Raw genomic sequence first — 112708 nt, forward strand, 5'->3', positions numbered from 1 at the left:
GCATTTCCCTGTGGGAGCGGCCTTGTGTCGCGAAAGGGCCGCGAAGCGGCCCCGATAATCAATCAGACTTCCAAGTAGTCCAGGATACCCTCAGCAGCAGTACGTCCTTCGAAGATAGCCGTCACCACCAGGTCCGACCCGCGCACCATGTCGCCACCGGCAAACACTTTCGGGTTGCTGGTCTGGTGCTTGAACTTGCCCTTCTCAGGGGCCACAACGCGGCCCTGGCTGTCCAGCTGGATGCCATGCTGCTCGAACCACGGCGCCGGGCTTGGGCGGAAGCCGAAGGCGATGACCACGGCATCGGCCGGCAGGATCTCTTCGGACCCCGGGATCGGTTCGGGGCTGCGACGGCCACGGGCATCCGGTTCGCCAAGACGGGTCTCGACCACTTTCACGCCTTCGACCTTGTCCTCGCCGACAATGGCGATAGGCTGGCGGTTGTAGAGGAACTTCACGCCCTCTTCCTTGGCGTTCTTCACCTCGCGACGCGAACCCGGCATGTTGGCCTCGTCACGGCGATAGGCGCAGGTCACCGACTTGGCGCCCTGGCGGATCGAGGTGCGGTTGCAGTCCATTGCAGTGTCACCACCGCCCAGCACCACCACCTTCTTGCCCTGCATGTCGACGAAGTCTTCCGGCGACTTCTCGAAGCCCAGGTTGCGGTTGACGTTGGCGATCAGGAAGTCCAGCGCGTCATGCACGCCCGGCAGGTCCTCGCCCGGGAAGCCGCCCTTCATGTAAGTGTAGGTACCCATGCCCATGAACACTGCGTCGTACTCGGCGAGCAGTTGCTCCATGGTCACGTCCTTGCCCACCTCGGTGTTCAGGCGGAACTCGATGCCCATGCCGGTGAACACTTCTCGGCGGTTGCTGAGCACGGTCTTTTCCAGCTTGAACTCGGGAATACCGAAGGTCAGCAGGCCGCCGATTTCCGGGTTGCGGTCGAACACCACCGGGGTCACGCCGGCACGTACCAGCACGTCGGCACAGCCCAGGCCGGCTGGGCCGGCGCCGATGATGGCGACGCGCTTGCCGGTTGGCTTGACCTTGGACATGTCCGGGCGCCAGCCCATGGCGAAGGCGGTGTCGGTGATGTACTTCTCCACCGAGCCGATGGTAACCGCGCCGAAGCCGTCGTTCAGGGTGCAGGCACCCTCGCACAGGCGGTCCTGCGGGCATACGCGGCCGCACACTTCCGGCAGGGTGTTGGTCTGGTGCGACAGCTCCGCCGCGGCCAGGATGTTGCCTTCGGAGACCAGCTTCAACCAATTGGGGATGAAGTTGTGTACCGGGCACTTCCACTCGCAATACGGGTTACCGCAGCCCAGGCAGCGGTGCGCCTGCTCCACGGACTGCTGCGGCTTGAACGGCTCGTAGATTTCCACGAACTCCTTCTTGCGCTGGCGCAGCAGCTTTTTCTTCGGGTCCTTGCGGCCCACTTCGATGAACTGGAAGTCGTTGTTCAGACGTTCAGCCATTTTTCAAAACCTCTTTACCGCAGTTGCCAGCCTCAGGCTGCAAGCTGCAAGACGATCACTTGAGCACGACAGGCCCCGCGTACGGGGCCGTCACTTGCAGCTGTTGTTACTGCGGGTTGGCACGGGTGCTGGACAGCAGTTGCTTGAGGTTGGCTGCCTTCGGCTTGACCAGCCAGAAGCGCCGCACATAGTCGTCCAGGTTCTCCGAGAGCTCACGCCCCCACTCGCTGCCGGTCTCTTCCACGTACTCGGCAAGGACCCGCGCCAGGTGGCTGCGGTAGGCCTCCATCGCTTCACCACTGATACGCTGGATTTCCACCAGCTCATGGTTGAGCTTGTCGACGAAGGTATTGTCCATGTCGAGCACGTAGGCGAAGCCGCCAGTCATGCCAGAACCGAAGTTGTAACCGGTCTTGCCCAGCACGCAGACAAAGCCGCCGGTCATGTATTCACAGCAGTGATCGCCAGTGCCCTCGACAACAGCGTGGGCGCCGGAGTTGCGTACAGCGAAGCGCTCGCCAGCAGTACCGGCAGCGAACAGCTTGCCGCCGGTGGCGCCGTACAGGCAGGTGTTGCCGACGATGGCGCTGTGCTGCGTTTCGAACGGGCTGCCGGCCGGCGGCACGATGGTGACCTTGCCACCGGTCATGCCCTTGCCGACGTAGTCGTTTGCGTCGCCTTCCAGGTGCAGGTTCAGGCCACCGGCGTTCCACACACCGAAGCTCTGGCCCGCAGTACCTTTGAAGCGGAAGGTGATCGGAGCCTCGGCCATGCCTTGGTTGCCGTGCAGGCGGGCGATCTCGCCCGACACGCGCGCACCGATGGAACGGTCGCAGTTGCAGATATCGAGGCTGAACTCGCCACCGGCCAGGTCGCGGATGGCCGGCATGGCCATTTCCACCATCTTCTCGGCCAGCTCGCCCTGGTCGAACGGCGGGTTCCTGTCGACTTCGCAGAACTGCGGCTTGTCAGCCGGGATGTGCGAGCTGCCCAGCAGCGGCGACAGGTCCAGGTACTGCTGGCGCTCGGTGTCGCCTGGCAGTACGTCGAGCAGGTCGGTACGGCCGATCAGCTCACCGAGGCTGCGCACACCCAGTTTGGCCAGCCACTCACGGGTCTCTTCGGCGACGAAGGTGAAGAAGTTGATCACCATGTCGACGGTGCCGATGTAGTGGTCTTTGCGCAGCTTGTCGTTCTGGGTGGCCACGCCTGTGGCGCAGTTGTTCAGATGGCAGATGCGCAGGTACTTGCAGCCCAGGGCGATCATCGGCGCGGTACCGAAGCCGAAGCTTTCGGCGCCGAGGATGGCCGCCTTGATCACGTCCAGACCAGTCTTCAGGCCGCCGTCGGTCTGCACCCGTACCTTGCCGCGCAGGTCGTTGCCGCGCAGGGTCTGGTGGGTCTCGGCCAGGCCCAACTCCCACGGGGCGCCGGCGTACTTGATCGAGGTCAGTGGCGAAGCACCGGTACCACCGTCGTAGCCCGAGATGGTGATCAGGTCGGCATAGGCCTTGGCCACACCGGCGGCGATGGTGCCGACGCCGGCTTCAGCGACCAGCTTGACCGAAACCAGGGCCTGCGGGTTGACCTGCTTGAGGTCGTAGATCAGCTGGGCCAGGTCTTCGATCGAGTAGATGTCGTGGTGCGGCGGTGGCGAGATCAGTGTCACGCCCGGTACCGCGTAGCGCAGCTTGGCGATCAGGCCGTTGACCTTGCCGCCTGGCAGCTGGCCGCCCTCACCGGGCTTGGCGCCCTGGGCAACCTTGATCTGCAGCACTTCGGCGTTGACCAGGTACTCCGGGGTCACGCCAAAGCGGCCGGTGGCCACCTGCTTGATCTTCGAGCTTTTGATGGTGCCGTAGCGCGACGGGTCTTCACCGCCCTCACCGGAGTTGGAGCGCGCGCCCAGGCGGTTCATCGCCTCGGCCAGCGCTTCGTGGGCCTCTGGCGACAGCGCACCCAGCGAGATACCGGCAGAGTCGAAACGCTTGAGGATTGCCTCCAGAGGCTCGACCTGCTCCAGCGGCAGCGGCTGATCGGCCACTTTCACCTTCAGCAGGTCGCGGATCATCGACACCGGACGCTGGTCGACCAGCGTGGTGTATTCCTTGAACTTGGCGTAGTCACCCTGCTGCACGGCAGCCTGCAAGGTGTTGACCACGTCCGGGTTGTAGGCGTGGTATTCGCCACCGTGGACGAACTTCAGCAGGCCACCTTGCTGGATCGGCTTGCGCGCGCTCCAGGCTTCGGCTGCCAGCAGCTTCTGGTCGCTTTCCAGGTCTGCGAAACGCGCACCCTTGATACGGCTGGAAACGCCCTTGAAACTCAGGCCGACCACTTCCTCGGACAGCCCGATGGCTTCGAACAGCTGCGCGCCACGGTACGAGGCGATGGTTGAGATACCCATCTTCGACAGGATCTTCAGCAGGCCTTTGGAGATGCCTTTGCGGTAGTACTTGAAGACTTCGTCCAGGTCACCCAGCACTTCGCCGGTACGGATCAGGTCGGCCAGCACTTCATAGGCCAGGTACGGGTAAACGGCCGAGGCACCGAAGCCCAGCAGCACGGCGAAGTGGTGCGGGTCGCGGGCGGTGGCGGTTTCCACCAGGATGTTGCTGTCGCAACGCAGGCCCTGTTCGGTCAGGCGGTGGTGCACCGCACCCACGGCCAGCGAGGCGTGCACCGGCAGCTTGCCCGGGGCGATGTAGCGGTCGCTCAGCACCAGCTGGGTCTTGCCGGCGCGTACGGCTTCTTCAGCCTGGTCGGCGATGTTGCGGATGGCCGCTTCCAGGCCGACGCTCTCTTCATAGTTGAGGTCGATCAACTGGCGGTCGAAGCCTTCGCGCTCCAGGTTCATCAGCGAACGCCATTTGGCGGGCGAGATGACCGGCGAGCTGAGGATGACCCGCGAAGCGTGCTCTGGGGACTCCTGGAAGATGTTGCGCTCGGCGCCCAGGCAGATTTCCAGGGACATCACGATCGCTTCGCGCAGCGGGTCGATCGGCGGGTTGGTCACCTGGGCGAACTGCTGGCGGAAGAAGTCGTACGGCGAACGCACGCGCTGCGACAGCACGGCCATCGGCGTGTCGTCACCCATCGAACCGACCGCTTCCTGGCCCTGCTCACCCAGCGGGCGCAGCACCTGGTCACGCTCTTCGAAGGTAACCTGGAACATCTTCATGTATTGCTTGAGCTGGTCAGCGTCGTAGCTGGCCACGCCCTGATCGTCGGTCAGCGTCGCCTGGATGCGCGTGGCGTGCTGACGCAGCCAGCGCTTGTAGGGGTGGCGCGACTTCAGGCGGTTGTCGATGGCGTCGGTGTCGAGAATCTGGCCGGTTTCAGTGTCCACAGCGAAGATCTGGCCCGGGCCAACGCGGCCCTTGGCGATGACGTCCTCGGGCTTGTAGTCCCAAACGCCGATTTCCGACGCCAGGGTGATGTAGCCGTTCTTGGTGGTCACCCAGCGCGCCGGGCGCAGGCCGTTACGGTCGAGCAGGCACACCGCGTGACGGCCTTCGGTCATGACGATACCGGCCGGGCCATCCCACGGCTCCATGTGCATGGAGTTGTATTCGTAGAAGGCGCGCAGGTCGGCGTCCATGGTCTCGACGTTCTGCCAGGCTGGCGGTACCAGCATGCGCACGCCACGGAACAGGTCGATGCCACCCGTGACCATCAGCTCGAGCATGTTGTCCATACTCGAGGAGTCGGAGCCGACCCGGTTGACCAGCGGGCCGAGCTCTTCGAGGTCGGGGATCAGGTCGTTGGCGAACTTGGTGCGACGGGCCATGGCCCAGTTGCGGTTGCCGGTGATGGTGTTGATCTCGCCGTTGTGGGCAAGGAAGCGGAACGGCTGCGCCAGCGGCCATTTCGGCAAGGTGTTGGTGGAGAAACGCTGGTGGAACACGCAGATAGCGGTTTGCAGGCGCTCGTCACCCAGGTCCGGGTAGAAGGCCGCGAGATCGCGCGGCATCATCAGGCCTTTGTAGATGATGGTCTTGTGCGAGAAGCTGCAGATGTAGTGGTCGGCGTCGTGGGCGTTGGCCACGGATGAACGACGACGGGCACTGAACAGCTTGATGGCGAATTCCTGATCGCTCAGGCCTTCACCACCGATGAATACCTGCTCGATCTGCGGCAGGCGCTCCAGGGCCAGGCGGCCGAGCACGCTGGTGTCGATCGGCACCTTGCGCCAGCCGACCAGATTCAGGCCGGCAGCGAGGATTTCGCGGTCCATGTTGGCGCGAGCGGCTTCGGCTTTGACCGGGTCCTGGTTGAAGAAAACCATGCCGACGGCGTACTGCTTGGGCAGCTCGACAGCGAAGTGCTCCTGGGCCACGGCACGCAGGAATTGATCGGGCTTCTGCATGAGCAGACCGCAACCGTCACCGGTCTTGCCGTCGGCGTTGATGCCGCCGCGGTGGGTCATGCAAGTCAGGGCTTGCATGGCGGTTTGCAGAAGGTGGTGGCTCGGTTCGCCCGTCATATGGGCGATCAGGCCAAAACCACAGTTGTCCTTGAATTCTTCGGGATGGTACAGACCTGTTTTCATAGACACATTCTCACCAGGTTCACCTCTCAACGGAGGTAAATCTCTTTTTTAACAACCACTTACCATCCACGCCGATCAAACGCCAGCTTTTTGCGGTGGCCATGGAAAACCATTGTTGCACAGCGACAGCGATGCTCACAAATTTTCATGTCTCACCATTGAAAATTTATGTCGCAATTTTGAATGTTTTACGCCATGCGCCGTGATAGCGGCTTGGCTCGAGTCTGAAGCGTTTCAGCCATGACTGCAAGTGAGGCTTGTGGCCGGCAGTCTGGGACAGAAAAGCCTGCCGCGTTCAAACGCAGCAGGCTAGACGAAAAGTCAGGATTCGCTCAGCAACTGGGCGGCGGGGTGATGCCGCCCGGAAGGTATCAGCGGGCCGTGGCCAGCTCTTGTTGGACGCTGCCGACGGTACGTGGCCAAGGTTTACCAGCCTGGACCTTCGCTGGCAAGTTCTTGATTGCCGCAACCGCTGCGTCGCGGTTGGCGAAGTTGCCGTAAGTAACTACGTACAGCGGCTTGCCCTGCAGGTTTTTCTTGAAGTAGCGATAGTCGCCACCCTGGGCCTTGACGAAGGCCTGGGCCGAAGCCTCGGAGCTGGTGCCCAGGATCTGCACCACATAATTGCCCGGTTTCTGCCCGGCATACCAGCCACTGTTGCCGCTACCACCGGCTGCCGGCTTCTCGGCAGGCTTGGCGGCCGGCTTGGCCACGGCGACCTGGGTCGGTGCTGGTGCAGGCTTGGCAGGCGCAACCGGCTTGGCAGGCTGGGTTGCAACAGGTTTTGGCGCAGGCGCAACCGGCTGTGGTTGTGGTTGCGGCTGCACCGGCTGGGCCGGCGCCGTGGCTACAGGCTGGGCAGGTACCGGTGCCGGGCCTGCCGGCACACCTTGCGGCGGCGCGATGGTGGTCACGGTTGGCGGCGGGTTGCCTGGCTGCAGGGCGGTATCACCGGCCGGGCTCCCCTCTTCACCCTCACCCATGCCCGCGGCCTGGGCCAGCGGTTCGCGCATCACCGGTTGCGACTGGCCAACCAGCGGCAACGGCATCGGCTGGGACGAACCCGAAAACTCGATGGCCGGGTTGCCACCATTGGCCTGACCCTCGCCAAGCGGCAACTGGGCCTGGGCGGCCGGCGCTTCGACGGGCGCCTTGTCACCTTTCTTCGGCATCAACACCGCGGCCGCAACGGCGACCACAACCACAGCGGACAGCGCGAGCACATGTTTTTTAGGCATCTTGAACCCCATGGATGGTCGCTTGGCCGTCGAGCGGCTGGCGATCATGGCTTCGATCAAAGTGTCACGGGCGACCTGGTTGATGTTGCCAGGCCAGCCGTCGGAGTTTTCATGGATATCGGCGATCTGTTCACGGCTGAACACCTCGATGCCCCGGCCAGCACCTTCCAGGCGCTGCTCCAGGTACTCGCGGGTTTCTTCTTCACTGTAGGGGGCGAGCTCGATGATGTGGAAGCGTTCTTCCTCGACATTGATCTCCTCCAGCCCGGCAATCAGCGACGGCTCACCGAACAGGAACACATGCGGGCGCCCTTCCGGTACACCCGCCGCCAATTCCAGCAACGCTTGGAGTGCCGACTCGTCGAGTTGTTCCGCATCGTCCACCAGCAAATACACTTCCTGGCCGGTCAGTGCCAGTTGCACTACCTTGGCCAGGATCGCCTGCATTTCGGCCTGGGCCACATCCAGGTTCTGCGCAACCTGGCCGAGTACGCTGGCGGCATCGCTGGCGCCACGGGCGGACACCACCACACTCTGCACCGCCTGCTTGTTGGTGCTGGCCACCAGGGCCTGGCGCAGCAGCGTCTTGCCGCTGCCCAACGGGCCGCTGACAACCAGCATCAGCTGGCTGTAGCGCGCCAGGTGGTGCAGTTGGCCGAGCACAGGCTTGCGCTGGGCCGGGAAAAACTTGAAGCCGGGCACGCGGGGTGCGAACGGATCGTGGCTCAACTGGTAATGGTCGAGAAAGGCCTCATCGGCATGCAAACTGGTCATTGCGCTGTCACAACCTCAAAGCTGGGCCACGATCGCGCGGTAATCCGCCGACAACGTGGCCTGTAAAATCTCTTTCGGATAGTCGTCGGTCACGACGGCCTCGCCCATCTGGCGCAACAGCACCAGACGCAGACGGCCGTCGAGCACCTTCTTGTCGACCGCCATGTGCTCCATGAAATGCGCCGGGGTCATTTCCTGTGGTGGCACCACCGGCAAACCTGCGTCCTGCAACAGGCGGATTCCGCGATCGCGCTCGGCCTGGTCGATCCAGCCAAGGCGCATGGACATCTCCAGGGCCATCACCGTGCCTGCCGCCACGGCTTCGCCATGCAGCCACACGCCGTAACCCATGTGAGTCTCGATGGCATGCCCGAAGGTATGCCCCAGGTTCAGCGTGGCGCGTACGCCAGACTCGCGCTCGTCGGCACCTACCACTGCGGCCTTGGCCGCGCAGGAGCGGCGGATGGCTTCGGTCAGCGCTGCCGGCTCCAGGGCACGCAATGCCTGCATATTGTCCTCGAGCCAGGCGAGGAACGGCTTGTCGCAGATCAGGCCGTACTTGATCACTTCGGCCAGACCTGCGGACAGCTCGCGCGCCGGCAGGGTCTTGAGAGTGGTAGTGTCGATCAGCACTGCATTGGGCTGGTAGAAGGCACCGACCATGTTCTTGCCCAGCGGGTGGTTGATACCGGTCTTGCCGCCGACCGAGGAATCGACCTGGGACAGCAGGGTAGTCGGCACCTGGATGAAATCGACGCCGCGCTGATAGCAGGCGGCGGCGAAGCCGGCCATGTCCCCGATCACGCCGCCGCCCAGGGCGACCACGGTGGTGCGGCGGTCGTGCCGTGCAGTCAGCAGGCCATCGAAGATCAGCTGTAGGGTTTCCCAGTTCTTGTGGGCTTCGCCATCGGGCAATACCACCGGCAGCACCGAATAGGCACCCAGGGTCTTGCTCAAACGCTCGAGATACAGGGGGGCGACGGTCTCGTTGGAAACGATGGCAACCTGCCGCCCGGCGATGTGCGGCGCCAGCAGCTCGGGCTGGTCCAGCAGGCCTTCGCCAATGTAGATCGGGTAGCTACGCTCGCCCAGGTCGACCTTTAATGTCTGCATGTATCCCCACAATGTACTTGGGCGCGGCGCCGTTCGGGCGCCCACGCGGTAACGTTGAACCTCGCCTCGGCGCTGGTGGCCGAGAATAGTCCCAGGCTAACGGGGCGGCAACTGCTGCAAGCGCTCGAGAATATCGATCACCACCATGCGTGGCGGCCGCTCGTCGGTTTCTACCACCAGGTCGGCGATCTCACGATAGAGCGGATCGCGGGCTTCCAGCAGGGCGCGCAAGGTCGCCTCGGGATTGGCGGTGCGCAGCAGGGGGCGATTGCGATCACGCGCGGTGCGGCCAACCTGCTGTTCAACCGAAGCATGCAGGTAGATCACCCGACCACCCTTGTGCAGCGCCTGGCGGTTGGCTTCGCGCATAACCGCACCACCACCGGTCGCCAGGACAACGCCGTCGAGTGCGCACAGCTCGGCGATCATCGCCTGCTCGCGGTCACGAAAACCCGGCTCGCCTTCCTTGTCGAAAATCCACGGGATGTTGGCGCCGCATCGCAGTTCGATTTCCTTGTCGGAATCCTTGAACAGCAGGCGCAGCTCTTTGGCCAATAGGCGTCCGATGGTGCTTTTACCAGCGCCCATGGGCCCCACAAGTATCAAATTTCGCACAGAATCAACGACTCACAGCAATCGCCTGGTCACTCATGATACGCGGAGTCAGGAAGACCAGCAGCTCGGATTTTTTCTCTTGTAATGCATCGCGTCGAAACAGCCGCCCAACATACGGCAGATCACCGAAAAATGGCACCTTGTCGACAATATTGTTTTGCGAAGTCGAGTACACGCCACCGATCACGATCGTTTCGCCATCAGCCACGCGAACCTTGGCATTTACCTCGTTCTTGCGGATCGGCGGTACATTGTTCAAGGCATTGACGTAGTCCGGCTCGTCCTTGGTCACCCTGACGGTCATGATCACCTTGTTGTCCGGGGTGATCTGCGGGGTCACCTCCAGGGACAGCGAGGCTTCGCGGAACGCTACCGAGGTGGCGCCACTCTTGCTGGTTTCCTGGTATGGCACCTCGGTGCCCTTGAGGATCCTGGCCGTTTCCTTGTCGGCCGTGACTACCTTGGGCTGCGAGATGATCTCGCCGTTACCGCTCTTTTCCATGGCACTGAGCTCCAGGTCGAGCAGCACGCCGCCGCGCAGCAGCCCCAGGCCGACGCTGCTGCCCACGCGCTCCACCCCAAGGTCGACGAACAGGTCCTTGCCCGGCTGCGGGTTTTCAACGTATAGCGGCGCTCCCCAGCGTACCCCCAGGCTTTTCTCGTAATCGACGTTGGCCTCGACGATACGCGCCTCGATCGCCACCTGGCGCACCGGCACGTCCAGCTGCGCCACCAGTTGCCGCAACTCGGCAAGGCGCTCGGCAGGCTGGTGCACCACCAGCGTATTGGTGCGTTCATCGACACTCAGGCTACCCCGCCCGGTGAGGATGCCGTCATCCGCCAGGCTCGCCAGCAGCAGCTCCGCCAGCTCGGCGGCCTTGGCGTGATGGATGGGCAACAGCTCCCGGCGCAACGGCTGCAACTGCGCATCCAGCGTCTGGCCCACGCGGGCATCGACAGACTGCGCGGCAAACTCGGCCGCAGGGGCCACCAGCAGCACATTACCCTCCTGGCGCCGGACCAGGCCCTTGCTGCGCAGCACCAGCTCCAGCGCCTGGTCCCACGGCACATCCTGCAAACGCAAGGTGACGCTACCCTGCACGGCATCACTGGCGACCAGGTTGACCCCGGCATAGTCAGCCAGTACCTGCAGCACCGAGCGCACTTCCACATCCTGGAAGTTCAGCGTCAGTGGTTCACCCTGATACGGCACCGCCGACGCCAGCGGGATCGGCAGCAGGGCCGCCAGCCCCCATTTCATCAACTTTTTCATCTTGGTCCGGGGCCTCCTTGCCCAGGCGCTTTGCAAGGGTTATGAATGCCGTGCGTTCCTGCCACACTCCTGCCATGAACAGCCGTTCGCGTACTTCGACATGGCTTTGCTCGACCTTAGCCACCACACCCTGGTCACGCCCGACCCGGTCCCCCGGACGCACGCGATAAAGCCTGCCAGCCGCCATTAGCAGAGCTTCGTGCGCCGCCCCACGCGACAGGCTGCCGACCATCTCCAGCTGCGCCAAAGGCACGCCGGCTAACCCGGAGCCCGTCAATCGCGTCGACCCGGGCGCAAACAGGTCGACTGCGGGCGCTGCCGTCACACCCCTGGCTGGCATGCGCGCAAGCACAGCAGGTGCCGGCATGGGTGCCAGCGCCTGATAGGCATCAACCCGCACCTGCAGGCGCAGCAGGCCAGGCTGGCCATCGGCCGCAGCCAGCTTCAGGTCACCACTGCGTAGCACACGCGCCTGGCCCAACCAGTCGTCCAGCCACTGGCGCAAGGCCGCGTAACGCCCCACCACCTGTAGCTCCAGCGGTACCTTGCGGAAACCGGCCTGTTGTTCGCCTTCATGTACATCGAACCGCTCGATGAGCAAGCCATGCGCATGCCCCGAAGCCGCCAGGCGGTCGAGCAGGTCGCTCATGCCCTCCCCGGCCGCCAGGTACCAGTGCGCCTCCTGCAAGCGTTGCTCGGCAATGGCCACCGACGCCTGGAGCTGCTCCAGCGCCGCCAGCTGCACCAGGCTGGCTGACTGTCGTTCGTTCAGCTCGGCGCGCCGAGCCTCCTCCTGTGCCTGCTGCTGCAACACTGTCGGCAGACGTATCACGCAGCCAAGGCCGAACAACACCACGGCCACCAACAATGGCGCCAGTTGCCTGAAGCAGCTGGAGCGCTCGGCCACGGCCAGCCAGCCGAGCAACTGTGCCGCATTCACGACCAGAACGCCGAAACGCGGGCGCCAAGCAGGAATTCATCGCCGTCCGGCAGGCTCCTGATGCGCTTGAGCTCCAGACCGAGCAACGCACTCGAGCGGCTCAGATCACGCATGAACTGCGCGACCACGGCAGCGGACGTGGCCAGCCCGGTCATCTGCAGGCGACCGTCTTCCAGGCTGAGGTCGAGCAGTTGCACACCCACTGGCAACGCCCTCTCGAGGTCAGCGAACACGCCAACCAGGACATCCTGATGAGCGCGCAGGCCTTCCAGCGCCGCAGCACGTGCCAGTAGCGCCTCATGCTGCGCACGCACGCCGGCCAGCGGCTGCAATTGCTCGCCCAACACTTCAAGGGCTGCCTGGCGCCGGCTATTGGCCAGCGCCTGCTGCTGCCCGCGCTGGCGGGCCAACTGGTCAACCAGCGTCACGGCACACAGGGCCAGCAGCGCGCCGGCGACCAGTCGCCTGCGAAAACAGCGCAACGCCGCCTGGCGCTGCCGTTCGCGCCAGGGCAAAAGGTTCAGGCGCATCATCGGCGCAACCCTCCAAGGGCCAGGGCGCACGCCAGGATCATCGCGCCATCGACCCGTTCCAGGCCCGCTAGATCAGGCACCCGGCGACACGGCAGGTTCAACCGGGAGCCGAGGCTCTGCAGCCGGCCCGGCTCGATCGGCGAATGGCTGGCGACCAGCAGGCAATCGGGCAATGGCTCACCAACGAACAGGGCCTGCAGGCGCTCCGGCAGCGCTCCCGTTATCGTCGACATCCCCAGGCTCAGCTCAAGCCGTTGCTGCGGCCGACCCGACTGCCAGCCATAAAGGGTGGTGCCATGCGCCTCGATACGCAGCAGCACCAACCCCTGCTGACTGCCCTGCGGCAGCATGCGCCCCAAGGCAATGCTGTCGACCTCCACGGCCTCCAGTTGCAACCCGGCCTCCTGGACAAGACTTTCAAGTGGCGCCAGCGCACTCTGCCGACACGCAGCCACCATTACCTCGGCGCAACCTGGCTGGACACCGGAGGCCCCCATGACCTGAAAATCCAGGGCCAGGTCCTCCAGCGGAAACGGGAACAGCCGTTCGGCGTCAGCCAGCAGCTGCGCCTCCATTTCCGCCCCATCCTGTTCCACTGGCAGGTGGCACAGCTTGCAGATTACCTGGTTGGCCGGCAGTGCCAGCGCTACCCGGCGCTGCCTGAGACCACTGCGTCGGTAGGCACGCCTCAAGGCAGCCACCACGGAGGCTGGCTCTGTTGCCCAATCACTGCCAGCCGCCGATTCAAACGGTTCCTCTACCGAGGCAAGCACCCTGCAGCGCCGGTTACGTCGCTGCAGTTGCACAATACGAACGGTATCAGGGGCAATTTCCACCCCTACGAGTGAACCGGCATCCTTGCCGAAGCGTCCTAACATCGTGGCATCCTTGTTGTCTGTCGCCGCTGTCTGTCTCAACCCCGCGTCAACACTGGGCCGCGCCGGCCCATCAAGGCGACGGGCAGCCTGGCCGGTAACCCGGATAGACGAAAAAATGCTTATAATGCCCAGCGTTTTCTGGTCCGCTGGACCTGCGTGCAATCCACTCCCAACCTGGACACCGAAAAGCCTTGATACGCCTGCTGAAGTTCTTCTGGTGGTCTTCCGTCGCAGTCATCTGCGCGCTCGTACTCGGTGTGAGCGGTGCATTTCTGTATCTTAGTCCCAACCTGCCCTCGGTCGAGTCGCTCAGAAGCATCCAGTTGCAGATCCCTCTCAGGGTGTACAGCAGCGACGGCAAGCTGATTGCCGAGTTCGGCGAAATGCGTCGCTCGCCGATTCGCTTCGCGGAAATTCCCCCACAGTTCATCCAGGCGCTTCTGTCGGCCGAGGACGACAACTTCCTCAACCACTATGGTGTCGACCCCAGCAGCCTGATGCGCGCCGCGACCCAGCTGGTGAAAACCGGGCATATCCAGACCGGCGGCAGTACCATCACCATGCAGGTGGCGAAGAACTTCTTCCTTACCAGCGAGCGCAGCTTCTCGCGCAAGACCAACGAGATCCTGCTGGCCCTGCAGATCGAGCGTGAGCTGACCAAGGACGAGATCCTCGAGCTGTACGTGAACAAGATCTACCTGGGCAACCGCGCCTACGGCATCGACGCCGCCGCGCAGGTGTACTACGGCAAGTCGATCCGCGACGTGAGCCTGGCGCAGATGGCGATGATCGCCGGTCTGCCCAAGGCACCCTCGCGCTTCAACCCGCTGGCCAACCCGGTACGCGCCAAGGAGCGCCGCGACTGGATCCTCGGCCGCATGTACAAGCTGGGCAAGATCGACGAAGCCAGCTACCAGGCAGCCCTCGCCGAGCCGCTCAACGCCAGTTACCACGTGCCCACGCCTGAAGTGAATGCGCCCTACATCGCCGAAATGGCCCGCGCCGAAATGGTCGGCCGCTATGGCAGCGACGCCTACACCGAAGGCTTCCGCGTCACCACCACGGTGCCCAGCGACATGCAGGAAATGGCCAACAAGGCCATCCTCAACGGCCTCTCCGACTATGACGAGCGCCACGGCTACCGCGGCCCCGAGGCTCGCTTCCCGGGCCGCACCCAGGCCGACTGGCTGCAGGAACTGGGCAAGCAGCGCAGCCTTGGCGGCCTGGAGCCGGCCATCGTCACCCAGGTCGAAAAAAACGGCCTCAAGGTGCTGACCCGTAGCGGCCAGGAAGAACTGGTCGCCTGGGACACCATGAAATGGGCGCGCCCGTTCATCAACAGCAACTCCCAGGGCCGTGCACCGCAGTCACCGGCGGACGTGGCCCAGGTCGGCGACCTGGTGCGCCTGCAGCGCCTGGAAGATGGCAAGCTCAAGTTCAGCCAGGTACCTGGCGCGCAGAGTGCGCTGGTCACCCTCGACCCTTACAACGGCGCCATCCGCGCTCTGGTCGGCGGCTTCTCGTTCGAGCAGAGCAACTACAACCGCGCCATGCAGGCCAAGCGTCAACCGGGCTCGAGCTTCAAGCCGTTCGTCTACAGTGCCGCGCTGGATAGTGGCTATACCGCATCCAGCCTGGTCAACGACGCTCCGATCGTGTTCGTCGACGAGTACCTGGACAAGGTCTGGCGGCCAAAGAACGATACCAACACCTTCCTGGGCCCGATCCGCATGCGCGAGGCGCTGTACAAGTCGCGCAACCTGGTATCGATCCGCCTGTTGCAGGCCATGGGCGTGGACCGCACCATCGACTACATCGCCAAGTTCGGTTTCAACAAGCAGGACCTGCCACGCAACCTGTCGCTGGCACTGGGCACCGCCACCCTGACCCCGATGGAAATCGCCACCGGGTGGAGCACCTTTGCCAACGGCGGCTACAAGATCACCCCGTACCTGATCGAGCGCATCGAAAGCCGCAACGGCGAGACGCTGTTCACGGCAAACCCTGCCCGGGTACCGCAAGGCGCCGAGGACCAGGCAGGCCTGGCCGCACCCGAACAGCCGATCAGCACTGTAGCCATGCCGGGTGAGGCACCCGCTGCCTTCAACCAGGTGACGCCTGCAGCGCAGGCGCCGGCCGCGGCCGAGCGGATCATCGACGCTCGCACCACCTACATCCTCACCAGCATGCTGCAGGACGTGATCAAGCGCGGTACCGGCCGCCGGGCGCTGGCCTTGGGCCGCACCGACCTGGCAGGCAAGACCGGCACCACCAACGAGTCCAAGGACGCCTGGTTCTCCGGCTACAACGCCGACTACGTGACCACCGTGTGGGTCGGTTTCGACCAGCCCGAAACCCTTGGTCGCCGCGAATACGGCGGCACGGTGGCACTACCGATCTGGATGAGTTTCATGGGTGCGGCGCTCAAGGACAAGCCCGAACACGCGCCTGCAGAGCCGGAGGGCATCCTCAGCCTGCGCGTGGATCCGGTCAGTGGCCGCGCGGCCTCGCCGAGCACACCGAATGCCTACTTCGAGCTGTTCAAGGCCGAAGACTCGCCGCCGTCGGTGGACGAACTGGGCACTGGCGCGACACCGGGCAGCCCGCTGCCGGCGGATGAAGCGGCGCCGATGGATCTGTTCTGACCTTGCTTTAAAGCCTGGGGGCTGGCAGCTGCTCGCCTCAGGATTTAGGTGATGCACAAATCTAGCGCCGCCCGCGCGGCGCTTCGCGGCACAAGGCCGCTCCCACATTTGTTGCAACGTGCCGAACCTGTCAGGCCATGGTTGCCCGCCTTGGTGCATGACTTGAGGCAGACAAGGCGGCATCAGTGCCCAGCTCAGAATCCAGTCATGCCAACAAGGCTGACAACCATGGCCTAACAGACATGGCCACGTTGCAACAAATGTGGGAGCGGGCTTGCCCCGCGAAGCGCCGCGCGGGCGGCGCTCGATCTCCCAGGCGCAAAAACTGCTGCGGCGAACCCCTACCGCCCTGACACATTCCCACAAAAAAGCCCCGACTCTTGCGAGCCGGGGCTTCTTCATGTCGCTACAGCGGCAATCAGCCGTTGAACACGTCATCCACACTGGTCAGCGGGTAGTGCTTCGGATACGGCAGGGTAGCCACGCCGGATTCGATGGCGGCCTTGGCCACAGCGTCGGAAACGACGGTAATCAGGCGTGCGTCCAGCGGCTTCGGAATGATGTACTCACGGCCGAACTCCAGGCCTTCGACGCCGTAGGCATCGCAGACTTCCTTCGGCACTGGCAGCTTGGCCAGGTCTTTGAGGGCGATGGCGGCGGCGATCTTCATTTCTTCATTGATGCGCTTGGCGCGAACGTCCAGGGCACCCCGGAAGATGAACGGGAAGCCCAGTACGTTGTTGACCTGGTTCGGGTAGTCGGAACGACCGGTAGCCATGATCACGTCGCTGCGAGTGGCGTGAGCCAGCTCTGGCGAGATTTCCGGGTCCGGGTTCGAGCAGGCGAACACGATCGGGTTGGCAGCCATCGACTTCAGGCCTTCGGCGCTCAGCAGGTTCGGGCCGGAGAGGCCTACGAACACATCGGCACCGTCGAGGGCGTCAGCCAGGGTGCGCTTGTCGGTAGCGTGGGCGAACTGCGCCTTGTACTGGTTCAGGTCGTCACGGCCAGCGTGGATCACGCCGCTGCGGTCGATCATGTAGATGTTTTCGACCTTGGCACCCATGCTCACCAGCAACTTCATGCAGGAGATGGCGGCAGCGCCGGCGCCCAGGCAGACGATTCTGGCGTCTTCCAGCTTCTTGCCGGCGATTTCCAGGGCGTTGATCATGCCGGCCGCGGTCACGATGGCGGTACCGTGCTGGTCATCGTGGAATACCGGGATGTCGCACTGTTCGATCAGGGTGCGCTCGATTTCAAAGCACTCAGGCGCCTTGATGTCTTCGAGGTTGATGCCACCGAAGGTGATCGAAATGCGGCGAACGGTGTCGATGAACGCTTGTGGGCTTTCCGATTCGACTTCGATGTCGAACACGTCGATACCGGCGAAACGCTTGAACAGAACACCCTTGCCTTCCATGACCGGCTTGGAGGCCAGTGGGCCGAGGTCGCCCAGACCGAGGATGGCGGTGCCATCGGAAATCACCGCAACCAGGTTGCCTTTGCCGGTGTATTTGTAAGCCAGCTCTGGATCACGGCCGATTTCACGCACGGGCTCAGCAACACCTGGGCTGTAGGCCAGGGCGAGATCACGGGCGGTAGCAGTGGGCTTGGAAAGTTCGACGCTCAGTTTCCCCGGACGAGGTTGGGCGTGATATTCGAGAGCGGCGGTTTTCAGGTCTGACATGGTGGGCATTCCGCTATTTACTGTTCTGACGGACCGCCGAGGATACGCAAAGAGCCGGGGAGCCACAAGACTGGTCGGTCACTTGTGTCAAGGCCTTTAGCCTACGACTTTACGCTATAACCCACGGGGCATACGACCAACAGTGTGTACAATCCGATAGCGAAATGTCTACATCTTTTAGCCTTAAATGCGCTCCAACATACTCGGATCGGTCAATGGCAACACCCAGCGTCGCTGCCCGGGCTTGAGACCACCCTTGCGGGAACGATCCAGCACCCAGCCACGCGCCTCGACCTGGCGTCCCTTGAGGTTATCGAAGAAGCTGGCGGGGAAGTTACGTTGCAGACGAGCGGGAACCTGCAGCACCACAGCGCTGTCCAGGTTCAGCCAGACCCCGCCACGGTTACGCTCCACGCCTTCGATACGGCCCGCAATGACCGCGAAACCCGAGTGCCGGACGTCCCCCGCACGCACCACCGGCGAACGACGCCAAAGACCGGCGCCAGCCTTGCGCGCCACCTGCTCGGCAACCAGCTGGCAACCGCTGAGGCGTACATTGGGAGCAACCGCCACGCGGTAGCCCAAGCCCTCGCTGAGCAATTGTGCTTCCAGATTGTCGCCATTGCGGCCGTAGATATGCGCCAGCGTACGGCCGTATTTGTCCTTGCCCTCGATGCCCGGCACCAGCCCGACACGCCCGTCACTGGCCTTGACCAATGCCTGCAGGCGCTGCCTGGCGGCCTCGGCATAGGGCTCGCTGGTGCGCCCATTGCGGCCGATTTCCGGGGCATTGATGCCGATAAGCCGCACGCTGCGACCATCGACCAGGCGCAAGGTATCGCCATCCACCACCTGTCGTACCGCCACCTGCTGAGGGCTGTCCGGTAGCGGGCAGAACGCCAGGGCCGGGAAATGCCAGATGACGCCCATAAAAAAGGCGCCCACAAGGGGCGCCTTTTTTTGCAGCAATGCGAAACCCGAGGGGTTCGCCATGCGCATGATTACTTCTTGGTACCGAACATACCGAAGCGATCGGCGAACTTCTGTACGCGACCACCGGTGTCCAGGACTTTCTGCTTACCGGTGTAGAACGGGTGGCACAGGTTGCAAACGTCGATCGCCAGGGTGCTGCCCAGGGTCGAACGAGTTTCAAACTTGTTGCCGCAGCTGCAGGTGACTGCAACTACTTCGTAGTTCGGATGAATATCTGCTTTCATGGTCACTTCCTCGAGCTGCGTGCCGCCACCCAACACCAATTGTTGAATACCGCACGTAATTAGGCGGCGAATAATACCAGAGCATCACGCCAACGCAAGTTGTCGCTTGCACCGACCGTCGTCTGCTAGGCTCGCCAGTCTTTGAAACGCCCTCCGAGACTTTCCGCGTGTCCGACGTCATCCTGCGCCTTGCCCTGCCCTCCCCGCTGCGTCGCCTGTTCGACTACAAGGCGCCGGCAGGCATGGCGCGCCAGGCCTTGACCCCGGGCATGCGTATTCGCGTGCCATTCGGCCGCCGCGAAATGATCGGCGTGCTGGTGGAAGTGTGCGAGCAGAGCGACGTACCTGCCGACAAGCTCAAGCCGGCCAGCGCCCTGCTCGACCCGGTGTCGCCGATTCCACCATCGCTGTTCAAGCTATGCCTGTGGACCGCCCAGTACTACCAGCACAGCCTGGGCGACACCCTGAGCTGGGCCTTGCCGACCCTGCTGCGCCAGGGTGAACCCGCCGAGATGCGCCAGGAGCGCTTCTGGCACGTAGCCCCAGGCGCCCGCCTGGATGACCCGCGCATCGCCCGCGCACCGCGCCAGCGCGACGCCCTGAAGACCCTGGCCCAGCACCCGCACGGCGTGGCCCACAGCCTGCTGGCCAAACTCAACCTGAACAAGGACAGCCTCGACCTGCTGCTGGCCAAGGGCCTGGTGCAGATCGAGGTCCGCCGCCACCTCCCTGCGCTGCGCCACGAACACTGGCTGGCACAGCCAGAACTGCCGCTCAACGAAGAGCAATGCGACGCCTTCGACGCCGTACGCGAAGGCTTTGGCGGCTTTGCCGCCTTCCTGCTGGCCGGTGTTACCGGCAGCGGCAAGACCGAGGTGTACCTGCAACTGATCCGCGAAACCCTGGAAGCCGGCAAGCAGGCCCTGGTACTGATCCCGGAGATCAACCTCGGTCCGCAGACCCTTGCCCGCTTCGAGCAACGCTTCAATGCCCGCATCGCCCTGCTGCATTCGGCGGTCAACGACCGCGAACGCCTGGATGCCTGGCTGGCCGCCCGGGACGGCGAGGCCGACATCATCATCGGCACCCGCTCGGCGTTGTTCACACCGATGAAGAATCCCGGCCTGATCATCATCGACGAGGAGCACGACGGCTCCTATAAACAGCAGGAAGGCCTGCGCTACCACGCCCGCGACCTGGCGCTGGTGCGTGCCCACCAGGAAAACATCCCGATCCTGCTCGGCTCCGCCACGCCATCGCTGGAAACCCTGCACAACGCCCTGACCGGTCGCTACCGCCTGCTGCGCATGAACCAGCGCGCCGGCGGTGCCCGCCCGCCGCGCATGCTCCGCCTGGATGTGAAGAGCCTGCCGCTGGACAGCGGCATCAGCGGCCCATTGCAGCAGGCCATCCGCCAGACCCTGGAGGCCGGCCAGCAGGTGCTGGTGTTCCTCAACCGCCGCGGCTTCGCCCCGACCTTGCTGTGTCACGATTGCGGCTGGCTGTCCGAATGCCCACGCTGCGATGCACGCATGACCGTGCACCAGCGCTCCGGCGTGCTGCGCTGCCATCATTGCGGCTATGACGAGCGCCTGCCGCAGCAGTGCCCGCAGTGCAACCACGTTGACCTGCGCCCGGTCGGCGCCGGCACCGAGCGCGCCGAAGAGCGCCTGAAAGTGCTGTTCCCGGATTATCCGATCCTGCGTGTGGACCGTGACAGCACGGCGCGCAAGGACGCCATGCACAACCTGTTCAGCACCATCCAGCGCGGCCAGCCGAGCATCCTCGTCGGCACCCAGATGCTCGCCAAGGGGCACCACTTCCCGCGGGTGACCCTGGTAGCCATCCTCGATGCCGATGGCGGGCTGTTCTCCGGCGATTTCCGTGCCAGCGAACGCATGGCGCAGCTGATCGTGCAGGTTGCCGGACGGGCCGGGCGCGCCGAGGAACCCGGCAAGGTCATCATCCAGACCCATCTGGCCGACCATCCGCTGCTGGTGCAGCTTACCGAGCAGGGCTACTTCGCCTTCGCCGAGCAGGCCCTGGACGAACGCCGCGCCGCCGGGCTGCCACCTTACTCGCACCTGGCACTGCTGCGCGCCGAAGCGCACAAGCCCGGGCAGGCCGAAGGTTTCCTCGACGAGGCCTGTGCCGCCGCCGAGCGCCTGGTGGCCGAACAGCAGCTGCCTGGCATCGAGCTGCTGGGGCCGGTGCCGGCACCGATGGAGCGACGCGCCGGGCGCTTCCGTGCGCAACTGTTGATACAGGCCAATACGCGGGCGCCTTTGCATCGACTGATCAGCGCCTGGTTGCTAGTGTTGGAGCAGATGCCAAGCGGGCGCCAGGTGCGCTGGTCGCTGGATGTCGACCCGGTAGACCTTTATTGACTTCGGGGGCTGATTTGCAGCCCATCGCGACACAAGGCCGCTCCCACAGGCTACCGCCCCAGTGGAGGCAATCGCGCCCTGTGGGAGCGGCCTTGTGTCGCGAAAGGGCCGCAAAGCGGCCCCAGCATTCTTGAGCCCGGCAAGACCCAAAGGTTGGCAACCCGCTCCCAGCCACGGATAATGCCCAGTTTTTCCACCTGCGCATCCAAGCGCTCCACCGCGCTTGCGGTCGAAAAGAGATCCCCATGAAAGACACCATTCGCCAGCTGATCCAGCAAGCCCTCACCCAACTCGTCACCGACGGTGTGCTGCCTGAAGGGCTGTCGCCGGCGATCCAGGTGGAAAACGCCCGGGACAAGACCCACGGCGACTTCGCCAGCAACATTGCCATGATGCTGGCCAAGCCGGCCGGCATGAAGCCGCGCGATCTGGCCGAAAAACTGATCAATGCCCTGCCGGCCAGCGCCGACATCAGCAAGGTAGAGATCGCCGGCCCCGGCTTCCTCAACTTCTTCCAGAACACCGACGCCCTGGCCAACCGCCTGGATGCCGCACTGGCCGATGCCCACCTGGGCGCGCGCAAGGCCGGCCCTGCGCAAAAGGTGGTGATCGACATGTCGGCACCCAACCTGGCCAAGGAGATGCACGTCGGCCACCTCCGTTCGACCATCATCGGTGACAGTGTGGCGCGCGTGCTGGAGTTTCTCGGTGATGACGTGATCCGCCAGAACCACGTGGGCGACTGGGGCACCCAGTTCGGCATGCTGCTGGCCTACCTGGAAGAAAACCCGATCACCAGCGACGAGCTGTCGGACCTGGAAAACTTCTACCGCGCCGCCAAGAAGCGCTTCGACGAATCCGAAGAGTTCGCCACCCGCGCACGCGGCCTGGTGGTCAAGCTGCAGGCCGGCGACGCGGACTGCATGGCCCTGTGGACACGCTTCAAGGACATTTCGCTGTCGCATTGCCAGAAGACCTACGAACTGCTGAACGTCAAGCTGACGATGGCCGACGTGATGGGTGAAAGCGCCTACAACGATGACCTGGCCAACGTGGTCGCCGACCTCAAGGCCAAAGGCCTGCTGGTCGAAGACCAGGGCGCCCAGTGCGTGTTCCTCGACGAGTTCAAGAACAGCGAAGGCGAGCCACTGCCGGTGATCGTGCAGAAGGCCGACGGCGGCTACCTGTACGCCACCACCGACCTGGCCGCCGTGCGCTACCGCAGCAACGTGCTCAAGGCAGACCGCGCCCTTTACTTCGTCGACCAGCGCCAGGCCCTGCACTTCAACCAGGTGTTCGAAGTTGCACGCCGCGCAGGCTTCGTCGGCCACCCGATGCAGATGGAGCACATGGGCTTCGGCACCATGAACGGCGCCGACGGCCGCCCGTTCAAGACCCGCGACGGCGGCACCGTGAAGCTGATCGACCTGCTCACCGAGGCCAAGGAGCGCGCTTACGCGCTGGTCAAGGAAAAGAACCCGAGCCTGGCCGACGAAGAACTGCGCCACATCGGCGAAGTGGTGGGCATTGGCGCGGTAAAGTACGCCGACCTGTCCAAGCACCGTACCAGCGACTACAGCTTCAACTTCGAGCTGATGCTCAACTTCGAAGGCAACACCGCGCCTTACCTGCTGTACGCCTACACCCGCGTGGCCGGCGTATTCCGCAAACTGGGCAAGGGCTTCGATGAAGTCGACGGCAAAATCGTGCTGCAGGCTGCCCACGAGCAGGACCTGGCCGCGCGCCTGGCGCAGTTTGGCGAAATCCTCAACAACGTCGCCGACAAGGGCACGCCACACGTACTGTGCAGCTACCTGTACGACCTGGCCGGCCTGTTCTCCAGTTTCTATGAGAACTGCCCGATTCTTGCCGCCGAAACCCCGGAGCAGCAGCAGAGCCGCCTGCGCCTGGCTGCCCTGACCGGCCGCACCCTCAAGCAAGGTCTGGAACTGCTCGGCCTGGAAACTTTGGAGCGCATGTAAGTTGGCTGCCAAGAAAAAACCCGCCCCAAAACGCGGCGCCAGCCGCCAGACGGCGCCGGCCAAGCAGCCGATTCCCGGCTGGGTATGGCTGGCAGTTGGCCTGACCGTAGGCGCGTTCATCGTGTTCCTGATGAAACTCGAACCCGGTGGCGAAGACATCAAGCGCACCAAGCCCGAGCAGCAAAAGCCGGAGAAAGTGGCCGAAGCTGGCAAGCCGGCGCAGGCCACCCCGCAGCAGCCGGTGAAGCCGAAGTATGACTTCTACACGCTGCTGCCGGAGTCCGAGGTGATCGTGCCGCCGGAGGCCGTGCCAGAGAAGACGCCACCCGTCCCAGCCCAGCCGGTGACCCCGGTGACGCCGGCCGAAGCGGCGAAGATCGACACCGCGCGGGCCCAGGCAGCATTGATGGGGCAGACCCCGCCACCGGCACCGCCGGTGATCAAGCCGGCGGCGACCACCCAGTTCTTCCTGCAGGCAGGCTCGTTCCGCAAGCAGGCCGATGCCGACAAGGTGCGCGCGCAGATCATTCTGCTGGGCCAGGCGGTGAAGGTAGAGTCGGGCACGGTCAAGGACGAAACCTGGTACCGCGTACTGGTGGGCCCGTTCAGCAACCGTGAGCAGCTTACCGGGGCGCAGAAACAACTGGCCGGGGCAGGTTTCAGCAACCTGTTGCTGCAACAGCGCCAGACCCGTCAGTAACTTGCATTTGCGGCCCTGTGGGAGCGGCCTTGTGTCGCGAAAGGGCTGCAAAGCAGCCCCAGCATGCTCAGCAGCACCGCTGAAGCCCTAGGGCCGCTTTGCGGCCCTTTCGCGACACAAGGCCGCTCCCACAAGGGCTGTGCGTCAACGGCGGCCTGCGTTCACCTCGGAAACCTGGCTGTTCAGCGTCCAGAAGTCATACAGCACCCCCACCAGGAACAGCCCGCCGGTAAAGAAGTAGATGATCGCGGTCACCCACTTGCCCTGATACAGCCGGTGCAGGCCAAACACCCCGAGGAAGGTCAGCAGGATCCAGGCGATGTTGTAGTCAACGCGCCCGGACTGGAACCTCAGGTCGGCTTCACGGTCCATGGACGGGATCAGGAACAGGTCGATCAACCAGCCGATGCCCAGCAGGCCCAGGGTGAAGAACCAGATGGTGCCGGTGACGGGCTTGCCGTAATAGAAACGATGCGACCCGGTAAAGCCGAAAATCCATAGCAGATAGCCAATGGTCTTGCTGTGGGTGTCGTGAAACGGCGCCCCCTGTTGATAACTGTTCATTCATAGCCCCCGTGGGTTATCCGAAAATTTTCTAAAAAAAAATGTGACTTTCTTGTCGCAGGCCGACGTACGGCACCTGAACAATCGACCAACGGATCAAAGATTGATCAAAAAGCTGTTATAAAGTTGCGCGCCCAACACATAACTATTCATAAGAGCTTCATCTATGCCGCCTTTACTCAAGACATGGCTGACCCTCTGCCTATTATTGCCCCTGGCCGCCCACGCCACCAATCGTGAGCAACGTCTTCCCAATGGTTTCACCGGCTACACCACCAACGCCTCGATAAGACACGCACCGGTCAAGCAGACCGTGCTGCGCACCCGCCCCAGCAATGCGGCCAGCAGCCGCGGCGTATCCGGTATACCGGTCGCTGCCATGTCGCCGAAGCAGAGCAGCGATGTGCTCAGCCGTGCGGTAAATGTACTCGGTACCCCTTATGTTTGGGGCGGCAGCAGCCCGAAGAAAGGTTTCGACTGCAGCGGGCTGGTCAAATATGCCTTCAACGACGTCGCCGACGTCGACCTGCCACGCACCTCCAATGCCATGGCCCAAGGCCACGGCGTCAAGGTGGCCAAGGGTGACCTGAAGCCAGGTGACCTGATCTTCTTCAACATCAAGAGCCGCCGGGTGAACCATGTTGCCATCTACCTGGGCAACGACCGCTTCATCCATGCACCACGCCGTGGCAAGCGGGTAAGCATCGACACTCTGAGCAAGCCTTACTGGCAGAAGCATTACGTGGTGGCCAAGCGAGTGCTGCCGAAAGAACAGCAGCAATTGAGCCTGGCCAAGCGCTGAGCGGACCGGCGCTTTCCTGTCCCGGCCTCTTCGCGGGTAAACCCGCTCCCACAGGTACACCACAGCATTCGAAGGCCGTGTTATCCATGTGGGAGCGGGTTTACCCGCGAAAGGGCCAGCACCGGCACTATAGGTCGCTGATCAGTCCCCTCTCCTTCAACCCTCGCAATGCCCCCTCCATCGTCCGCATCCCGTCCGCACCACTCGCCTGCATCACCGAATACAACTGCGCCATCCGTCCTTCCCGAACCAGGTTACGCACCGCTGGCGTCACCACCAGCACTTCCCGCGCAGCAACCCGACCACCGCCCGCACGCCTGACCAGCACCTGCGCCACCACCAGGCGCAACGACTCGGCCAGCATCGTCCGCACCAGCGCTTTCTCTTCGGCAGCGAACACCTCCACCAACCGGTCAATGCTGTTCACCGCCGAACGCGTATGCACGGTCGCCAGCACCAGGTGCCCGGTCTCGGCCGCGCGCAAGGCCAGGCGAATGGTTTCCAGATCGCGCAGCTCACCGATCATGATCACATCCGGGTCCTGGCGCAGGGCACTGCGCAGCCCCTGGGCGAACCCGCCACAATGGCGGCCGACCTCACGCTGGTTGATCAGGCTATGCTGGCTGGCGTGGATAACTTCAACAGGATCTTCGAGGGTGATGATATGCAAAGCCCGATCACGGTTCAGCCGGTCGAGCAGTGTCGCCAGGGTGCTGGACTTGCCGCTGCCGGTCGGCCCACCCACGAGGATCAAGCCATCGCTGCACCGCGCAAAAGCTTGAAACACATCCCCCAGATCGAGTTCATCGAGCGTGGCGATACGCCTCGGGATCAGACGAAAGGTGGCCGCTGGGCCATGCAACTGACGAAACAGGTTCAGCCGAAAGCGCCCCAGCACGGGCAACTCTAGCGCCAGGTCCAGCTCATCACCCTGGGCCCACTGCCGACACTGGTCTTCATCCAGCACGGTTGCCATACCCTCGAGCAGGGAGGCCGCGCCCAAGGTCGGCAGGGCCATGCGCTGCAGCCCGCCATCCACGCGCAACATCGGTATCTGGCCCGCCGCCAGGTGCAGGTCGGAAGCCCCCGCATCCACAGCCCGAGCCAACAGGTCGGTCACGTCCATGAGACTCCCCAAAGCCCTTCAAGTAGGTAGAATGCCGCAAACCCCACAGCAGCCGGCATCAGTCCATGTCCACCCTAGCAGACAACCTTTCCGCTATTTCCGCCCGTATCGCCAGCGCTGCCCAGGCTGCCGGGCGTGATCCGGCCAGCGTCCAGTTGCTGGCTGTGAGCAAGACCAAGCCAGCCAGCGCCATCCGCGAGATCCACGCTGCCGGGGTGTGCGATGTCGGGGAAAATTACCTACAGGAAGCGCTGACAAAGCAGCAGGCACTCAGCGACCTGCCCTTGATCTGGCACTTCATCGGCCCCATTCAGTCGAACAAGACCAAAGCCATCGCCGAGCATTTCGACTGGGTACATTCCGTGGACCGCCTGAAAATCGCCCAACGCCTGTCGGAGCAACGCCCGGCCGGGCTGGCGCCCCTGAACATCTGCCTGCAGGTGAACGTCAGCGGCGAAGACAGCAAGTCCGGCTGCGCCCCCGCCGACCTGCCGGCCCTGGCCAAGGCGGTAGCCGTGCTGCCCAACCTGCGCCTGCGCGGGCTCATGGCCATCCCCGAACCCACCGATGACCGCGCCGCCCAGGAAGCCGCCTTCGCCACCCTGCGCCAGTTACAGGCAAGCCTGGGCCTTGGCCTGGACACCCTGTCCATGGGCATGAGCCACGACCTGGAAGCGGCCATTGCGCAGGGTGCGACCTGGGTGCGTATCGGGACCGCCCTGTTCGGGGCCCGCGACTACGGGCAGCCCTGATTCCATGCTTTACTCACTCTTTCCCACAAGGACCTGACATGAGCAAGACTCGTATTGCCTTCATTGGCGCCGGCAACATGGCCGCCAGCCTGATCGGTGGTCTGCGTGCCCAGGGCCTGGACGCCTCGCAGATCCGCGCCAGCGACCCGGGTGCCGAGACCCGCAACCGCATCCAGACCGAGCACGGTATCGAAACCTTCGAGAACAACGCCCAGGCCATCGATGGCGCCGACGTCATCGTGCTGGCGGTCAAGCCGCAGGTCATGAAAGCCGTGTGCCTGGCCCTGCAACCGAACCTGCAGGCTGGCCAGCTGATCGTTTCCATCGCCGCCGGCATCACCTGCGCCAGCCTGCAGAGCTGGCTCGGCGCTCGCCCGGTGGTGCGCTGCATGCCCAACACCCCGGCACTACTGCGCCAGGGCGTGAGCGGCCTGTACGCCACCGCCGAAGTGTCCGGCGCACAACGCGAACAGGCCGAGCAACTGCTGTCGGCTGTAGGCACTGCCCTGTGGCTGGAGCAGGAGCAGCAACTGGACGCCGTGACGGCCGTATCCGGCAGCGGCCCGGCGTACTTCTTCCTGCTGATCGAGGCCATGACCGCGGCGGGCGAAAAGCTTGGCCTGCCACGTGAAACCGCCGCCCAGCTGACCCTGCAGACAGCCCTGGGCGCCGCGCGCATGGCGGTTGCCAGCGATGTCGATGCCGCCGAACTGCGCCGCCGTGTCACCTCGCCTGCCGGCACCACCGAAGCTGCGATCAAGTCGTTCCAGGCCAGCGGCTTCGAAGCCATCGTCGAACAGGCGCTGCAGGCTGCGGCTACACGTTCCGCTGAGCTGGCCGAACAACTGGGCAAATAAGGAGCCTTAGATGAATGCATTGTCCGGCGCCGCGATCTTCGTGGTGCAAACCCTGGTCAGCCTGTACCTGGTGATCGTCCTGCTGCGCTTCGTCCTGCAACTGGTCAAGGCCAACTTCTACAACCCGCTGTGCCAGTTCGCCGTGCGTGCCACACAGCCGCTGCTCAAGCCGATTCGCCGGGTCATCCCCAGCGTCGGCGGGCTGGACACCTCGTCTCTGCTACTGTCGGTGGTCATCCAGGCGCTGCTGATGGCCTTCGTGCTGATGGTCACCTACGGCACCTTCGGTGACGTCCTACACCTGCTGATGTGGGCGATCATCGGTATCACTTCGCTGTTCCTGAAGATTTTCTGGGTGGCGATGATTGTCATGGTGATCGTGTCCTGGGTGGCCCCCAACAGCCACAATCCGGCGGCCGAACTGGCCTACCAGATCAGCGAACCGGTGCTGGCACCGTTCCGCCGCATCGTGCCCAACCTGGGCGGCATGGATATCTCGCCGATCTTCGCCTTCCTTGCGATCCAGGTAATCCAGTCGTTCGTCATGCCGCCGCTGGCCGCCTATGCCGGCATGCCACAAGAGCTGTGGCGGATGATCTGAGCCTTACCTGACCTTGGTTACTTCCAGCGGCAAGCCTTTGCTTGCCGCTGGGGGTAGCGCTCTTTAGACTTACGCCTCCGTCAAGCGTGAGCAGGGTCGATGTCCACTGTCTTTCCCGAAGATTCCGTCGGTCTGGTAGTACCGCAAACAGCCCGGTTCGATGAGCCGCTGGCCCTGGCCTGTGGCCGCTCCCTGGCCAGTTATGAACTGGTCTACGAGACCTATGGCACCCTGAACGCCAGCGCGAGCAACGCGGTGCTGATCTGCCATGCCCTGTCCGGCCACCACCATGCCGCTGGCTACCATGCCGCCACCGACCGCAAGCCGGGCTGGTGGGACAGCTGCATCGGCCCTGGCAAGCCGATCGACACCAACCGCTTCTTCGTGGTCAGCCTGAACAACCTCGGTGGCTGCAACGGCAGCACCGGCCCCAGCAGCATCAACCCGGCCACCGGCAAGCCCTATGGCGCCGACTTCCCGGTGCTGACCGTAGAGGACTGGGTACACAGCCAGGTGCGCCTGGCCGAGCGCCTGGGCATCCAGCAGTGGGCGGCCGTGGTCGGTGGCAGCCTGGGCGGCATGCAGGCGCTGCAGTGGACCATCAGCTACCCTGAACGCGTGCGCCATTGCATCGACATCGCTTCGGCGCCCAAGCTGTCAGCACAGAACATCGCCTTCAACGAAGTGGCACGCCAGGCCATCCTCACCGACCCCGAATTCCACGGCGGTTCGTTCCAGGACCAGGGTGTGATCCCCAAGCGCGGCCTGATGCTGGCGCGCATGGTCGGCCACATCACCTACCTGTCGGACGACTCGATGGGTGAAAAATTCGGCCGTGAGCTGAAGAGCGACAAGCTCAACTACGACTTCCACAGCGTCGAATTCCAGGTCGAGAGCTACCTGCGCTATCAGGGTGAGGAGTTCTCCGGACGCTTTGACGCCAACACCTACCTGCTGATGACCAAGGCGCTGGACTACTTCGACCCGGCCGCCGCCCAGGGCGGCGACCTGGCGGCCACCCTGGCCCACGTCAAGGCGGATTACTGCATCATGTCGTTCACTACCGACTGGCGCTTCTCCCCGGCCCGTTCGCGCGAGATCGTCGACGCCCTGATGGCCGCGCGCAAGAACGTCTGCTATTTGGAGATCGACTCGCCTTACGGGCACGATGCCTTCCTGATCCCCACACCTCGCTACATGCAGGGTTTCTCGAACTACATGAACCGCATTGCCATCTGAGGACAGCATGAGAGCCGATCTGGAAATCATCCACGACTGGATCCCCGCCGGCAGCCGGGTACTCGACCTGGGCTGCGGCAGCGGCGAACTGCTGGCCTCGCTGCGCGACCGCAAGCAGGTCACCGGCTATGGCCTGGAGATCGACGCCGACAACATCGCCGCCTGTGTGGCCAAGGGCATCAACGTCATCGAGCAGGACCTGGACAAGGGCCTGGGCAACTTCGCCAGCAACAGTTTCGACGTGGTGATCATGACCCAGGCCCTGCAGGCCGTGGAGTATCCCGACCGCATCCTCGACGAGATGCTGCGCGTGGGTCGCCAGTGCATCATCACCTTCCCCAACTTCGGCCACTGGCGCTGCCGCTGGTACCTGGCGACCAAAGGCCGAATGCCGGTATCGGACTTCATGCCATATACCTGGTACAACACGCCGAACATCCACTTCTGCACCTTCGCCGACTTCGAAGAGCTGTGCCACGAGCGCCGCGCCAAGGTGCTCGACCGCCTGGCCGTCGACCACTTGCACCGCAACGGGTGGGGTGGCCGGCTTTGGCCTAATCTTCTAGGTGAGATCGGCATCTACCGCGTCAGCAGCCCGGGCCTGCAAGAACACCAGCTCGCAGTCTGACGCCCACCGGAGGAATCACCCCATGCGTCGCCTAGCCCTGCTCCTGATCAGCCTCTGCCTGGCCCTGCCGGTACTGGCTGCCGATGCTGCCCGCCCCGAGCGCAAGGAAGTGTTTGGCGACGTGACGGTGCACTACAGCGCGTTCACCTCGAGCATGCTGACACCGGAGGTGGCTGCGGCCACCGGCCTGGTCCGCAGCAAGAACCAGGGGGTGCTCAACATTGCCGTGCTCAAGGCCAACAAACCCGCCATGGCGGTGGTCAGCGGCACGATCAAGGACCTGACCGGCCGCAGCAGCCCGCTGTCGTTCAAACAGATCACCGAACAGGGCGCGATCTACTACATTGCCCAGTTCAAGATCGACCAGCCAGAAACCGTCACCTTCGACCTGAATATCGAAACCGGCGGCATCAGCAACTCCCTCAGATTCAACCAGGAAGTGTTCCCAGCCGAATGATGAATTTCCAGCAACTCGTATTGGCCAGCCATAACGCCGGCAAACTCAAGGAACTCCAGGCCATGCTCGGCGCGTCCGTGCAGCTGCGCTCGATCGGCGAGTTCAGCCAGGTCGAACCGGAAGAAACCGGTCTGTCGTTCGTCGAGAACGCCATCCTCAAGGCGCGCAACGCCGCACGCATTTCCGGCTTGCCGGCCCTTGCCGACGATTCGGGCCTGGCCGTGGACTTCCTCGGCGGCGCACCAGGCATCTATTCGGCGCGCTATGCCGACGGCAAGGGTGACGCGGCGAACAACGCCAAGCTGCTGGAAGCCCTGAAAGACGTGCCTGAAGCCGAACGCGGAGCACAGTTCGTCTGCGTCCTGGCGCTGGTGCGTCATGCCGACGACCCACTGCCGATCCTGTGCGAAGGCCTGTGGCACGGGCGCATCATGTTCGAGGCCAGTGGCGAGCACGGCTTTGGCTACGACCCGCTGTTCTGGGTGCCGGAGCGCAGCTGTTCCAGCGCCGACCTGGCCCCAGTGGACAAGAACCAGCTCAGCCACCGCGCCCGCGCCATGGCCCTGCTGCGCCAACGCCTGGGCCTGGCATGATCGAAACGCTGTCCAACCCCGGCGCGGCGGGCTTCACCAGCCTGCCGCCGCTGGCGCTGTACATCCACATCCCGTGGTGCGTACGCAAATGCCCTTACTGCGACTTCAACTCCCACGCTGCGGGGCCTGAACTGCCGGAAGACGCCTATGTCGCCGCCTTGCTGACCGACCTCGACCAGGAGTTGGCCGCCGTGCAAGGCCGGCCGATCAGCTCGATCTTCTTTGGCGGCGGTACCCCCAGCCTGTTCAGTGCTGGCGCCCTTGGCCAGCTGCTGCGTGGCGTGGAGCAACGTATCCCGTTTGCGCCGGACATCGAAATCACCCTGGAGGCCAACCCGGGCACGTTCGAGCAGGACAAGTTCAAGGCCTATCGGCAAACCGGCATCAACCGCCTGTCCATCGGGGTGCAGAGCTTCCAGCCAGCCAAACTGCAGGCGCTCGGGCGCATCCACAATGGTGAAGAGGCGGTCCGAGCCGCCGGCATGGCGCGCGCCGCCGGCTTCGACAACTTCAACATGGACCTGATGCACGGTCTGCCCGACCAATCGCTGGACGACGCGCTGGGCGACCTGCGCCAGGCCATCGACCTGGAGCCAACGCACCTGTCGTGGTACCAGCTGACCGTGGAACCGAATACGGTTTTCTGGAACCAGCCACCCGAGCTGCCCGAGGACGACATCCTCTGGGATATCCAGGAAGCCGGCCAGGCGCTGATGGCCAAGCACGGCTACCGCCAGTACGAGGTCTCGGCCTATGCCCAGGCGGGCCGCGCCGCACGGCACAACCTTAATTACTGGCGCTTTGGCGACTTCATAGGCATTGGTGCCGGCGCCCACGGCAAGCTGACTTTCGCCGACGGCCGCATCCTGCGCACCTGGAAGACCCGTCTGCCCAAGGACTACCTGAACCTGGCCAAGCCGTTCAAGGCCGGCGAGAAGCTGCTGCCGGTCGACGAATTGCCATTCGAGTTCCTGATGAACGCCCTTCGCCTGACCGATGGGGTGGAAGCCGAACTGTTCACCCAACGCACCGGCTTGCCGCTGGCACAGTTGCGCGAGGCACGCCGCGCGGCCGAACAAAAAGGCCTTTTGCAGGTCGAACCGGATCGACTGGTGGCCACGCCAAGGGGCCAGTTGTTCCTCAATGACCTGCTGCAGTATTTCTTGACCTAAGGATGACCCATGGATCTGGTACTTGATCTGCTCGCGACGGTTTCCCGCTGGAGCCGCAGCAACCTGTCTGAGATTTCACTGGCCTTGGTAGGCTGCCTGCTGGTGCTGTTCGGCACCGATATCAAAGGCTGGGTGGAACAGCGCCTGGGCGGCCTGGCGGGCGCCCTGCGCGTACCGTTCATGGCCTTGCTGGTGATGATCGGCAGCGGTGCGGCACTGATCTACGCCACACCGTGGGTGGTGAAGGGGCTGAGCCAGTTCAACAACTACGCGCTGGCGCCGGTTTTGCTGGTGGTATTGGTGCTGATCGGGGTGGTGGCGGATCGCCGGGGCTGAGCCACGGCCTTGCACTGAACCCTTGCAGGAGCGACCTTGTGTCGCGAAAGGGTCGCGCGGCCCCAGCAATTGCTGCCTCACCGCTGACATCCTGGGGCCGCCATGCGGCCCATCGCGACACAAGGCCGCTCCTACAATGACCGCGCAATCTGGCGAGTACAGAGATGGGTTGTAAAAGCTGCCCCGGCGAACCAGGGCAGCCCTACCACCTGACTAGCCCTTACTGGGCATCATCGAAGTGATCGCGCATGAAGTCCCGAACGGTCTTGAGCACAGTCAAGATCCGGATGAACGTCCAAACGCGGCTCAGCGCATCAAGCAAACGCTTCATATGCCTTGGCCTCCGTGTTGGCGGGCCAATCTTCCAGCATCTAACCGGTACTTCGATGCCTTCGAAAACTGTGTGAGAGTCTTCTGTGAAGTGGCCAGGTCAATGGCCCTTCGAAGAGGTGCACCGGCACGGTTCTCAGGCCGTGTCGAAGGGGCCGGAAAGCAGAATTCTTCTCCTACCCGGCCCATCACTGATTTCATCCACACAGGAGCAGCGCGATGATACTTGGAATGCTCACCCAAGACTGTTAACCGCTCCGACACACGTGATGCCGGATATTTCTGAGCATTGACGTTCCCCCGCTACGCTGCCTATGATCAGCCAACTGTGTGAGGGTTTTCTGTGAAACCTCAGAGCGAAGGATACTCAGTCCTGTCGCTCACATAAAAAAACCGCCCTTCTCAAGGCGGTTTTTTTTCGCCTGCATTTCTGCAGGCATCGGCATATCGAAAGGCCTTATCAGCCGGTCAATCCACCTTCTCAAACTTCAAATCCCAAACCCCATGCCCCAGCCGCTCGCCGCGACGCTCGAACTTGGTGATCGGGCGCTCTTCCGGCCGTGGCACGTAGGTACCGTCGGCCGCACGGTTGCGATAGCCCGGGGCAGCGCTCATCACTTCCAGCATGTACTCGGCATACGGCTCCCAGTCGGTGGCCATGTGGAACACACCACCGGGCTTGAGCTTGCGCCGTACCAGCTCGGCGAACTCCAGCTGGACAATGCGGCGCTTGTGGTGGCGCGCCTTGTGCCATGGGTCAGGGAAGAACAGCATCAAGCGGTCGAGGCTGTTGTCCGCCACGCAGCGGTTCAGCACTTCGATGGCATCGCAGTCATATACCCGCAGGTTCTTCAGGCCCTGGGTCAGCACGCCGTTAAGCAGCGCGCCAACACCCGGGCGGTGTACTTCCACACCGATGAAGTCCTGTTCAGGCGCGGCAGCAGCCATTTCCAGCAGGGAATGACCCATGCCGAAGCCGATCTCCAGGGTGCGCGGCGCCGAACGGCCGAACACCTGGTCGTAGTCCACCGGGCTGTCAGCCAGCGGCAGGATGTACAGCGGGCCGCCCTGCTCCAGGCCACGTTGCTGGCCTTCGGTCATGCGCCCGGCGCGCATCACGAAACTCTTGATGCGGCGGTGCGGGCGGGCTTCGCCGTCGGGGGTGATCGGCGTATCGTGCGATTCAGTCATCAGGGGCTCTTACTTGATCAGACCATCCAGCGGCGAAGAGGCGCTGGCATAGAGTTTCTTCGGCATACGACCGGCCAGGTAGGCCATGCGACCGGCGACGATGGCGTGCTTCATGGCCTCGGCCATCAGCACCGGCTGCTGGGCGTGGGCGATGGCCGAGTTCATCAGCACCGCTTCGCAACCCATTTCCATGGCGATGGTGGCATCGGACGCGGTACCTACACCGGCATCGACCAGCACCGGCACCTTGGACTCTTCCAGGATGATCTGCAGGTTGTAGGGATTGCAGATACCCAGGCCGGTACCGATCAGGCCAGCCAGGGGCATGACCGCGATGCAGCCGGCTTCGGCCAGCTGGCGGGCGATAATCGGATCATCGCTGGTGTAAACCATTACATCGAAACCGTCCTTGACCAACACTTCGGCGGCCTTGAGGGTTTCGATCACATTGGGGAACAGGGTTTTCTGATCGGCCAGCACTTCCAGCTTGACCAGGTTGTGGCCATCCAGCAGCTCGCGCGCCAGGCGGCAGGTGCGCACGGCTTCGACTGCGTCGTAGCAACCAGCGGTATTCGGCAGGATGGTGTAGCGGTCCGGTGGCAGCACATCGAGCAGGTTCGGCTCGCCCGGGTTCTGGCCGATGTTGGTGCGGCGCACGGCAACGGTGACGATCTCGGCACCCGAGGCCTCGATGGCCAGGCGGGTTTCTTCCATGTCGCGGTACTTGCCGGTACCGACCAGCAGGCGCGACTGGAAAGTACGCCCGGCCAGGGTGAAGGGCTTGTCGCTACGAACGTTGCTCATCGTTGTTCCTCGGGAAAAGGTTGCTGGGCTTGCAGGTGAATCGCCGGCCGGAATCAGCCGCCACCGATGGCGTGGACCACTTCGACCTGGTCGCCGTCGTTCAACAGCGTGCTGTCGTGCTGGCTACGCGGCACGATGTCCAGGTTCAGCTCCACCGCTACGCGGCGTCCGGTCAGCTCCAGACGGGCCAGCAGGGCCGCGACACTTTCGCCAGCGGGCAATTCGTAAGGTTCACCGTTCAGTTGAATGCGCATGCGCACGGCCACCATTGTTCTTTGGGGGCCCGCATTCTAGCGCCGAACCCCCCTGCAACCCAAGGGCGGTGCGCGCCATTAGTCGCGATTGTGGACCACTCGATCAACCAAGCCGCCAGGCTGCCAGGCCCAGGCACAGCCAGCCGGCGAGGAAGCACAAGCCACCAAGCGGGGTGATGATGCCGAGCTTGCCCAGGCCGCTGAGGGTCAGCAGGTACAGGCTACCGGAGAACAGCACTATACCCACGGCAAACAGGCCGCCAGCCCAGCCGACCAAGCGCCCTGGCAGGTGCACCGAGAGCACGGCGACAGCGAAGATCGCCAGGGCATGTACCAGCTGGTAGGTCACACCGGTCTGGAAGATCGCCAGGTAATCGGCCGTCAGCCGGCTTTTAAGGCCGTGGGCGGCGAAAGCACCCAGAGCGACACCGGTGAAACCGAAAAAGGCGGCAAGCATCAGGAAGCTGCGAAGCATGGGACGACTCCTTGGATCGGGTCTGTATAATGGCCCCTTCCACCCGTACGGCCAAGCCATCGCCATGCTGCCAACCCTTCTCCGCCGCCTCTATCGTGCCCTGCTCTGGTTCGCTGCCGGCAGCATCGTGCTGGTGCTGGTGTTCCGCTGGGTGCCACCACCCGGTACGGCACTGATGGTCGAGCGCAAGGTGCAGTCCTGGGTGAATGGCGAGCCGATCGACCTGCAGCGCGACTGGGAGCCGTGGGAGAACATCTCCGACGATCTCAAAGTCGCGGTCATCGCTGGTGAGGACCAGAAGTTCGCCAACCACTGGGGCTTCGATATCCCGGCCATCCAGGCAGCGCTGGCCTACAACGAGCGCGGCGGCAGCATTCGCGGTGCCAGCACCCTGACCCAGCAGGTGGCCAAGAACCTGTTCCTGTGGTCCGGGCGCAGCTGGTTCCGCAAAGGGCTGGAGGCCTGGTTCACCGCGTTGATCGAGCTGTTCTGGTCGAAGGAGCGGATTCTCGAGGTCTACCTGAACAGTGCCGAATGGGGCAAAGGTGTGTTTGGTGCCCAGGCGGCAGCGCGCTATCACTTTGGCGTCGATGCCAGCCGGCTTAGCCGCCAGCAGGCGGCGCAGCTCGCGGCGGTGCTGCCGAGCCCGATCAAGTGGAGCGCCAGCCGGCCGAGTGCCTACGTGGCCAGCCGGGCCGGCTGGATTCGCCGGCAGATGAGCCAGTTGGGTGGGCCCAGCTACCTCATGCAGCTCGACACTTCGCGCAAATTTTGAATTTGCTGCTGGTTTTTCTGGCCTCTTCGCAGCACAAGGCTGCTCCTACAAGAACAGAGATACACTCCGAGCTGGCGTTGTACCTGTAGGAGCAGCCTCGTGTTGCGAAAAGGCCCGCAAAGCCAGCACAAATAGAAAAGCCGCTCACCCTATCCGGGCCAGCGGCTTTTCCTTGCAGCCAGGGCTCGATCAGGCAGCGATCAGCGCCTTGACCTTGTTCATCGCATTCTTCTCAAGCTGGCGAATCCGCTCAGCCGAAACACTGTACTTGTCTGCCAGCTCATGCAACGTGGCCTTCTCTTCCGCCAACCAGCGCTGGTAGAGAATGTCGCGGCTACGCTCGTCCAGCCCTTGCAATGCTTCGTGCAGGTTGCTGGTGGAGTTGTCGCTCCAGTCGGCATCCTCCAGTTGCACCGCCGGGTCGTAACGGTGGTCTTCCAGGTAATGCGCAGGCGACTGGAAGGCACTGTCGTCGTCAGCTTCCGCTGCCGGGTCGAAGGCCATGTCCTGGCCGCTGAGGCGGCTTTCCATCTCGCGCACTTCACGCGGCTCCACGCCCAGGCTTTCCGCCACGCGGTGCACTTCGTCGTTGTTCAGCCAGGCCAAACGCTTCTTCTGGCTGCGCAGGTTGAAGAACAGCTTGCGCTGGGCCTTGGTGGTGGCCACCTTGACGATGCGCCAGTTGCGCAGGATGAACTCGTGGATCTCTGCCTTGATCCAGTGCACGGCGAACGACACCAGGCGCACGCCCATTTCCGGGTTGAAGCGCTTGACGGCTTTCATCAGGCCGACGTTGCCTTCCTGGATCAGGTCGGCCTGGGCCAGCCCATAGCCGGCATAGCTACGGGCGATATGTACGACAAAACGCAGGTGGGCCATCACCATTTGACGAGCGGCCTCGACATCCTGCTCATAATAGAGACGCTCGCCCAGATCTCGCTCCTGCTCGACAGTCAGCAGCGGGATGCTGTTGACCGTGTGCACGTAGGCTTCCAGGTTTGCACCGGGCACCAAGGCATAGGCAGGTTGCAACGATGTGGTCATTCAAGAACCTCCGACTTACAAAACTCGCGCCTTGTGGGCACTGCCAACATAGACCTGGAACGACGGTACAAGTTCCATAGTGAAGAATTTGTCAATGATGGCACGTAAAAACTATCGCGGCGCCAGCTCGTTCAGATGGCGGGCCACTGCGATCCATGCACCGATATACCCCAACAGCACCGCTCCGATCAAGAGCGACAGACCATCGGACGCCGGCACTCCGCCCAGGGCGAAGTCACTGCCGTACAGCCCGGAAAGCCCTACCACCGCCTCGTTCAGCCAGTTCAGGCCAAACGCCAGGATACCCCATGCGATCACGCCTGCACCCAGGCCATACAGGGCGCCCATGTACAGGAACGGCCGACGCACATAGGCGTCTGTGCCACCGACCAGCTTGATCACTTCGATCTCGGTGCGGCGGTTTTCAATGTGTAGACGAATTGTGTTACCGATTACTAACAGCAGGGCAGAAATCAGCATCACGGCCAGGCCGAAGACGAAGCGGTCACCCAGCTTGAGGATGGCAGCCAAGCGCTCGACCCACACCAGATCGAGCTGCGCCACTTCCACCCGTGGCAGCTCCGACAGGCGCTGACGCAAGGCTTCCAGGGCCGGTTTGTCGACTTCGGTCGGGGTGACAACCACCACGCCTGGTAGCGGGTTGTCGGGCAGTTCTCGCAGTGCTTCGCCCAGGCCGGACTGCTGCTGGAACTCCTCCAGTGCCTGCTCACGGCTGACATACTGCGCGTCGGCCACACCGGGCATGCCCTTGATCTCGTCGCGCAGCGCCTCGCCTTCGCGGCTGCCGGCATCGAGCTTGAGGTACAGCGAGATCTGCGCGGCGCGCTGCCACGAGCCGCCAAGCTTCTCGACGTTCTTCAGCAACAACGACAGGCCCATGGGCATGCTCAGCGCCACCGCCATCACCAGGCAGGTGAAGAAACTGCCGATCGGCTGCTTGCCCAGGCGACGCAGGCTGTCGGCCATGCTGGCACGGTGGCTTTCCAGCCAGGCATGCAGCAGCGTGCGGAAATCAGGGCCGTCATCGTCGTCGCGCTTTTTCTTCGCCGGTTGCGGGTCGGCCGGTTTCGGCGCAACCCGCTCGGAAACCTTCGTCGTACGTGTAGTGCTCATTGCCCGGCCTCCCCATCGCCGATCAAGCGGCCGCGCTGCAAGGTCAGCATGCGGTGGCGCATGCGCGCAATCAGTGCCAGGTCGTGGCTGGCGATCAGTACCGTGGTACCCAGGCGGTTGATGTCTTCGAACACGCCCATGATCTCCGCGGCCAGGCGCGGGTCGAGGTTACCGGTGGGTTCATCGGCCAGCAGCAGGGCTGGCTGGTGAACGATGGCGCGGGCGATACCCACCCGCTGCTGCTGCCCGGTGGACAGGTCGGCCGGGAACAGCTCGCCCTTGTCGGCCAGCGACACACGCTCCAGCGCCGAGTCCACGCGCTTGGCGACCTCGGCCTTGGACAGGCCGAGAATCTGCAGCGGCAAGGCGATGTTGTTGAACACCGTGCGGTCGAACAACAGCTGGTGATTCTGGAATACCACGCCGATCTGCCGACGCAGGAACGGGATCTGCGAATTGCTGATCTGGCCCAGGTCCTGCCCGGCCAGCATCAGCTTGCCGCTGGTCGGGCGTTCCATGGCCAGCAGCAGGCGCAGCAAGGTGCTCTTGCCCGCGCCCGAGTGACCGGTGACGAACAGGAATTCGCCCCGGCGCGCCCGGAAACTCAGCTCATGCAAACCCACATGACCATTGGGGTAGCGCTTGGCAACCTGTTCGAATCGGATCATGGTCAGTCTCGCTCGGCAAACAGAGCCTTGACGAACGGCTCGGCTTCGAAGGTACGCAGGTCGTCGATGCCTTCACCAACACCGATGAAGCGGATCGGCAGCTTGAACTGCTTGGCCAGGGCGAAAATCACCCCGCCCTTGGCAGTGCCGTCCAGCTTGGTCAGGGCCAGGCCGGTCAGTTCGACACTCTGGTTGAAGTACTTGGCCTGGCTGATGGCGTTCTGGCCGGTACCGGCATCGAGCACCAGCAGCACCTCGTGCGGCGCCTCGGCGTCGAGCTTGCCGATGACCCGGCGGACCTTCTTCAGCTCTTCCATCAGGTTGTCTTTGGTGTGCAGGCGGCCAGCGGTGTCGGCGATCAGCACGTCCACGCCACGGGCCTTGGCGGCCTGCACGGCATCGAAGATCACGGAGGCGGAGTCGGCACCCGTGTGCTGGGCAATCACCGGGATCTGGTTACGCTCGCCCCACACCTGCAACTGCTCGACCGCCGCGGCACGGAAGGTGTCACCAGCGGCCAGCATCACTTTCTTGCCTTCAAGCTGCAGTTTCTTGGCCAGTTTGCCGATGGTAGTGGTCTTGCCGGCGCCGTTCACACCGACCACCAGGATCACATAGGGCTTGTTCTGCGCCTGTACCACCAGCGGCTGCTCGACCGGGCGCAGCAGCGCAGCCAGCTCTTCCTGCAGCGACTTGTACAGGGCATCGGCGTCGGCCAGCTGCTTGCGGGCAACCTTCTGGGTCAGGTTCTGGACAATGGTCGAAGTGGCTTCCACACCAACGTCGGCGGTCAGCAGGCGGGTTTCGATTTCGTCGAGCAAGTCGTCATCGATGACTTTCTTGCCCAGGAACAGGCTGGCCATGCCCTCGCCGATGCTGGCACTGGTCTTCGACAGGCCCTGCTTGAGGCGGGCGAAGAAGCCGGGCTTGGCCTGCTCGGTGACCGGGGCCGCAGCCACAGGGGCAGCAGGCGCTGGTGCGGGGCGCTCCGGGATGGCAGGCGGCGCTTTCGGCTCCAGGTCCGGCACCAGGGCCACGGGTTCTTCGGCAACCGGCAACACCAGGTTGCTGACCGGCGCGACCGGCTCGACCACCGGGGCCGGTTCGACCGGGGCTGCCTGCAAGGGCATGGACGCGACCGGCTGCGGTGCAGGTGCCACCAGCGGCTGGGACGCGACCGGCTCGGGCTCAGGGGCCTGCAACGGCCGGGAAGCAACCGGCTCGGGAACGGGGGCCTCGACTACCGGGGGCTGGGCTGGTACGGGGACCTGCGGCGGTTCAGTCAGCTGTGGGGCCGCAGGGGCCTGAACGGGCTCGGGGGCCTGTGCCACTTCGGCGGTAGATCCCTCGACCGGAGCGGCTGCAGGCTGCTCGACGGCGGGGGCTTCATTCGCGGGCACGCCCGCGCCCACAGGTTGCTGCGGTTTCTTGCGGAACCAGCTGAACAGGCCTTTCTTTTCGCCAGCCTCGGCCGGCGCTTTTTTGTCGTCGTTGGAACCAAACATGGAAGACGGCTATCTCAGGGTAGCGATGGGCCAGCTATGGCGCATCGGGAATTCTCTCTACGCAGAACAGACTATCTTGAAGCCGGCTGGTTCATGCGCAACGTTTTGTCTTAGTGTCCTGCGGGCCAGAACGGCGACAGGCATGGTCGCCAGGCAACCGGATCAGTATCCTAGCACCTCCTGGCCCGCCGACGCTAAACCCAGCGGGCCGTCGAACAGGTTAAACACCGTATGAATGCTCTAGCCCGCCGCGCCGCTGGCCTGTTGCTCGGCACGCTCTGCCTGCCGCTCGCAGCCTTCGCCGCCGATGTGCAACCCACCCACGAATTCATCCTCGACAACGGCCTGAAAGTGGTCGTGCGCGAGGACCATCGCGCCCCGGTGGTGGTCTCGCAGATCTGGTACAAGGTTGGCTCCAGCTACGAAAGCCCGGGCCAGACCGGCCTGTCCCACGCGCTGGAGCACATGATGTTCAAGGGCAGCGCCAAGGTCGGCCCCGGCGAGGCCTCGCGCATCCTGCGTGACATTGGTGCCGAAGAAAACGCCTTCACCAGCGACGACTACACCGCCTATTACCAGGTACTGGCCCGCGACCGCCTGCCGGTGGCCCTGGAGCTGGAGGCCGACCGCCTGGCCAGCCTGCGCCTGCCCGCCGACGAGTTCAGCCGCGAAATCGAGGTGATCAAGGAAGAACGTCGCCTGCGCACCGACGACCAGCCCAACGCCAAGGCGTTCGAGCTGTTCCGCGCCATGGCCTACCCGGCCAGCGGCTACCATACCCCGACCATCGGCTGGATGGCCGACCTGGAGCGCATGAAGGTCGAGGAACTGCGCCACTGGTACGAATCCTGGTACGCCCCCAACAACGCCACCCTGGTAGTGGTCGGCGATGTCACTGCCGACGAGGTCAAGGGCCTGGCGCAGAAGTACTTCGGCAGTATTCCCAAGCGCGCCGTGCCACCGGCCAAGTTGCCGCTCGAACTGGCCGAACCGGGCCAGCGCCAGCTGACCCTGCACGTGCGTACCCAGTTGCCGAGCCTGATCTACGGTTTCAACGTACCTGGCCTGCCTACTGCCAAAGACCCACGTACGGTGCATGCCCTACGCCTGATCTCGGCGCTGCTCGACGGCGGCTACAGCGCCCGCATGCCGGCACGCCTGGAGCGCGGCCAGGAGCTGGTGGCCGGTGCTTCGTCCAGCTACAACGCCTTTACCCGCGGTGACAGCCTGTTCCTGATCTCGGCCACGCCGAACGTACAGAAGCAGAAAACCCTCGCCGATGTCGAGAAAGGCGTCTGGCAGTTGCTGGATGAGCTCAAGACCACCCCACCAAGCGCCGAAGAACTGGAGCGCGTACGCGCCCAGGTCATTGCCGGCCTGGTTTACGACCGCGACTCCATCAGCAGCCAGGCCACCACCATCGGCCAGCTGGAAACCGTAGGCCTGTCCTGGAAGCTGATCGACAGCGAGCTGGATGAGCTCAAGCGCGTTACGCCGCAGGACATCCAGAACGCCGCGCGCACCTACTTCACCCGCGAACGCCTGAGCGTTGCCCATGTACTGCCCGAGGAGTCCGCTCATGAGTGATCGCCGCACACCACGCCCAACCCTGCTGGCCACGTGCACCCGCGCCCTGGCGCTGGCGGCGGTGCTGGCCGCCCCGGCCATGGCCGACAACGCCGCCAAGGCCGACAGCAATGCGGCTCGCCCGGCCAACACCTTGCAGTCGCTGGCCGAGCTGGATGGCAAGGCGCCCAGCCGGCGCCAGTTGAACATCCAGCACTGGAACACCGCCGAAGGTGCCCGGGTACTGTTCGTCGAAGCCCGCGAACTGCCGATGTTCGACCTACGCGTCACCTTCGCCGCCGGCAGCAGCCAGGATGGCGGCACGCCAGGTCTGGCCGCCCTGACCAACGCCATGCTCAACGAGGGCGTGGCCGGCAAGGATGTGACTGCCATCGCCAAAGGCTTCGAGGGCCTGGGCGCCGACTTTGGCAACGGCTCCTACCGCGATATGGCCGTGGCCTCGCTACGCAGCCTCAGCGCCAAGGACAAGCGCGAGCCGGCGCTCAAGCTGTTCACTGAAGTGGCCGGCAAGCCTAGCTTCCCCGAGGACGCCCTCAAGCGCATCAAGAACCAGATGCTCGCCGGCTTCGAATACGAGAAGCAAAACCCCGGCAAGGTCGCCAGCAAGGCGTTGTTCGCCAATCTCTACGGCGACCACCCCTACGCTCACCCGAGCGACGGCACCGCCGAGAGCATCAATGCCATCAGCCTGGCACAGCTGCGCGCTTTCCATGCCAAGGCCTACACCGGCGGCAACGCAGTCATTGCCCTGGTCGGCGACCTCAGCCGTAGCGAGGCCGAAAGCATCGCCGCCCAGGTATCCGCCGGCCTGCCCAAGGGCCCGGCACTGGCAGCACCGGCCCAACCTGCTGAAACCTACCCGAGCCTCAACCACATCGATTTTCCGTCCACGCAGACACACCTTATGCTCGCCGCCCTGGGTATCGACCGCCAGGATCCGGACTGGCCAGCGCTATCGCTGGGCAACCAGATTCTCGGTGGCGGTGCCTTCGGTACCCGATTGATGAGCGAGGTGCGCGAGAAGCGCGGCCTGACCTACGGCGTGTACTCGGTATTCAGCCCGATGCAGGTGCGTGGCCCGTTCATGATCAACCTGCAAACCCGTGCCGAGCTCAGCGAAGGTACGCTCAAACTGGTACAGAGCATTCTCGCTGATTACCTCAAGGCCGGCCCCACCCAGCAGGAACTGGACGACGCCAAGCGCGAGTTGGCTGGGAGTTTCCCACTGTCCAATGCAAGCAATGCGAGTATCGTCGGCCAACTGGGCGCCATCGGTTTCTACAATCTGCCGCTGACCTGGCTGGAGGACTTCATGCAGCAGTCCCAGGCACTCACCGTCGAGCAGGTCAAGGCAGCCATGAACAAACACCTGTCAGCGGATAAACTGGTGATGGTTACCGTGGGCCCGAAAGTGCCACAGAAACCGCTGCCTGCCCCCACTGACAAGCCCTCCGAGCAGCCGCTCGGGGTACCGGAGCACTAATGCCAAGATCCACCCCTCCCGCTCGCCCGCAACCCGGCCAAAGCAAGGGCCAGGGCCATCTGCGCATCATCGCCGGCGAATGGCGCAGCCGCCGCCTGTCGGTGCCGGACGGAGAAGGCCTGCGGCCAACGCCCGACCGCGTGCGCGAAACCCTGTTCAACTGGCTGGCACCCTATATCGAGGGTGCCCGCGTGCTGGATGCCTTCACCGGCAGCGGCGCCCTTGTGCTCGAAGCCCTGTCCCGCGGGGCCGAGGACGCCGTCGCACTGGACAGCAACCCTGCGGCCATTGCCAACCTGAAGAACAACCTCGAAATCCTGCGCTGCCCGCGCGGGCAAATCCTGCAGACCGACGCCCTGCGCTATCTGCAAGGCCCGGCCAAGCAGCAGTTCGACGTGGTGTTCCTCGACCCGCCGTTCCATCAGAACCTGCTGGCCGACACCTGCAACCTGCTGGAACAGAACCAGTGGCTGCGCGAACAGGCGTGGGTCTATACCGAAAGCGAGGCGGCACCATCGGCTTTGCAGTTGCCGGGCAACTGGCGCCTGCACCGCGAGAAGAAGACCGGCCAGGTGCACTACGCACTTTGGCAACGGGGTTGATCCGGTAACTCTGGCCTGCCGTATTTAGTTACCACAAACCCGCCGCCTTCATGGCTGAAGCTGCTCCTTCGATTTCTGCAGGAGCACTTCAACCATGACCGACCACTCCGCCCCTCCCGCGCCGGCAGGCTCGGTACACACCTTTACCCTCGCCAACGGCCTGCGCGTCTACCTGCGTGAAGACAACCGCGCGCCGCTGGTCAGCGTGCAGCTGTGGTACCACGTAGGCTCCAGCTACGAGCCCGAAGGCCACACCGGCCTGTCCCATGCACTGGAGCATCTGCTGTTCGAAGGCAGCAGCAAACTGGCTCCTGGCCAGTATTCCGCCCTCATGAGCCACTTGGGCGGTGACCCGAATGCCTTTACCTACGCCGATGCCACGGTCTTTCCGCTGACATTGCCTCGCAACCGCCTGGAGATTGCACTGGAGGCCATGGCCGACGTCATGGCCAGTGCCACCCTCAGCGACGTGCCTTTTGCCCGTGAACTGGCGGTGGTCATGGCCGAGCGACGCGAGGATGTCGACAACAGCCCCTTGGCCCTGGCACTTGAACATCACCAATTGCTGGCCTATGGCGACAGCGGCTATGGCCCCCCCGTGACCGGCCATAAGACCGACCTCGGCCATATGACCCCGGCGGCGGCGCGCACCTGGTACCAGACCTGGTACCACCCCAACAATGCCACGCTCGCCGTGGCCGGTGACATTGCGCTGGCCCAGCTACAAAAGCTGGTGACACGGCACTTTGCAGCGATCCCCGCCAACCGCCTGCCAACACGGCAAATACCAACAATGCCCTCAGCGCAGGTTCGGCGCTTCCAGACCCTGCGCTGGCATGGCCTGTACACCGGCGTGATCATCAGCTTCAACCTTCCCAGCCAATGCACTGCGCGCTCGAGCTCACAAGCCTACGCGCTGCGTCTACTGCCGGAGATCCTTGCTGAAGGCCACGCCAGCACGCTACAGCGTCTGTTGGTGCTGGACGCTCCGCTACTGCAAGGCCTGAGAGCGACCTATGAGCCTTGGCAGCGCGGTGACAGCCTGCTGACCCTCTACGCGTTCTGCAGCCCACAGGTTACGCCGGAGGCTGCCGCAGAAAGGTTGATGCTGGAAATCGAAGCGTTCCGCCAGTCTGCCCCCTCCAGGGAAGACCTTGAACGCGCCAAGGCTCGCCTGCTGGCCAGGCAACTGTTCGAAAGGGACGACATCGGCAAACAGGCAGAGGCCATCGGCAAACAGGCCGCCTGCGGCCTGGACCCCATTGCCCTGGACGATGAACAGCAAGCCATCAAAGCCGTGACAGCCGAGCAGGTAGGCCTGGTTGCGCTGGAGTTCCTGACTGAAGCCCGTGCGGCCATTACCTTCATGCACCACAAGGAGAGCACCGATGAATGACATGATCGAGCGCACGCCGCAGCTGGCTGTAACCAACGGAAATTACAATGGCTTGGTCTCGGCCCAGGGCGTTGACCTGGACCAGCTCGAACCCCTTCGGACACAGGTGCAGACATGGACCACGGAGGCAGGCACAGGCGTGAAGTTCGTCGAAACCCGCGGGTTGCCTATCGTCGATGTGGTATTACGGTTCAAGGCCGGCACGACCCAGGACACCTGGCAACCCGGCCTGGCAGCCTTGACGCTGTACACGCTCGACGAGGGCAGCCGGCGCTATACCGGTGCCCAGCAGGCGGAGCGCATGGAACGCCTGGGCGCGATCATGGAAAAGCAGATACGCCTGGAGCACGCAACGCTGAGCCTGCGCAGCTTGAGCACGAAGACGATACTCGAGCCGGCCTTGGAAGTGTTTACCGACCTCGTGGCACACCCGGCTTTCCCCACGCCGGCCCTGGAGAAGATCAAGCGTCAGCTCGTGCAGCACAACGCATCACGTGAACGGCGCCCCAACCTCAGGGCGCGCAGCGAGGCGTTTCGTCATTTGTTCAAAGGCCATCCCTATGGCAACCCGCTGGGCAGCACCATTCAAGGCGTGGACGCCGTCAGCCCTGAAGACTTGCGGGCATTCCACCAACGCGCCTACAGCGCCAGCAACCTGGAAATGGTGCTTGTCGGAGACCTGGCTCTGAGCGAGGCCCAAGCCATCGCGCAACAGGTCAGCCAGGCTTTGCCGCAAGGCTGGTCCGCTGTCGACCTGCCAGCCGTCCCGGCAGCGACACCCGCAACCATCAATGTCGAACAGCCCGGTGCCAGCAGTGCAGTGCTTGTGGCATTACCCATGAACGTCCCCGCCAATGACCCGGAATTCCAAGCCTTGGTCCTGGCCAGTGAGGTGCTGGGTTCAGGCCTCGAATCGCGTCTGATGATGGAACTGCGCCAACGTCGCGGGCTGACCTACGGTATCTACAGCCATGCATCGCCATTGAGTTCCGGTGGGTTGTTCACCATTGAGTGGGAGGTCGCGCCACGCTACGTGCAAGGCACGCAAGAACTGGTAGCAGCCGCGCTGCGCGATTTCATCGAGCACGGGCCAACCCAGGCCGAACTAAAGTTGGCACGCAAACAGCTGGCTGGCCAGTTGCTGCGTGGCATCGCGCAGAACAACAGCCTCGCAGCATTGCTCACGGAGATCACCCAGCAACACCAACCCGAGGACCACCTGAACAGCTACATTGAACGCATCGAAAGGCTGAGCCCGGCAGATATTCGTGCGGTAATGCAGCGCCGGCTCGACCTGAACTGCAAGGTCTTGGTCAGTGTCGGCCCACGTGTCGACCAGCAGCCGCTGCCAGCCACCGACCAATAGCGCAGGTACAGTGGCGCTGTTTCATGGCACTCTAGGCATGCACATCACGAGTCGCCCAGCATGCCCAGCCCCAGCGCCACATTCCGCCCGGCCATCGGCCTGTCCAACCCCCACCTGCAAACCCTGTGGGGGCCACTGTGGCGCAAGCTGCCTGAATTGCAGCGCAACCGCGAGCGGCTTTGGCTGGCCGATGGCGACTTCATCGACCTGGACTGGCACGGCCCGCACCAGCCCCACGCGCCATTGGTGCTGGTGCTACACGGCTTGACCGGCTCGTCCCACTCGCCCTACGTCAAAGGCTTGCAGCAAGCGCTGCAAGGCCGCGGCTGGGCCAGCGTGGCGGTGAACTGGCGCGGTTGCTCGGGCGAGCCCAACCTGCTGCCACGCAGCTACCATTCCGGCGCCAGCGAAGACCTGGCCGAAATCGTCAGCCACCTGCGCGCCCAGCGCCCGTTAGCGCCGTTGTATGCGGTGGGTTATTCGCTGGGGGGCAATGTGCTGCTGAAATACCTGGGCGAAAGCGGTGTCGCCAGCCAGTTGCAGGCTGCGGTGGCAGTGTCGGTGCCGTTTCGCCTGGACCACTGCGCCGACCGCATCGGCCAGGGCTTCTCAAAGGTGTACCAGGCGCATTTCATGCGCGAGATGCTGGCATATGTGCAGCTCAAGCAGCGGCACTTCCACGACAAGGGCCAGCATGAACAGCTGGCGACGCTGCAACGGCTGGGGCCGCTGGGCAACCTGCGCACGTTCTGGGACTTCGACGGCAAGGTCACCGCACCGCTGAACGGCTTTCGCGATGCGCACGACTACTACCGCCGCTCATCGAGTCATTTCTTCCTCAGCCAGAACCGCACGCCGACGCTGATCATCCATTCCAGTGATGACCCTTTCGTATCCGGCCACAGCCTGCCAACGGCCCGCGAACTGGCGCCGCAGACCCGCTTCGAACTGCACAGCCGCGGCGGCCATGTGGGCTTTGTCGACGGCAGTCTGCGCAACCCGGGGTATTACCTGGAGCGGCGGATTCCACAGTGGTTGGTAGAGGGCCGGTAATTACCTGCCTGACGCCATTACAATGTGTATTGCTCAAAATCTGGATCTTGCACGGTACCCTGTGGGAGCGGGTTCACCCGCGAACACCGGCAACGCCGGTGCCATCCACCGCGCCGGATTCTTCGCGGGTAAACCCGCTCCCACAGATTTCCTGCTTAGAACTGCCGATCTTTTTACTCGCCAGTGGCTACGCCACGCTGCGGATCGTTGATCCACTCACTCCACGACCCGGCATACAGCTTGCCCAGCGGATACCCCGCCAACGCCAGGGCAAACAGGTTATGACACGCCGTCACCCCTGACCCGCAATACGCCACCAACTGCTCCGGTGCCCGCCCGGCCAGCTTCTCGGCGAAACGCTGCCTGAGCTGCTCCGGCGGCAGGAAGCGCCCGTCAGCATCCAGATTGTCGGTAAAGGCCGCACACTGGGCCCCCGGAATATGCCCCGCCACCGGATCGATCGGTTCCACTTCGCCACGGAAACGCGGCAAGGCACGCGCATCGATCAGGGTCAGGTCAGCGCTGCCCAGGCGCTTGCCCAGGTGCTCGGCATCGATCAGCAGCTTGCCATCCGGCTCACCATTGAAGGTACCTTCACGCTTGGCCGGCGGGTCCAGGCTCAGCGGCAGGTGCGCCGCATGCCAGGCCTTCAGGCCACCGTCGAGGATCGCCACGCTGCTGCGTTTGCCCAGCCAGACCAGCAGCCACCAGGCACGGGCGGCATAAGCGCCGGGGCCGTCGTCGTACAGCACCACCTCGCTGTCATTGTCCAGGCCCCATTCACGCAGGCGCTCGACCAGCCGGCGGGCATCCGGCAATGGGTGACGCCCGGTGCGCCCCTTGCTCACCGGGCCGCTGAGGTCACGCTCCAGGTCGGCAAAGTGCGCCCCGGCAATATGCCCCAAGGCATAGCTGCGTTGGCCATAATCCACATCATCGAGGGCAAAGCGGCAGTCGAGTATCACCAACTTGGGCGAGCCCAGACGCTCGGCCAACTGCTGCGGGGTGATCAATTGCGCAAGGGGCATGACAATCTCCTGATCGATGGCGCTAAGGCCCTGGGCTAGTGCTCCAGGGCCTGGTTGAACGGTACATGGAATTCCTGGCACAGGGCGTCCACGGCATTGCGGGCGTTGTCGGTGACGAAGCCGAGTTCCAGCACCAGTACCTGGTAGACACCGCGCTTGAAGGCTTCTTCACCCAAGTGCGCGGAATGTTCCCGCGTGGTACTGAGAAAACGTACCCAGGACGTCAGCACGATCCAGGCGTTTATGGTCAGCGATTCGATCTGCGCTGGTGCCATGGCCAGGATGCCCGCCTCGACGAAACCACGGTAGATCGCCTGGCCTTGGCGCAGACAGCGCTCGGAAAAGCGCCGGTATCGGGCAGCCAGCTCCGGGTCGCTATCCAGCAGGTGCTCCAGGTCACGGTGCAGAAAACGGTAGTTCCACATCGCCGCCAGCAGGGCCTTGAGGTAGAAGCGCTTGTCCTCCACGGTAGCCGCGCGGCCTTGTGGCGGGCGCAGGAAGCTGTCCACCAGTTCTTCGTACTGGCTGAACAACAGGGCGATGATCGCCTGCTTGTTGGGGAAGTGGTAATACAGGTTGCCGGGCGAAATTTCCATGTGCGCGGCAATGTGGTTGGTACTGACGCTGCGTTCGCCCTGCTGGTTGAACAGCTCCAGGCTGTTCTGCACGATGCGCTCTCGGGTCTTCATGCGCGGGGCCATGCTCAGCTCCCAGTCTGCGGGCCTTCATCAAAGGATCATCTTACGGCGTATTGGCGGTGGAATGCACCGCTCGACAGCACCGAAAAATTCGCACCATCGCACAAATTAGAGTATAGGCTCTAGGGGTTCCAGCCCGGATTCGAAACCGCCATGAACTCGCCCAGTGCCTTCCCCCCTGTGCAATACGACCTCGACCTTGGGGCGACGTTCGCCTACCAGCGCCAGGCCTTTGCCAACAACCCGTTGCCGCCGGCGGCGCAGCGGCGCCAATGGCTGAAAAGCCTGCGTGAAGCCTTGCTGGCCGACCAAGCCAGACTGATCGAGGCCATCGGCCGGGATTTTGAAGGGCGCAGCGCCGACGAGACCCTGCTGGCCGAGTTGCTTCCCTCGGTGCAAGGCCTGCGCCACGCCGAAAAGCACCTGCAACGCTGGATGCGCGCCAGCCGGCGCCGGGTCGGCCTGGCCTTCCAGCCGGCCAGCGCGCAGGTGCGCTATCAACCCTTGGGCGTGATCGGCATTATCGTGCCGTGGAACTACCCGCTGTTTCTTGCCCTCGGCCCGCTGACCTGTGCCCTGGCCGCCGGTAACAGGGTCATGCTCAAGCTCAGCGAAGCCACGCCCGCCACTGGCCTGGCGCTGAAGCAGTTGCTGGAGCGGGTGTTCCCCAACGACCTGGTCAGCGTGGTGCTCGGTGAGGTCGAGGTGAGCCAGGCCTTTGCCCGCCTGCCGTTCGACCACCTGCTGTTCACTGGCGCCACCAGCGTAGGGCGCCAGGTAATGCTGGCCGCGGCGCACAACCTGACCCCGGTCACCCTGGAGCTGGGTGGCAAGTCACCGGCCATAGTCTCGGCCGACGTACCGCTGGACAGCGCCGCCGAGCGAATCGCCTTCGGCAAGACCCTCAACGCTGGGCAGACCTGCGTCGCCCCCGACTACGTGCTGGTGCCACGCGAGCGGCTGGAAGCCTTCAGCGACGCCTACCAGCGTGCCGTACGCCAACTGTACCCGCGCATCGCCGACAACCCCGACTACACCGCCATCATCAACCAGCGCCAACTGCAGCGCTTGCAGCAACTGCTGGACGATGCCCACATCAAAGGTGCGCAGGTGCTCGACCTGTACCCCGGCGAAACCCGCCAGGGCCGGCGCCTGCCGCCACACCTGCTGCTGGGCGTGAACGACGGCATGCAGGTGATGCAGGACGAAATCTTCGGCCCGCTGCTGCCGCTGGTGCCCTACGACAGCCTCGAGCAGGCACTGGCCTACATCAACCAGCGCCCACGCCCGCTGGCGCTGTACTACTTCGGCTATGACCGCGCCGGCCAGGAGCAGGTACTGCGTCATACCCACTCCGGCGGAGTGTGCCTGAACGACACCCTGCTGCACGTGGCCCAGGACGACTTGCCGTTCGGTGGCATCGGCCCTTCAGGCATGGGCCATTACCATGGCCATGACGGGTTCCTGACCTTCAGCAAGGCCAAGGCGGTGCTGGCCAAGCAACGCTTCAACGCTGCCCGGCTGATCTATCCACCTTATGGCAAAGCCCTGCAGCGCCTGGTTTTCAAGCTGTTCATCCGCTGAGGGACGGCCCATGCACCGCCGCGACCTACTGCGTTTCAGCCTTGGCGCCAGCGTCTTTCTGGCCGGTACCAGCCTGGTCGGCTGCAGCGCACAAACAGCCGCGACGGGCTACCAGGTACTGCGCGACGACGACCTGCCGCTACTGCGCGCGATGATCCCGGTGGTACTGGCCGGCACGCAGGCCGCCGAGACACTGGTTCTGCACAGCCTCGACCACAAGCTGGCAGCGCTGTCGCCAGAAATGCTCAAGCTTACCCGGCAGTTGTTCGACGTGCTCAGCCTGCCGCTCACCCGTGGCCCCCTGACCGGTGTCTGGGGCGCCTGGGAACAAGCCAGCGCCGAGCAGGTCATGGCCTTCCTGCAACGTTGGCAGGACAGCTCGCTGAACCTGCTGCGCATGGGCCACGCCTCGCTGCTGCAATTGCTGCAGATGGCCTGGTACGAACGCCCCGAATCCTGGGCCGCCTGCGGTTACCCGGGGCCACCGAAAATCTGAAAACTACAAGAGCAGCACCAATGCCTGTCCCCGACCCCTTTCGCCAAGGCCAGGAACGCGGCTGGATCACCCACGACGCCTCGCGCCTGGAGCACGACCTCACGCTGGAAGCCGACGTTGCCGTGATCGGCAGTGGTGCCGGTGGCGCTACCAGCGCACAGATACTCAGCACTGCCGGCTTCAAGGTGCTCCTGATCGAAGAAGGCCCGCTTAAGACCAGCAGCGATTTCCATCTGCTGGAAAACGAAGCCTATGCCAGCCTGTACCAGGAAGGCCTGGGCCGCATGAGCAAGGACGGCGCCATCACCATCCTCCAGGGCCGCGCCGTGGGCGGCACCACGCTGGTCAACTGGACCTCGAGCTTTCGCACCCCGCCACAGACCCTGGCACACTGGGCCTGCGCCCACAACGTGAGCGGCCTGGGCGAGGAGCAAATGCGCCCTTGGTTCGAACGCATCGAGCAGGAGTTGGGCATCACCCCCTGGGCTCTGCCACCGAATGCCAACAACGACGTACTACGCCGTGGCTGCGAACAACTGGGCTACCGCTGGGCGGTGATCCCACGCAACGTGCGCGGCTGCTGGAACCTGGGCTACTGCGGCATGGGTTGCCCGGTGAACGCCAAGCAATCGATGCTGGTGACGCGTATTCCCGCCACCCTCGAACAGGGCGGCGAGCTGCTGTACCTGGCTCGGGCCGAGCGTTTCGAACACAACGGCGAGCGCATCCAGGGCCTGACCTGCCAGGCGCTGGATCCCCACGGCATACACCCCACTGGTCGGCTGGTTCGCGTGCGTGCGCGCCACTACGTCCTTGCCGGGGGCGGCATAAACAGCCCGGCCCTGCTGCTGCGCTCTACCGCGCCCGACCCGCATGGCCGCCTGGGCAAACGTACCTTCCTGCACCTGGTCAACTTCAGCGCAGCACGCTTCAACGAACGTATCGACCCCTACTACGGCGCCCCGCAGTCCATCTATAGCGATCATTTCCAATGGCAAGGCGGCAGCGACGGCCCGATTGGCTACAAGCTGGAAGTGCCACCGCTGCACCCGGCCCTGGCCAGCACGCTGCTGGGCGGGCATGGCCGCGAGAATGCGCAGCGCATGGCCGAGCTGCCACATACCCACGTGATGCTGGCGCTGCTGCGTGACGGCTTCCACCCGCAAAGCCAGGGCGGTGCTGTGGAACTGCGCGGCGATGGCTCACCGGTGCTCGATTACCCGGTCACCGACTACCTGCGCGACGGCCTGCGCCGCGCCTATCGCAGCATGGCGCAGATCCAGTTCGCCGCCGGCGCCACCCAGGTCACCCCCGTGCACAGCGATGCCAGCGCCGCGTCCAACCTGGAACAGGCCTTGGCCATGATCGACAAGTTACGCCTGGAGCCGTTCCGCACGCGCCTGGGCAGTGCCCACGTGATGGGTGGCTGCGCCCTCGGCGACGACCCGCGCCAGGCGGTGTGCGACAGTCTGGGCCGCCATCACCAGCTTGAAAACCTGTCGATTCACGATGGCTCGCTGTTCCCCACAAGCATCGGCGCCAACCCGCAACTGTCGGTGTATGCCATCAGCGCCAGGCTCACCGAAGCGCTGGTCGCCCGCCTGGCACACAGCGCATGACAAGGAACCAGGCCCCTGTCTATAGTGCCATCAGCCGGCCGCATGACTTGGCCGGGGCGCCGTCGCTGCGCTACCATCCGACTCCCCAACGCACTCCAGCCAGGATGACGCGATGAACCGAGTGTTGTACCCGGGTACTTTCGACCCCATTACCAAAGGCCATGGCGACCTGGTCGAGCGCGCCTCGCGGCTGTTCGACCACGTGATCATCGCGGTGGCAGCCAGCCCCAAGAAAAACCCGCTGTTCCCGCTGGAACAACGGGTGGAGCTCGCCCGTGAGGTCACCAAGCACCTGCCCAATGTCGAAGTCATCGGCTTCTCCTCGCTGCTGGCGCATTTCGCCAAGGAACAGGGCGCCAACGTCTTCCTGCGCGGCCTGCGTGCAGTGTCCGACTTCGAGTACGAATTCCAGCTGGCGAACATGAACCGGCAACTGGCCCCCGACGTCGAGAGCCTGTTCCTCACGCCTTCGGAGCGCTACTCGTTCATTTCCTCGACCCTGGTCCGGGAAATTGCCGCGCTGGGGGGTGATATCAGCAAGTTCGTCCACCCGGTGGTGGCCGATGCGCTGACCGAGCGCTTCAAGAAGTGACCTTTAGCGGCTGATCATCGCGCCCGCGTGCACTGCGGGCGCGAATGCGGCACAATTGTGCCCACTGCGTTGAACATGCCCGGGCGCAGAGCCCCGGCCGGAGTCCCCATGTCCCTGATCATCACCGACGATTGCATCAACTGCGACGTCTGCGAACCCGAGTGCCCGAACGAGGCCATCTCCCAAGGCGAAGAAATCTACGTGATCGACCCTAACCTGTGCACCCAGTGCGTGGGCCATTACGACGAGCCGCAATGCCAGCAAGTCTGCCCGGTCGACTGCATCCCGCTGGATGAAGCGCACCCGGAAACCGAAGAAGAGCTGATGGCCAAGTACCGCCGGATTACTGGCAAGGCCTGATCGCTGCCTGGCAAGGGCTTCGCCCTTGTTCGCGGGTAAACCCGCTCCCACAGGTATTGCACTGCCCTCAAGGCCTTCGCTGTACCTGTGTGAGCGGGTTTACCCGCGAATTGGGTCGCAGCCTTAGCGCTGGCAGCGCGGGCAGAACACGCTGGCCCGCTGCCCCAGCTTGACCTCGCGCAACTCCGTGCCACACACCTTGCACGGCTGCCCACCCCGCCCGTACACAAATAATTCCTGCTGGAAGTACCCCGGCTGCCCGTCACCACCGATGAAGTCGCGTAGCGTGGTGCCGCCCTGCTCGATCGCCGCCGCCAGCACCCGCTTGATCTCGATCGCCAGCTTCAGGTAGCGCGCCCGGGAAATCCCGCCCGCTGCCCGACGAGGGTCGATACCGGCGGCAAACAGCGCCTCGGTGGCGTAGATGTTGCCCACCCCTACCACGACCGCGTTGTCCATGATGAACGGCTTGACCGCCATCGACCGCCCACGGGACAGCTGGAACAACCGCTCGCCGTCGAACAGGTCGGTCAGCGGCTCCGGCCCCAGGCGCAGCAGCAGTTCGTGGTTGAGCGGGTCCAGGCTCCATAGCATCGCGCCAAAGCGGCGCGGGTCGGTGTAGCGCAGCATCAGCCCCGACTCCAGTTCGATATCCACGTGCTCATGCTTGGCCGCCGGCAAGCCCAGCTCGACCAGCCGCAGGTTGCCTGACATGCCCAAGTGACTGATCAGGGTGCCGACCTCGGCATTGATCAACAGGTACTTGGCACGCCGCTCGACACTGACGATGCGCTGCCCCGACAGGCGCACATCCAGGTCTTCCGGGATCGGCCAGCGCAAGCGCCTGTCACGCACCACCACACGGCTGACGCGCTGCCCTTCCAGGTGGGGCGCAATGCCGCGCCGGGTGGTTTCTACTTCAGGTAATTCCGGCATGCGTCAGTGCCCGCCCAACTCGCGAATGTTCTGCTTGAGGTTTTCGAAATCGTATTCCGACAAACCGATGTAATCGAGCACCAGCGGGCCTACCACATTCCACTCGTGGTCCACGGCCTGGTTACCCAGCACCCGGTACGACGCGCAGATGTGCTCGGCCATCTTCAGCACCGCCAACAGGTTTTTCAACTGGCTCTGGGTATTGCGCGAGCTCTCGTCGCGGAATACCGCCAGGGCGTTGTGGTGGTTGGAAATGGCCGCGCTGAGGTGCTCGGGCAGGCGCCAGGACTTGGCAGTGAAATACCCGACCACCGAATGGTTGGTGTTGAATGCGCTGTTTTCGGTGTCGACCACGCGGGTTTCCTCGTCGGCCTTGGCATAGGCCTCTTCCAGCACATCCATGTAGTCGGGGAAGCGCTTGAGCATCAGCGGCACGCCACAGTCATGGAACAGGCCCAGGGTGTAGGCCTCGTCCGCCGCCTGAATGCCGGTGCGCTTGGCCAGGGTGAGGCAGGTCATTGCCACATCCTGGGCGGTATCCCAGAAGCGGTTGAGGGTGACGATGGTCTCGTCAGTCATCTCGCCCTTGATCGACTGGGCGTTGATCAGGTTGATGATTGAACGGCTGCCCAACAGGTTCACTGCGCGCTGGATCGAGCCAATCTTGTTGGAAAGGCCGAAATGCGGGGAGTTGACCAGCTTGAGCAAGGCGCCCGAGAGGCCCGGGTCCTGGGAAATCAGCTTGGCGATGGTTTCCAGGTCCGGGTCAGGCATGTACTGCTCGAACTGCAGGTCGACCATGATCTGCGGTTGCGGCGGGATGGTGATGCCTTGCAAGGCTTGCTGGATCTGTTCGGCGCTGAGTTCTTGGGACATACGTGCACACTCGTTCGGGACCAGCGATTCTAACCCTCTAACGCGGAATGGGACCAACCACTGAATGGTTGCGGCGATTTTTTACTTAACCGGCACAGGCCTGCTCCCACAACGGGCGCGCGGCCAGGCAACAGGTTATAATTCCGCTCTTTTTTCCCGGAGCGACGTCATGTCCCTGCCCAGCCTTCGCCTCAAAGCCAATGCCGACCGCCGCCTGCGCGCCGGCCACCTGTGGGTCTACAGCAACGAAGTCGACGTCACCGCGACCCCGCTGCAAGGCTTCCAGGCCGGTCAGCAGGCCGTTCTCGAGGCGGCCAACGGCAAGCCGCTAGGTATCGTCGCACTGAGCCCGAACAACCTGATCTGCGCCCGCCTGCTGTCACGCGACGTCAAGCTGCCGCTGGACAAGTCGCTACTGGTACACCGCCTGAACGTCGCCCTGTCGCTGCGCCAGCGCCTGTTCGACCAACCGTGCTACCGCCTGGTCTATGGCGACTCCGACCTCCTGCCGGGCCTGGTGGTCGACCGCTTCTTCGACATCCTCGTAGTGCAATTGGCCTCGGCCACCATGGAAGCGCACAAGGACGACGTGATTGCAGCCCTGGTACAGGTGCTCAAGCCAAGCGGCATTCTGTTCAAGAACGACTCCTCCGCGCGTGATGCCGAAGGCCTGCAGCGCTATGTCGAGACCGTCTATGGCGAAGTGCCGGACTGGGTGCCGCTGGAAGAGAATGGCGTCAAGTTCGAAGCCCCGGTGCGTGAAGGCCAGAAAACCGGCTGGTTCTACGACCACCGCATGAACCGTGCACGCCTGGCACCGTACGTGAAAGGCAAGCGCGTGCTCGACCTGTTCAGCTACATCGGTGGCTGGGGCGTGCAGGCAGGTGCCTTCGGTGCCAGCGAAGTGTTCTGCGTCGATGCCTCGGGCTTCGCCCTGGACGGCGTGGAGCGTAACGCCGCGCTGAACGGCATCAGCGAGAAACTGACCTGCATCGAAGGCGACGTATTCGAGGCCCTGCGCGAGCTCAAGGCCGCCGAAGAGCGCTTCGACGTGATCATTGCCGACCCACCCGCCTTCATCAAGCGCAAGAAAGACCTGAAAAACGGCGAAGCGGCCTACCGCCGCCTTAACGAGCAGGCCATGCGCATGCTGACCAAGGATGGCATCCTGGTCAGCGCCTCGTGCTCCATGCACCTGCCCGAGGATGACCTGCACAACATCCTGCTGACCAGCGCCCGCCATCTGGACCGCAACCTGCAGCTGCTCGAGCGCGGCGGCCAGGGCCCGGATCACCCGGTACACCCGGCCATCGCCGAAACCCGCTACATCAAGAGCATCACCTGCCGGTTGCTGCCAAATAGCTGATATCCGCTAAAAAGGGCCGCCCAGCGGCCCTTTCCTGCCGCAAACTCCCCGCCAGCTATCCACATCTGCATTCCCTCGCCGCGCCAGCGGTGTAGAATCGGCCTATTCATCGCCAGTCATCCCCGGCGGGTTTATGAGCTATGGCCAAGCACGCGGCGATCCCGCGCGGTCTTCGGCCCCATCCGTGCCAGTGGCAACCGGCCTGCAGCGCAAAGGACAAGAGAAGCTCACTCCCCTATTTGTGACCTGATTAAGCCGCCAGGAGTGTTTCATGCCTGATTATCGTTCCAAGACTTCCACCCAGGGCCGCAACATGGCCGGCGCCCGTGCCCTGTGGCGCGCCACCGGGATGAAGGACGAAGACTTCAAGAAACCGATCATCGCCATCGCCAACTCGTTCACCCAGTTCGTCCCGGGCCACGTGCACCTGAAGGACCTGGGCCAGCTGGTCGCCCGTGAAATCGAACGTGCCGGTGGCGTAGCCAAGGAATTCAACACCATCGCGGTGGATGACGGCATCGCCATGGGCCACGACGGCATGCTCTACTCGCTGCCAAGCCGCGAGATCATCGCCGACGCCGTGGAGTACATGGTCAACGCCCACTGCGCCGACGCCATCGTGTGCATTTCCAACTGCGACAAGATCACCCCCGGCATGCTGATGGCCGCCCTGCGCCTGAACATCCCGGTAATCTTCGTGTCTGGCGGCCCGATGGAGGCCGGCAAGACCAAGCTGGCCAGTCACGGCCTGGACCTGGTCGATGCCATGGTCATCGCCGCCGACTCTTCGGCTTCCGACGAGAAAGTCGCCGAATACGAGCGCAGCGCCTGCCCGACCTGCGGTTCGTGCTCTGGCATGTTCACCGCCAACTCGATGAACTGCCTGACCGAGGCCCTGGGCCTGGCCCTGCCGGGCAACGGTTCGACCCTGGCCACCCACGCCGACCGCGAGCAGCTGTTCCTTACCGCCGGCCGCACCATCGTCGAGCTGTGCAAGCGCTACTACGGCGAGAACGATGAGTCGGTACTGCCGCGCAACATCGCCAACTTCAAGGCGTTCGAGAACGCCATGATGCTCGACATCGCCATGGGCGGCTCGACCAACACCATCCTGCACCTGCTGGCCGCCGCCCAGGAAGCCGAGGTGGCATTCGACCTGCGTGACATCGACCGCCTGTCGCGCAAGGTGCCGCAGCTGTGCAAGGTGGCGCCGAACATCCAGAAGTACCACATGGAAGACGTGCACCGCGCCGGCGGCATCTTCAGCATCCTCGGCTCGCTGGCCCGTGGCGGCCTGCTGCACACCGACCTGCCGACCGTGCACAGCCGCAGCATGGAAGAGGCCATCGCCAAGTGGGACATCACCCAGACCGATGACGAAGCCGTGCACACCTTCTTCAAGGCAGGCCCTGCCGGCATCCCGACCCAGACCGCGTTCAGCCAGTCGACCCGCTGGCCGAGCCTGGACCTGGACCGCGCCGAAGGCTGCATCCGCAGTGTCGAGCACGCCTACTCGCAAGAAGGCGGCCTGGCCGTGCTGTACGGCAACATCGCGCTGGATGGCTGCGTGGTGAAAACCGCCGGTGTCGACGAGTCGATCCATGTATTCGAAGGCACCGCTAAGATCTTCGAGAGCCAGGACAGCGCCGTACGCGGCATCCTCGCCGACGAAGTGAAGGCTGGCGACATCGTGATCATCCGCTACGAAGGCCCGAAAGGTGGCCCGGGCATGCAGGAAATGCTGTACCCGACCTCGTACCTGAAGTCCAAGGGCCTGGGCAAGGCTTGTGCACTGCTCACCGACGGCCGCTTCTCGGGCGGTACCTCGGGTCTGTCGATCGGCCACGCCTCGCCGGAAGCCGCCGCTGGTGGCGCCATCGGCCTGGTGCGCGACGGCGACAAGATCCTGATCGACATTCCTAACCGCTCGATCAACCTGCAGGTCAGCGACGAGGAGCTGGCCGAGCGCCGCGTCGAGCAGGACAAGAAGGGCTGGAAACCGGCTGAAGTACGCCCACGCAAGGTGACCACCGCGCTGAAGGCCTATGCCTTGCTGGCGACCAGTGCCGACAAGGGTGCTGTGCGTAACAAGGCGATGCTCGAAGGGCTGTAAGACTTCCTAGCGTTTGAAAAGCCGGCGCCTTGTGCGCCGGTTTTTTATGGCTGTGAAGAACTGCTGAGTCAAAGCTCCCCCCTCGCAGCACATTGGCGCAATTGCGCCAGCAGCAGTGCAACTGAACGCTTCGACTTCGCCGTCGAAGTCAAAATGAACTGCGCTTGAGGAAGTGGCGGCAACGTTGGCACCTCCTGTAAACCTGAAGCCAGTGCGGACGACCGGGTGACTGGCGTTACACCCAGCCCACCGCTGACGGCAGTTATCAGCCCCCCGGCACTTGGGCTCTGGCAAACGATCCGCCATTGTCGCCCCGCACGCGCCAGGGCTTCGATGGCGGCAGCACGGTAGGGGCATTGATCGGAAAACACCGCCAGGGGTATTGGGATGGCTGCATCATCGGTGATCAGCGCAACCGGCCCTTTCGCCCAGATCAACGGCTCGGACCAAAGCAGTTCGCCACGCTCTTCATCGCCGCAGCGTCTCCCCAACACAATATCGAGCCCACCCGATTGCATGAGCGCAAGCAGTTCCCCGGTCAGGCCGACTTTCAGGGAAATCTCTGCATCGGGGTGTGCCACCGAGAATCGACGCAGGCAGTCGATGATGGGGGCTTTCACCATTTCCTCGCTCAACCCCACAAATACCATGCCTGAAACCCGACGGCCTACGCCAAGGCTCGCGCGAGCATCATCGTGCAGCGCCAGAATAGTGCGGGCATAGCCTGCCAGCCGGGCGCCCGCTGGCGTCAGGCTGACCGAACGGGTGGTGCGCTCCAGCAATTTGTGCCCAGCTTCGCTCTCAAGCCGCCTGATGTGAGCACTGATCGCCGACTGCGTAAGGTGCAGTCTCTGCGCCGCGCGCGTGAAACCACCGTTGTCAGCAACGGCAAGCAAGCTACGCAAAAGCACAGTATCGAACACGGATTAATCACCTATCTCACTCAATATGCAGAGCATACATCATTTCTATGATTAATCATTCTGAATCAGACTTTGCGCCAAGCACCTGTGCGGCCGAACGCCAGGGGAAGTGCCACCAACGCTGCCAAGGAGAAGCCCCATGGTTGAACGTATCTTGTATGTTTGTGCCTCACCGAGAGGAGAGCGGTCCGTTTCCACTCAGATTGCAGAAGTGTTCCTGACGGCATTGGCCAAGCGCAAAGCCGTGGAGATTGACTGCCTTGACCCTTGGGAGTGCGAGCTCCCTGAAGTGGATGGCGCTTTGCTCGCGGCAAAGTACGCAGGGCTTGCCGATGCCCCACTGTCGACCGCCCAGGTCGCGGCATGGGAGCAGATCAAGACACTCGCTGAACGGTTCCACCAGGCTGATACCTTGGTGTTCAGCGTACCACTGTGGAATTTCGGCATCCCGTACAAGCTCAAGCATCTGATCGACGCAATTTCGCACAAAGGCGTTTTGTTCACCTTCGATGAGCAAGGGTTGAATGGCATGTTGGGCGGACGTCGAGCTGTTGCAATCTACTCCCGCGGACTAGGTTATGGCCCTGACTCACAGACCCCCGACCATGCTTTTGGCCTGGAAAAACCCTTCATCGATACGTGGTTTCGCTTCGTCGGGATAAACCAGGTGCACAGTGTCGTGGTCGAGCAGACGCTTGGCCCTTTGGGGGCCAGCATCCGTGCAAGCGCCATCGAAGCAGTGACCTTGCTGGCGCAGAACATTGATCAGGAAGCGGCCCGGACTGTCGTTGTGGGCCGCAACGGCTGATAGGTCCCGTTACTGGATCTGCTCCGGTGTCACGATCACCCAGTTCTTGTCCGCCGTCACCGGTAGCCCTTCCTTGGCCTGCGCCGCCGCGTTCTTGGCGATCATCCCGTTCATCTGGTCCATGTACTTGGCCTTGCGGTTTATCCACAGATGAATGCCGCCCTTGCCCACATCCACCCCATGGAATTGCATGTAGCCATCGCTGGTCGGCGTGTCGCCGCCCACCAGCACCGGCTTCTTCCACTCATCGATATAGGTCAGGATCGCCGCCTGCTTGCCCGCCATCCAGGTGGCCGGGGTCCACAGGTATGGAGTCAGCTCCAGCCCTTGGTTGGCCTTGGCATCGTAATGCCCGGCACTGATCTGCTTGCGCGCGGTGGTCAGCTGGCCGCTGGCGCGGTCCTTCAGCAGCAGGCTTACGCCAATCACATTTTGCGGTTTCACGTTGTAGCCGTACTTAGGGTCCGACGCGACCATACGCACCAGTTCTTCGGAGGCCGCCGAAACCACATAGACCTCGATACCGTTCTCCATCAGCTTGTTGTACAGCTCGGCCTGGCCCTTGAAGACCTTGGGCGGCTGTACCTCGATGGTCTTGACCTGGTCGCCTTCGTAGTAGGTGCTGGGGATTGGCTTGCTGGAAGCCATCATCTCATCCACCTGCACCTTCAGCTCCTGCAGGGTAAAACCGGAAAACACCTGGGCCACCCACGGGTAGCAGACCATGTCGTCAACTTCGCACAGCCGGTAGTAGTAGCTGAACAGGCTTTCCTTATGCTCGGCGGTGTCCTTGAACGGCATCAGCTTCAACGACGGGTCGAGCTTGTCGCGGCTCAGCAACCCCTTGTTTTCCATGAACGGCAGCAAAGCCTCTTCAAGGTCATAACGGTAGCTGGTGTTGTCCATGTCGAACACCGCGTAGTTACCCTTGTTCGCATTGGCGGCGATCATGCTGTCGAGCTGCCTGGCGGCCTCGGCAGGCCAGTGCTTGAGCTCGGTGGCGAAGGTTTCGATACTGAACAGCAGGGACAGGCCGACGGCGACGGCTTTCGGAGCAAACTTCATGTGCGAATCTCCTGGAATGACCCGCAAACGCTAGTGCAACCAACCCCGCCGGCAGCCCTCGATAACGACCTCCAGGCAGCTGCAAACGCCGTGTTCATTGCAATCCGCGACACATCGTTATTCCATAAACGACTATACACATTCCATTTGTGTATAAATTCGTTTGTTTTCAGGCTGTTAGCATTTCCGTTCGCAATCGCTCACAGAGGCGATGCCTCTTCTGCTTTTTTCTGCTGGAGCTTCAATGAACCTGCCGCTGTCCCTTAACCTGCTGGCGTTCCTGGCCCTGTTGCTGGGCCTGGCACAAACCCGCCGCACCGACTGGAGCCTGGCCAAGAAAGTATTGCTGGGCCTGGTGCTGGGCGTGGTATTCGGCCTGGCCCTGCATACCATCTATGGCGCTGGCCATCCCGTGCTCAAGGCCACCATCGCCTGGCTCGACCTGGTCGGCAACGGCTACGTCGGCCTGTTGCAGATGATTGTCATGCCGCTGATCTTCGCCTCGATCCTCAGCGCCGTGGCACGCCTGCACAATGCCTCGTCGCTGGGCCGCATCAGCGTGCTGAGCATCGGCACCCTGCTGCTGACCACCGCCATCGCCGCGCTGATCGGCATCGTCCTGACCAACCTGTTCAGCCTCAGCGCCGAAGGCCTGGTGGCCGGTGCCCAGGAAAGCGCACGCATGCAGGTTATCCACAGCGACTACGCCGGCAAGGTCGCCGACCTCAACATCCCGCAACTGCTGCTGTCGTTCATCCCCAGCAACCCGGTAGGTGACCTGGCACGGGCCAAGCCGACCTCGATCATCAGCGTGGTGATCTTTGCCGTGTTCCTCGGCCTGGCTGCGCTGCAGTTGATCAAGGACGATGCCGAGAAAGGCGAGCGCGCGCTGTCGGCCATCGATACCCTGCAGGCTTGGGTGATGCGCCTGGTGCGAGTGGTGATGAAGCTGACCCCATATGGCGTGCTGGCGCTGATGACCAAGGTGGTGGCCAGCTCCAACATGGAAGACATCCTCAAGCTGGGCAGCTTCGTGGTGGTATCGTACCTGGGCCTGGCGCTGATGTTCGTGGTGCACGGCGTTATCCTCGCCGCCACCGGCGTGAGCCCGCTGCGTTTCTTCCGCAAGGTGTGGCCGGTGCTGACCTTCGCCTTCACCAGCCGCTCCAGCGCCGCCAGCATTCCGCTGAACATCGAAGCGCAAACCCGCCGCCTGGGCGTACCGCAATCGATCGCCAGCTTCAGTGCATCGTTCGGTACCACCATTGGCCAGAACGGCTGCGCCGGCCTCTATCCCGCCATGCTGGCGGTGATGGTGGCACCGGCGGTGGGCATCGATACCTTCGACCCGCTGTGGATCGCCACCTTGGTGGCCATCGTCACCCTGAGTTCGGCAGGGGTTGCCGGCGTAGGTGGGGGCGCTACTTTCGCCGCGCTGATCGTGCTGCCGGCCATGGGCTTGCCGGTTGAGCTGGTGGCGTTGCTGATTTCGGTGGAGCCGCTGATCGACATGGGCCGTACGGCGTTGAACGTGAACGGTTCGATGACCGCAGGGGTGGTGACCAGCCAACTGCTGAAAGAGACCGACAAGGATGTGCTGGCTGGCGATGAACATGCCGAGCTGAGCCATTCCTGATAAGGAAGGGGTCGCTATGCGGCCCCAATATCCAGTAACGCAATGGCATGGGAAGCAAGCAATAGCTGGCTATTGGCGTTGCTATACTGACAGCCGGGCTAGCGAATGCGCCGATGGAAAGGAACCACCATGCAGCAGTACGACATGACCCAGGCAGAAGCCGAAAAAATCCGCGTTGAGGTTGCCAAGATCCGCGTCGAAGTGGATAAGTTGATGGCCGAGACACGCAAGCTGAATGCTGAAGCCGGCAAAATGACCCGCGAAACCTTCTGGTACCCGGTTGCCATCGCCGTCGGTTTCGTCACCACGGTGGCTACTGTCACCGCATTGATCATCAAGCTGCTCATCTGAGCGCCGGACCGGTCGGAAAGGGCTGCAAGGCAGCCCCGGCAATCTCAAACCTTGTTCCAGACCTCGAAGTGATACCGAGGCTTGCCTTCCTCAGCCTGCGCCTCGCTCGACACCAGCTTCCACTGCCCCCGATCGAACTCAGGGAACCAGGCATCCCCCTCCGGCGACAACTCGACCCGCGTCAGGTACATGCGGCTGACCAGCCCTTTCTCCAGCGCCTGCCCATACAGCTGCGCCCCGCCAATCAGCATCAGCTCATCGACGCCCTGCTCACGCGCCCACTGCTCGGCCCGCACCAGCGCCTCTTCCAGCGAACCAAACACCTCGGCCCCCGCCAGTTCCAGCCCTGCCTGCCGGCTGACCACGATATTCAACCGCCCGGGCAAGGGCCTGCCCAGCGAGTCCCAGGTCTTGCGCCCCATGATGATCGGCTTGCCCAGGGTAGTGGCCTTGAAGTACTTGAAGTCCCCCGGCAAATGCCAGGGCATGGAGTTGTCGATGCCGATCACGCGGTTCTCGGCGTGAGCCGCGATCAGGCTGAGGGGGAGTGATGTATTCATGCCAGCGAGGATAGCACCGGGCGTGTGGGTTATGCTTCTGCCCTGACCTGTGCAATGGAAGACCTTGTGACTGCACCGACTTCACTGGACAAGCGCTGGCTCACCGAAGCGGTACGCCTGCGCGAGGAACATGCCGGCCCCCTGGAGGACCGGGAAGCCAACCGCCGCGCCCGCCAGGCAGGCGGTGACCTGGCCGCTCGCATCGAAACCCGTGCGCTGTTCCTGGCCGAACGCGACGGCATCAGCACCGCCCTGCGCCACTGGAAGCAGGGCGCACGCCTGGCGCTGCTGGCCTTGCTGCTGCTGGCCGTGCTCAGCGGCGCGGGGCTGACACTGGCCGCCCTGGGCGACGGGCAACGCCCGGTGAATGTGTTCTGGGCGCTGGGCAGCCTGCTCGGGCTGAACCTGCTGATGCTGCTGGGCTGGGCCATCGGCTTTGCCGTGAGCGGCGAGCATGGCGCGGGTTTGGGCCGCCTGTGGCTGTGGCTGAGCGAACGCTTTGCCCGTGATGCCAAAGCCGCACACCTGGCGCCAGCGCTGCTGGTACTACTGCAACGCCAACGCCTCAACCGCTGGCTGCTCGGCCTGCTGGTACATGGCCTGTGGCTTCTGGCCATGGTGACCGCGCTGGGCATGCTGCTGGCCTTGCTGGCGACCCGGCGCTATGGCTTTGTCTGGGAAACCACCCTGCTCGCCGCCGACCCTTTCATCCACCTGACCCAGGCGCTGGGCGCGCTGCCCTCTGTCCTGGGCTTCACGGTACCCGACGAAACCATGATCCGTGCCAGTGGCAACAGCCAGCCGGCCCTGGACGTGGCGCGCCAGGCCTGGGCCAGCTGGCTGCTTGGCGTGGTGCTGGTGTACGGCCTGCTACCGCGCCTGCTGCTGGCCGGGTTGTGCCTGTGGCACTGGCGCCGAGGCCGCCAACGCCTGGCGCTGGACCTCAGCCTGCCCGGCTACGCGCAGCTGCGTGAAGCACTGATGCCACGCAGCGAGCGCATCGGCGTACAGGATGCCGCGCCCGAAGCCTTGCCGCAGTTTGCCGCAGGCCAGCTGGAAAGCGGCAGCAGCGGTGCCCTGCTGGTCGGCCTGGAGCTGGACGACCAGCGCCCCTGGCCACCCGCCCTGCCGAAAAGCGTGACCAGTGCCGGCGTACTCGACAGCCGTGAATCGCGCAACCGCCTGCTCGAACAGCTCAGCCGCTTCCCGCCGGCACGCCTGGCCATCGCCTGCGACCCGCGCCGCTCGCCCGATCGTGGCAGCCTGGCGTTGCTCGCCGAACTGGCACGCAACGCCGGCGCAACCCGCATCTGGTTACTGCAGGCCGCACCAGGCGAAGCCCTGGACGCCCAGCGCCTGGGCGACTGGCACGAAGCCCTCGACCGCCTTGGCCTGGTGCATGCCGATACCTCGCCGCTGACCTGGCTGGAGCATGGCCATGACTGAGCCCCTGAAACTGGCAGTGGTCGGCCATACCAACGTCGGCAAGACCTCGCTGCTGCGCACCCTGACCCGCGACGTCGGCTTTGGTGAGGTCTCCCACCGCCCCAGCACCACCCGCCATGTTGAAGGTGCGCGGCTGTCGGTGGACGGCGATCCCTTGCTGGAGCTGTATGACACCCCGGGCCTGGAAGACGCCATCGCCCTGCTCGACTACCTCGAACGCCTGGAACGCCCGGGCGAGCGCCTGGACGGCCCGGCCCGCCTCGAGCGCTTTCTGCAAGGCAGCGAGGCACGCCAGCGTTTCGAGCAGGAGGCCAAGGTGCTGCGCCAACTGCTGGCCAGCAATGCCGGCTTGTATGTGATCGACGCCCGCGAACCGGTGCTGGCCAAATACCGCGATGAACTGGAAGTACTGGCCAGCTGCGGCAAGCCGCTGCTACCGGTACTCAATTTCGTCGCCAGCCATCAGCACCGCGAGCCGCAATGGCGTGAAGCCCTTGCCAGGCTTGGGCTTCACGCGTTGGTGCGGTTCGACAGCGTGGCCCCGCCAGAGGATGGCGAGCGCCGTTTGTACGAAAGCCTGGCCCTGCTGCTGGAAGACGCCCGCCCGGCCCTGCAGCGGCTGATCGACGATCAGCAGGCCCAGCGCCTGGCGCGTCGGCACAGCGGCAAGCGCCTGATTGCCGAGCTGCTGCTGGACTGCGCCGCCTGCCGACGCAGCGTCGAGGCCGAACCGACTGCCGAAGCCCAGGCTATCGAGGCATTGCGGCAAGAGGTGCGCCAGCGCGAACAACGCTGCGTCGAGGCATTGCTGAAGCTGTATGCCTTCCGCCGCGAGGACGCCCATGCCAGTGACCTGCCGTTGCTGGATGGCCGCTGGGGCGATGACCTGTTCAACCCCGAAACCTTGAAGCTGCTGGGCGTGCGCCTGGGCAGTGGAGTGGCTGCCGGTGCTGCAGCAGGTGCCGGGGTGGACCTGCTGGTCGGCGGCCTGACCCTGGGAGCTGCCGCCCTGGCCGGGGCGATTGCTGGCGGTGCGCTGCAGACGGCGCGCAACTATGGTTCACGGTTGATGGGCAAGCTCAAGGGCAAGCGCGAGCTGACCGTGGATGATACGGTATTGCGGTTGCTGGCCTTGCGTCAGCAGCAGTTGCTGGTGGCGCTGGAAAACCGCGGGCATGCAGCGCAGGACAGCATTCGCCTGGGTGAGCTGGATGAGAAGGCCTGGCGAGAGGGCAAGTTGCCGGAGGCGCTGAGCAAGGCGCGGGCGCATCCACAGTGGTCCACCCTGAACCCTGGGGCGAAGCTGAATCAGGCTGAGCGGCAGGAACAGCTGGAGGCTCTGGTTTCACAGTTTTGATCAGCAAGTCTGGCCTCTTCGCGGGTAAATCCGCTCCCACAGGTATCCACATTCCTTGAGATGTGCACTATTCCTGTGGGAGCGGGTTCACCCGCGAAGAGGCCGGCACAGGCAGCCCACATATCAAAGCAATGCCAAAGCCTTCTGCTTCAACCCATCCAGGTCATTCACCGCCATCCCGACCACCTTGGCCCGCTCATCCCCTGGGCTGGGGTGGGCATCACCGTCTTCTCCTGGCTTGATCTGGTGGTGGCTTCTTCGCAGCACAAGGCTGCTCCTACAGGTTGTCGCCGACCTGTAGGAGCAGCCTTGTGCTGCGAAGGGGCCGGTGCAGGTTACTGCTGAGCCACCTTCTCCGACTTGCCGTCATAGCGCTTGCGCCACTCGGCCAGGATCTGGTCACGGTTCTTCGAGGCCCAGGCAAAGTCGTTCTTGATCAGGCGCTGTTCATAGTCCGCCGGCAGTTCGGTCTGCGGCTTGGCAATGCCCGGTGCGGCCAGCACGGCGAAGTTCTCCTTGTACAGTTCCATGGCCGCCGGGCTTGCCGAGAAATCAGCCAGGCGCTTGGCCGCATCCGCTTTTGGCGAGCCTTTGATCACCGCAGTCGCCTCGATCTCCCAACCCAGGCCTTCCTTCGGCAGCACGATGTCCAGCGGCGCACCCTGGCGCTTGAGCTGCACTGCCGGGTACTCGAACGAGATGCCAATCGGGAATTCACCCGCTGCTGCCAGCTTGCACGGCTTGGAACCGGAATGAACGTACTGGCCGATGTTCTGGTGCAGCGCATCCATGTACGCCCAACCCTGTGGCTCGCCAAAGGTCTGCAGCCAGGCACTGACATCCAGGAAGCCGGTGCCGGACGAGGCCGGGTTCGGCATGACGATCTTGCCCTTGTACTCGGGCTTGGTCAGGTCCTGCCAGCTGACCGGCTTGCTCACCCCCTGCTTCTCGGCCTCGATGGTATTGAAGCAGATGGTCGCGGCCCACACGTCCATTCCAACCCAGGCTGGCGGGTTGGCAGCGTCGCGGTAGTTGGCGGCAATCTTGCCCAGGTCCTTCGGTGCATAGGCTTCGAGCATGCCGTTCTGGTCGAGGATGGCCAGGCTCGACGCGGCCAGGCCCCATACCGCGTCGGCTTGCGGGCGGTCTTTCTCGGCCAGCAGCTTGGCGGTGATGATGCCGGTGGAGTCACGGACCCACTTGATCTCGATGCCCGGGTTGGCCTTCTCGAAGGCCTGCTTGTAGCTCTTCAGCTGTTCGGCTTCCAGGGCGGTGTAGACCGTCAGCTGGGTACCAGCGGCCGAAGCCTGCAGGCTGTACACGGCGGAAACGGCAGCGGCAAGTGCAAGGTGCTTGTACATGGGTTGGTTCCTTACAGGTCAGACGGTCGCGGCGCGTTGGCGCCAGGCTTGGGAGCGGCGCAGCACGCCGCGTGAGGCTGCGGCCAGCAGCAGTGAAGCGCCGGCACTGGTCAGCAGGATCAAAGTGGACATGGCGGCGGCACCACCGACGTTGCCGGCGTCGTCCATGTTCAGCACCGCGACGGCAGCCAGGATGGTGTCGGGGCTGTACAGGAAGATCGCCGCCGACACGGTGGTCATCGCCGAGACGAACAGGTAGCGGATGATGTCCAGCAGCGCAGGCAGGCAGATCGGCACGGTCACCTGCAGGAAGTGCCTGTACAACGGCGCCTTCAGCGACAGCGCAGCGGCCTCGAATTCGCCGTCGAGCTGGCGCAGGGCGGTGGTCGCGGTCATCTGCGCGGTGGTCAGGTAGTGGGCGATGGTGCACACCACCAGCAGCCCCATGCCGCCGTAGAACACATGCAGCGGGTTGCCGTTCAGGTTGAAGAAGAATACGTAGCCCAGCCCCAGCACCAGGCCCGGCACGGCCATGGGGATGAAGCTGAGCAGGCGCAGCGCCTGGTTGAGCAGGCGTTGGCCCTGGGTCTTCTCCATCAGGTAGGCACAGGTGAAGATCACGATGCTGCCGATCAGCGCAGTGCCGATGGCCATGGTCACGCTGTTGCGGTAGGCCAGCCAGCCGCCACCGGCGGTGTCCTCGAACATGTAATGACGCAGCGACAACGACAGGTTGTAGGGCCAGAACGTGACCAGCGACGAGTACACCGCCATGCCGATCACCAGCAGCAACGCCGCGCACACCAGTAGCACGATCATCAGGAAGCAGGCATCACGCCGCCGCGACGGCTTGGGCTCGAACACCTGGGCACGGCCGCTCATGGCCTCGCCCTGACGCCGGCGCAGCCAGGCATCGACGGTAAAGCTGAACAGCGCCGGCAACAGCAGCACCATGCCGATCAGCGCACCACGGCCGAACTGTTGCTGGCCGACCACCGCCTTGTAGGCTTCCAGCGCCAGCACCTGATAGTCGCCACCGACCACGACCGGTACACCGAAGTCGGTGATGGTCAGGGTGAACACCAGGCAGAACGCTGCGAATACTGCCTGGCGCGTAGCCGGCCAGGTGATGCTGGTGAACGCTCGCCAAGGGCCGGCACCCATGCTGGACGCTGCGTCGAACAGGCGTGCATCGGCCAGCGACAGCGCCGACAGCAGGATCATCAGGGCATGCGGAAAGGTGTAGATGGCCTCGCCCAGCACAATGCCCCAGAAGCCATAGATGTTATCGCTGAGCAACCCGCGCAGCAGCCCCTGGTTACCGAACAGGTAGACCAGGGCAATGGCCGGCAGCATCGACGGTGCGAGCAGCGGCAGCAGCGAAATCCCCCGCCACAGGCCTTTAGCCGGAATCAGCGTGCGTTGCAGGGCATAAGCGAACAGATAGGCCAGCGGCACCACGATGGCCGCCACGGTGAAGGCCACCGACAGGCTGTTGCCCAGTAGCCAGTGGAAGTTTTCACTGGCGAACAGTTCGCGGGCTGCCAACATGCCGCCACCCTGGCCCGCTTCGGCACTGAAACCGCGCCAGAAGATCGCCAGCAGCGGCATCAGCACCGCCAGCACCAGAAGGACCAGCAGCAGGCTCTTGCCGCCGACGACGAACAACCGGTCACCCAGATCGACGCCAGCACGCGGCGCGGCTTTGGCCTGGCTCAGCGGCAGGGACATTGGCGCGGCCATATCAGGCAAACACCTGCAGGCTCTGCGGCGGCAGCGCCACCCAGATGTCCTGCGAGCCCAGACGCGGCATGGCCTCGGGGGCCAGTTCCGCCAGCAATGCATGGCCAGGCAGGGCCTTGAGCTCGAAGCTCATGCGGCAGCGGTTACCGAGGAAGGTGATTTCCCGGACCATGGCCGGGAACAGGTTTTCTTCGTGCACCACCGGGTTGACCGTGATCGCCTCCGGGCGACAGAACAACCGACCGCTGCTGGCCCGGGCCGACCCCGGTGCCAGGCGCATGTTCATGCCGCCGACAAAGGCATGGCTGTCACTGCTGCGCTGGAATGGCAACCAGTTGCCCTGGCCGACGAACTCGGCAACGAACGGCGTGGCCGGCTGGTCATAGATTTCCTGCGGGGTGGCGTACTGCTCGACCTGGCCGTTGTTCATCACCGCAATGCGGTCGGCCATCAGCATGGCCTCGTCCTGGTTGTGGGTGACCATCAGCGTGGTGATACCCAGCTGGCGCTGCAACTGGCGCAGTTCGGTGCACAGGTGCTCGCGCACCCGGGCGTCCAGAGCCGACATGGGCTCGTCGAGCAGTAGCAACGACGGCGACGGTGCCAGCGCGCGGGCCAGGGCCACACGCTGCTGCTGGCCGCCGGAAAGCTGACCGGGGTATTTTTTCTCGCTGCCAGAAAGGCCTACCAGTTCAAGCATTTCGGCCACCCGCTGGCGGGCCTGCTCGCGGCCACTGCCGCTCAGGCCGTAGGCGATGTTGGCTTCGACGGTGAGGTTGGGGAACAGCGCGTAGGACTGGAACAGGATGCCGTAGTCACGGGCCTGGGGTGGCAGCTCGGAGATATCGCGCTCGCCGATGTACAACGTACCCCGGTCCTGGCGCTCCAGGCCGGCGATGCAGCGCAGCAACGTGGTCTTGCCGCAGCCGGACGGGCCGAGCAGGCACACCAGTTCGCCGGCGGCGATGTCCAGCGAGACATCGTTGAGCGCCGTGAAGGCGCCGAAGCGCTTGTAGATGTTGCGCACTTTCATCTGTGCGCCGGAGGCGGTGTGGTTCATGGCAGGGCCTCATCGAAGAGATGGGGGCCATGCTAGGAAGGCTGTGCGAAGGTTCTGTGGCTTTAGGGCAAAAGCGGGTGATAGTGGTATAGGCAGATTTTGTAGTGGCCTGAGAGGGCCTCTTCGCGGGTAAACCCGCCCACAGGGATCGCGTCGCATCTGAAGGCTGTGCAGTACCTGTGGGTGCGGGTTTACCCGCGAAGAAACCAACACAAATCTAGAAGTGTGAACCGGCCACTTCCTGCGCCACCCCAAGGAAGGCCGCCGGCAACCGGGCCTGGCGCCTTTCCTTCAGGCAATACAGGTACTCATGCATCACCGGTGCATTCTCCAACGCCAGCACCCGCAACTCGGGGTTGTGCGGCACCTCATGCCGGGCAATCACGCTGATGCCGATATTGCGCAGCACCGCCTCGCGGATCGACTCGCGGCTGCCAATTTCCAGCAAGGCTCCGGCCTTCACCCCGGCCTCCTGCATCATCTGCTCGGTCAGCTTGCGTGTGGTCGAGCCCTTCTCGCGCATCAACAGGCAGTGCCCGGCCACCACCTCAATCGATACCGTCTGGCGATGAGCCAACGGGTGGTTGCGATGCACCGCCACCACCAACGGGTCAGTCCCCAGCACCCGCCGTACCAATCGGGCGTCCTCCACCAGTTGCGACGAAGCGGCGATATCCACCCGGTAGTCCTCGAGCATCTCCAGCACCTGCTGCGAGTTGCCGATTTCCACCGCCACTTCCACCTGCGGCAGGCGTTCGCGGTAGATCTTCACCAGGTCGAGAATGTAGTAAGGCGCCGTGGCCGCAATGCGCAGGCTGCCCTGGGCCTTGCCGCTGTTGCGCAGTTCGAACTCGATGTCGGCCTCCTGCTGCAACAGTGCCTTGACCATCGGCAGCAGGCGCACGCCCTCCTCGCTCAGCACCAGGCGGCGCCCGCCGCGGTAGAACAGCTCCACGGCGTATTGGCCTTCCAGGTTGCGGATCTGCGTGGTCACCGTGGGCTGGCTGAGCCCGAGCTTCTTCGCCGCCAGGGTGATGCTGCCCAGACGGGCCACCATGTAGAAGGCTTTCAGCTCCGAACTCAGCATGCACGTCCTCTATTTGCGCAACAGGCGCAAGCCGTTGAACACCACCAGCAGGCTCACGCCCATGTCGGCGAACACCGCCATCCACATGGTGGCCATGCCGGCAAAGGTGAACGCCAGGAATATCGCCTTGATGCCCAACGCCAGAACGATGTTCTGCATGAGGATCGCCGCACTTTGGCGCGACAGCCTGACGAAGGCCGGGATTTTCCGCAAGTCGTCGTCCATCAGCGCCACATCGGCCGTCTCGATGGCGGTATCGGTACCGGCCGCCGCCATGGCAAAACCGATCTCGGCGCGGGCCAGGGCCGGGGCGTCGTTGATGCCATCACCGACCATGCCCACCCGATGGCCCTGTGCGTACAGGGCTTCGATGCTCTTGAGCTTGTCGGCAGGCAGCAGGTTGCCTTCGGCGCGGTCGATACCCACCACGGTGGCGATGGCCTGGGCAGTATGTGGATTGTCACCGGTCAGCATGACAGTCTTGATGCCCAACTCGTGCAACTCGGCGATGGCCTGGCGACTGCTTTCCTTGACCGTGTCGGCCACGGCGAACAGCGCCAACGGGCCGGAGCGGTCGAGCAGCAGCACAACGGTCTTGCCCTGGCGTTCCAGCGCATCCAGCTGGGCCTCGAGCTCGGGCGAGCACAGCCCCAGCTCCTCGACCAGACGGTGGTTACCCAGGTGGTAAACCTCACCCGCGATGGTGCCGCGCACGCCGCGCCCGGCCAGCGCGGCGAAGTCATCGACCTCGCTCAAGGCCAGGCCTTGCTCCTTGCCGAACTGGGCAATGGCTCGGGAAACCGGGTGGTCCGAACGCTCGCCCAGGCTGGCGGCCAGGGCTTGCGCACGGCCTTCGAACAGCGGCTCCAGTACCTTGGCGTCGGTCTGCACCGGCTTGCCATGGGTGATGGTGCCGGTCTTGTCCAGGGCCAGGAAGTCCAGCTGGCGCCCGCCTTCCAGGTACACACCACCCTTGATCAGGATACCCTTGCGCGCAGCGGCGGCCAGGCCGCTGACAATGGTCACCGGGGTCGAGATCACCAGGGCGCATGGGCAGGCCACCACCAGCAGCACCAGGGCGCGATAGACCCAGTCGAACCAGGCACCGGCCATGAACAGCGGCGGTATCACCGCAACAGCCAGGGCAATGGCGAACACCACCGGGGTGTAGATGCGCGAGAAGCGGTCAACGAAACGCTGGGTAGGCGCCCGCGCGCCTTGCGCTTCCTCGACGGCCTTGATGATCCGCGCCAGGGTCGATTGCCCGGCAGCAGCGGTAACGCGGAACTCCAGCGCCCCTGCCTGGTTGATGGTCCCGGCAAACAGTTTGTCGCCCACAGCCTTTTCCACAGGCAGGCTTTCGCCGGTTATCGGTGCCTGATCGACACTGGATTGCCCGCTGGTCACCTCACCGTCCAGGCCAATGCGTTCGCCGGGGCGTACCCGCACCAGGGCATCGATGGCTACCTCCCGCACCTCCACTTCTCGCCACTGGCCATCGGCCTGGCGCACGGTGGCCATGTCCGGGGTAAGCTGCATCAGGCCACCAATGGCGTTGCGTGCGCGGTCCAGCGAACGGGCTTCGATCAGCTCGGCGACGGTGAACAGCACCATCACCATGGCCGCTTCCGGCCACTGGCCGATCAGCACCGCGCCAGTCACGGCAATGCTCATCAGCGCGTTGATGTTGAGGTTGCGGTTTTTCAGGGCGATCCAGCCCTTCTTGTAGGTACCCAGGCCACAGCCGAGGATCGCTGCCAGCGCCAGCGCCGCTACCACCCACTCCGGCGCTAGTGCGGCAAAGTGCACGATTTCGGCGGCGATCGCGGCAATACCGGACAGCGCCAGCGGCCACCAGCGGGTCTTGGCCACTTGTGGTGCGCTGGCAGTGCCATCGTCTTCGGCGCCCAGCGGCTCGGCTTTCATGCCCAGGCTGTCGATGGCCTGCTCGATTTCAGCGGTGCCAACCAGGGTGTGGCGCACGCCAAGCACACGGTTGATCAGGTTGAATTCCAGTTGCTCGATACCGGCCAGCTTGCCCAGCTTGTCCTGGATCAGGGTCTGCTCGGTAGGGCAGTCCATGGCCTCGATTCGGAAACGGCTGAACTGGGCGTGGCTGCTGGCCTTTTCGCTCAGCTGGACCAGGGCTGGCGCAGCAGCGCTGCCACAGCAGCTGTGGGCGTGGTGATCGTGCTTGTGTTCGTGGCTGACAGGCTGGTTCATGGGGTCATCCTTAATCCTTAATTTGAGCCTGTTGCCAAGTGAACACCCTGTAGCCACTATAGGGTCAAGCCATTTGCTGGAGAATTTCGTGATGAAGATCGGAGAGCTGGCCAAAGCCACCGACTGCGCGGTGGAAACCATCCGCTACTACGAGCGTGAACAACTGCTGCCGGAACCGGCGCGTAGCGACGGTAACTACCGGGTGTACACCCAGGCCCACGTCGAACGGCTGACCTTCATCCGCAACTGCCGCACCCTGGACATGACCCTGGATGAAATCCGCAGCCTGCTATGCCTGCGCGATAGCCCCGATGATTCGTGCGGCAGCGTCAATGCACTGATCGACGAACATATCGAGCATGTGCAGGCACGGATCGATGGCTTGGTGGCGTTGCAGGAACAGCTGGTGGAACTGCGCCGGCGCTGCAATGCACAAGGGACGGAGTGTGCGATCTTGCAGCAACTGGAGACGAACGGGGCAGTATCGGTGCCGGATACCGAGCATTCGCATGTGGGGCGAAGCCACGGGCATTAAGCCAAAAGCTTCGCGGGTAAACCCGCTCCCACAGGTACTGCACAGGCCTGAGCTTTGTGCGGTCCCTGTGGGAGCGGGTTTACCCGCGAAGAGGCCGGTACAGGCAATAGAGATCTGTCAGACCGCCATCGGCGCCGTCATCGGCGCATGATGCTCATACCCTTCCAGCCAGAAATCGCTCGGTTCGATCTTCTCCAGCCACTCCGGCTCATACTTGCCCGTCTCGGCAAACGCCGGCACGCGGTCACTGATCACCAGCTTCGGTGCTTCAAGCGGCTCACGCTTGAGTTGCTCGTAGAGCATGTCCAGGTGGTTCTCATACACATGGGCATCGCCGATGAAGTAGGTGAACCAGCGCGGGGTATAGCCGGTCAGGCGGCCGAACAGCGACAGCAGCGCCGCGCCTTCGGTGAGGTTGAACGGCGTACCCAGGCCCAGGTCGTTGGAGCGGATGTAGAGGGTCAGGGAAATTTCCCTGGTCTGCACATTCGGGTGGAACTGATACAGCAAGTGGCAAGGCGGCAAGGCCATCTCGTCCAGCTGCGCACAGTTCCAGCCGTGGAACAGGATACGTCGGCTGCCCGGGTCGTTGGCGATGGTATCCAGGCACTGACGCACCTGGTCGATGGCCTTGTACAGGATGACGAACGCGACGCCGTCCTCCTCGTCCTGGGCGATGCGGCGGAAGCCCGCCTTTTCGGCCATTTCGATGGCCGCCGGGTTGCTCAGCGGGATGCGCTTGTAGCCCGGCCACTGGCGCCATTGCACGCCGTAGATCTCGCCCAGGTCGTCCTGGCCCTGGCGGAACGGGTTGGCCAGCCACTGGGCGTTCTCGTTGGCGTTCTGGTCCCAGACCTTGCAGCCCAGCTCGCGGAATTCACCGGCGTTCTTCACGCCACGCAGGAAACCGACCATTTCACCGATCGCCGACTTGAACGCCAGTTTGCGAGTAGTGATGGCCGGGAAGCCCTTCTGCAAGTCGAAACGCAGCATGGCGCCAGGCAGGCTGATGGTGCGGATGCCGGTGCGGTTGCCCTGCAGCGTACCGTTTTCGATGACGTCGCGGACCAGGTCCAGATACTGTTTCATGGCTTACCTGTAGCAAAAACGGCAGGGGGATCGCCCCTGCCGTGGGATTAATCAGGCGGGTTTCGCCGTAGGCTTGCGATTATAAGCCCACCAGATCAGGCCAAGGCCAGCCAGGATCATCGGCACGCACAGAATCTGACCCATGGTCAGCCAGCCCCAGGCCAGGTAACCAAGCTGGGCATCCGGTACGCGGACGAATTCGACAATGAAACGGAAGATGCCGTAGAACAGCGCGAACATGCCGGATACCGCCATGGTCGGCCGCGGCTTGCGCGAGAACGCCCAGAGGATCAGGAACAGCGCCACACCTTCGAGTGCGAACTGGTACAGCTGCGACGGGTGACGCGGCAGCTGCGCCGGGTCGCTGAACGGCGGGAAGACCATCGCCCATGGCACGTCGGTAGCCTTGCCCCACAGCTCGGCGTTGATGAAGTTGCCGATGCGCCCGGCCCCCAGGCCGATCGGCACCAGCGGGGCAACGAAGTCCATCAGTTCGAAGAACGACTTGTTGTTGCGCTTGCCGAACCACAAGGCCGCCAGCATTACGCCAATGAAACCGCCATGGAACGACATGCCTCCCTTCCACACCTCGAAGATCAGCGTCGGATTGGCCAGGTAGGCGTGCAGGTCGTAAAACAGCACGTAGCCCAGCCGACCACCGACGATCACGCCCATCGACAGCCAGAACACCAGGTCGGAGAGCTTTTCGCGCGTCCAGGTAGGGTCGAAGCGGTTCAGCCGGCGCGAGGCGAGCAGCCAGGCACCGCCGATACCGACCAGGTACATCAGGCCGTACCAATGGATTTTCAGCGGCCCGATGGCCACGGCCACGGGGTCTATCTGCGGATAAGGCAGCATGGAACTTCCTCTCGATTCAAATCAAAAAGCTGAGGCCGACACAGAACAGCAGGGCTGCGAACAGGCGTTTCAACAAACGTGGCGACAGCTTGTGCGCCAGGCGCGCGCCGAAGCGGGCGAAAAACATGCTGGTCACGGCAATGCCGACCAGCGCCGGCAGGTACACATAACCCAGGCTGTGAGCCGGCAGGTGCTCCTCGTGCCAGCCCAGCAGCATGAAACTCAGGGCACTGGCCACGGCAATCGGCAGACCACATGCAGAGGACGTGGCCACCGCCTGCTGCATGGGCAGGCTGCGCCAGGTCAGGAACGGTACGGTCAGCGAACCGCCACCGATGCCGAAAATGGCCGAGGCCCAGCCGATCACCCCACCGGCACCGATTAGCGTAGGCTTGCCGGGGATGCCACGGCTGGCCTTGGGCTTGAGGTCCAGGGCCATCTGCGCGGCGATGACCAGTGCGAACACGCCGATGATCTTTTGCAGCAGCGGGCCCTGGATCAGCGAGGCGGTCTTGGCGCCGATACCGGCCCCAAGGAGGATGCCGAGGGTCATCCAGGCGAAGATCGGCCATTGCACCGCGCCCTTGCGATGGTGCTCGAGCACGGCATTGATCGAGGTGAAGACGATGGTTGCCAGTGACGTACCGACTGCCAGGTGGGTCAGCACGGAGGCATCGAAACCCTGCAAGGTGAAGCTGAACACCAGCACCGGTACGATGATGATACCGCCGCCCACGCCGAACAACCCGGCCAGCACACCGGCGCAGGCGCCCAACAGCAGATAGAGCACGAATTCCATTCGTCTTCCCCGAGAAAACAAAGCGGCATGGTAACGGAAGCCGGGCTCGGGGCTCTAGTGAACTATGTGTCAGGTTGGATCCGCCCTGCCGGTGTGGGTACAGTGGAAAAAAACCAGAGGCCCGACCGATGTGCCTGATCGTATTCGCCTGGCGGCCGGGGCATGCCCTGCCGCTGATCGTGGCGGCCAACCGCGATGAATTCTATGCCCGCCCCACACAGGCTCTGGCGGCCTGGGAGGATGCACCCGGGGTATATGCCGGGCGCGACCTGGAGGCCGGCGGCACCTGGCTGGGCGTAGGCCCGCAGGGGCGGTTCGCGGCGCTGACCAATATTCGCGACCCGGGGCAGGCATTGGGTCCGCACTCGCGGGGCGAGTTGGTGGCGGCGTATCTACAGGGTGAGTTGGGGGTCGAGGCCTACCTGGACCAGGTAGCCAGCCGCAGCAGGCAATATTCAGGGTTCAACCTGCTGGTGGGCGATGGGCGACAGCTGGGCTATCTGCATGCCCGGGACGCGGCGCCGCGCCTGTTGGAGGCAGGGGTTTACGGGCTTTCCAATGCCGGGCTGGATACGCCTTGGCCGAAGCTGGTGAAGGCGCGTAGCGGGCTGGAAGGATTGCTGGAAACGCCGGAGCCGCAGCGCTTGCTGGCGTTGCTGGCCGATGCCGAACCGGCGCCGGAGGGTGAGTTGCCGGAGACGGGCGTTGGGTTGGCGACCGAGAAGCTGCTGTCGAGTGTGTTCATTGCCAGCCAGAACTACGGGACCCGGGCGAGTACGGTGCTGATTGTGGATGATCAGGGAAGAAGGCGGCTGGTTGAGCGCAGTTTCGGGCCCTTTGGTGGGCATTTGGGGGAAGTTGAGTTGCTGGTCTGATAACTTGATGTTGCTTGTTCCGGCCTCTTTGCGGGTAAACCCGCTCCCACAGGGATTGCGCCGCATCTGAAGGCTGCGCTGTTCCTGTGGGAGCGGGTTTACCCGCGAAGAGGCCGGAACAGGCCACCCCGCATTCAGAGGGTTTTATTGGCCCCAGGCCCTATCATCCGGGCCAGCCCAAGGTTCTTCAGGGCCAGTTGCAGCGAGCTGTGGATAACCTGCGGGTTGTCATGGCTCAGGGCCTCTGCCAGCAACTCCTTGGCCTTGCCCAGGTTGATCTGGCGCAGCATCCACTTCACCTTCGGCAGGTTGGTGGCGTTCATCGACAGGCTGTCGAAGCCCATCGCCATCAACAGGATCGCCGCCGCCGGGTCACCGGCCATCTCGCCGCAGATACTCACCGGCTTGCCTTCACCATGGGCATCGCGCACCACCGTGTTCAGCGCCTGCAACACCGCCGGGTGCAGGTAGTCGTACAGGTCGGCGACCCGCGGGTTGTTGCGGTCCACCGCCAGCAGGTACTGGGTCAGGTCGTTGGAGCCGACCGACAGGAAGTCCACCTGCCGCGCCAGCTCCTTGGTCTGGTACACCGCCGCAGGAATTTCCACCATCACGCCAACCGGCGGCATCGGCACATCGGTGCCTTCGTCACGCACCTCGCCCCAGGCGCGGTGGATCAGGTGCAGCGCCTCTTCCAGCTCGTGGATGCCGGAAATCATCGGCAGCAGGATGCGCAGGTTGTTCAGCCCCTCGCTGGCCTTGAGCATGGCGCGGGTCTGCACCAGGAAGATTTCCGGGTGGTCGAGGGTGACGCGGATGCCGCGCCAGCCGAGGAACGGGTTTTCTTCCTTGATCGGGAAGTACGACAGCGACTTGTCGCCGCCGATGTCGAGGGTGCGCATGGTCACTGGCAGCGGGTGGAAGGCCGCCAGCTGCTCGCGGTAGATGGCCAGCTGCTCCTTCTCGCTGGGGAAGCGCTGGTTGATCATGAACGGCACTTCGGTGCGGTACAGCCCTACCCCTTCGGCACCGCGCTGCTGGGCACGGGCCACGTCAGCGAGCAGGCCGGTGTTGACCCACAGCGGCATGCGGTGGCCGTCCGGGGTAACGCACGGCAGTTCGCGCAGGGCATCCAGGCCCTGGGCCAGCTGGCGCTCCTCCTCGACCACGTCGCTGTACTGCTTGCGCAGCACTTCGCTGGGGTTGGTGAACACCTCGCCCTTGTAGCCGTCGACGATCATCTCGATGCCGTCGACCTTGGAATACGGCAAATCGACCAGGCCCATCACCGTGGGGATGCCCATGGCGCGGGCCAGGATGGCGACGTGGGAGTTGCCCGAGCCCAGGACCGAGACCAGGCCGACCAGCTTGCCTTCCGGTACTTCGCCGAGCATCGCCGGGGTCAGCTCTTCACTGACCAGAATGGTGTTGTCGGCATACACCAGCGACTGTGCGCGGGCTTCCTGCAGGTAGGCCAGCAGGCGCCGGCCAAGGTCCTTGACGTCGGAGGCGCGCTCGCGCAGGTAGTCATCGTCCATCAGCTCGAAGCGGTTGACGTGCTCGCCCACCACCTGGCGCAGGGCGCCCTGGGCCCACTGGCCGGTCTTGATGACTTCGGTCACCTCACCGCCCAGGGCCGCGTCTTCAAGCATCATCAGGTACACATCGAACAGTGCACGCTCTTCCGGGCGCAGTTGGGTGGCCAGCTTGGCCGACAACTTGCGCATATCGTCGCGCACACCTTCGAGGGCGTTCTGGAACAGCTTCAGTTCGGCGTCGATGTCATCGACGGTCTTGTCCGGTACCACTTCCAGGTCAGCCGGCGGCAACATCACCACGGCGCGCCCCACGGCGGCGCCAGGCGAGCCCGGTACGCCGACGAAGCGCGCTTCCTGGATGCCCTTGCCCTGGCGGCCCAGGCCACGGATCGAGCCGGTGGCCTCGGCGTGGGCGATAACCCCGGCGAGCTGGGCGCTCATGGTGACCAGGAAGGCTTCTTCGCCCTCGTCGAACTGGCGGCGCTCCTTTTGCTGGATGACCAATACCCCGACCACACGGCGGTGGTGGATGATAGGCGCACCAAGGAACGAGGCGAATTTCTCTTCACCGGTTTCGGCAAAGTAGCGGTAACGGGGGTGGTCGGCAGCGTTTTCCAGGTTCAGCGGCTCTTCCCGGGTACCGACCAGGCCGACCAGGCCTTCGTTGGGGGCCATGCTGACCTTGCCGATGGAACGCTTGTTCAGGCCTTCGGTGGCCATCAGCACGAAGCGGTTGGTTTCCGGGTCGAGCAGGTAGACCGAGCAGACCTGACTGCCCATGGCCTCCTTGACACGCAAGACAATGATCCCCAACGCCGACTTGAGATCTTTGGCGGAGTTTACTTCCTGGACGATCTTGCGCAGCGTATTGAGCATGGCTCGGGGTCGAACTCCGTCGTCAGTCGCGCGTCAGCAGACGCGGTGCTAGCTCTTTCAGGGCGCGTCGGTAGACCTCGCGCTTGAATGTCACAACCTGGCCCAGCGGGTACCAATAGCTGACCCAGCGCCAGCCGTCGAATTCCGGCTTGCCGGTCAGGTCCATCCGCACCCGTTGTTCGTTGCTGACCAGACGCAGCAGGAACCATTTCTGCTTCTGGCCGATGCACAGCGGCTGGCTATGCGTACGCACCAGTCGCTGGGGTAAACGATAACGCAACCAGCCACGGGTGCAGGCAAGAATTTCCACATCATCGCGTTCAAGGCCAACTTCTTCGTTCAGCTCGCGGTACAGGGCATCTTCCGGCGTCTCGTCAGGGTTGATGCCACCCTGGGGAAACTGCCAGGCATCCTGGTTGATCCGTCGAGCCCATAGCACCTGCCCGGCATCATTCGTGAGAATGATCCCGACATTGGGGCGAAAACCATCCGGGTCGATCACGGCAGCAACCTCGCAAACGCATGTCACCGCATTGTTCCACAAAGCTTGCGAGCGCAGCAACGCGCCCGCCAAGCTTATGTGCAGCAGCGTGAAAACTCCGTATTTTCTGCCGTTGCTGCAGCGGGTGACGCATGCGGTGGCCGAGAAGCATGGGTGGCCGGTGGTTTCGTTGCGGGATCAAGGTTTACCTGTACTGGCCCTTTCGCGGGTAGACCCGCCCCCACAAGGATTTCCACCGATATCAAACGCTGTGCAGTCCCTGTGGGAGCGGCGGTGCGGCAATCCGGTTCACCTGCGCAGAGGCCGGCACAGACACCGCTGCACTGTCAGACTGGCTTGGCGCCCATCAGCCCGGCAATCGACAGCAAGCAGACCCCACTGAACACCGCAAGTGCCAAGGTAAAGCGCAACCCCACCACCTCGGCCTTGCGCAGCCGGTTAAGCCGCACCAACAACCACCACACGGCGAACGCACCCAGCGTGTAGATGACACTGGAAGCCAGCACCCAGGTCTGCCCCAGCGGCCAGCCCACCAAGTGTACCAGCCACCAGCCGGTGAACGGCATGCTTGCCAGGCACAGGCCCATCACCAGCCAGACGAACACCAGCGGGCGACGCAGCAGCTTGGCGTAGGCCTCGGTATCGCCCTGGCGGCGAGCGCGCACGGTCCAGAGCGCCAGGCCCAGGGCGCCCAGCAGCAGGAGGGCGGTGGCGATGATGTGCAGGGTCTTGAAGGTGGTCAGGTGTTCCATGTCTCTATTGTCCTTGAGCAGGCCATTTTGCAGTGGCTTCTTCGCGGGTTTACCCGCGAAAGAGCCATCAGCCCCAGCTTAGCCGCTCAGCCCAGGAACAGCTTGTAAGCAGGGTTGTCAGTCTCGTCCCAGTACGGGTAGCCGATCTTCGCCAGCGCCGTCGGCACCAGGTGGCGCTCGTCCTCCGGCACCTGCAGCCCGGCCACCACGCGCCCGTCAGCCGCGCCATGGTTGCGGTAGTGGAACATCGAGATGTTCCAGCGCCCGCCCAGCTTGTTGAGGAAGTTGAACAGCGCCCCCGGCCGCTCGGGGAATTCGAAGCGCAGCACCATTTCGTCACTGGCACCGGCCGAATGGCCGCCGACCATGTGGCGAATATGCAGCTTGGCCAGCTCGTTATCGGTCAGGTCGGTAACCGGGAAGCCCTGCTCGGTCAGTTGCTGCACCAGCGCCGCCCGCGGGTCGTTTTCCGGGTGTGTCTGCACGCCGACGAAGATATGCGCCTCGTCGGAGGTGTGCTTGCGGTAGTTGAACTCGGTGATCTGGCGCTTGCCGATAGCCTCGCAGAAGGCCTTGAAGCTGCCTGGGCGTTCGGGGATGGTCACGGCGATGATCGCCTCGCGCTTTTCACCCAGCTCGGCACGCTCGGCTACATGACGCAGGCGATCGAAGTTGACGTTGGCACCAGAATCGATGGCCACCAGGGTCTGCCCGGTCACGCCGTACAACTCGACGTACTTCTTGATGCCCGCGACGCCCAGGGCACCGGCAGGTTCAGTGATCGAGCGGGTATCATCGTAGATATCCTTGATAGCTGCGCAAATCTCGTCAGTACTGACGGTGACCACTTCATCCACATGATGGCGGCAGATGTCGAAGGTGTGCTGGCCGATCTGCGCTACCGCCACGCCGTCGGCGAACAGCCCGACCTGCGGCAGCACCACACGCTCGCCGGCAGCCATGGCCGCCTGCAGGCAGTTGGAATCGTCCGGCTCGACGCCGATCACCTTGATTTCCGGGCGCAAGTACTTCACGTAGGCAGCAATCCCGGCGATCAGGCCGCCGCCGCCCACCGGCACGAAGATCGCGTCCAGCTGGCCTGGGTGCTGGCGCAGGATTTCCATGGCCACGGTGCCCTGCCCGGCGATGGTGTGCGGGTCGTCGTAGGGATGGACGTAGACGAAGCCCTTTTCATCGACCAGTTTCAGCGAATAGGCCAGTGCCTCGGGGAACGAGTCGCCATGCAGCACCACCTTGCCGCCCCGCGAACGCACACCTTCGACCTTGATCTCCGGGGTGGTCTTGGGCATCACGATAGTGGCCTTGATGCCCATCTCCCGCGCGGCCAGTGCCAGGCCCTGGGCGTGGTTGCCGGCCGAGGCGGTGACTACGCCACGGGCCAGTTCTTCCGGGGTCAGTTGGGCCAGCTTGTTATAGGCCCCGCGGATCTTGAACGAGAACACCGGCTGCAGGTCCTCGCGCTTGAGCAGGACCTGGTTGCCCAGGCGCTTGCTCAGCTGCCCGGCGCTCTGCAGCGGGGTTTCGACCGCAACGTCGTAGACGCGCGAGGTGAGGATCTTCTTGACGTACTGTTCGAGCATCGGGAAAGCATCACTGGGCCGCGGGACAAGGGCTGGGAGTCTACCCCAGCGCTACGTCGGGCGACCACAGCAAAGCCGCCCGAGCCGTTATACTAGGCTCTTTTCAAAACCGCCCAGCCCCTCTCGGAGCCCGCATGACCCAGGACCAACTCAAACAGGCCGTCGCCCAGGCCGCTGTCGACTTCATTCTGCCCAAGCTGGATGAAAAGAGCGTCGTCGGCGTCGGTACCGGTTCGACCGCCAACTTCTTCATCGACGCCCTGGCTCAGCACAAGACCGCCTTCGACGGCGCGGTCGCCAGCTCCGAAGCCACCGCCCAGCGTCTGAAGGGCCATGGCATCCCGGTCTACGAGCTGAACAGTGTCAGCGAACTCGAGTTCTACGTGGACGGCGCCGATGAGAGCGACGCGCACCTTAACCTGATCAAGGGCGGTGGCGCGGCCCTGACCCGCGAGAAGATCGTCGCCGCCGTGGCCAAGACTTTCATCTGCATCGCAGACGCCAGCAAGCTGGTGCCAGTGCTGGGCGCCTTCCCGCTGCCGGTCGAAGTGATCCCGATGGCCCGCAGCCACGTGGCGCGCCAGCTGGTCAAGCTGGGCGGCGACCCGGTGTACCGCGAGGGTGTGGTGACCGACAACGGCAACGTGATCCTCGATGTGCATAACCTGCAGATCACCAACCCGGTGGAGCTGGAAGCGCAGATCAACGCCATCGTCGGCGTAGTGACCAACGGCCTGTTCGCCGCAAGGCCGGCGGATTTGCTGCTGCTGGGTACCGCTGAGGGCGTGAAGAGCCTGAAGGCCGAGTAACCTGCGGCGAGGGCTTCGCCCTCGATTCGCAGCACAAGGCTGCTCCTGCAGGGGTACGCAATTTCCTGTAGGAGCAGCCTTGTGCTGCGAATGGGCTGCAAAGCAGCCCCACCTGCTCACTCCGCCGGCTGCCTGAACACATAGAACAGGTTCGGCTCACTGACCAGATAGATGGTCCCCGCCTCATCCATCGCAATCCCCTCCGCCTGCGGCACCGTCGCCTGCAACCCCTGGAACCCCTTGCGCAACGACAAGGTACTCAGCGGCCGGCCCTCCACATCCAGTTCCAGCACCAGCCGCGACTCGTCCGACAGCGCCAGCAGGTGCCCGCTGCGCTCATCGAACTGCAAGCTCGACAGGTCCCGCACGAACAGCCGCGAATCGCGCTTGCGGTCCTGTACCACATGCACCGCATAGGGCTGGCCCGGGTTGTCGTGCGGGAAGCCATGCACCTCGTAGATCAGCATCGGGTCACGCTCCTTGGCCACGAACAAACGCTTGCCCGCCGAATCGTAGGCCAGCCCCTCGAAGCCCTTGTTGCCGTTCAGGCCAATGCCCAGGGTCAGCTGCTCGGCATCGCCAGCATCGAGGAACATCGTGTCGTCCTCCAGGCGCACGCGAATCAGCCGCTGCTGACGCTCGTCGGTAATCACATAGCTATTGGGCCCGACGTACTCCACGGCTTCCGGGTCGCCGAAGCCGGTCAGCGGCACTCGGCGCAGGATGCGGCCGTCCAGCGACAGTTCGATCAGCTCCGAGCGTGCATTGGTGACGGTAAACAGGGTCTTGCGGTCGGGGTCGTAGGTCAGCGCCGAAATGTCGTCATCCAGCCCCTCGATCGGCTGCGCCTCCACCACCACCCGGTAACGGTCCAGGCCGATGCTCTGCTCGGCTGGCTGCCACCAGGCCTTGAGGTTGAACCAGACACGCTCGAACAGGCGGAACTCCTGCCCGGCCAAGCCGAGCAGGATCAGGCCGATGACGGCCAGAACAGGGAACGGGCGAACAAAACGGCGCATGAGGGCAGACTCGACATAGGGGTGGCGAATCTAACCATGAACAACTGAAATAAAGCTTAATGCCAGCATCCGAAAAGTCGGATGTTGGGGTCAGTTCTTTCTGAAGCGATAGAACAGGGCCGGCTCACTGACCATGTACAGGTTGCCCTTGTCGTCCATGGCCACTCCTTCAGCACGCGGGATGGTGCCCTGCAGGCCGTTGAAACCGCCCAGCAAGGTCATGAAGCTGACTTGCTGGCCCTGCTCGTCCAGCTCCAGCAGCATGTTGGAATCGGACGACAGCACCAACAGGTGGCCGGTACGCGGATCGACGCTAAGCGCCGAGAGGTTGCGCAGGTCCAGTTCATCGCTGGGCAGCAGCTTTTTTTCACCGGTGAGCGGGCTGCGGCCATCAGTATTCCAGGTATACAGCTTGGGCGGGCGCTCCTCGCCGATGACCAGGCGCTGGCGCAACGGGTCCCAGGCTACCGCTTCGAAGCCCTTGTTGCTCTTCACCGACTGACCCAGGTCGTGGCTCTGGAAATCATCATGGTTCAACGCGGTGGTCTGCGCGCCCACCCTGACCACGGTCAGGTCGTGCAGGCGCTCGTCGGTGATTGCCAGGTAGCCGTCTTCCAGCACGGCAACGCCTTCCGGGTTGTTCCAGCCATTGAGCGGGATCTTGCGCAGTACATCGCCATCCAGGCTCAGTTCGACCAGGATCGGGTTCTTGCCCATGACCGCGAACAGAGTGCCGGTACGCGGGTTGAAGGCCACATCCGAGGCTTCATCCTCGGCCATGCCCGGCAACGGCTTGGCATCGATGTCGACCTTGTAGTCCGGCAGCCATACGCTTTCGCTGCGCTCGGCGGTGCTTTCGAAGCTTTCCTTGACCCACAGCGCACCGCGGTCATCCCAGTGCATGGCCACGGCCACGCCATAGCCGATTACCGCTGCCACAGCCAGGCCGAAGGGCCAGCGCAGGAAGAAACGACGCTTGGGGGTTGCCGGGGCGCTGGAGGGAGATGGCATGCGGGGTCCTGGGGAAATGGGCGTAGATCCGCGCATTATCCGGATCAGGTGTGAAAAATCGGTAAACAGGACCGGCCTCTTCGCGGGTAAACCCGCTCCCACAGGTACTGCGCAACCCTCAAGGGCGACGCTATGCCTGTGGGAACGGGTTTACCCGCGAAGAAGGCGAAGCGGTTCCGGCTCAAAGCACCCGGCTTTCGAAGCGGCTCACACCCGGCAGCTCAAGCACCAGTTCGTCACCGACATTGAACGGCCCTACGCCAGCCGGGGTGCCGGTGAGGATCACATCCCCCGCCTGTAGCGAGAAATGCGCGGCTATGTACTGGATCATCGGCACGATCGGGTTGAGCATCATCGCGCTGTTGCCATCCTGGCGTACCTCACCATTGACGGTCAGGCGCACCGGGATGTCGGTCACGTCCTCGAAGCTGGCGGCCGACACGAACGGCGGCAGTACGCAGGCGCCGTCGAAGCACTTGGCCAGCTCCCAGGGCAGGCCCTTTTCCTTCAGCCTGGCCTGCACATCGCGCAGGGTCAGGTCCAGCGCAGGGGCATAACCGGAAATGGCGTCCAGCACCTCTTCCTCGGTCGGATGAGTCGACAGCGGCTTGCCCAGTAGCACGGCAATTTCCGCCTCATAGTGCACCGAACCACGCTCGGTCGGGATCTTGAAGCCCCCTTCGGCCGGCACCACGCAGCTGCCCGGCTTGATGAACAGCAGCGGCTCGGTGGGGATCGGGTTGTCCAGCTCCTTGGCATGTTCGGCATAGTTACGGCCAATGCACACCACCTTGCCCAGCGGGAAGTGAATGCGCGTGCCGTCTACGTACTGGTGCTGGTAACTCATGGCCGACTCCTCTGGATACTGCTTTTTATTCAGGTGCGAAGATCTTACCCGGATTCATGATGCCGTTAGGGTCGAACACGGCCTTTATTGCCTTCATGCAGGCGATTTCTTCCGCTGAGCGACTGTAGCCCAGGTAGTCGCGCTTGGTCATGCCCACCCCATGCTCGGCGGAGATCGAGCCGTTATAGCGCGCGACGATCTCGAACACCCACTTATTGACCTTGGTGCACGAGGCGAAGAAGTCGTCCTTGCTCATGTGCTCGGGCTTGAGGATGTTCAGGTGCAGGTTGCCATCGCCGATGTGGCCGTACCACACCACTTCATAATCCGGGTAATGTTCGGCGACAATGGCATCGATATCGCGCAGGAATGCCGGAACTTTCGACACGGTGACCGAAATATCGTTCTTGTACGGGGTCCAGTGCGAGATGGTTTCCGACAGGTATTCGCGCAGTTTCCACAAGTTTTTCAGCTGGGTCTCGCTCTGGCTCATCACCCCGTCCAGTACCCAGCCCTGCTCGACGCAGTGCTCGAAGGTGGCCAAGGCTTCGTTGGCCACCTCCTCGGTGCTGGCCTCGAACTCCAGCAGCGCATAAAACGGGCAGTCTGTCTCGAACGGCGCCGGCACGTCGCCACGCGCCAGGATCTTGGCCAGGCCCTTGTCAGAGAAGAACTCGAAGGCGGTCAGGTCAAGTTTGCCCTGGAAGGCATGCAGAACCGGCATGATCGAGTCGAAGTCCGGGGTACCCAGCACCATCGCGGTGAGGTTGCGCGGAGCACGGTCCAGACGCATGGTGGCCTCGACCACGAAGCCCAGGGTACCTTCGGCGCCAATGAACAGCTGGCGCAGGTCGTAGCCGGTGGCATTCTTGATCAGGTCCTTGTTCAGCTCCAGCAGCTCACCCTTGCCGGTGACCACTTTCAGCCCGGCCACCCAGTTGCGGGTCATGCCGTAGCGAATCACCTTGATCCCGCCAGCATTGGTGCCGATATTGCCGCCAATCTGGCTGGAGCCGCTGGAGGCAAAGTCCACCGGGTAATACAGGCCCTGTTCTTCGGCGTAGGCCTGCAACTGGCGGGTAATCACCCCTGGCTGGCAGACCACGGTGCGGTCGAAGGCACTGAAACCGAGAATCTGATTCATGTAGTCGAAGGCGACCACCACCTCGCCATTGGCCGCCACGGCGCCTGCGGAAAGCCCGGTACGCCCGCCAGACGGCACCAGCGCCACCTTGTGCGTATTGGCCCAGCGCACGATCGCCTGCACCTGCTCAACCGTCTTGGGGAAGACGATGGCGCTGGGCGCCGGTGGGTAATGCTTGGTCCAGTCCTTGCCATAGGCTTCCAGCGAAGCTGCATCGGTCAGGACCTTGCCAGGGTCGACAAGGGTCATCAGTTCGTCAATAACAGCGGGGTGGGTCATCGCTGGAACTCTCGACTTATTCATAGTCACCCTGAGCACTCTTCACCTGTCGGGATAAGCTCAGATTGTGTCGCGTATGCTAGCATAGCCCTCCCGCTGTTCATGCTAAGGCTGCCTTTGCGCCTGGCATCACCCTCGCCATTTTTTCTCCGGGATACAGGTTTACGCAGATGAGCAAGACTTCTCTCGACAAGAGCAAGATCCGGTTCCTTCTTCTTGAAGGTGTGCACCAGAACGCGGTCGATACCCTCAAGGCCGCCGGCTACACCAACATCGAATACCTCACTGGTTCGCTGCCGGAAGACGAGCTGAAGGAAAAGATCGCCGATGCCCACTTCATCGGTATCCGTTCGCGCACCCAACTGACCGAAGAGATCTTCGACTGCGCCAAGAAGCTGGTCGCCGTTGGCTGCTTCTGCATCGGCACCAACCAGGTCGACCTGGAAGCTGCCCGCGAGCGCGGTATCGCCGTGTTCAACGCGCCATACTCCAACACCCGTTCGGTGGCTGAACTGGTACTGGCCGAAGCCATCCTGCTGCTGCGCGGCATCCCTGAGAAGAACGCTTCCTGCCACCGTGGTGGCTGGATCAAGAGCGCGGCCAACTCGTTCGAGATCCGCGGCAAGAAACTGGGCATCGTCGGTTATGGCTCGATCGGCACCCAGCTGTCGGTGTTGGCTGAAAGCCTCGGTATGCAGGTCTACTTCTTCGACCCGCTGACCAAGTTGCCACTGGGCAACGCCGTACAAGTCACCAGCCTGCACGAACTGCTGGGCCTGGCCGATATCGTTTCGCTGCACGTGCCTGAGCTGCCATCCACCCAGTGGATGATCGGCGAGAAGGAAATCCGTGCAATGAAGAAGGGCTCGATCCTGATCAACGCCGCCCGTGGCACCGTGGTCGAGCTGGACCACCTGGCCGCAGCCATCAAGGACAAGCACCTGATCGGCGCCGCCATCGACGTGTTCCCGGTCGAGCCACGTTCCAACGACGAAGAGTTCGAAAGCCCGCTGCGCGGCCTGGACAACGTGATCCTGACCCCGCACATCGGTGGTTCCACCGCCGAAGCTCAGGCCAACATCGGCCTGGAAGTGGCCGAGAAGCTGGTCAAGTACAGCGACAACGGTACCTCGGTGTCCTCGGTCAACTTCCCGGAAGTGGCCCTGCCGGCGCACCCAGGCAAGCACCGCCTGCTGCACATCCACGAAAACATCCCGGGCGTGCTCAGCGAGATCAACAAGGTCTTCGCCGAGAACGGCATCAACATCTCCGGTCAGTTCCTGCAGACCAACGAGAAAGTCGGTTACGTGGTAATCGACGTTGACGCCGAGTACTCCGACCTGGCGCAAGAGAAGCTGCAACAGGTCAAGGGCACCATCCGTTCCCGCGTCCTGTTCTAAGTTCGCTGGCGACATGAAAAAGGGAGGCCCTGATGGCCTCCCTTTTTTTTGCCTGTGCATTGGTGTCGCCTGCTTCGCGGGTAAACCGCTCCCACAGGATCACCACAAGCTTCAGACCTGTGGGATCCCTGTGGGAGCGGGTTTACCCGCGAAGAATCCAACACCTATTTCACGTCAACCGTGATCTTCTGCGACACGACGCTCGGCTTGAACGGCACGTGATACTGGTCACCCAGCACCAACTGCAGGGTGTGCTTGCCTGGGGTCAGGGTAATGCTGGTTTCGGTCTGCGCCTTGCCGAAGTGCAGCACTTGCGGGCCATCCGGCAGTGCGGTGCCGGCCTGTGGCATCAGGCTGGATGGCAGCGGCATGTCGGCCACCGGCTCTTTATCCACGTCCACCAGCAGGTGGTGGTGCCCGGTGTGCGGGGTGCTGTCGCCCGCAGGCTTGAGCGCCATGCCCTCGATGCCGAACTTGACGGTGAAGGTCTTGTCGACCGTGGCGCCATCGGCGGGGGAAACGATGAAGACCTTGGCCTCCTTGGGCGGCTCCTGGCTCTTCAGGGCATCTGCGGCACTGGCGAACATTGACGCTCCCATCAACAGACCAGCAACGGCAGCACGCGAAAATAGGCTGTTCATTCACTTCTCCTGTGATTCACTTATTGACCGCCGCCAGTATTCCGGTGGCGGCGGTGGTTCACCTTAGTTGATATGTTTGCCCAGATGTTCACATCGTCAGGCAGAAATATTTCAATCAGGGTTAAACAATGCCGAGGCTTCAAGGTCATAGGCTGCGCTCGACCACGGCGAGGAAGAAAGCCGTGGCGAAGGTTATTCATCTGCCAAAGAGAAAAGGGGCTTTAATGCGTTCGACCATAGGAGTAATGCTGGCGGTACTGATCACGCCATTGGCCCAGGCCGAGCTGATAGACGAAGTTGCCGACCGGGGCGAACTGCGCATTGCCGTGCAGGCCGACAACTCGCCGTACGCATTCAAGGAAAATGACCACCTGAGCGGCTTCGAGATCGACTTCGGCCAGGCGCTAGCCAGGGAACTGGACCTGCGCGCCGAGTTCATCGAAGCCCCTGCGACAGAGGTACTGCCCGGTGTCGAGAGTGGCAAGTACGACATCGCACTGACCCCGTCGAGCGAATCGCCCAAGGGTGACGGCCCGCTCGATGTGAGCCTGCCGTTTGGCGAGAAACAGCTGGTGATCCCGTTCCAGAAGGACAACCCGGCTTTTGAAAGTGCGGTGAACAATGCGCTGCAACGGCTCAAGGACAGCGGGCGGACTGCCGAGCTTGAGCAGAAGTGGTTCAAGGGTGTGCCTGAGACTGCGGCCGGGCAGTAAGTTCTTCATTGCCTGTCCCGGCCCTTTCGCAGCACAAGGCTGCTCCTACAGGGGGCGCGTACCCTTGTAGGAGCAGCCTCGTGCTGCGAAAGGGCCGGGAAAGGCTCAAGCTGAAAGCCCAGCCAGCGCCTGCTCCGCCTGTTCCAGCTCCAGCTCGCTGAACACCAGCACCCCCGCCCGTCGCAGTAATGCCGTGGTCACCCCTTCCCCCGCCACCTTCACACCACTGAACGTGCCGTCATAGGTCAACCGGTTGCCACACGAAGGGCTACCAGCCTTCAGCACCGCCACGCGAATGCCATGCTGGCGCACCAGTTCCAGCGCCCGCTGTGCTCCGGCCAAAAACTCGGCACTGACATCCTCGCCCGTCACCGTCAGCACCTGCGCGCCACCGTCAAGCACCTCCCCCCCCTGCCCGCCCGGTATCTCTGCGGGTGGCCGTGGGGTCGGCAAGCCACCCGCCACTTCCGGGCACAACGGCACCACGCGCCCTTCGGCCTGCCAACGCTGCAGCAGGCCGGGGTGGCCACTGGCGCGGCCGTCATAGCGCACCGGCTGACCCAGCAGACAGGCGCTGACCAACACCTTGGGCATGTCAGAACGGGTCATTGCCACGGCGCCGGAACCAGCCGGTCAACGAAAGCCGCTCACGCCCGGCCGGCAGCACCTCATGGGGCACCTCGCCCGACAGGAACACTACCAGGCAGCCTGCTACAGGCTGCACATCGTGCTCGACACCGTCCGCCAGGAACATGCGCAACTGGCCACCGTCCTGCGGCTGCCAACCTTCATTCAGGTACAGCACCGCCGACACCATGCGCCGGTCATCGTCGCGGAAGCGGTCCAGGTGCCGGCGATAGAAAGCCCCCGGCGGGTACAGGGCAAAATGGCACTCGAAGTCTTCCAGGCCAAGGAACAGACCCTGGTTGATGGCCTGGCGCAACTGGTCCATGGCGGCCAGGTACTGGTCGCAGGCCTCGGCCTGGCCGGGGTCGATCCACTGGATCTGGTCGCCGCGGATGGCCTCGCGCACCTCCTGGGCAGCACCGCGCCCAACCCCCGCGGGGTTGAGCTCGCCCTCAGCATCACGGCGCCGGCACTCGGCCGCCAGCGCGCGCACCAGGTCGGCAGGCAGAAACAGCGCCTGCTGGGACCAGCCATGGGTGGCCAGATCGTCGACGACGGCCGCAAGTATCGGGTGTTCAGGGGAGATGTGCATGGCGCGCATCATATCCATTAGCCATGCCGGCGCACAGCGCCACTTGGCCGAGAAGCTCGCGGATATCTCGACAAACCGGCGCCCGGCCACGGACAATAGCCACCTGCCGACAGGAGTCCTGAATGCGCCGTCTGTTTTCCCTGATTCTGCTGATGATCTGCACCGTGCCTGTCTGGGCAGACAACCTGGATCAACTGTACAAGGCCGCCGGCTGGCCCGACCAGCGCGCCCACTTCAACGATGCCCTGACCGCCGCCCAGGAACGCTACCGCAACAGTTTGCCACCCGCCGTGTACCAGGCGTTGGTCAACAACAGCAACCAGCGTTTCCAGGCCCAGGCGGTGGACCGTCGCGCCCAGGCGCAGCTGCGCGCAACCTTGGCCAACCCGGCACCGGCGCTGGCCTTCTTCCAGTCGCCGCTGGGGCGCAAAGTGGTGGCTGCGGAGCTGAAGGCCACTCGCAAGGACGAACTGGCCAGGAATGCCAAGGGCCTGCCGAAAATCCAGGCCAGCGATGATCGCCTGCTGATCATCGGCCACCTGGCCCAGGCCCTGCCGGCGCGCGAAGCCGGCGCCGAAGTCAGCCTGGCCATCGCGGGCGTGGCGGCCGATAGCCTCAGCTCGATGATCCCCGGCCTGTTCGGCGGCGGCCAGGCCCAGGGCCTGCTCGACGGCCAGCGCCAGCGCCTGATGAGCCAGATCGGCGAAGACCTGAACAACACCCTGCTGTACGTCTACCGCGACCTGTCCGATGCCGAACTGGAAGAGTTTGCCACCTTCGCCGAGTCGCCAGACGGCAAGGCTTACTACCAGGCCGCCCTGGCCGCTGTGCGCGCAGGCCTGGCGGTTGGCCAGAGCACCAACGACCTGAAGTGATCAGCCCAGGCGCTGGTCGATGAAGTCGAAGTAGCGCTGGCGAATGCCCGGTAGTTCGTTGGCCAGGTGGTGACGAGCCTCAGGCAGCATCAAAATCTGTGGCTCGGCAAACTTGGCCTTGAGTACTTCGAGGTTGTACGGCCAGTCCACTGTGCCGTCCGCCTCTCCTTGCACGATCAACGGCCGCCGCGTACTTCGCGGCGCGGCCTCGATGCGCTTGACCCAGGCAATCAAGGCGCCCACCCACGCCGTTGGCAGGCGCCGCGGTTGCAGCGGATCGGCTTCGAGGAACGACAGGAAGGCCGGGTCATTGGTGTTCTCGCTGAAACGCCGCTCGATGCCATTCACGAAGTGACGCAGCACGCGATAGCTCAGCTTCGACCAGCGCCAGGCACAGGGCCGCACCAGCGGTGCCAACAGGATGACCTGACCGTCGATGGGGCTGCGCGCGCCCTGGTTCAGCAGGTGGTCCACGGCGATGGCGCCACCGGTGCTTTGCCCGCACAGGTGCCAGGGGCGGGGCAGTTGCAGCGTGTGCGCCTGTTCGAATAATGCCTCCAGCACCTGCTGGTACACCGCGAAATCACTGATACTGGCCCGCTCGCCGCTGGACAGGCCGTGGCCTGGCAGGTCGCAGCTGATCACGGCGAAACCCTGTTTGAGCGCCCAATCGATCACATGCCGGTAGAGGCCCATATGGTCGTAATAGCCATGCAGCAGGAACAGCGTCGCGGTCGGCTGTTCGGGTAGCCAGACCTGCCCGACCAGGTCGAACCCGGCAGCCTGAAAGCCACCCAGCCAGCTATGTGCCGGCAGGTTCAGGCCATAGAAGCGCTGGTAGTCCTGCGCCTGCGCCGACAACGGCTGGCGAGCGGTCAGCGGCGCCAGGCTGGTGCGCAGGAGGTCAGGGTGAAAGGCAGCGGGCATCGGGTACATCCACAGTGAAGCAAGTATTGATCTGGGATATTCAGCTCTGGCTGGCGTCGTGGCAAGCTTGCTCGATTTCAGGCCGATAGCGGTGTCCCCGGCAGGAGCGGCCTTGTGCTGCGAAGGGGCCGGTACTGCCACAACAACTCCATCAGTCATGCCGGCCCTTTCGCAGCACAAGGCTGCTCCTACAGAGGAGCGCGGAAACTTCATGAAGACTCGGATCATCAAACCGCTGTGCACGGCAATCGCCCTTCTGGTCGGCGCGGCCATCCTCTGGCAGGCCTACACCGCCTTCCAGGCGCGCTACCTGCGCCCGTTCGACAATCAAACCACGCTGTTCGACGGCAGCCAGCTGCAGCTTCCCCCCGAACTGGCCGGCCCCGGCCCGATCCGGGTAGTGCATTTCTGGGACCCAGCCTGCCCGTGCAACGTCGGCAACCAGCAGCACCTGGGCGACTTGGTCAGCCAGTTCGCCGGCCAGGGCGTGGCCTTCCATGTGCTTCAAAGGCCCGGCAGCCACGGCCAATTGCCCGCCAACCTCACCGCCCTCAAGCCACTCGCCAGCCTGCCCGGCAGCGAACACCTGCCCGCCTCCCCGGCGGTGGCTATCTGGGACCGGCAAGGCCACCTCGCCTACTTCGGCCCCTACAGTGAAGGCGCGGTGTGCAACGCCAGCAACAGCTTCATCGAACCGATCCTCAAGGCGCTGCTCGACGGCCGCCAGGTGAGCGCCTCCAATACCCTGGCAGTGGGCTGCTACTGCTCTTGGGCCGGCTGACGCACCCGAGCCGGGTTGCCCACTACTACCGCGCCCGCCGGCACGTCACGGGTGACCACGCTACCGGCACCCACCACGGCGTTGTCACCGATGGTCACCCCCGGCAGGATGATCGCCGCGCCGCCGATCCACACGTTGTTGCCGATGGTCACCGGCCGACCGCTCTCCAGCCCGGTGCGGCGCACCTCGGGGTCGAGCGGGTGGTCGGCGGTATAGATCTGCACGTTGGGGCCGATCTGGCAGTCGTCACCGATACGCACCGGCAGCACGTCGAGGATCACGCAGCTGAAATTCATGAAGGTATTGCGGCCGACGCTGATGTTGTAGCCATAGTCGCAATAGAACGGCGGGCGGATCACCGCGCCTTCACCGACCTGGCCAAAGTGCTCTAGCAGCAGCCCGTGACGTGCGTCGTTGAGCAACTCGACACTGCTGTTGTAGCGGTGCATCCAGTGCTTGTTGGCGATCTGCTCGGCCTGCAGCTCGGGGCAGCCAGCGTGATAGAGCTGGCCTGTAAGCATTTTCTGTTTTTCGCTAAGGGACATGGAAACTCCTTCCTGGGGCTATGCTCTGTTCGCGAATCCGCCGATCATCGGACCACATTTTTCGCTTGAACGCACAAGGAGCCTGCATGAAGCGCAGCCTGACCCTGTTGGCCGTGGTAGTTGCCGTGGCCGCCGGCGCCGGATACTGGTATGTGCAGGGCAAGCTGCCACAACGCGAGGGCGAGGTGGCCATCGCCGGCCTGCAGGCCCCGGTCAGCGTGCGCTACGACGCCCGCGGCGTACCGCACCTGCAGGCGCAGAGCGAACCGGACCTGTACCGTGCCCTCGGTTACGTGCATGCCCAGGACCGGCTGTTCCAGATGGAGATCCTGCGCCGCCTGGCCCAGGGCGAGCTGGCCGAGGTGCTGGGTGACAAGCTGCTGCCCACCGATACCCTGTTCCGCAGCCTGCGCATTCGCGAACAGGCAGCACTAATGGCCAAGCGTCAGGACCGGCAAGCGCCCGCCTGGCAAGCCCTTCAGGCCTACCTTGAGGGGGTGAACAGCTGGCAGGCCAGCCACCCCAAGCCCATGGAGTTCGACCTGCTCGGTATCACCCCGCGCCCGTTCAGCGCCGAAGACACTCTGAGCATCGCCGGCTACCTGGCCTACAGCTTTGCCGCCGCGTTTCGCACCGAGCCCGCGCTGACCTACATCCGCGACCAGTTGGGCCCCGAGTACCTGAGCATATTCGATCTCGCCTGGCAGCCCGAAGGTGCCCTGGGTACACCGCTGGCCGCTGCCGACTGGCAAAGCCTGGAGGCCATCGCACGTCTCAGCCATGAAGCACTGGGCGATGCGGGCATCCCGCAATTCGAGGGCAGCAACGCCTGGGCCGTGGCCGGCAGCCGCACCCGCAGCGGCAGGCCGCTGCTGGCCGGCGACCCGCACATCGGTTTCGCAGTGCCGGCGGTGTGGTACGAGGCCGAGCTGTCAGCGCCCGGTTTCAACCTGTATGGCTACTTCCAGGCGCTCAACCCCTTCGCCCTGCTCGGCCATAACCGCGACTTCGGCTGGAGCCTGACCATGTTCCAGAACGACGACGTCGACCTGATCGCCGAGCGCACCAACCCGGTCGACACCAACCAGGTGATGGTCGATGGCAAATGGCAGGCGCTGGAAAAGACCGAGCAGCAGATCGCCGTCAAAGGCGAAGCACCGGTCACCCTCAACCTGCGCCGCTCGCCCCATGGCCCGATCGTCAACGACGTGCTGGGCGCCACTGCCGGGCCCACGCCAATCGCCATGTGGTGGGCGTTCCTGGAAACCGAAAACCCGATCCTCGACGGCTTCTACCAGCTCAACCGCGCCGATACCCTGGGCAAGATGCGCGAGGCTGCGGCCAAGGTGCATGCGCCGGGGCTTAACCTGGTCTGGGCCAATGCCCGTGGCGATATCGGCTGGTGGGCGGCGGCACGGTTGCCGATCCGCCCCGACGGCGTCGACCCCGCGTTCATCCTCGACGGTGCCAGTGCGCAGGCCGACAAGCTCGGCTTCTATCCCTTCGGCGTCAACCCGCAGCAGGAAAACCCGGCGCGCGGCTACATTGTCTCTGCCAACTACCAGCCTCCGGCGGCGGTGCCGATACCCGGTTACTACAACCTGCCAGACCGAGGCCGCCAGCTCGACCGCCACCTGGCCAACCCCGATGTGAAGTGGGATACCCAAAACAGCCAGGCGCTACAGCTGGACACTGCCAGCGATCATGGCCCGCGTACCCTTGCACCACTGCTGGCAACACTGCGTGCAGTGGCCGAAGGCGATGAAGAGAAGGAGCTGGTCGAGCAGCTGGCGGCCTGGGGCGGCGACTACCCGCTCGACTCGACCAGTGCCACGCTGTTCAACCAATTCCTCTATGACCTGGCATTCGCGGCCCTGCATGACGAACTGGGCGATACCTGGTTCCCGGTGCTGATCAGCACCCGCGCCATCGATGCCGCCCTGCCGCGCCTGGCAGCGGATGCCGATTCGCCCTGGTGGAACACCCGCGGAGCCAACCAGCGCACCGACCGTACCGCCGTGGTGCGTACGGCGTGGCAGAACAGCTTGAAGCACCTGCGGGAGACCATGGGCAGTGATCCGGCAAGCTGGCAGTGGGGCAAGGCGCATACCCTGACTCACAACCACCCGCTGGGGGTTAAAAAGCCGCTGAACCTGCTGTTCAACGTTGGCCCGTTCGCCGCGCCGGGTACCCATGAGGTGCCGAACAACCTCTCGGCGAAGATCGGCCCGGCGCCATGGCCGGTGACCTATGGGCCGTCGACGCGGCGGCTGGTCGACTTCGCCGATGCCGGGCAGGCGCTGACCAGCAACCCGGTCGGGCAGAGCGGCGTGCCGTTCGACAGGCATTTTGCGGATCAGGCCGAAGGGTATGTGCAGGGGCAGTACCAGAAGGCGCAGATGGGGGTGATTCCGGCGCAGAGTACCTTGCGATTGGTGCCAGCTCAGTAAAGGGGCTGCCATGCAGCCCATTCGCAGCGCAAGGCTGCTCCTACAAGAGACCGCGATCCCCGGTAGGAGCAGCCTTGTGCTGCGAATGGGCCGCAAAGCGGCCCCCGGTAATTTCGAATACGCTACAGCACTACCAGCCGAGACCCATTCCATGCAAAGACACTTCATCGAAATCGACGGCGCCCGCATGAGCTACATCGACCAGGGCCAGGGTTTCCCGGTTCTGCTCGGCCACAGCTACCTGTGGTCCGCCGAGATGTGGCAACCACAAATCGAAGCCCTGTCAGCACACTTCCGCGTCATCGTCCCCGAACTCTGGGGCCACGGTGGCTCCGATGCTCCGCCTGCCACGACCATCGACATGAGCGCCCTGGCCCGCCAGCATCTGGCACTGCTGGACGCCCTGGACATTGGCAAATGCCATTTGGTCGGCCTGTCGGTCGGCGGCATGTGGGGCGCGCAACTGGCCCTGGAACACCCCGAGCGGGTAGACCGCCTGGTGCTGATGGATACATACCTCGGCGCCGAGCCGGAGGCGACCCGGCTCAAGTACTTCGGCCTGCTCGACGCAGCCAGTGCCGCCGGGCTGTTCCCGGAGCCATTGCTGGATATCGTCGTACCGATCTTCTTCCATGCAGGCGGGCAGACTGTGCCGGAAGTGCGCGAAGGCTTCCGCGCAGCTTTGAAAGCGAGCAGTGCCGAGGTGATTCGGCAGAGTCTCGATCCGATGGGGCGGGTGATCTTTGGCCGGCCAGACTTGCTGTCGCGACTGGGAGAACTGGCCAGTGAGCGGACCATCGTGGTCTGTGGCGACCAGGACATTCCACGGCCGCCGGAAGAGTCCAATGAAATGGCGCGAATCATTGGCTGCCTGGCGGCGCAGATCCCGTTTGCGGGGCATATCTCCAGCCTGGAGAACCCGCAGGTGGTGAATGAATTCCTGTTGAACTGGCTGCCGCGTAACCAGTGATATTGCCGGGGCTGCCTTGCAGCCCTTGTGGGAGCGGGTTCACCCGCGAAGCAGGCAACGCGGTGTATGGCACCGGCTTCGCCGGTGTTCGCGGGTGAACCCGCTCCCACAACGGCCCCATTTACCCGACTAACCCTGCCACTTGCCCCCTTCCACAATCACGCTTTCCGGCTTGGTGTCATCACTCAGTTCCTTGCGTACATACTGGTCATACAGCTTCAGCAGAAACTTCTCCTCCCCCAGCTTGGCCAGCTCGGCATTCACCCAGTCACGCAGCTCGGTGTTGCCCTTCTTCACCGCCGGTGCAATCGGTGCTTCGTCACCCAGCAGCTCAGGCAACACGCGGTACCCCGGATTCTGCTTGGCCCAGCTGAACAGAATCAGGTTGTCCTGCGCATAGGCATCACCACGGCCGGTGGCCAGCGCCTGCAGCGACTCGCTGTTCTTCTCGAACTTGAGCAGTTTCCAGTCCGGGTGGTTCTTGGTCAGCCAGATATCAGCGGTAGTGCCGGTGGTGACGATGATGGTCTTGTCGGCCAGGTCGTCAAGCTTCTGCACCGGGCTGCCATCCGCGACGATGGCCTGCACGGCAACGCGCAGGTTGGGGTTGGTGAAGTCCACCGCTTCCTTGCGCTCCGGGGTCACGGTCATGTTGGCGAGGATCAGGTCGACCTTGTCGCTCTGCAGGAACGGAATACGGCTGGCCGGCTCCACGGCAACGAACTCGACCTTGTTTTCATCACCCAGCAGGTCCTTGGCCAGGCGCCGGCCGATGTCGGTATCAAAGCCCACGTAGCGGCCCTTTTCATCGACGAAACCAAACGGTGGCTTGTCGGTGAACACCCCGACAATAAGCTTGTCGCGGGCCTTGATGGTTTCCAGGTAGCTGGTGGCCGGCGAGGCCGCCGCAGGCTTGGGTGGTTCTTCAGCCTTGTTGCAGCCGGCCAGCAGGGCCAGGCCGAACAGCGGCGCCAGCAGTTTGGTGAGGGTGGCAGTTTTCATGACAGTTCCTTGTGCTGTGTCTTCGGCAGGCTTTCTACGAAGGAGAATTTCTCCAGGAACTGCTGCGCGCGTGCGGTCCGCGGTCGGGTGAAGAAGCTCTCGGGGTCACCCTGCTCAAGGACCCTGCCGGCCTCCATGAACACGATGCGGTCGGCCACCGCGCGAGCGAAGGCCATTTCGTGGGTAACGATGAGCAAGGTCATGCCGTCGCGGGCCAGGCCCTGGATCACCTGCAGCACCTCCTTGACCATTTCCGGGTCGAGGGCCGCGGTAACCTCGTCGAACAGCATCACCTCGGGGTTCATGCACAGCGAACGCACGATGGCGATGCGCTGTTGCTGGCCACCGGACAACTGCCGGGGAAAGGCGTCGCGCTTGTCCAGCAGGCCGACCCGCGCCAACAGCGCCTCGGCCTGGGCCTGCGCTTCGGCGCGCTCGCGCTTTTGCACCTTGAGCGGGCCAAGCAGCAGGTTGTCGATCACGCTCATGTGGCCGAACAGGTGATAGCTCTGGAACACCATGCCGACCCGCTGGCGGATTTCGCGCCAATCGGTGCGCGGGTCGAGCAACTCCTGCCCGGCCAGGCGCAAGTGACCGCCGTGGGCCTGTTCCAGGCCGTTGAGGCAGCGCAGCAGCGTGCTTTTGCCACAGCCGCTGGGGCCGAGAATGACCACCACCTCGCCGGCCGCCACCCGGAGGTCGACGTCCTTGAGCACCTGGTGCTCGCCAAAGAACTTGTTGAAACCCTGGAATTCGATCAATGCGCTCATGAGTGGGCCCAGCGGCGTTCCAGCACGCGCGAAGCGGCGGACAGCGGATAACAGACGATGAAGAAGAACAGGAACAAGGCACCGTAGATCAGCACCGACTCGTAGGTGCGTTCGATGATCTGCTGGCCGGCCTTGATCACCTCGACCACGCCGATCAGCACCGCCAGCGAGCTGGTCTTGATGATTCGCGTGTAGATGTTGATGGTCGGCGGGGTCATGCGCTTGAGCGCCTGTGGCAACAGCACGTAGCCATACAGCTGCCAGCCGGCCAAGCCGATCGAAAGCCCCGCCTCGCGCTGGCCGCGCGGCAGCGAGCGCAGCGCGCCTCGCACCACCTCACCCACCTCGCTAGCGCCCCACAGGCCCAGCACCAGCACCGCGCACCAGAAGCTGGGGATGCTCAGGGCAAAGAAGATCGGCAGGCCGAAGAACACCAGGTACAGCCAGACCAGTACCGGGATGGCACGGAACAGTTCCAGGTACACCTGCAAGGCGATATTCAGGGCCCGGTTGCCCAAGGTTGCCAACACACCATAAAGCACACCGCCCAGCGTCGCGAAGAGGATGCCCAGCGCGGAGATGGCCAGGGTCTGCGCCGCGCCGCCAGCCAGCTGCGGCAATGCCTGCAGCAGCAGTTCAGACGCCGAACTGGCCATGTTGCAGCCTCCTTTCGAGATGGCGCAGCAACAACGACAGCGGCAGGAACAGCAGCACACAGAGCAGGGTCAGCACGGTGAGCATTTCATAGGTCTTGTAGTACAGCGCGATGTAGTTTTTGGTGGTGTAGAGGATTTCCGGCACGGCCACCGCCGACACCACGGTGGTTTCCTTGAGCAGGAAGATGAAGTTGGCGAACAGCGCCGGCAGGCTGAGGATGCCAGCCTGAGGCAGCACCACGTGGCGCAGCAACTGGCCTTCGGACAGGCCGATGGAACGCCCGGACTCCAGCTGGGCACGGGGCACGGCCTCGACGCCGGCACGCAGCACCTCGGTGAGGTAGGCACCGCCCATGAAGGTCATGGTGATGATTGCAGCGGCAATGCCGGAAATCTTGAGGCCCAGGCTGGGCAAGGCGAAGAAGATGAAGAACAGCTGGATCAGCAGCGGCGTGTTGCGGGCCAGCTCCACGTAGGCTTTTACCAGGCGCCACAGATACGGGGTGCGCAATACCAGCAATGTGGCGTTGACCAGGGCAACAAGCAGCGAGGTGGCGATGGCGATCAGGCCGACCTGCAGGGTCACGCCCACGGCCTTGAGGAAGGCGGGCAGCGTGCTGAGGATGAAGGCGGTGTCGAGGGTCATGGTGAAGCAGGTCTGCAGGGTGCGCGTGGGCACGATAGCTAGACTCTAATGATCTAAAAACTTTTTAATAAATACCTTTATCGCATATGTATATCACTGAGAATTCCACGCTGATGGCATTTATTGCCGGCGCACGCAGGACCTTGTGGGAGCGGCTTTAGCCGCGAACACCGGCGCAGCCGGTGCCATGCCCCGAGTTGGATTCTTCGCGGCTAAAGCCGCTCCCACAGGGTACGCGGACCGCTGGCGAATTCAGTACTCTAAGCGACAGCGCAGCCCAAAGGGCTGAGCCATCTCCCACAGGTAACGGTTCCCGGAAATGAAAACGCCGACACAAGGGTGTCGGCGTTGGGTCATGCCAGGTTATGCAAGCGCATCAGAACGCCGGCAGCACCGCACCTTGGTACTTCTTGGCGATGAATTCCTTCACTTGCGGGCTGGTCAGGGCCTTGGCCAGCTTCTGGATGGCTTCGCTGTCCTTGTTGTCCGGGCGGGCGACCAGGAAGTTCACGTATGGCGAGTCGCTGCCTTCGATCACCAGCGCGTCCTTGGCCGGGTTCAGGCCGGCTTCCAGCGCGTAGTTGGTGTTGATCATGTCCAGGTCGACCTGGTCCAGCACGCGCGGCAGCATGGCCGACTCAAGCTCGCGGAACTTCAGCTTCTTCGGGTTCTCGGCGATGTCCTTGGGGGTTGCCAGGGCGTTTTTCGGGTCTTTCAGGGTGATCAGACCAGCCTTCTGCAACAACAGCAGGGCGCGGCCGCTGTTGCTGCCCTCGTTAGGGATGGCAACGGTAGCGCCTTCTTTCAGTTCGCTCAGGCTCTTGACCTTCTTCGAGTAACCACCGAAGGGCTCGACGTGCACGCCGATCACGGTATCCAGGTGGGTGCCCTTGCCTTCGTTGAAGTTCTGCAGGTACGGCAGGGTCTGGAAGTAGTTGGCGTCCAGGCGCTTCTGGTCAACCTGCACGTTCGGCTGAACGTAGTCGGTGAAGACCTTGATCTGCAGGTCCACACCTTCCTTGGCCAGGGTCGGCTTGATCAGTTCGAGGATTTCGGCGTGCGGTACCGGGGTGGCGGCAACCACCAGTTTTTCGGCGGCGGCAGCCAGGCCGGCGAACGACAGGGCAGCAGCCAGGGCAGTGGTCAGCAGGGTCTTCTTCATGGTGGTCCTTGTTCTGGTTCTGGGCCATCGACGATGGCGAATCGGGTGCCCAACCGGTTCACCAGCGGGCGTGAGGCGGACAATACCGAGATTTTTTATTCCGTAATAATATCTTTTATTTAGCTTCTTATTCCAAAAACAAAATACCATCAACCACTTTGCTCATGAGTGGTGTCTAGCGCGCGGAGTTGGGCAAATCGAGGTCTTCAGCCAGGATCTCTTCGCCATCATTCACCAGCAAGGCGAAGTGGATGACGTTCTCCAGTTCACGGGTGTTTCCAGGCCAGGGGTGCGCCTCCAGCGCCCGCTGCGCCGCCTCGCTAACCAGCGGCACAGGCCGCTGCAGGCGCGAGCTGTAGATGCCCACGAAGTACTCGGCCAACGGCAGGATATCGCCCGGCCGCTCGCGCAGCGGCGGCAGCTCCAGCGCCCCCTCGCGCAGGTACTGGTAGAGGCGTTCGCTGAAGCGCCCCGCCCGTACCACCCGCGCTAGGTCGATACTGGTGGCGGCCACCAGGCGCACGTCCACCGGCTGCGGTTGCTGCGCGCCCACCCGGGTAACCTCGCGGTTTTCCAGGGCGGCCAGCAGCTTGCCCTGAATGGCCAGCGGCAAGTCGGCGATCTCGTCCAGGTACAACGTGCCGCCGTTGGCCGAGCCGAACCAGCCGGCCCGGCTGCTGGCCGTGCCGCCCTGGCTGCCGGCGCTGTAGCCGAACAGCTCGGCATCGGCGTAGGTGGGGCTGATGGCCGCGCAGTTGACCGACACGAACAGCCCGCTGCGGTCACTGGCGCGGTGAATCTGCCGGGCCAGCAGTTCCTTGCCGGTGCCGGTTTCGCCACGGATGAGCACCGGCAGGGGTTGCGGCGCCAGGTGCTCCAGCTCTGCGCGCAACTGCTGGGAACGCGGGTCGATGAACACCAGCGCCTTGGCACGGATGCTCAGCGGGCTCTTGTCCAGCTCGGGGAAGGTCAGCAACGGCTGGCCAAAGGGGTTTTGAAAAGTCATGACGAACTCCCGCCCCAGGCCTGCAGTGGCCGGGCGTCAGGCAAACGGTAAACAGTAAGGGCGATCAGGCGCGGCGCAGTGCGCGCTGCTCGACCCGGCTTTGCAAGCGATACAGGTAGGCGAAGCCTTGTTCCCAGCGCTCATGGCCGGACTTGACGTTGATGTGCCAGGCGTTGGTCAGCAGCCCTGCTTCGGCGCCCCAGACCTGGGCCAGGTACAGCGCCCTTGGCACGCTCACGGCCGGGTCGTTGTCCGAGCTGACCACCTGGCTGGGGAATGGCAGTGCTTCGGTCGGGATCGGCGCGAAGTTGCGCAGTGCCGGCGCGCAGGTCGGCCGCTCCACGTCAGCGGGCGCCACCAGCAGCGCGCCACGTACCCGCCGCAGCAGGGCCGGGCTGGCTTGCGTGGCCCAATGAGCGACAGTGATGCAGCCCAGGCTGTGGGCGATCAGAATCACCGGCGAGCGCTCGGCGGCAATCGCCTGCTCCAAGGCCTGCACCCAGTCCTGGCGTTGCGGGGTCAGCCAGTCGTGCTGCTCGACCCGGGCGCTGTTGGGCAGGGTTCGCTGCCAGTGACTTTGCCAATGGTTGTCTGGCGATCCCTGCCAGCCCGGCACAATCAGGTAACGAATCGACTCATTGCGCATGGGGACGCCTCCAGTGAGTTTGCGTGCTTGGAGACAAGTATAGGGAGGGAGTTATATCAGTAAAGGAATAAGAAGCTATTTGTTAATAACTAAAATGCAATCCAGGCAAAAAAAGGGGCCATCCCCTGCCAAGAGATATGGCCCCTAAGCACTTGCCTGAAGAGAATTGGCAGGTTCAGCGCGTTCGATAGCCGCCATGGCGCCCGGGATATTCGCGCAAGGCATGAGATTGCCGCGAGGGCTGCGCCCTCGATCGCGACGCAAGGCCGCTCCTACACCGACCGCGCAAGCCCCAGGCATAAAAAAGCCCAGGACCAACCCTGGGCTTTTCATAATCAAGGGCGACTCAGATATCCGCCACCTTCTGCCAAACCTTCGGCCGGAAGAACAATGTCTCCCCCCGCGCCAACCCGGTCAGGCTGTCATGGTCCTTGACCACTTCGGCCTCGATCAGCTCGCTCTGCCCTTCCACCTTCAAGGTCACCCGCGTGGTCGCGCCCAACGGCCGGATATCCCGCACCTCGGCCGCATGGTGCCCTTCGGTCTCGTGCCGCGACAGCGACACTTCGTGCGGGCGGAACAGTACATGGTGTCCTTCGCTCAGGGCCAGGCGGTTGGAGTCACCGAGGAAGTGGTAGACAAAATCGTTGGCCGGGTGCTCGTACACCTCGCCCGGGGAGCCGATCTGCTCGATCACCCCCTTGTTCATCACCACGATGCGGTCAGCCACCTCCATGGCCTCTTCCTGGTCGTGGGTGACGAACACCGAAGTCAGGTTGATGTCCTCGTGCAGGCGCGCCAGCCAGCGGCGCAACTCCTTGCGCACCTTGGCATCCAGCGCACCGAACGGCTCGTCCAGCAGCAGCACCTTGGGCTCCACCGCCAGGGCACGGGCCAGGGCGATACGCTGGCGCTGGCCACCAGACAACTGCTCGGGATAGCGGTCGGACAGCCAGTCCAGCTGCACCATGTTCAGCAGTTCATGCACCTTCTCGGCAATCTTGCTCTCGCTCGGGCGCTCGCCCTTGGGCTTCATGCGCAGGCCGAAGGCAACGTTGTCGAACACACTCATCTGGCGGAACAACGCATAGTGCTGGAACACGAAACCGACGTTGCGGTCGCGCACGTCGTGGCCGGACACGTCCTCGCCATGGAACACGATATTGCCCTGGTCAGGGGTTTCCAGACCGGCGATGATACGTAGCAGGGTAGTCTTGCCGCAGCCGGACGGGCCGAGCAGGGCTACCAGCTCGCCGCTGTTGATATCCAGGTTGATGTTGTCCAGGGCCTGGAAGCTGTTGAAGCGCTTGCTGACGTTACGAACTTCGATCGACATGAATCATTCCTCCGCGGCGCTGTTGCGCAGGCGGTTAATACGGTTCTCGCTCCACTGCTTGAGCAGCAGGATGAAGAGCGCCAGGATCAGCAGCAGGCTGGCTACGCTGAAGGCCGCGACATGGTTGTACTCGTTGTAGAGGATCTCCACGTGCAGTGGCAAGGTATTGGTCACGCCGCGAATGTGGCCGGACACTACCGACACAGCGCCAAACTCGCCCATGGCCCGCGCGGTGCACAGCACCACGCCGTAGATCAGGCCCCATTTGATGTTCGGCAGGGTCACGTGCCAGAACATCTGCCAGCCATTGGCGCCGAGCAGGCGCGCGGCCTCCTCTTCCTGCGTGCCCTGCTCCTGCATCAGCGGGATCAGCTCACGGGCCACGAACGGTACGGTGACGAAGATGGTGGCCAGGACGATGCCCGGCAGGGCGAACACGATCTGGATATCGTGGTCCTGCAGCCACGGCCCGAACAGGCCTTGCGCGCCGAACATCAGCACGTAGACCAGGCCGGCGATCACCGGCGATACCGAGAACGGCAGGTCGATCAAGGTGACCAGGATGCTCTTGCCGCGGAAGGTGTACTTGCTCACGCACCAGGCGGCACTGACGCCAAACACCAGGTTCAGCGGCACCGAAATGACCACGGCGAGCAGGGTCAGCTTCAGCGCCGACAACGCATCGGGCTCGAAGATCGCCTCGAAGAAGGTGCCAAAGCCGTTCTTCAGCGCCTGCGACACCACGATCACCAGCGGCAGCAGCAGGAACAGCGCGAACACCAGCCAGCCAAGGCCGATCAGGATGCGCCGCGAAGTCGCGCTGCCACGGCGGGCGGCATTGGCGGCGGCGGTTGCATTCAGGGACGAACTGGACATGCCGGCCTCCTTCAAGGGGTTTCGATACGGCGCTGCAGCAGGTTGATCAGCAGCAGCAGGATGAAGGAAACCACCAGCATCAGCACGCCGATAGCGGTCGCGCCGGTGTAGTCGTACTGGTCGAGCTTGACCATGATCAGCAGCGGCAGGATCTCGGTCTTCATTGGCATGTTGCCGGCGATGAAGATCACCGAACCATACTCGCCCACGCCGCGGGCGAAGGCCAGGGCAAAGCCAGTCAGCCAGGCAGGCAGCAGCGCTGGCGCCAGCACGTGGCGAAACACCTGCAGCGGCTTGGCGCCCAGGCAGGCGGCAGCCTCCTCCACTTCACGCGGGATATCGGCCAGCACCGGCTGCACTGTTCGCACCACGAACGGCAGGGTGACGAAGGTCAGCGCCAGGGTGATGCCCAGTGGGGTGTAGGCGATCTTGAAGCCCAGGTCGGTGGCGAACTGGCCGACCCAGCCCGAAGGCGCGTACAGGGCAGTCAGGGCGATACCGGCCACGGCCGTGGGCAGGGCGAACGGCAGGTCGATCATCGCATCGATGATCTTGCGCCCGGGGAAGGTGTAGCGCACCAGCACCCAGGCCAGCAAAGTACCGATCACACCGTTGATGACGGCGGCGAACAGGGCGGTGCCAAAACTCAGCTTGAGCGCGGCGATCACCCGTGGCGCACTGATGACGTTCCAGAACTGCTCCCAGGTAAGCTGCGCGGCATGCACGAACATGGCGGCCAGCGGTATCAGCACTATCAGGCTGAGGTACACCAAGGTGTAGCCCAGCGTCAGCCCGAAGCCGGGTATGACGGGGGAAATGCGGCGTGACATAAATATCCCTGGTTGAACGCACTAAGCCCGGAATCAATCCCGGGCCGGTGCAGGCTTCTGAATCTTGGGGCTGCTTTGAAGCCCAATCGCGACGCAAGGCCGCTCCCACAGGAGATTGCGGTTCCTTGTGGGAGCGGCCTTGCGTCGCGATTGGGCCGCAAAGCGGCCCCGCTTTTCCTTGGCTATTACTGTGCCTGATAGATCTGGTCGAACACACCACCATCGTTGAAGAATTTCGGTTGTGCAGTCTTCCAGCCACCGAAGTCCTTGTCGATGGTTACCAGGTCCAGTTTCGGGAACTGCTTGCCGAACTCGGCAGCCACCTTGGCATCACGCGGGCGGTAGAAGTTCTCGGCGGCGATCTTCTGCCCGGCCGGGCTGTACAGGTGCTTGAGGTATTCGGTGGCAATCTCGGTATTGCCCTTCTTCTCGGCGTTCTTGTCCACCACCGCCACCGGCGGTTCGGCAAGGATCGACAGCGAAGGCACGACGATCTCGAACTTGTCGGCACCACCGTCTTCCTTCAGCGCCAGGAAGGCTTCGTTTTCCCAGGCCAGCAGCACATCGCCCTGGCCGTTATTGACGAAGGTGATGGTCGAGCCACGGGCCCCGGTATCCAGCACCGGTACGTGCTTGAACAGCTCCTGCACGTACTCCTTGGCCTTGTCTTCGCTACCGCCGGCCTTCAGGCCATAGGCCCAGGCAGCCAGGAAGTTCCAGCGGGCGCCGCCAGAGGTTTTCGGGTTGGGGGTGATGACCGACACATCCTTCTTGATCAAGTCGCCCCAGTCCTTGATGCCTTTCGGGTTGCCCTTGCGCACCAGGAACACGATGGTCGAGGTGTACGGGGTGCTGGCATCCGGCAGGCGGGTCTGCCAGTTTTCCGGCAGGGTCTTGCCGAGCTTGGCAACTTCGTCGATGTCACCGGCCAGGGCCAGGGTCACCACATCGGCACGCAGGCCGTCGATCACCGCACGGGCCTGCTTGCCCGAACCGCCGTGGGATTGCTGGATCTTCACCTTGTCACCCGGGTGGGCCTGCTGCCAATGCTTGATGAACTCGGCGTTGTACTGCTGGTAAAGCTCGCGGGTCGGGTCGTAGGACACGTTCAGCAGTTCGTAGTCCTTGGCGATGGCGGAACCGGCAAAAACAGCACTGGCCAGGGCGGCGAGCGCATAACGGCGGATGGACATGGTGAAGCTCCCGATTGGCATTTTTCTAGTTTTGAATGTGTGGTGCGGTCAGCCGGTCTTGTTGCCGGGCTGCTGCAGGCGGAACTTCTCCTTGCGCTCGATCTGTACGACCTGAGCGTTGTGCACGGTAATCTCCACCGCACCGAATCGCAGGTCGCGCAGAGCGCTCTGGATTTCACGCAGAATGGTGGCTTCGTCCTGACCGTCGATGCTACGCAGAGATGCACTCATGCTCGTTCTCCTTGGAGTGAGGGTGCCGGGCTGAGGTTTGAAGGGGATTTGCGCCTGGCTTGAGGGCAATAGTAGTGAGGCGGGTTTATTCTTAAAAATACTGTTTAAGAATGTTTATATAACCGAAATCAAAAGACCAATTTGAAGGCGACAGAAGGCCCTGTGGGAGCGGGTTCACCCGCGAATGCGGCGGTGGCTCCACCGTCGCATTCGCGGGTAAACCCGCTCCCACAGGGTCCGTGCCAGGGCTTCAGTTGTGTTTCTGCGGCTCGCGGATCTTGTACCAGGCCACATACAACGCCGGCAGGAACAGCAGCGTCAGCAGGGTCGCCACGATGATCCCGCCAATCATGGCGTAGGCCATCGGCCCCCAGAACACTTCGCGGGCAATCGGGATCATGCCCAGGCTCGCCGCCGCCGCGGTCAGCAGGATCGGCCGGCGCCGATGGTTGGTGGCTTCCACCACCGCATCCCAAGGCGAATAGCCCTGGGCCTCGAACTCGTCGATCTGCGTCACCAGGATCACCGAGTTACGAATGATGATGCCCGCCAGCGCAAGAATGCCGAGAATCGCCACGAAGCCCATGGGTGTACCTGTGGGAACCAGCGCAATGATCACGCCAATCAGCCCCAACGGCGCCACGCTGACCACCAGGAAAAGCTTCTGCACGCTGTGCAACTGGATCATCAGGAAAGTCGCCATCAGGAACAGCATCAGCGGGATCACCTTGCGGATCGGCCCTTGCGCCTTGGCGCTCTCCTCCACCGTACCGCCAGTGGCCACTTCGAAGCCCACCGGCAGCTTGCTGGCGAACTCGTCGATCTTCGGCTTCAGCTGGGCCACCAGGTCGGTAGGCTGGATATCGCCGTTGACCGAAGCCTTGATGGTGATGGTCGGCTTGCGGTCACGGCGCCACACCAGCGGCTGCTCCAGCTCGTAGCGCACTGTGGCGAACGCCAGCAGCGGGATCGAAGTGCCGTTGGGCGTCAGGATCTGCAGGTTCTGCAGGGTATCGGGCGAGCCGCGCTCGCTGTCCTCGGCACGGGCAACCACGTCGACCAGGTAGATGTTGTCGTTGACCTGGGTGATCTGCACGCCGCTGACGATGCTGTTCATCACATTGGCCACGTCCTCCGACGACAGGCCCAGCTGGCGCGCCTTGTCCTGGGCGATTTCCACGCGCAGCACCTTACCCGGCTCG

Annotated in this window: 106 protein-coding genes (1 of these 106 cut by a window edge); 42 read left to right on the forward strand and 64 right to left on the reverse strand. The window is 63.5% G+C overall.

Annotation, left to right across the window (positions count from 1 at the left end; genetic code table 11):
- Positions 1-62 precede the first annotated feature (62 nt).
- The 9 genes from CAY82_RS02065 to pilM all read right to left on the reverse strand — a co-directional run bounded on the left by CAY82_RS02065 (position 63) and on the right by pilM (position 13397).
- A complete protein-coding gene (locus CAY82_RS02065) occupies positions 63-1481 on the reverse strand; it encodes an FAD-dependent oxidoreductase (protein WP_013974599.1) in 1419 nt (472 codons plus the stop codon).
- 106 nt (positions 1482-1587) lie between these two features.
- Complete coding sequence (gltB, locus tag CAY82_RS02070) at positions 1588-6033, reverse strand: glutamate synthase large subunit (RefSeq protein WP_087499726.1); 4446 nt, start codon at positions 6031-6033, stop codon at positions 1588-1590.
- A 371-nt stretch (positions 6034-6404) separates the two neighbouring features.
- A complete protein-coding gene (locus tag CAY82_RS02075) occupies positions 6405-8045 on the reverse strand; it encodes an SPOR domain-containing protein (protein ID WP_087499727.1) in 1641 nt (546 codons plus the stop codon).
- Between the two features lie 15 nt (positions 8046-8060).
- On the reverse strand, positions 8061-9158 hold the full coding sequence (aroB, locus tag CAY82_RS02080; RefSeq protein WP_087499728.1) for a 3-dehydroquinate synthase: 1098 nt from the start codon (positions 9156-9158) through the stop codon (positions 8061-8063).
- 96 nt (positions 9159-9254) lie between these two features.
- Positions 9255-9773 (reverse strand): shikimate kinase AroK, encoded by a 519-nt coding sequence (gene aroK, locus CAY82_RS02085; RefSeq protein ID WP_087499729.1) that lies wholly within the window; start codon positions 9771-9773, stop codon positions 9255-9257.
- Between the two features lie 4 nt (positions 9774-9777).
- Positions 9778-11046, reverse strand: a complete 1269-nt coding sequence (locus tag CAY82_RS02090; RefSeq protein ID WP_087499730.1) for a type IV pilus secretin PilQ — start codon at positions 11044-11046, stop codon at positions 9778-9780.
- Positions 10970-11971 (reverse strand): pilus assembly protein PilP, encoded by a 1002-nt coding sequence (locus CAY82_RS02095; protein WP_087499848.1) that lies wholly within the window; start codon positions 11969-11971, stop codon positions 10970-10972. Before CAY82_RS02095 ends, CAY82_RS02090 begins: the two co-directional genes overlap by 77 nt.
- A gap of 11 nt (positions 11972-11982) precedes the next feature.
- A complete protein-coding gene (locus tag CAY82_RS02100) occupies positions 11983-12519 on the reverse strand; it encodes a PilN domain-containing protein (RefSeq protein WP_087499731.1) in 537 nt (178 codons plus the stop codon).
- Complete coding sequence (gene pilM / locus CAY82_RS02105; RefSeq protein WP_087499732.1) at positions 12516-13397, reverse strand: type IV pilus biogenesis protein PilM; 882 nt, start codon at positions 13395-13397, stop codon at positions 12516-12518. The genes CAY82_RS02100 and pilM overlap by 4 nt, the downstream gene beginning before the upstream one ends.
- Positions 13398-13588: 191 nt before the next feature.
- On the opposite strand from pilM, the gene CAY82_RS02110 reads away from it, so the two are divergent.
- Entirely contained in the window at positions 13589-16042 is a 2454-nt protein-coding gene (locus CAY82_RS02110) for a penicillin-binding protein 1A (RefSeq protein ID WP_087499733.1), read from the forward strand.
- A gap of 418 nt (positions 16043-16460) precedes the next feature.
- Here the strand turns inward: CAY82_RS02110 and CAY82_RS02115 are convergent, their stop codons facing one another.
- The 3 genes from CAY82_RS02115 to rpmE all read right to left on the reverse strand — a co-directional run bounded on the left by CAY82_RS02115 (position 16461) and on the right by rpmE (position 18946).
- Complete coding sequence (locus tag CAY82_RS02115; protein ID WP_087499734.1) at positions 16461-17729, reverse strand: malic enzyme-like NAD(P)-binding protein; 1269 nt, start codon at positions 17727-17729, stop codon at positions 16461-16463.
- Positions 17730-17912: 183 nt separating this feature from the next.
- The gene (locus CAY82_RS02120) at positions 17913-18728 is read right to left on the reverse strand and encodes a thermonuclease family protein (RefSeq protein ID WP_087499735.1); all 816 of its coding nucleotides are present in this window, start codon (positions 18726-18728) and stop codon (positions 17913-17915) included.
- A gap of 2 nt (positions 18729-18730) precedes the next feature.
- Positions 18731-18946, reverse strand: coding sequence for a 50S ribosomal protein L31 (gene rpmE, locus CAY82_RS02125; RefSeq protein WP_003257833.1), 216 nt, complete (start codon positions 18944-18946; stop codon positions 18731-18733).
- A 167-nt stretch (positions 18947-19113) separates the two neighbouring features.
- Between rpmE and CAY82_RS02130 the strand changes: the two genes are divergently transcribed.
- From CAY82_RS02130 to CAY82_RS02140, 3 genes are all read left to right on the forward strand, one after another.
- Positions 19114-21333 carry a primosomal protein N' gene (locus CAY82_RS02130; protein ID WP_087499736.1) on the forward strand — a complete coding sequence of 740 codons (2220 nt, stop codon included), beginning with the start codon at positions 19114-19116 and terminating at the stop codon, positions 21331-21333.
- Between the two features lie 245 nt (positions 21334-21578).
- Positions 21579-23315, forward strand: coding sequence for an arginine--tRNA ligase (argS, locus tag CAY82_RS02135; protein WP_087499737.1), 1737 nt, complete (start codon positions 21579-21581; stop codon positions 23313-23315).
- A 1-nt stretch (position 23316) separates the two neighbouring features.
- Positions 23317-24015: an SPOR domain-containing protein gene (locus CAY82_RS02140; RefSeq protein ID WP_087499738.1), complete on the forward strand. Its 699-nt coding sequence runs from the start codon at positions 23317-23319 to the stop codon at positions 24013-24015.
- Positions 24016-24159: 144 nt separating this feature from the next.
- On the opposite strand, the gene CAY82_RS02145 is transcribed toward CAY82_RS02140, so the two are convergent.
- The gene (locus CAY82_RS02145; RefSeq protein ID WP_063912065.1) at positions 24160-24579 is read right to left on the reverse strand and encodes a TM2 domain-containing protein; all 420 of its coding nucleotides are present in this window, start codon (positions 24577-24579) and stop codon (positions 24160-24162) included.
- Positions 24580-24745: 166 nt separating this feature from the next.
- On the opposite strand from CAY82_RS02145, the gene CAY82_RS02150 reads away from it, so the two are divergent.
- The gene (locus CAY82_RS02150; RefSeq protein ID WP_087499739.1) at positions 24746-25381 is read left to right on the forward strand and encodes a C40 family peptidase; all 636 of its coding nucleotides are present in this window, start codon (positions 24746-24748) and stop codon (positions 25379-25381) included.
- A 127-nt stretch (positions 25382-25508) separates the two neighbouring features.
- Here the strand turns inward: CAY82_RS02150 and CAY82_RS02155 are convergent, their stop codons facing one another.
- Positions 25509-26507, reverse strand: coding sequence for a type IV pilus twitching motility protein PilT (locus CAY82_RS02155; protein WP_087499740.1), 999 nt, complete (start codon positions 26505-26507; stop codon positions 25509-25511).
- Between the two features lie 65 nt (positions 26508-26572).
- Here CAY82_RS02155 and CAY82_RS02160 point away from each other — a divergent pair, with 65 nt between their 5' ends.
- The 9 genes from CAY82_RS02160 to CAY82_RS02200 all read left to right on the forward strand — a co-directional run bounded on the left by CAY82_RS02160 (position 26573) and on the right by CAY82_RS02200 (position 33142).
- Positions 26573-27259: a YggS family pyridoxal phosphate-dependent enzyme gene (locus tag CAY82_RS02160; protein WP_087499741.1), complete on the forward strand. Its 687-nt coding sequence runs from the start codon at positions 26573-26575 to the stop codon at positions 27257-27259.
- Positions 27260-27297: 38 nt separating this feature from the next.
- On the forward strand, positions 27298-28116 hold the full coding sequence (gene proC / locus CAY82_RS02165; protein WP_087499742.1) for a pyrroline-5-carboxylate reductase: 819 nt from the start codon (positions 27298-27300) through the stop codon (positions 28114-28116).
- A 10-nt stretch (positions 28117-28126) separates the two neighbouring features.
- Positions 28127-28717 (forward strand): YggT family protein, encoded by a 591-nt coding sequence (locus CAY82_RS02170; protein WP_087499743.1) that lies wholly within the window; start codon positions 28127-28129, stop codon positions 28715-28717.
- Positions 28718-28816: 99 nt separating this feature from the next.
- Entirely contained in the window at positions 28817-29956 is a 1140-nt protein-coding gene (locus tag CAY82_RS02175) for a homoserine O-acetyltransferase (RefSeq protein WP_087499744.1), read from the forward strand.
- A 7-nt stretch (positions 29957-29963) separates the two neighbouring features.
- Positions 29964-30584 carry a methionine biosynthesis protein MetW gene (gene metW, locus CAY82_RS02180; RefSeq protein ID WP_087499745.1) on the forward strand — a complete coding sequence of 207 codons (621 nt, stop codon included), beginning with the start codon at positions 29964-29966 and terminating at the stop codon, positions 30582-30584.
- A gap of 22 nt (positions 30585-30606) precedes the next feature.
- The gene (locus CAY82_RS02185; protein WP_087499746.1) at positions 30607-31041 is read left to right on the forward strand and encodes a DUF4426 domain-containing protein; all 435 of its coding nucleotides are present in this window, start codon (positions 30607-30609) and stop codon (positions 31039-31041) included.
- Entirely contained in the window at positions 31038-31634 is a 597-nt protein-coding gene (gene rdgB, locus CAY82_RS02190; RefSeq protein ID WP_003257822.1) for an RdgB/HAM1 family non-canonical purine NTP pyrophosphatase, read from the forward strand. Before CAY82_RS02185 ends, rdgB begins: the two co-directional genes overlap by 4 nt.
- Positions 31631-32806 carry a radical SAM family heme chaperone HemW gene (hemW, locus tag CAY82_RS02195; RefSeq protein ID WP_087499747.1) on the forward strand — a complete coding sequence of 392 codons (1176 nt, stop codon included), beginning with the start codon at positions 31631-31633 and terminating at the stop codon, positions 32804-32806. The genes rdgB and hemW overlap by 4 nt, the downstream gene beginning before the upstream one ends.
- A gap of 9 nt (positions 32807-32815) precedes the next feature.
- Positions 32816-33142: a DUF3392 domain-containing protein gene (locus CAY82_RS02200; protein WP_003257821.1), complete on the forward strand. Its 327-nt coding sequence runs from the start codon at positions 32816-32818 to the stop codon at positions 33140-33142.
- Positions 33143-33940: 798 nt separating this feature from the next.
- Here CAY82_RS02200 and trmB read toward each other — a convergent pair.
- The 4 genes from trmB to CAY82_RS02220 all read right to left on the reverse strand — a co-directional run bounded on the left by trmB (position 33941) and on the right by CAY82_RS02220 (position 36196).
- Positions 33941-34663, reverse strand: coding sequence for a tRNA (guanosine(46)-N7)-methyltransferase TrmB (trmB, locus tag CAY82_RS02205; protein WP_013974624.1), 723 nt, complete (start codon positions 34661-34663; stop codon positions 33941-33943).
- A gap of 9 nt (positions 34664-34672) precedes the next feature.
- The gene (locus CAY82_RS02210) at positions 34673-35467 is read right to left on the reverse strand and encodes a thiazole synthase (RefSeq protein ID WP_013974625.1); all 795 of its coding nucleotides are present in this window, start codon (positions 35465-35467) and stop codon (positions 34673-34675) included.
- 53 nt (positions 35468-35520) lie between these two features.
- Positions 35521-35721, reverse strand: coding sequence for a sulfur carrier protein ThiS (gene thiS / locus CAY82_RS02215; protein WP_003257817.1), 201 nt, complete (start codon positions 35719-35721; stop codon positions 35521-35523).
- A gap of 103 nt (positions 35722-35824) precedes the next feature.
- A complete protein-coding gene (locus CAY82_RS02220; RefSeq protein ID WP_087499748.1) occupies positions 35825-36196 on the reverse strand; it encodes a DUF423 domain-containing protein in 372 nt (123 codons plus the stop codon).
- A gap of 64 nt (positions 36197-36260) precedes the next feature.
- Between CAY82_RS02220 and mtgA the strand changes: the two genes are divergently transcribed.
- The gene (gene mtgA, locus CAY82_RS02225; protein WP_087499749.1) at positions 36261-36971 is read left to right on the forward strand and encodes a monofunctional biosynthetic peptidoglycan transglycosylase; all 711 of its coding nucleotides are present in this window, start codon (positions 36261-36263) and stop codon (positions 36969-36971) included.
- A gap of 189 nt (positions 36972-37160) precedes the next feature.
- Here the strand turns inward: mtgA and rpoH are convergent, their stop codons facing one another.
- The 4 genes from rpoH to ftsY form a co-directional block, all read right to left on the reverse strand.
- The gene (rpoH, locus tag CAY82_RS02230; RefSeq protein ID WP_003249083.1) at positions 37161-38015 is read right to left on the reverse strand and encodes an RNA polymerase sigma factor RpoH; all 855 of its coding nucleotides are present in this window, start codon (positions 38013-38015) and stop codon (positions 37161-37163) included.
- Positions 38016-38126: 111 nt separating this feature from the next.
- Complete coding sequence (gene ftsX / locus CAY82_RS02235) at positions 38127-39149, reverse strand: permease-like cell division protein FtsX (protein WP_087499750.1); 1023 nt, start codon at positions 39147-39149, stop codon at positions 38127-38129.
- Positions 39146-39817: a cell division ATP-binding protein FtsE gene (gene ftsE / locus CAY82_RS02240; protein WP_013974630.1), complete on the reverse strand. Its 672-nt coding sequence runs from the start codon at positions 39815-39817 to the stop codon at positions 39146-39148. The genes ftsX and ftsE overlap by 4 nt, the downstream gene beginning before the upstream one ends.
- Positions 39818-39819: 2 nt before the next feature.
- Positions 39820-41322 carry a signal recognition particle-docking protein FtsY gene (gene ftsY / locus CAY82_RS02245; protein WP_087499751.1) on the reverse strand — a complete coding sequence of 501 codons (1503 nt, stop codon included), beginning with the start codon at positions 41320-41322 and terminating at the stop codon, positions 39820-39822.
- 231 nt (positions 41323-41553) lie between these two features.
- Here ftsY and CAY82_RS02255 point away from each other — a divergent pair, with 231 nt between their 5' ends.
- The 6 genes from CAY82_RS02255 (at position 41554) to CAY82_RS02280 (ending at position 48809) form a co-directional block, all read left to right on the forward strand.
- The gene (locus CAY82_RS02255; protein ID WP_087499752.1) at positions 41554-42909 is read left to right on the forward strand and encodes a pitrilysin family protein; all 1356 of its coding nucleotides are present in this window, start codon (positions 41554-41556) and stop codon (positions 42907-42909) included.
- Positions 42902-44392 (forward strand): pitrilysin family protein, encoded by a 1491-nt coding sequence (locus tag CAY82_RS02260; protein ID WP_087499753.1) that lies wholly within the window; start codon positions 42902-42904, stop codon positions 44390-44392. Before CAY82_RS02255 ends, CAY82_RS02260 begins: the two co-directional genes overlap by 8 nt.
- A complete protein-coding gene (gene rsmD, locus CAY82_RS02265) occupies positions 44392-44994 on the forward strand; it encodes a 16S rRNA (guanine(966)-N(2))-methyltransferase RsmD (protein ID WP_087499754.1) in 603 nt (200 codons plus the stop codon). Before CAY82_RS02260 ends, rsmD begins: the two co-directional genes overlap by 1 nt.
- Positions 44995-45088: 94 nt before the next feature.
- The gene (locus tag CAY82_RS02270) at positions 45089-46390 is read left to right on the forward strand and encodes a pitrilysin family protein (protein ID WP_087499755.1); all 1302 of its coding nucleotides are present in this window, start codon (positions 45089-45091) and stop codon (positions 46388-46390) included.
- Positions 46383-47756, forward strand: coding sequence for a pitrilysin family protein (locus tag CAY82_RS02275; RefSeq protein WP_087499756.1), 1374 nt, complete (start codon positions 46383-46385; stop codon positions 47754-47756). Before CAY82_RS02270 ends, CAY82_RS02275 begins: the two co-directional genes overlap by 8 nt.
- 60 nt (positions 47757-47816) lie before the next feature.
- Positions 47817-48809 carry a hydrolase gene (locus CAY82_RS02280; RefSeq protein WP_087499757.1) on the forward strand — a complete coding sequence of 331 codons (993 nt, stop codon included), beginning with the start codon at positions 47817-47819 and terminating at the stop codon, positions 48807-48809.
- Positions 48810-48982: 173 nt separating this feature from the next.
- Here CAY82_RS02280 and CAY82_RS02290 read toward each other — a convergent pair whose 3' ends face one another.
- Both CAY82_RS02290 and CAY82_RS02295 read right to left on the reverse strand, forming a co-directional pair.
- Positions 48983-49837 (reverse strand): sulfurtransferase, encoded by an 855-nt coding sequence (locus CAY82_RS02290; protein WP_087499759.1) that lies wholly within the window; start codon positions 49835-49837, stop codon positions 48983-48985.
- A 35-nt stretch (positions 49838-49872) separates the two neighbouring features.
- Positions 49873-50538, reverse strand: coding sequence for a TetR/AcrR family transcriptional regulator (locus CAY82_RS02295; protein WP_025340981.1), 666 nt, complete (start codon positions 50536-50538; stop codon positions 49873-49875).
- Positions 50539-50688: 150 nt separating this feature from the next.
- Here CAY82_RS02295 and CAY82_RS02300 point away from each other — a divergent pair, with 150 nt between their 5' ends.
- The 5 genes from CAY82_RS02300 to CAY82_RS02320 all read left to right on the forward strand — a co-directional run bounded on the left by CAY82_RS02300 (position 50689) and on the right by CAY82_RS02320 (position 55186).
- Positions 50689-52119: a coniferyl aldehyde dehydrogenase gene (locus CAY82_RS02300; protein WP_087499760.1), complete on the forward strand. Its 1431-nt coding sequence runs from the start codon at positions 50689-50691 to the stop codon at positions 52117-52119.
- 10 nt (positions 52120-52129) lie between these two features.
- The gene (locus tag CAY82_RS02305) at positions 52130-52615 is read left to right on the forward strand and encodes a twin-arginine translocation pathway signal protein (RefSeq protein ID WP_087499761.1); all 486 of its coding nucleotides are present in this window, start codon (positions 52130-52132) and stop codon (positions 52613-52615) included.
- Positions 52616-52635: 20 nt separating this feature from the next.
- On the forward strand, positions 52636-54234 hold the full coding sequence (locus CAY82_RS02310; RefSeq protein WP_087499762.1) for a GMC family oxidoreductase: 1599 nt from the start codon (positions 52636-52638) through the stop codon (positions 54232-54234).
- A 112-nt stretch (positions 54235-54346) separates the two neighbouring features.
- Positions 54347-54826, forward strand: coding sequence for a pantetheine-phosphate adenylyltransferase (coaD, locus tag CAY82_RS02315; protein WP_003249065.1), 480 nt, complete (start codon positions 54347-54349; stop codon positions 54824-54826).
- A 108-nt stretch (positions 54827-54934) separates the two neighbouring features.
- Positions 54935-55186 (forward strand): YfhL family 4Fe-4S dicluster ferredoxin, encoded by a 252-nt coding sequence (locus CAY82_RS02320; protein ID WP_013974644.1) that lies wholly within the window; start codon positions 54935-54937, stop codon positions 55184-55186.
- Positions 55187-55309: 123 nt separating this feature from the next.
- On the opposite strand, the gene mutM is transcribed toward CAY82_RS02320, so the two are convergent.
- A complete protein-coding gene (gene mutM / locus CAY82_RS02325) occupies positions 55310-56122 on the reverse strand; it encodes a bifunctional DNA-formamidopyrimidine glycosylase/DNA-(apurinic or apyrimidinic site) lyase (RefSeq protein ID WP_087499763.1) in 813 nt (270 codons plus the stop codon).
- Positions 56123-56125: 3 nt separating this feature from the next.
- Positions 56126-56944, reverse strand: a complete 819-nt coding sequence (locus tag CAY82_RS02330; protein ID WP_170931013.1) for an HDOD domain-containing protein — start codon at positions 56942-56944, stop codon at positions 56126-56128.
- A gap of 223 nt (positions 56945-57167) precedes the next feature.
- Here CAY82_RS02330 and CAY82_RS02335 point away from each other — a divergent pair, with 223 nt between their 5' ends.
- Together CAY82_RS02335 and ilvD are read left to right on the forward strand one after the other, a co-directional pair.
- Positions 57168-58364 carry a class I SAM-dependent rRNA methyltransferase gene (locus tag CAY82_RS02335; protein WP_087499765.1) on the forward strand — a complete coding sequence of 399 codons (1197 nt, stop codon included), beginning with the start codon at positions 57168-57170 and terminating at the stop codon, positions 58362-58364.
- 271 nt (positions 58365-58635) lie between these two features.
- The gene (gene ilvD / locus CAY82_RS02340) at positions 58636-60477 is read left to right on the forward strand and encodes a dihydroxy-acid dehydratase (protein WP_087499766.1); all 1842 of its coding nucleotides are present in this window, start codon (positions 58636-58638) and stop codon (positions 60475-60477) included.
- Positions 60478-60545: 68 nt separating this feature from the next.
- Here ilvD and CAY82_RS02345 read toward each other — a convergent pair whose 3' ends face one another.
- Positions 60546-61400, reverse strand: a complete 855-nt coding sequence (locus tag CAY82_RS02345) for a LysR family transcriptional regulator (protein ID WP_087499767.1) — start codon at positions 61398-61400, stop codon at positions 60546-60548.
- Positions 61401-61539: 139 nt separating this feature from the next.
- On the opposite strand from CAY82_RS02345, the gene CAY82_RS02350 reads away from it, so the two are divergent.
- Positions 61540-62208, forward strand: coding sequence for an FMN-dependent NADH-azoreductase (locus CAY82_RS02350; RefSeq protein WP_087499768.1), 669 nt, complete (start codon positions 61540-61542; stop codon positions 62206-62208).
- Positions 62209-62217: 9 nt separating this feature from the next.
- Here the strand turns inward: CAY82_RS02350 and CAY82_RS02355 are convergent, their stop codons facing one another.
- A complete protein-coding gene (locus tag CAY82_RS02355; RefSeq protein WP_087499769.1) occupies positions 62218-63273 on the reverse strand; it encodes a phosphorylcholine phosphatase in 1056 nt (351 codons plus the stop codon).
- Positions 63274-63517: 244 nt separating this feature from the next.
- Here CAY82_RS02355 and CAY82_RS02360 point away from each other — a divergent pair, with 244 nt between their 5' ends.
- Entirely contained in the window at positions 63518-64909 is a 1392-nt protein-coding gene (locus CAY82_RS02360) for an L-cystine transporter (protein WP_087499770.1), read from the forward strand.
- Positions 64910-65053: 144 nt separating this feature from the next.
- Complete coding sequence (locus CAY82_RS02365) at positions 65054-65260, forward strand: hypothetical protein (RefSeq protein ID WP_087499849.1); 207 nt, start codon at positions 65054-65056, stop codon at positions 65258-65260.
- Positions 65261-65304: 44 nt separating this feature from the next.
- Here CAY82_RS02365 and CAY82_RS02370 read toward each other — a convergent pair whose 3' ends face one another.
- Positions 65305-65820: a dihydrofolate reductase gene (locus CAY82_RS02370; protein WP_087499771.1), complete on the reverse strand. Its 516-nt coding sequence runs from the start codon at positions 65818-65820 to the stop codon at positions 65305-65307.
- Between the two features lie 54 nt (positions 65821-65874).
- Between CAY82_RS02370 and CAY82_RS02375 the strand changes: the two genes are divergently transcribed.
- Positions 65875-67266 (forward strand): DUF2868 domain-containing protein, encoded by a 1392-nt coding sequence (locus tag CAY82_RS02375; protein WP_087499772.1) that lies wholly within the window; start codon positions 65875-65877, stop codon positions 67264-67266.
- Positions 67259-68623, forward strand: a complete 1365-nt coding sequence (locus CAY82_RS02380) for a GTPase/DUF3482 domain-containing protein (protein WP_087499773.1) — start codon at positions 67259-67261, stop codon at positions 68621-68623. Before CAY82_RS02375 ends, CAY82_RS02380 begins: the two co-directional genes overlap by 8 nt.
- 123 nt (positions 68624-68746) lie before the next feature.
- On the opposite strand, the gene CAY82_RS26950 is transcribed toward CAY82_RS02380, so the two are convergent.
- From CAY82_RS26950 to CAY82_RS02405, 6 genes are all read right to left on the reverse strand, one after another.
- Positions 68747-68890 (reverse strand): hypothetical protein, encoded by a 144-nt coding sequence (locus CAY82_RS26950; protein ID WP_256576203.1) that lies wholly within the window; start codon positions 68888-68890, stop codon positions 68747-68749.
- A gap of 68 nt (positions 68891-68958) precedes the next feature.
- Entirely contained in the window at positions 68959-69984 is a 1026-nt protein-coding gene (locus tag CAY82_RS02385) for a putative 2-aminoethylphosphonate ABC transporter substrate-binding protein (protein ID WP_087499774.1), read from the reverse strand.
- 18 nt (positions 69985-70002) lie between these two features.
- Complete coding sequence (locus CAY82_RS02390; protein WP_087499775.1) at positions 70003-71727, reverse strand: putative 2-aminoethylphosphonate ABC transporter permease subunit; 1725 nt, start codon at positions 71725-71727, stop codon at positions 70003-70005.
- A 1-nt stretch (position 71728) separates the two neighbouring features.
- A complete protein-coding gene (locus tag CAY82_RS02395) occupies positions 71729-72787 on the reverse strand; it encodes a putative 2-aminoethylphosphonate ABC transporter ATP-binding protein (protein ID WP_087499776.1) in 1059 nt (352 codons plus the stop codon).
- Between the two features lie 217 nt (positions 72788-73004).
- Positions 73005-73874, reverse strand: a complete 870-nt coding sequence (locus CAY82_RS02400) for a LysR family transcriptional regulator (RefSeq protein ID WP_063912104.1) — start codon at positions 73872-73874, stop codon at positions 73005-73007.
- A 9-nt stretch (positions 73875-73883) separates the two neighbouring features.
- On the reverse strand, positions 73884-76097 hold the full coding sequence (locus CAY82_RS02405) for a heavy metal translocating P-type ATPase (RefSeq protein WP_087499777.1): 2214 nt from the start codon (positions 76095-76097) through the stop codon (positions 73884-73886).
- A gap of 91 nt (positions 76098-76188) precedes the next feature.
- Between CAY82_RS02405 and cadR the strand changes: the two genes are divergently transcribed.
- Positions 76189-76632, forward strand: coding sequence for a cadmium resistance transcriptional regulator CadR (cadR, locus tag CAY82_RS02410; protein ID WP_087499778.1), 444 nt, complete (start codon positions 76189-76191; stop codon positions 76630-76632).
- A 117-nt stretch (positions 76633-76749) separates the two neighbouring features.
- On the opposite strand, the gene CAY82_RS02415 is transcribed toward cadR, so the two are convergent.
- From CAY82_RS02415 to CAY82_RS02425, 3 genes are read right to left on the reverse strand one after another with little or no spacing between them, the layout of a single operon-like run.
- Entirely contained in the window at positions 76750-77721 is a 972-nt protein-coding gene (locus tag CAY82_RS02415) for a thymidylate synthase (RefSeq protein ID WP_087499779.1), read from the reverse strand.
- Between the two features lie 51 nt (positions 77722-77772).
- On the reverse strand, positions 77773-78579 hold the full coding sequence (gene lgt, locus CAY82_RS02420) for a prolipoprotein diacylglyceryl transferase (RefSeq protein WP_013974665.1): 807 nt from the start codon (positions 78577-78579) through the stop codon (positions 77773-77775).
- A 16-nt stretch (positions 78580-78595) separates the two neighbouring features.
- Positions 78596-79378: a sulfite exporter TauE/SafE family protein gene (locus CAY82_RS02425; RefSeq protein ID WP_087499780.1), complete on the reverse strand. Its 783-nt coding sequence runs from the start codon at positions 79376-79378 to the stop codon at positions 78596-78598.
- A 128-nt stretch (positions 79379-79506) separates the two neighbouring features.
- Here CAY82_RS02425 and CAY82_RS02430 point away from each other — a divergent pair, with 128 nt between their 5' ends.
- A complete protein-coding gene (locus CAY82_RS02430; RefSeq protein ID WP_087499781.1) occupies positions 79507-80253 on the forward strand; it encodes an NRDE family protein in 747 nt (248 codons plus the stop codon).
- Between the two features lie 134 nt (positions 80254-80387).
- Here the strand turns inward: CAY82_RS02430 and ptsP are convergent, their stop codons facing one another.
- The 4 genes from ptsP to ilvA all read right to left on the reverse strand — a co-directional run bounded on the left by ptsP (position 80388) and on the right by ilvA (position 85522).
- A complete protein-coding gene (ptsP, locus tag CAY82_RS02435; RefSeq protein ID WP_087499782.1) occupies positions 80388-82667 on the reverse strand; it encodes a phosphoenolpyruvate--protein phosphotransferase in 2280 nt (759 codons plus the stop codon).
- 22 nt (positions 82668-82689) lie between these two features.
- Entirely contained in the window at positions 82690-83169 is a 480-nt protein-coding gene (locus tag CAY82_RS02440) for an RNA pyrophosphohydrolase (RefSeq protein ID WP_003249017.1), read from the reverse strand.
- Between the two features lie 326 nt (positions 83170-83495).
- Positions 83496-83921 (reverse strand): DUF2269 family protein, encoded by a 426-nt coding sequence (locus CAY82_RS02445; protein ID WP_087499783.1) that lies wholly within the window; start codon positions 83919-83921, stop codon positions 83496-83498.
- An 86-nt stretch (positions 83922-84007) separates the two neighbouring features.
- Positions 84008-85522: a threonine ammonia-lyase, biosynthetic gene (ilvA, locus tag CAY82_RS02450; protein ID WP_087499784.1), complete on the reverse strand. Its 1515-nt coding sequence runs from the start codon at positions 85520-85522 to the stop codon at positions 84008-84010.
- Positions 85523-85656: 134 nt separating this feature from the next.
- Between ilvA and rpiA the strand changes: the two genes are divergently transcribed.
- Positions 85657-86331: a ribose-5-phosphate isomerase RpiA gene (gene rpiA, locus CAY82_RS02455; protein WP_063912115.1), complete on the forward strand. Its 675-nt coding sequence runs from the start codon at positions 85657-85659 to the stop codon at positions 86329-86331.
- A 116-nt stretch (positions 86332-86447) separates the two neighbouring features.
- On the opposite strand, the gene CAY82_RS02460 is transcribed toward rpiA, so the two are convergent.
- The 4 genes from CAY82_RS02460 to CAY82_RS02475 all read right to left on the reverse strand — a co-directional run bounded on the left by CAY82_RS02460 (position 86448) and on the right by CAY82_RS02475 (position 90631).
- A complete protein-coding gene (locus CAY82_RS02460; protein ID WP_087499785.1) occupies positions 86448-87350 on the reverse strand; it encodes an SdiA-regulated domain-containing protein in 903 nt (300 codons plus the stop codon).
- Positions 87351-87440: 90 nt separating this feature from the next.
- Entirely contained in the window at positions 87441-88361 is a 921-nt protein-coding gene (locus CAY82_RS02465; protein WP_087499786.1) for an SdiA-regulated domain-containing protein, read from the reverse strand.
- A gap of 181 nt (positions 88362-88542) precedes the next feature.
- Positions 88543-89208 carry a fumarylacetoacetate hydrolase family protein gene (locus CAY82_RS02470; RefSeq protein WP_087499787.1) on the reverse strand — a complete coding sequence of 222 codons (666 nt, stop codon included), beginning with the start codon at positions 89206-89208 and terminating at the stop codon, positions 88543-88545.
- 25 nt (positions 89209-89233) lie between these two features.
- Positions 89234-90631, reverse strand: coding sequence for an FAD-binding oxidoreductase (locus tag CAY82_RS02475; protein ID WP_087499788.1), 1398 nt, complete (start codon positions 90629-90631; stop codon positions 89234-89236).
- Between the two features lie 170 nt (positions 90632-90801).
- Between CAY82_RS02475 and serA the strand changes: the two genes are divergently transcribed.
- A complete protein-coding gene (serA, locus tag CAY82_RS02480) occupies positions 90802-92031 on the forward strand; it encodes a phosphoglycerate dehydrogenase (protein WP_087499789.1) in 1230 nt (409 codons plus the stop codon).
- A gap of 164 nt (positions 92032-92195) precedes the next feature.
- Here serA and CAY82_RS02485 read toward each other — a convergent pair whose 3' ends face one another.
- Complete coding sequence (locus CAY82_RS02485) at positions 92196-92672, reverse strand: DUF4399 domain-containing protein (protein WP_087499790.1); 477 nt, start codon at positions 92670-92672, stop codon at positions 92196-92198.
- A 224-nt stretch (positions 92673-92896) separates the two neighbouring features.
- On the opposite strand from CAY82_RS02485, the gene CAY82_RS02490 reads away from it, so the two are divergent.
- Complete coding sequence (locus CAY82_RS02490; RefSeq protein WP_087499791.1) at positions 92897-93385, forward strand: ABC transporter substrate-binding protein; 489 nt, start codon at positions 92897-92899, stop codon at positions 93383-93385.
- A 105-nt stretch (positions 93386-93490) separates the two neighbouring features.
- Here the strand turns inward: CAY82_RS02490 and CAY82_RS02495 are convergent, their stop codons facing one another.
- Both CAY82_RS02495 and CAY82_RS02500 read right to left on the reverse strand, forming a co-directional pair.
- Positions 93491-93994, reverse strand: a complete 504-nt coding sequence (locus tag CAY82_RS02495) for a DUF523 domain-containing protein (RefSeq protein WP_087499792.1) — start codon at positions 93992-93994, stop codon at positions 93491-93493.
- Complete coding sequence (locus CAY82_RS02500) at positions 93981-94613, reverse strand: 2OG-Fe(II) oxygenase (protein ID WP_087499850.1); 633 nt, start codon at positions 94611-94613, stop codon at positions 93981-93983. Before CAY82_RS02500 ends, CAY82_RS02495 begins: the two co-directional genes overlap by 14 nt.
- Positions 94614-94726: 113 nt before the next feature.
- Between CAY82_RS02500 and CAY82_RS02505 the strand changes: the two genes are divergently transcribed.
- Entirely contained in the window at positions 94727-95479 is a 753-nt protein-coding gene (locus tag CAY82_RS02505) for a DUF2059 domain-containing protein (RefSeq protein ID WP_087499793.1), read from the forward strand.
- Here the strand turns inward: CAY82_RS02505 and CAY82_RS02510 are convergent, their stop codons facing one another.
- The gene (locus CAY82_RS02510) at positions 95480-96406 is read right to left on the reverse strand and encodes an alpha/beta hydrolase (protein WP_087499794.1); all 927 of its coding nucleotides are present in this window, start codon (positions 96404-96406) and stop codon (positions 95480-95482) included.
- Positions 96407-96617: 211 nt separating this feature from the next.
- Between CAY82_RS02510 and CAY82_RS02515 the strand changes: the two genes are divergently transcribed.
- Positions 96618-97187 (forward strand): DUF6436 domain-containing protein, encoded by a 570-nt coding sequence (locus CAY82_RS02515; RefSeq protein WP_087499795.1) that lies wholly within the window; start codon positions 96618-96620, stop codon positions 97185-97187.
- On the opposite strand, the gene CAY82_RS02520 is transcribed toward CAY82_RS02515, so the two are convergent.
- Entirely contained in the window at positions 97166-97732 is a 567-nt protein-coding gene (locus CAY82_RS02520; protein WP_087499796.1) for a sugar O-acetyltransferase, read from the reverse strand. The genes CAY82_RS02515 and CAY82_RS02520 overlap by 22 nt on opposite strands.
- 86 nt (positions 97733-97818) lie before the next feature.
- On the opposite strand from CAY82_RS02520, the gene CAY82_RS02525 reads away from it, so the two are divergent.
- The gene (locus tag CAY82_RS02525) at positions 97819-100182 is read left to right on the forward strand and encodes a penicillin acylase family protein (protein ID WP_087499797.1); all 2364 of its coding nucleotides are present in this window, start codon (positions 97819-97821) and stop codon (positions 100180-100182) included.
- Between the two features lie 151 nt (positions 100183-100333).
- Positions 100334-101152, forward strand: a complete 819-nt coding sequence (locus tag CAY82_RS02530) for an alpha/beta fold hydrolase (protein ID WP_087499851.1) — start codon at positions 100334-100336, stop codon at positions 101150-101152.
- A gap of 129 nt (positions 101153-101281) precedes the next feature.
- Here the strand turns inward: CAY82_RS02530 and CAY82_RS02535 are convergent, their stop codons facing one another.
- The 13 genes from CAY82_RS02535 to CAY82_RS02600 all read right to left on the reverse strand — a co-directional run.
- Positions 101282-102154, reverse strand: coding sequence for a transporter substrate-binding domain-containing protein (locus CAY82_RS02535; protein WP_087499798.1), 873 nt, complete (start codon positions 102152-102154; stop codon positions 101282-101284).
- Positions 102151-102924: an amino acid ABC transporter ATP-binding protein gene (locus CAY82_RS02540; protein WP_087499799.1), complete on the reverse strand. Its 774-nt coding sequence runs from the start codon at positions 102922-102924 to the stop codon at positions 102151-102153. Before CAY82_RS02540 ends, CAY82_RS02535 begins: the two co-directional genes overlap by 4 nt.
- Positions 102921-103580, reverse strand: coding sequence for an amino acid ABC transporter permease (locus tag CAY82_RS02545; protein ID WP_085721359.1), 660 nt, complete (start codon positions 103578-103580; stop codon positions 102921-102923). Before CAY82_RS02545 ends, CAY82_RS02540 begins: the two co-directional genes overlap by 4 nt.
- Complete coding sequence (locus CAY82_RS02550; RefSeq protein ID WP_087499852.1) at positions 103561-104226, reverse strand: amino acid ABC transporter permease; 666 nt, start codon at positions 104224-104226, stop codon at positions 103561-103563. Before CAY82_RS02550 ends, CAY82_RS02545 begins: the two co-directional genes overlap by 20 nt.
- Positions 104227-104602: 376 nt before the next feature.
- Complete coding sequence (locus CAY82_RS02555; RefSeq protein ID WP_063912133.1) at positions 104603-105388, reverse strand: MetQ/NlpA family ABC transporter substrate-binding protein; 786 nt, start codon at positions 105386-105388, stop codon at positions 104603-104605.
- Between the two features lie 175 nt (positions 105389-105563).
- The gene (locus tag CAY82_RS02560) at positions 105564-106394 is read right to left on the reverse strand and encodes a sigma 54-interacting transcriptional regulator (RefSeq protein WP_087499800.1); all 831 of its coding nucleotides are present in this window, start codon (positions 106392-106394) and stop codon (positions 105564-105566) included.
- A 64-nt stretch (positions 106395-106458) separates the two neighbouring features.
- Positions 106459-107040 carry an alpha/beta hydrolase gene (locus CAY82_RS02565; protein WP_087499801.1) on the reverse strand — a complete coding sequence of 194 codons (582 nt, stop codon included), beginning with the start codon at positions 107038-107040 and terminating at the stop codon, positions 106459-106461.
- A 346-nt stretch (positions 107041-107386) separates the two neighbouring features.
- Positions 107387-108376 (reverse strand): sulfate/molybdate ABC transporter ATP-binding protein, encoded by a 990-nt coding sequence (locus tag CAY82_RS02570; RefSeq protein WP_087499802.1) that lies wholly within the window; start codon positions 108374-108376, stop codon positions 107387-107389.
- A gap of 3 nt (positions 108377-108379) precedes the next feature.
- The gene (gene cysW / locus CAY82_RS02575) at positions 108380-109252 is read right to left on the reverse strand and encodes a sulfate ABC transporter permease subunit CysW (RefSeq protein ID WP_087499803.1); all 873 of its coding nucleotides are present in this window, start codon (positions 109250-109252) and stop codon (positions 108380-108382) included.
- Positions 109253-109263: 11 nt separating this feature from the next.
- Complete coding sequence (gene cysT, locus CAY82_RS02580; protein ID WP_063912140.1) at positions 109264-110082, reverse strand: sulfate ABC transporter permease subunit CysT; 819 nt, start codon at positions 110080-110082, stop codon at positions 109264-109266.
- A 185-nt stretch (positions 110083-110267) separates the two neighbouring features.
- Complete coding sequence (locus CAY82_RS02590) at positions 110268-111275, reverse strand: sulfate ABC transporter substrate-binding protein (protein WP_087499805.1); 1008 nt, start codon at positions 111273-111275, stop codon at positions 110268-110270.
- Positions 111276-111323: 48 nt separating this feature from the next.
- Positions 111324-111506 carry a sulfur starvation response protein OscA gene (oscA, locus tag CAY82_RS02595; protein ID WP_003258557.1) on the reverse strand — a complete coding sequence of 61 codons (183 nt, stop codon included), beginning with the start codon at positions 111504-111506 and terminating at the stop codon, positions 111324-111326.
- Positions 111507-111756: 250 nt separating this feature from the next.
- Positions 111757-112708: the final stretch of an efflux RND transporter permease subunit gene (locus tag CAY82_RS02600; RefSeq protein ID WP_087499806.1), read on the reverse strand. Its footprint extends 2102 nt past the window's final position; 952 of the gene's 3054 nt are visible here — the last part of the coding sequence; the start codon falls outside the window, past its right edge; its stop codon occupies positions 111757-111759.

It is taken from the genome of Pseudomonas sp. SID14000 (assembly GCF_002165135.1).
GTDB lineage: Bacteria > Pseudomonadota > Gammaproteobacteria > Pseudomonadales > Pseudomonadaceae > Aquipseudomonas.

Excerpts from the sequence above, each read along its gene's own strand:
- CAY82_RS02545 (WP_085721359.1), bottom strand. The coding sequence starts at position 103,580 with ATGGCCAGTTCGGCGTCTGAACTGCTGCTGCAGGCATTGCCGCAGCTG.
- aroB (WP_087499728.1), bottom strand. The coding sequence starts at position 9,158 with ATGCAGACATTAAAGGTCGACCTGGGCGAGCGTAGCTACCCGATCTAC.
- CAY82_RS02400 (WP_063912104.1), bottom strand. The coding sequence starts at position 73,874 with ATGCTGAGTTCGGAGCTGAAAGCCTTCTACATGGTGGCCCGTCTGGGC.
- CAY82_RS02305 (WP_087499761.1), top strand. The coding sequence starts at position 52,130 with ATGCACCGCCGCGACCTACTGCGTTTCAGCCTTGGCGCCAGCGTCTTT.
- CAY82_RS02540 (WP_087499799.1), bottom strand. The coding sequence starts at position 102,924 with ATGAGCGCATTGATCGAATTCCAGGGTTTCAACAAGTTCTTTGGCGAG.
- CAY82_RS02100 (WP_087499731.1), bottom strand. The coding sequence starts at position 12,519 with ATGATGCGCCTGAACCTTTTGCCCTGGCGCGAACGGCAGCGCCAGGCG.
- CAY82_RS02200 (WP_003257821.1), top strand. The coding sequence starts at position 32,816 with ATGGATCTGGTACTTGATCTGCTCGCGACGGTTTCCCGCTGGAGCCGC.
- CAY82_RS02385 (WP_087499774.1), bottom strand. The coding sequence starts at position 69,984 with ATGTACAAGCACCTTGCACTTGCCGCTGCCGTTTCCGCCGTGTACAGC.
- CAY82_RS02075 (WP_087499727.1), bottom strand. The coding sequence starts at position 8,045 with ATGACCAGTTTGCATGCCGATGAGGCCTTTCTCGACCATTACCAGTTG.
- CAY82_RS02210 (WP_013974625.1), bottom strand. The coding sequence starts at position 35,467 with ATGAGCAACGTTCGTAGCGACAAGCCCTTCACCCTGGCCGGGCGTACT.
- CAY82_RS02505 (WP_087499793.1), top strand. The coding sequence starts at position 94,727 with ATGCGCCGTCTGTTTTCCCTGATTCTGCTGATGATCTGCACCGTGCCT.
- CAY82_RS02475 (WP_087499788.1), bottom strand. The coding sequence starts at position 90,631 with ATGACCCACCCCGCTGTTATTGACGAACTGATGACCCTTGTCGACCCT.
- ftsE (WP_013974630.1), bottom strand. The coding sequence starts at position 39,817 with ATGATCCGATTCGAACAGGTTGCCAAGCGCTACCCCAATGGTCATGTG.
- CAY82_RS02415 (WP_087499779.1), bottom strand. The coding sequence starts at position 77,721 with ATGAAACAGTATCTGGACCTGGTCCGCGACGTCATCGAAAACGGTACG.
- mutM (WP_087499763.1), bottom strand. The coding sequence starts at position 56,122 with ATGCCGGAATTACCTGAAGTAGAAACCACCCGGCGCGGCATTGCGCCC.
- CAY82_RS02320 (WP_013974644.1), top strand. The coding sequence starts at position 54,935 with ATGTCCCTGATCATCACCGACGATTGCATCAACTGCGACGTCTGCGAA.
- coaD (WP_003249065.1), top strand. The coding sequence starts at position 54,347 with ATGAACCGAGTGTTGTACCCGGGTACTTTCGACCCCATTACCAAAGGC.
- CAY82_RS02355 (WP_087499769.1), bottom strand. The coding sequence starts at position 63,273 with ATGAAGTTTGCTCCGAAAGCCGTCGCCGTCGGCCTGTCCCTGCTGTTC.
- thiS (WP_003257817.1), bottom strand. The coding sequence starts at position 35,721 with ATGCGCATTCAACTGAACGGTGAACCTTACGAATTGCCCGCTGGCGAA.
- hemW (WP_087499747.1), top strand. The coding sequence starts at position 31,631 with ATGATCGAAACGCTGTCCAACCCCGGCGCGGCGGGCTTCACCAGCCTG.
- ilvD (WP_087499766.1), top strand. The coding sequence starts at position 58,636 with ATGCCTGATTATCGTTCCAAGACTTCCACCCAGGGCCGCAACATGGCC.
- CAY82_RS02560 (WP_087499800.1), bottom strand. The coding sequence starts at position 106,394 with ATGACTTTTCAAAACCCCTTTGGCCAGCCGTTGCTGACCTTCCCCGAG.
- CAY82_RS02280 (WP_087499757.1), top strand. The coding sequence starts at position 47,817 with ATGCCCAGCCCCAGCGCCACATTCCGCCCGGCCATCGGCCTGTCCAAC.
- CAY82_RS02290 (WP_087499759.1), bottom strand. The coding sequence starts at position 49,837 with ATGCCCCTTGCGCAATTGATCACCCCGCAGCAGTTGGCCGAGCGTCTG.
- CAY82_RS02275 (WP_087499756.1), top strand. The coding sequence starts at position 46,383 with ATGAATGACATGATCGAGCGCACGCCGCAGCTGGCTGTAACCAACGGA.
- CAY82_RS02520 (WP_087499796.1), bottom strand. The coding sequence starts at position 97,732 with ATGTCCCTTAGCGAAAAACAGAAAATGCTTACAGGCCAGCTCTATCAC.
- CAY82_RS02460 (WP_087499785.1), bottom strand. The coding sequence starts at position 87,350 with ATGCGCCGTTTTGTTCGCCCGTTCCCTGTTCTGGCCGTCATCGGCCTG.
- CAY82_RS02565 (WP_087499801.1), bottom strand. The coding sequence starts at position 107,040 with ATGCGCAATGAGTCGATTCGTTACCTGATTGTGCCGGGCTGGCAGGGA.
- CAY82_RS02115 (WP_087499734.1), bottom strand. The coding sequence starts at position 17,729 with ATGTCAGACCTGAAAACCGCCGCTCTCGAATATCACGCCCAACCTCGT.
- CAY82_RS02365 (WP_087499849.1), top strand. The coding sequence starts at position 65,054 with ATGACCCAGGCAGAAGCCGAAAAAATCCGCGTTGAGGTTGCCAAGATC.
- CAY82_RS02295 (WP_025340981.1), bottom strand. The coding sequence starts at position 50,538 with ATGGCCCCGCGCATGAAGACCCGAGAGCGCATCGTGCAGAACAGCCTG.
- CAY82_RS02090 (WP_087499730.1), bottom strand. The coding sequence starts at position 11,046 with ATGAAAAAGTTGATGAAATGGGGGCTGGCGGCCCTGCTGCCGATCCCG.
- CAY82_RS02500 (WP_087499850.1), bottom strand. The coding sequence starts at position 94,613 with ATGCGCGCCATGCACATCTCCCCTGAACACCCGATACTTGCGGCCGTC.
- CAY82_RS02350 (WP_087499768.1), top strand. The coding sequence starts at position 61,540 with ATGGTTGAACGTATCTTGTATGTTTGTGCCTCACCGAGAGGAGAGCGG.
- CAY82_RS02300 (WP_087499760.1), top strand. The coding sequence starts at position 50,689 with ATGAACTCGCCCAGTGCCTTCCCCCCTGTGCAATACGACCTCGACCTT.
- CAY82_RS02425 (WP_087499780.1), bottom strand. The coding sequence starts at position 79,378 with ATGGAATTCGTGCTCTATCTGCTGTTGGGCGCCTGCGCCGGTGTGCTG.
- rsmD (WP_087499754.1), top strand. The coding sequence starts at position 44,392 with ATGCCAAGATCCACCCCTCCCGCTCGCCCGCAACCCGGCCAAAGCAAG.
- lgt (WP_013974665.1), bottom strand. The coding sequence starts at position 78,579 with ATGCTGCCTTATCCGCAGATAGACCCCGTGGCCGTGGCCATCGGGCCG.
- CAY82_RS02150 (WP_087499739.1), top strand. The coding sequence starts at position 24,746 with ATGCCGCCTTTACTCAAGACATGGCTGACCCTCTGCCTATTATTGCCC.
- ptsP (WP_087499782.1), bottom strand. The coding sequence starts at position 82,667 with ATGCTCAATACGCTGCGCAAGATCGTCCAGGAAGTAAACTCCGCCAAA.
- CAY82_RS02370 (WP_087499771.1), bottom strand. The coding sequence starts at position 65,820 with ATGAATACATCACTCCCCCTCAGCCTGATCGCGGCTCACGCCGAGAAC.
- CAY82_RS02375 (WP_087499772.1), top strand. The coding sequence starts at position 65,875 with ATGGAAGACCTTGTGACTGCACCGACTTCACTGGACAAGCGCTGGCTC.
- CAY82_RS02335 (WP_087499765.1), top strand. The coding sequence starts at position 57,168 with ATGTCCCTGCCCAGCCTTCGCCTCAAAGCCAATGCCGACCGCCGCCTG.
- CAY82_RS02465 (WP_087499786.1), bottom strand. The coding sequence starts at position 88,361 with ATGCCATCTCCCTCCAGCGCCCCGGCAACCCCCAAGCGTCGTTTCTTC.
- CAY82_RS02155 (WP_087499740.1), bottom strand. The coding sequence starts at position 26,507 with ATGGACGTGACCGACCTGTTGGCTCGGGCTGTGGATGCGGGGGCTTCC.
- CAY82_RS02395 (WP_087499776.1), bottom strand. The coding sequence starts at position 72,787 with ATGAACCACACCGCCTCCGGCGCACAGATGAAAGTGCGCAACATCTAC.
- cysT (WP_063912140.1), bottom strand. The coding sequence starts at position 110,082 with ATGTCACGCCGCATTTCCCCCGTCATACCCGGCTTCGGGCTGACGCTG.
- CAY82_RS02535 (WP_087499798.1), bottom strand. The coding sequence starts at position 102,154 with ATGAAAACTGCCACCCTCACCAAACTGCTGGCGCCGCTGTTCGGCCTG.
- cysW (WP_087499803.1), bottom strand. The coding sequence starts at position 109,252 with ATGTCCAGTTCGTCCCTGAATGCAACCGCCGCCGCCAATGCCGCCCGC.
- gltB (WP_087499726.1), bottom strand. The coding sequence starts at position 6,033 with ATGAAAACAGGTCTGTACCATCCCGAAGAATTCAAGGACAACTGTGGT.
- CAY82_RS02510 (WP_087499794.1), bottom strand. The coding sequence starts at position 96,406 with ATGCCCGCTGCCTTTCACCCTGACCTCCTGCGCACCAGCCTGGCGCCG.
- CAY82_RS02120 (WP_087499735.1), bottom strand. The coding sequence starts at position 18,728 with ATGCGCATGGCGAACCCCTCGGGTTTCGCATTGCTGCAAAAAAAGGCG.
- CAY82_RS02470 (WP_087499787.1), bottom strand. The coding sequence starts at position 89,208 with ATGAGTTACCAGCACCAGTACGTAGACGGCACGCGCATTCACTTCCCG.
- CAY82_RS02310 (WP_087499762.1), top strand. The coding sequence starts at position 52,636 with ATGCCTGTCCCCGACCCCTTTCGCCAAGGCCAGGAACGCGGCTGGATC.
- ftsY (WP_087499751.1), bottom strand. The coding sequence starts at position 41,322 with ATGTTTGGTTCCAACGACGACAAAAAAGCGCCGGCCGAGGCTGGCGAA.
- CAY82_RS02160 (WP_087499741.1), top strand. The coding sequence starts at position 26,573 with ATGTCCACCCTAGCAGACAACCTTTCCGCTATTTCCGCCCGTATCGCC.
- CAY82_RS02065 (WP_013974599.1), bottom strand. The coding sequence starts at position 1,481 with ATGGCTGAACGTCTGAACAACGACTTCCAGTTCATCGAAGTGGGCCGC.
- mtgA (WP_087499749.1), top strand. The coding sequence starts at position 36,261 with ATGCTGCCAACCCTTCTCCGCCGCCTCTATCGTGCCCTGCTCTGGTTC.
- metW (WP_087499745.1), top strand. The coding sequence starts at position 29,964 with ATGAGAGCCGATCTGGAAATCATCCACGACTGGATCCCCGCCGGCAGC.
- CAY82_RS02260 (WP_087499753.1), top strand. The coding sequence starts at position 42,902 with ATGAGTGATCGCCGCACACCACGCCCAACCCTGCTGGCCACGTGCACC.
- CAY82_RS02170 (WP_087499743.1), top strand. The coding sequence starts at position 28,127 with ATGAATGCATTGTCCGGCGCCGCGATCTTCGTGGTGCAAACCCTGGTC.
- CAY82_RS02185 (WP_087499746.1), top strand. The coding sequence starts at position 30,607 with ATGCGTCGCCTAGCCCTGCTCCTGATCAGCCTCTGCCTGGCCCTGCCG.
- cadR (WP_087499778.1), top strand. The coding sequence starts at position 76,189 with ATGAAGATCGGAGAGCTGGCCAAAGCCACCGACTGCGCGGTGGAAACC.
- CAY82_RS02405 (WP_087499777.1), bottom strand. The coding sequence starts at position 76,097 with ATGAACCAGCCTGTCAGCCACGAACACAAGCACGATCACCACGCCCAC.
- serA (WP_087499789.1), top strand. The coding sequence starts at position 90,802 with ATGAGCAAGACTTCTCTCGACAAGAGCAAGATCCGGTTCCTTCTTCTT.
- ftsX (WP_087499750.1), bottom strand. The coding sequence starts at position 39,149 with ATGAGCACTACACGTACGACGAAGGTTTCCGAGCGGGTTGCGCCGAAA.
- CAY82_RS02485 (WP_087499790.1), bottom strand. The coding sequence starts at position 92,672 with ATGAACAGCCTATTTTCGCGTGCTGCCGTTGCTGGTCTGTTGATGGGA.
- CAY82_RS02175 (WP_087499744.1), top strand. The coding sequence starts at position 28,817 with ATGTCCACTGTCTTTCCCGAAGATTCCGTCGGTCTGGTAGTACCGCAA.
- CAY82_RS02390 (WP_087499775.1), bottom strand. The coding sequence starts at position 71,727 with ATGGCCGCGCCAATGTCCCTGCCGCTGAGCCAGGCCAAAGCCGCGCCG.
- CAY82_RS02255 (WP_087499752.1), top strand. The coding sequence starts at position 41,554 with ATGAATGCTCTAGCCCGCCGCGCCGCTGGCCTGTTGCTCGGCACGCTC.
- CAY82_RS02445 (WP_087499783.1), bottom strand. The coding sequence starts at position 83,921 with ATGGAACACCTGACCACCTTCAAGACCCTGCACATCATCGCCACCGCC.
- CAY82_RS02550 (WP_087499852.1), bottom strand. The coding sequence starts at position 104,226 with ATGACCCTCGACACCGCCTTCATCCTCAGCACGCTGCCCGCCTTCCTC.
- CAY82_RS02270 (WP_087499755.1), top strand. The coding sequence starts at position 45,089 with ATGACCGACCACTCCGCCCCTCCCGCGCCGGCAGGCTCGGTACACACC.
- pilM (WP_087499732.1), bottom strand. The coding sequence starts at position 13,397 with ATGTTAGGACGCTTCGGCAAGGATGCCGGTTCACTCGTAGGGGTGGAA.
- oscA (WP_003258557.1), bottom strand. The coding sequence starts at position 111,506 with ATGAGTGCATCTCTGCGTAGCATCGACGGTCAGGACGAAGCCACCATT.
- CAY82_RS02495 (WP_087499792.1), bottom strand. The coding sequence starts at position 93,994 with ATGACCCGTTCTGACATGCCCAAGGTGTTGGTCAGCGCCTGTCTGCTG.
- ilvA (WP_087499784.1), bottom strand. The coding sequence starts at position 85,522 with ATGCTCGAACAGTACGTCAAGAAGATCCTCACCTCGCGCGTCTACGAC.
- CAY82_RS02590 (WP_087499805.1), bottom strand. The coding sequence starts at position 111,275 with ATGTCCATCCGCCGTTATGCGCTCGCCGCCCTGGCCAGTGCTGTTTTT.
- CAY82_RS02570 (WP_087499802.1), bottom strand. The coding sequence starts at position 108,376 with ATGTCGATCGAAGTTCGTAACGTCAGCAAGCGCTTCAACAGCTTCCAG.
- rdgB (WP_003257822.1), top strand. The coding sequence starts at position 31,038 with ATGATGAATTTCCAGCAACTCGTATTGGCCAGCCATAACGCCGGCAAA.
- CAY82_RS02360 (WP_087499770.1), top strand. The coding sequence starts at position 63,518 with ATGAACCTGCCGCTGTCCCTTAACCTGCTGGCGTTCCTGGCCCTGTTG.
- CAY82_RS02220 (WP_087499748.1), bottom strand. The coding sequence starts at position 36,196 with ATGCTTCGCAGCTTCCTGATGCTTGCCGCCTTTTTCGGTTTCACCGGT.
- CAY82_RS02530 (WP_087499851.1), top strand. The coding sequence starts at position 100,334 with ATGCAAAGACACTTCATCGAAATCGACGGCGCCCGCATGAGCTACATC.
- argS (WP_087499737.1), top strand. The coding sequence starts at position 21,579 with ATGAAAGACACCATTCGCCAGCTGATCCAGCAAGCCCTCACCCAACTC.
- rpiA (WP_063912115.1), top strand. The coding sequence starts at position 85,657 with ATGACCCAGGACCAACTCAAACAGGCCGTCGCCCAGGCCGCTGTCGAC.
- CAY82_RS02525 (WP_087499797.1), top strand. The coding sequence starts at position 97,819 with ATGAAGCGCAGCCTGACCCTGTTGGCCGTGGTAGTTGCCGTGGCCGCC.
- rpoH (WP_003249083.1), bottom strand. The coding sequence starts at position 38,015 with ATGACCACATCGTTGCAACCTGCCTATGCCTTGGTGCCCGGTGCAAAC.
- rpmE (WP_003257833.1), bottom strand. The coding sequence starts at position 18,946 with ATGAAAGCAGATATTCATCCGAACTACGAAGTAGTTGCAGTCACCTGC.
- CAY82_RS02490 (WP_087499791.1), top strand. The coding sequence starts at position 92,897 with ATGCGTTCGACCATAGGAGTAATGCTGGCGGTACTGATCACGCCATTG.
- CAY82_RS02555 (WP_063912133.1), bottom strand. The coding sequence starts at position 105,388 with ATGAAGAAGACCCTGCTGACCACTGCCCTGGCTGCTGCCCTGTCGTTC.
- proC (WP_087499742.1), top strand. The coding sequence starts at position 27,298 with ATGAGCAAGACTCGTATTGCCTTCATTGGCGCCGGCAACATGGCCGCC.
- CAY82_RS02515 (WP_087499795.1), top strand. The coding sequence starts at position 96,618 with ATGAAGACTCGGATCATCAAACCGCTGTGCACGGCAATCGCCCTTCTG.
- trmB (WP_013974624.1), bottom strand. The coding sequence starts at position 34,663 with ATGACTGAATCGCACGATACGCCGATCACCCCCGACGGCGAAGCCCGC.
- CAY82_RS02145 (WP_063912065.1), bottom strand. The coding sequence starts at position 24,579 with ATGAACAGTTATCAACAGGGGGCGCCGTTTCACGACACCCACAGCAAG.
- CAY82_RS02380 (WP_087499773.1), top strand. The coding sequence starts at position 67,259 with ATGACTGAGCCCCTGAAACTGGCAGTGGTCGGCCATACCAACGTCGGC.
- CAY82_RS02430 (WP_087499781.1), top strand. The coding sequence starts at position 79,507 with ATGTGCCTGATCGTATTCGCCTGGCGGCCGGGGCATGCCCTGCCGCTG.